The sequence below is a fragment of the Chrysosporum bergii ANA360D genome, assembly GCF_029891735.1.
Classification (GTDB): domain Bacteria; phylum Cyanobacteriota; class Cyanobacteriia; order Cyanobacteriales; family Nostocaceae; genus Umezakia; species Umezakia bergii.
This window is the reverse complement of the sequence record NZ_JANQDH010000093.1, coordinates 1-82526: the sequence shown is the minus strand read 5'-3', so window position 1 is coordinate 82526 and position 82526 is coordinate 1. Positions and strand designations below refer to the sequence as shown.

Here is an 82526-nt window from a genome sequence, read left to right as displayed (position 1 = left end):
TGCTGACAATATTACTATTAATGCTAATAATGGCAATAACACCATTAGAACCGGCAATGGTCATCAAACTATTACTACTGGTAGTGGTAATGATAGTATCACCACTGGTCATGGGAATAATGTCATTACAACTACTGGTGGCAATAACACCATTAGAACTGGCAATGGTAATCAAACTATTACTACTGGTAGTGGTAATGACAGCATTACTACAGGTGATGGCAATGATACCATTACCGCTGGGGGAGGTAACAACACCATCCGCACTGGTCGAGGAAATAAGACCATTAATCCTTAAACTGGAATCACTATGAGTTGCGGCGATTTTTAGCTAAAACCACATTTTACATTTCACCCCCCGGCGCTGAGTCCCTGTGGGGGGAAATTTCTTTCCATTCAGATGGGGAGAGGGGTTGTACCTGTATCTCCATAGCAAAACAATCACTAGCTGCGGTAGTTAGGGCTGTAATTATGCTCTCTAAACTCAAATTTCCAGGTAATTCTACACTCCTAAAAGATTCTGCACCAAAAACCAGACTAAACAAATCAGCGTTTGGCTGTAAACAGATAGAACCATGTTGCAAAACCACTTCACCGCTTCGCAGTTGGGCGCTACCGATTAGTTTAGACCCATCTGGTAAAACTAAATCAGCAGTTGTAGCTGTAGCAAAACAGTTAGGATTGTGAATATAGCCCCGCCCAGCTGTACCGTAGCGTAATTCCACACCGAGCGATCGCCATCCTTGAATCAAAAACTGACAAATTTTTGCATATATCTGGAAACGACTACCAGATATTCCAGAAGTGATCACAGCATAAGTCAAGTCGCCCTGATGTAGTACAGCCCTACCGCCGGTGGGACGACGCACCAAATCTAGTTTTTCACCCCTCCACTGCAAATTTTGCCAAAATTCCGGGTATTGGCGTTGGTGATAGCCGAGAGAAATGGCTGGGGGTGACCAGGTATAAAATCGCAGAGTTGGCGGATGCTTTCCAGACTTGTGCTGTGCTAACAACCATTTGTCAATGGCCATTTGCACATGGCCGGGAGCCTCTAGTAAAGGAATCAACCGCCAAACCTGCTTACCATCACAGTTTTGAATTGGATTTAACACAAAGACAACAATACAAACAATACTTATGATTAAGCAATACCAAACTCAGCTTGTAGAATTTCATCATGATCATCGGCAATGGTAGCCACAATGGTAATTAACCGTGACACCTCCGCAGGAGATAAATCTTCTACAGTCCTTGTTGATATCACAACCACCTGATTTTCAATCACGCCAAAACGGGCTTCTAAAGTAGTGGTGCAGTTCATTTGCAAAAGGTGACGCATTAACTTTAGTTCATCCTTAGCAGGTAGCTTTAGCACAGCAGACCAAACTGTGATGGTATCTTCATCAGTTTGTCCTGTGAGTTGGACAAACACATCTACACTTCCATACTTAAACTTCCACAGATAACCACTCCCTGGGGTGTGGCTAACCATAGCACTATCATCTTCTTCCAGAGTACCAATCACATTTTCAATCACTTCCACATGGTTGATATTCACTGTATCCATGTTGATTTCATCACTGATTAGGGTTTCTTCGTAGTTGGTCATAGAGATTTTTGCTTGATTTGCTGAGTGTTTTATCTACACTTTATAGCCGATTGGTGATAATTTCCTAGGTAATTATCTAGTTATTGGTCATACAACGACGGAATACAGCAGGCCTGGAAAAAAATTGCTAATGTAAATGATCGTCTTGTAGTGCGGGCATACCTCAACTATAATTAGACTACGCTCAGTGCGAAGCGATCAGCACAAGTCTTGCTCGCTAAGGATGTACCTCAATTGGGCATAATTTGCTATATTAATCACATTTATACAAGTCGGGCATAATTGTTTCCCGAAGATTAGCACCCCTCAAATTAGCACCCCTCAAATTAGCGCCCTGGAGATTAGCACCCTGGAGATTAGCCCTTGTCAAGTTAGTCCATGCCAAGTTAGCACCACTCAAGTTAGCTTTACTCAGGTTGGCTTGATATAAATAGGCTCCGCTAAGGTGAGCTTTGTGCAAATTAGCCTTGTAGAAGTCAGCTTGATAAAAGTAAGCCCCCATTAAATTTGCTTCGTACAAATTTGCCTCACTTAAATCAGCACCAATTAAGTTAGCTGCAATCAAATTGGCAAAACAAAGGTTAGCCCTGATTAACTTGGCTGTAGCTAAGTCCGCATCCTTTAAATTAGCGTCTTTTAAATCAGTTCCAATCAGGTTAGCTGCGGCAATGATAGCGCTTTGAAGATTTGCCTGACTCAAGTCAGCACCAATCAGATGGGCATAACTCAAATTTGCCTGGGTAAGTGTGGCATTACTCAAATTAGCTATACTCAAATTAGCTGCATTCAAATTAGCTTCTATCAGCTTGGCTTGGTGGAGATTTGCACCACTCAGGTCGGCTTTGCTGAGGTTAGCTCGCACTAGGATCGCGTTACTTAAATCTACCTTGTTTAAATTAACTTCTTGGAGGTTTGCCCCTCTGAGGTTGTCTCCTTTGAGGTTAGCAGCGCTGATGTCTAGTTTCGTTTGGGGATTTTGCTGTCTCCACTCCATCCATTGAATTGCACCTGCTTTGAGTAAAGCTAGATGCTCTCGATTTGCCATGTTCTCTCCTCTACTCTTGTCGCCCTGCTTGGGTATCTATCCGACCGGCCACATTCTCAATTGCTGCTAATGCTCCGGCTGCACCTGCTAAAATGTCCTGTTCTGTTCCACCTAAATACAATCGTCCAAAACTTCCCACCGCTTGTACTTCTAGGATGTTAATCGCTGCTGCTTTCTCCGCTTCATTGGCAGCTAGTGCGGCGTAAGTAGCCGGCTGAACTTCTAATACATATAGTGTTTGCCCTGCTAACAGTAGTTGACCTCTGCGGGTGCGATTGATTAGTTGGGTTTGATAAGCATCAATATTGCGGATAATTTGGTTAGAAACAACACGCGGTTTCAGACATTCTTCTTTTTTAACTCCCAGTGTTGCTAAAATCGCTTCACCAGCGGCCCTGGTTTCCCCTTGAGAGCTAGAATGAATTTCTAATAAACCATATAGTCGTTCTACTACCTGCACCCCTGGACGAACAGAGGCAGATTTCAGTGCTACATCCGTAATCCGATTAATTTCAATCCCTGGAGATATTTCAACCCACAGTGATGTATCTCCGGGTAATGGTAGGAAACCTTGGGCGACTGTTCCCATGTAGGCTGCGTGTTGTGGTTGTAGGCTGTCCAGAAATACAAAACTGCGTAGTTCTATTCCCAAGGTGGTGTTCTCCAGTTATGATCATAAGTATCTGAGTTTAACTTTAAACTACCATAAGCCAAATGGAGGGAACAGGGAACAGGGAATAGGGAATAGGGAAGATAACAAAAAATGTAGAGTCGAGATGAGAGTGTCATCTAAAATTCCTGATCTACAATAATCACAGTTGATTGCCCCAGTTCCTAAATAAGGAGTTATCAGTGGTATTACAAGTACACGCCAGTACCTACGAAGCTAAAACTCAAGCAATTGCTCAACAGCTTCTGTCAGCTACCCAAGAAAATCGCTCGTTTTTAGGTTCCCTACGCGATCAGATGCGCTGGGATGATAAATTACTAGCTTGGGCTATGAGTAATCCTGGTTTACGGGTGCAACTATTTCGTTTTATTGACACACTGCCTGCTTTACAGCATAAATCAGAAATTGCCGCACATTTACAAGAATATTTAGGGGAAGAGTCTGTAGAATTACCCTCGGCTTTAAAAGCCATGCTCAATTTTGCTCACCCTGATTCTATGCCGGGACAGGTTGCAGCTACTACTGTTTCTACAGCAGTGGAAACTTTGGCACATAAATATATTTCTGGGGAAAACATTAAACAAGTCATCAAAACAGTTGAACGGCTGCGAAAAGAAAAGACCGCTTTTACTATTGACCTACTGGGTGAGGCGGTAATTACTGAAGGAGAAGCTCAGAGTTATTTAGAACGGTATCTGGATTTAATGCAGCAATTAGTGGAAGCGTCCCAGAGTTGGGCTGTGATTCCGGCTATTGATGAAGCAGATGGAGAAAATATACCAAAGGTTCAGGTTTCTGTTAAGTTAACAGCATTTTATTCTCAATTTGACCCTTTAGATGCTCAGGGTAGTGAGGAAAAAGTAAGCGATCGCATCCGCATTTTATTACGTCGTGCCCAGGATTTAGGCGCATCTGTGCATTTTGACATGGAACAGTACGCCTATAAAGATTTAACTCTGAATATTCTGCAAAAGCTGTTAATGGAAGATGAGTTTAGACAGCGTACAGATGTGGGGGTAACAATCCAAGCATATTTACGTGATAGTGAAGAGGATGCTAAAAACTTGATTTCTTGGTTGCAACGGCGCGGTTATCCTTTAACTGTTCGTTTAGTAAAAGGGGCATATTGGGATCAGGAAACCATCAAAGCAGAGCAAAAACATTGGCCGCAGCCGGTTTATAATGATAAAGCAGCTACAGATGCCAATTTTGAAACCATTACTCAGTTATTGTTAGAAAATCACCAGTATGTGTATGCTGCTATTGGTAGCCATAACGTGCGATCGCAAGCCCGGGCAATTGCCATAGCTGAAGCCTTAAATGTCCCCCGTCGTCACTTTGAAATGCAGGTGTTGTATGGTATGGGGGATAAACTGGCTAAAGCTTTAGTTGCTCGTGGTCATCGAGTCCGGGTTTATTGTCCTTATGGTGAATTACTACCGGGGATGGCTTATCTGATTCGCAGATTGTTAGAAAACACGGCTAATAGTTCTTTTTTACGGCAAAATTTAGAGAATCGTCCGGTTGAAGAGTTGTTAGCGCCGCCTAATTTGGCTTTGTCTCAGCCAGACCCCCAAAAGCCCAGTGATAAAACCGGCTTTTTGGGTGCTGCGGATACAGATTATGCAGAAGAGAAAGCAACCAAGAAGTCTGCTGAGGCTTTGGCTGTGGTTCGTCAACAATTGGGTAGGACTTATCTACCTTTGGTGAATGGGGAGTATGTAAATACTATTGAATTTGTGGATTCCCTAAATCCTTCTGATTTTGGTGAGGTGGTGGGTAAAGTTGGTTTAATGAGTGTGGAACAAGGGGAACAGGCCATGGAGGCTGCTAAGGCTGCGTTTCCTGGTTGGAAGAAAACCCCTGTGAAGCAACGTGCTGGGGTTCTGCGGAAGGCGGCTAATTTGATGGAGGAACGCCGGTGTGAACTAGCAGCTTGGATGGTTTTGGAGGTGGGTAAACCAGTTAAGGAAGCAGATGCAGAAGTTTCTGAAGCCATAGATTTTTGTCGCTACTACGCCCAGGAAATGGAACGGCTGGATGAGGGTGTTAACTATGACGTAGCAGGTGAAACCAATCGTTATTTGTACCAACCGCGAGGAATTGCAGTGGTGATTTCTCCTTGGAATTTCCCCTTGGCTATCGCCTGCGGTATGACTGTTGCAGCTTTGGTTGCTGGTAATTGTGCTTTACTCAAGCCTGCGGAACCATCTTCTGTGATTACTGCTAAACTAACGGAAATTTTAGTGGAGGCTGGTATACCTAAAGGTGTATTTCAATACGTCCCAGGTAAAGGTTCCCGGGTTGGTGCTTATTTGGTAAATCATGCTGATACTCATATCATTGCTTTTACTGGTTCTCAGGAGGTTGGTTGTCGCATTTATGCAGAAGCAGCAGCCCTAAAACCTGGACAAAAGCACATGAAGCGGGTAATTGCGGAAATGGGCGGTAAAAATGCTATTATTGTGGATGAAAGCGCTGACCTGGATCAGGCGGTGGTGGGGGTGGTACAATCGGCATTTGGTTACAGTGGACAAAAATGTTCTGCTTGTTCCAGGGTGATTGTATTGCAACCCATATATGATACTTTTGTGCGAAGGTTGGTAGAAGCAACCAAATCTTTAAATATTGGACCAGCTGAGTTACCTAGTACCCAAGTGGGACCGGTAATTGATGCTAAAGCACGCGATCGCATCTTGGAGTATATTAAACAAGGTAAGGCAGAAGCTAAAGTGGCGCTGGAATTAACTGCACCGGAACATGGCTATTATATCGGTCCTGTGATTTTTAGTGAGGTAGCACCTGATACCACTATTGCCCAACAAGAAATTTTTGGACCTGTATTGGCGGTAATTAAAGTCAAAGATTTTCCAGAAGCTTTAGCAGTGGCTAACAATACTAGTTACGCCTTAACTGGAGGACTTTACTCTCGCACACCTTCTCACATTCAGCAAGCACAGACAGATTTTGAAGTAGGGAATTTATACATTAACCGCAACATAACAGGTGCTATTGTCGCTAGACAACCTTTTGGGGGCTTCAAGCTTTCTGGTGTCGGTTCCAAGGCCGGCGGACCTGATTATCTTCTGCAATTTCTAGAACCGCGAACGGTGACAGAAAACATTCAACGCCAGGGTTTTGCACCCATTGAAGGCGCAGAATAAGCATGGGGGGGGTATTATCTCCCCCCCTATAGTTCACCACTCCAAACCCCAAGCTGCAAAAGCCAAAGCCCCCCAACCAAGAATAAAAGCCACGCCTCCCAAGGGCGTAATTGCACCTAAATATTTCCACCCAGTTAGACTCAGCGCGTACAAACTACCAGAAAAAATTGCAATGCCAACGATAAATAACCATCCACTGGCTATTAAAATCGGTTGGGGTGAAGTTGTACGACTAATTAACAAGGCGACTAACAAAAGTGCCAAAGCATGGTACATTTGATAACGAGCGCCAGTATCGAAAATTTCCAGCGATCGCTCACTAATTTTTTCTCGCAGGCCATGGGAAGCAAAAGCACCGGCGGCGACGGATAAACCGCCCAAAACCGCAGCTACGCTGATAAAAAAATTATGATTTGCCATTCCTAATCAGGATTGATTTTAGATGTCAAAATGATATGATATCCCGCCTTTGTCGTTGACCTGAAAATCCGCATTAAATTCTTTAGCTTTCATATCTAAATATTCTTGTGCTTGGCTAGCCGGTAGCTGACAATTCATCGCTAAACCTAAAACAGTGACACGCCCATTATTTTCTTGTAGGATTTTGTAAAAGTTAGATTGTAAGCGATCGCTAACTTGCTGCTGTAATGCTTTTTTCTCATTCTGGCTTTGACGATATAACCCTAAACTCATCCACCCCCCCAATAGTATGGTAGGTATGCCAAAAATAATACCATTTGTGGCAGTATTACTCAAGTAATAAAAAGCAGGTTGATTGATAAATTCTTCTCCTACAGCCTCTTTGTAACTTGTAGAAATCGGCTTAAGCATAGATTTTTTCTCAAGTGTGGCTGAAACTGATAGTGTCAGAAACATGAATCCTAGTGTTAATAGCCAACCCGCAGCCAATTTTTCAGCAGTCTTCATAGTTGTATATCAGATTTTAAACTTTTGCTTGCGATTTTAACTTTACTTGGCAAAACTTTCCATGAAAAATATAAGTAGGTTTTCTCAAACGGTAAGCTGTTAAGCAGCTAAATTCAACAATCTGTATTTCATCAATACAGGTAGTGCGGGTATCTTCCCTACTGTTATACAAATGTACAAATTCAATGCGTAACAGCTTACCTTGCTGCAATTGTAACCTTATTTGCGTGTAGCTTCCAGTAAACGAGAGTAGTAAAAACGAGTTTTAGTCATGGCTTGACGTTGTACAAAAAAGCCGTTATTTTCCAAGATTTTTACCACATCAGCCTCACGGTGTAGATAGGCGCGAGTTGCTTTACTAGGTCCAGGAAAAAAACTACCAATTTTCTTGAGTATACTCAAAGCACAAGTTTTGGGCGCAAAACTCATAATTATCCTTGACTGGGCTAAAGAACAAAGATGAGCAATCATTTCATCGGCTTTTGCTTGGGGGTAGTGAATGAGGACATCCAAACAAATAACAGTGTGGTAGCTACCACTCAAAGCTTCTAAATCCTGGACAGTGAAAATGGCTTTTTCAGAATTTCCCAGAGTTTGCAAAGCCCTCTCCTTGGCTTCTGTTACCATTTTCTCAGAAATATCGCTGGCGTAGACTTGAGCGCCATCCGCCGCTAAGGGTATACTCAGACTACCCACACCACAACCAGCGTCACAGATTGATAATTCTGGTAAATTGCCATCTTTTTTTAACCAGTCAATAACTGTATCTACAGTGCGTTGGTGTCCATTGCGGATATCTAACTGGACTTTGTTGACTTCCCCATCGCCGTAAATTCGTCGCCATCGGTCAAAGCCTGTGGAGTTAAAATATTCCTGAACAATCGTTTTATCGTCAGCTACGTTCATAAACTGAAATTTTTAAATGTTCCCTACTCCTAAAATTATCATTAATAGCAACCGTCAAGAGTAATCTGACAGATTTTTTAGCAAATTATTCTCTTTTTTTATCCTTTCATGGTTGCCATTGTTAGATATACTATGTATACTAAGTACTGATTTTCAGAACAAACTGAAGATTTACTGGTTATTTCCATGTATATTAGCGGAATTAGCGGAATTAACATTCATTTAGCTGGGGGGTTTACTTTTTTACCTTTTATGATTAAAATATAATCATAAAGTACCATGGCACAGTTAGGCTCAAAATATTGTATTGATTAGGAATTAATAAATAATATATGTATACTATATACATATAGTTAATTTGCTAACATAGCTTTAATAAATACCAATGACATCAAACTTACTAACTGACAGTCCTATCATTCAATTTACAATTCTTCTGACAGTAATTTTTAGCATACCTCCTATATTTGAGCGCCTGCGACTACCGGGATTAGTAGGTTTGTTGGTAGCAGGTATGGTGCTAGGACAAAATGGACTAAAACTTTTAGACTCAGATTCAGAAACTGTAAGTCTGCTTTCGGATATTGGCAAAGTTTATTTAATGTTTGTTGCGGGTTTAGAAATTGATTTAACACAGTTTCGCAAAACTAAAAACCGCTCCATTATATTTGGAATCCTCACATTTATAGTGCCATTACTTGCTGGGATAGGTGTCGGTAAATTATTCAATTTTAGCTGGAATGCTTCGGTTTTGATTGGTTCTTTACTGGCATCCCATACCCTCTTAGCCTATCCCATTGTTAGTCGTCTGGGAGTTGTCATGAATGAAGCTGTGACAGTGACAGTAGGGGCAACAATTTTTACGGATACAGGTGCTTTGTTAGTATTGGCAATTTGTGTGGGAATTCATGGCGGCGAATTTTCAGCCCTGAGTTTAGTAAGTTTGCTAGTTGGGTTAGCAATTTACTCCGCAATTGTACTATTTGGCTTTGACTGGGCGGGTAAAGAATTTTTTCGTCGGTCAGGAGATGAACAAAGTAACCAATTTTTATTTATTTTACTAGCTTTATTTTTGGCATCAGTAGGAGCGCAGATAATTGGAGTTGAAAAAATTGTCGGTGCATTTTTGGCAGGTTTAGCAGTTAATGATGTTGTGGGACGTAGCCCCGTTAAAGAAAAAATTGAGTTTATTGGCAGTGTTTTATTTATCCCCTGTTTCTTCGTAGATATGGGACTGCTAATTAATATTCCGGCATTTATCAAAACTCTTGGTTCAATTTGGCTAACAGTGGTAATTGTCATAGCTTTGATTACCAGTAAATTTGTGGCTGCATTTTTAGTCAAGCTTATTTACCGGTACAATAATGCGGAACTGCTGACAATGTGGTCTTTGTCATTACCACAAGTAGCCGCCACATTAGCAGCCACCTTGGTTGGTTATCAAACCTTAAATTCCGCTGGTGAAAGATTAATTGGTGAGAATGTCTTAAATAGTGTAATTGTCCTCATGCTAGTTACTTCCATCATGGGACCATTAATCACATCCAGATTTGCGGTGTTATTACAAGTCACCGAAACAAATTTAGAAACAGAGAATGTTCCCACAACTTGGTGGGAAACTTCTGATAGTCAGCGAGCAGAAAAAAATCGGCAATCCTTCACTGTAGCAGTGCCAGTATACAACCCCCAAACCCAGCGTTATTTAATAGAAATGGCTGCCTTAATAGCGCAGCACGAATCTGGGCGAATTTTGCCATTAGCTATTGCTAAGGCTCACGTTCACATGGATGATCCACAATTAGAAATATCACTAGAACAAAGTCAGCAAAGATTAAAAATGGCTGAAGAAATTAGTCAAGAATTTAATGTACAAGTTTCAACAGCAATTCGCATTGATGATGATATAGCTTTGGCAATTAGCCGCACCAGTCGAGAACAAAATGCTAATTTAGTAGTAATGGGGTGGTCTCGCACCACAGGTTTACGCGCTCGCTTATTTGGTAATGTGATTGATAGCGTTTTTTGGTCTTCTCACTGTCCAGTGGCAGTAACACGCCTGGTCAGTAGTCCCAAAACGATCGCTAGGATTATTGTACCCATTGGAGACTTAAGACCCCAAACTATTAGCGCCTGGCGATTTGCGGAAATTTTAGCCGACGTGAACAAAGCGGAGGTTGTACTACTACACGTGTCTAATAGCAAAACTCCTGCTCATTTGGTAGAACAATTTACCAATCAACTATCTGATATTGTCGCTAAAAGTCAGTTACAAGTAAATACCAACATCCAAATTATCATAGATGATGATGTGGCAGGGGCAATAGTTCGGGAAGCTCAAGGGTTTGATTTAGCCGTGTTACGTTCTGTGCGTTATCGTACCACAGGGGGGTTAGCCGTAAGTCAAGTGACAACTCAAGTGATTGAGGGGTTAACCGGTTCTATTGTTTTGTTGGGAGAAGCACATCTTTAAAAAAATCTCTGCCAAGTTAATGTTTGGTTATTGTCATCTTTATGCCAGCGTAATAAGTTGGCGGCTGGACTGGAGATAATTCCTGGTAAATTCATCGCTTGTCTGGGTGCATTGGTAGCCAAGGCGATGGCAGTTTCTACATCACAAATTCCCCACTTGACTAAGTTTTGCACTCCCACCAATAAAGGTAAAGTTGTACCGGATAAAGTACCATCTGTTAATCTCGCTGTGCCGTTAATGACGGTAATTTCTCTACTGTCCCAGGGATACACCCCATCCGGTAGCCCCAGGGGTGCTAAAGCATCACTCACTAGAAACAACCCTTGGGCTTGGTTGCTGGCCTGGAGTAAGATTTGCAGCATTGTAGGCGTAACGTGTTCTCCATCGGCAATAAAACCACACATCACATCTGGATCGGTAATTGCAGCACCTAATAATCCTGGTTCGCGGTGATGTAATGGAGACATGGCGTTGAAAGCATGGGTTACCATTTTTGCCCCCAGTTGAAAAGCCGTTTGTGCTTGGGCGGCTGTGGCTTGGGAATGCCCTAAACTCACAGTTATGCCTAACTCAGACAAATATGGTATTACTTGGCCGGTGGGGTCTAATTCTGGGGCTAGGGTAATAACTTTGACTATATGGGCATAATCCCCCAAGATTCTGTTTACCTGGTCAATGGTCAAGGGTAATAAATATTGGGCTGGGTGTGCGCCCCGCTTGTGGTAATTTAAAAATGGTCCTTCTAGATGTACCCCCAGAATTTTTGCACCTACTTGTTCGGTGGGGAGATAATTAGCAATTATGGCGAGCGATCGCTGTATATTTTCTATTGAAGTTGTCACTAGAGTTGGTAAAAATCCATCTATGCCAACATCCCAGAGAAATTGGCATATTTTGGGTAAAATATCGGCATTTTCAGTTTTTAAGTCAGTAAACGCCCAACCCAACGCCCCGTTAATTTGTAAATCAACACCACCATTGGAAATCCAATCACCAGCCACATCTAATAAAGATTCACAAATAGGAATTTCCCTACCCATGGGGAGGATTTGCTGAATTATCCCCTCATGGTTAACTGAGATTCTTTGGAAATCTTGATAACCAGGTACTCGCGCATTAATAATATCAACAGGGTTTTGTATTGCTAATCTCAAATTAATATGGCTCCTCTTATCGGTATTATCATGGGCAGCGATTCCGATCTGCCCACCATGAAAGATGCGATCGCAGTTTGTGAACAATTTGGCGTAGAACATGAAGTAGCCATTGTTTCTGCCCATCGCACTCCAGAACGGATGGTACAGTATGCCCAACAAGCGCATCAACGAGGCTTAAAGGTGATTATCGCCGGTGCGGGTGGGGCTGCTCATCTTCCCGGAATGGTAGCATCTTTAACTCCGCTCCCGGTAATTGGCGTTCCTGTACCCACTCGGAACCTACAAGGGGTTGATTCTTTATATTCCATTGTACAGATGCCTGGAGGTATCCCAGTGGCAACAGTAGCAATAGGTAACGCTAAGAATGCTGGGCTGTTGGCTGTGCAAATTATGGCTACACACCAACCAGAATTATTGGAAAAAGTCCAAAAATACCGTCAAACCCTCTCAGAATCCGTCATAGCCAAGCAAATCAAACTCCAAGAACTCGGCTATGAACAGTATTTGCAACATTTGCAACAAGAGCCGTAGCATGAGAGCCACAAGTATTTGTTGACTTTTGCGACTTGTTTACAAAACTTAACAATATTATTCATGTTTCTGGCGCAAGTCAGAGAATGCTGACAATGCAAAGGATGTACCTTCCTGTTGGGAAAAAATTCCGGGCTAGTAGAGGAGTGAAATAAAAAAATAGTATCTGACATGACAGAATTGTAATTCTAGTAAATAGAAGATTAACAAAATTTATTACATTATTACAGACTGGCACCATGCCGATGAAGTCATTAAACATACTTAATTATTGGCTGTTTTAGCCGAATAATTAAGCACTAAAATTTGCCGTTTTTATCTAAAAATGGTCATATTGGTGATGCCTCTTTTCCAAGCATCACTAACTACAAGTAAACATCAAGTAAACATCAAGTGAAGGAGGTTATTATGTTGTATTACATAACCTTTTGTTAACCTTCTGTTAACCTTTTCTTAAACAAATCACAAAAAAAGGTTTACAAATTTACTAATAGTTGCCTAAACTGAATTTCACAGTTGGTTAACCAATGGCATCAAGCACCACTAAAGTCACTTTAGGGGTTGTTTGTTGTTGGCTAAACTTGTTTTTTTGATTCATGGGAGGATGTAAATTAAACTCATGTACAAGCAGAAGTACAAAATCAAAAATAGTCGATTCTCCCGGAGAACCTCGGCTCAGAAGAAACAATTAAACTCACAATTAAAGGGACTAAACCTAGCAATTAAGCAGCTTTCTCCCAGTTGGCGAGCCTGTTTACCCTTAGCTTGTTTGATTGTTTTAGGCTGGGGTTATGTAGCAGTTGCCCAAACACCAGATGGGGGACCCACCACAGCAGAACTAAAAATTGCTCTGGATACTCTTTGGGTAGCGGTTGCAGCTTTTTTAGTATTCTTTATGAATGCTGGTTTTGGAATGTTAGAAACCGGCTTTTGTCGCCAGAAAAATGCTGTAAATATTCTCGCAAAAAACCTAATTGTATTTGCTCTGGCTAGTATTGCCTTTTGGGCAATTGGTTTTGGGATCATGTTTGGTAATGGCAACAGTTTCTTGGGAACCTCTGGGTTTTTCCTTTCAGGGGCAGATAACAGTCCTGTAACAGGCGATGCTTATCAAGGAGTCTTCAGTTCTTTGAGTTGGGCAGGTGTGCCTTTAGCAGCCAAGTTTTTATTTCAACTGGCCTTTGCGGGAACTGCGGCCACAATTGTTTCTGGTGCTGTAGCAGAACGGATTAAATTTGTTGATTTCTTAATCTTCAGCCTCTTACTTGTAGGTATTGCCTACCCCATCACCGGACATTGGATTTGGGGTGGTGGTTGGTTAAGTGGCTTTGGATTCTGGGATTTTGCCGGTTCCACCGCTATTCACTCGGTGGGTGGCTGGGCTGCTTTAATGGGAGCTGCATTTCTAGGACCACGCCTGGGCAAATATCAAAATCAGCAAATTGTGGCTTTACCGGGTCACAACATGAGTATTGCTACCTTGGGTTGTTTAATTCTCTGGTTAGGCTGGTTTGGTTTTAACCCCGGTTCCACAATGGCTGCTGATGGTAGCGCCATTGCCCACATAGCTGTTATAACTAACATGGCCGCTGCTGCCGGTGCGGTTGGCGCTACAGGTACAGCTTGGATTTACTTAGGTAAGCCAGATTTATCTATGATTATCAACGGGGTTTTGGCCGGCTTAGTAGCCATTACAGCCTCTTGTGCTTACGTGACTATTCCTGCGGCTTTACTCATCGGCTTCATTGGCGGAGTGATTGTTGTTTTCCCAGTCACACTCTTTGACAAAATCCAGATTGATGACCCGGTGGGCGCAACCTCAGTTCACTTGGTTTGCGGTATCTGGGGAACTTTGGCAGTTGGTCTGTGGTCTGTTGGTCCTGGTGTTTATTCCTGGTACGGTCCTGGTGCAGGTCCTGGTGCAGGTTTATTTGCCGGTGGTGGACTGGGACAGTTATTTATTCAATTGGTTGGCGTTCTTACTGTAGGTGGGATGACAGTTCTTCTCAGCAGCATCTTCTGGCTTATCCTCAAGGCTACTTTAGGTATCCGGGTATCCAGAGAAGAGGAGTTAGAAGGCTTGGATATCAGCGAACACGGTATGGAAGCCTACACTGGATTCCTCCAAGAAACTAGCTCTAGAGGATCTGAAGCCTATGGTTCAGCCGGAATATCACCAGATAAATGATCATGTTTGATTGCTGATCAATACCCGCCCATGATACCTTTGACTTGATTCAAGTGGCGGGTTTTTTGATGCCAAATTTTCTTTAGTGTGACATATTGACTTTAGCGATTTAAAATCTGATTCAAATCATTGGTATATTTTGCTATTTGTGTCCACTTCTGCAAAAACTTTTCCGATTTGGGGATTTTTCCTGCTGGTAACCAACAGCATACTAATGTTGGTGGTAATCTTGCTCGTATGGCAACAGCAGCGATTAACGGCTGTTTTTGGCAATCCACTTTCCCCAGAGCAAGTTGATCAAACCCAAGCCAACACACCAGACTTAGGCCCCCGTCATCAACTCACTTATCAACAGTGGGTGGATATTCTCAAGCAAGAGGCCAAAGTGGCCTCTAACCGACCTCCCCAGCGTTTAAGCATTCTGATAGGAGATTCTCTCACTTTATGGTTTCCTCCTGAGTTGTTACCACAGGACAGAAATTGGCTTAATCAGGGAATTTCAGGAGAATCTAGCCATGGACTATTAAAAAGATTAGACCTATTTGATAGTACCCAGCCAGAGGTGATTTTTATCATGATTGGCATTAACGATTTGATTCGAGGGGTCAGTGAGCAAGTTATTTTAGATAATCAACGCCAAATTATGACTTACCTCCTTAAAAAGCATCCTCAAGCGCAAATTGTGATCCAGTCGATTTTGCCACATGGGGATAAGGAAGCTACCTGGGAGGGAAAAGAAAAATTGCTGAGTATTCCCAACAGTCGAATTCGCCAGTTAAATGAAAAACTGCAAAGCGCAGCTGCTCAAGTGGGTGTTAAATATCTGGACTTATATCCTTTATTTACCAATAAGCAGGGTAATCTCCGCAGTGAATTTACCACTGATGGTTTACATCTGAATCCCACAGGTTACTTGGTTTGGCGTACTGCGCTACAAATGTATAGCAATATGAATATGGCTAGTAGGGAATAGGAAAAATTTAGCCGTGAATGTCTTTTCCCATTTCTTCTGCAATGGCCTCCTAGCACGACACAATAAGAAATAGTGATTTAAGTGGCAAAAACAATGGATACAAAAGCTTTTAAACGATCGCTCCAACATTCAGAAAATTACAACCGGAAGGGATTTGGTCATCAAGCAGAAGCTACTACTCAGTTGCAATCTGAGTATCAAAGCAGCTTGATTCAAGAAATTCGCGATCGCAACTACATTTTTACAACAGGTGATGTTACTATCCGCCTAGCCCAAGCCTTTGGTTTTTGCTGGGGTGTTGAACGCGCAGTAGCAATGGCCTATGAAACCCGCCAGCATTTCCCTAATCAACGCATCTGGATTACTAACGAGATTATTCACAATCCTTCTGTAAATCAACGGATGCAGGACATGAATATCCAATTTATCCCGGTGGAGGCAGGTAAAAAAGATTTTTCCGTGGTGGAAACTGGTGACGTGGTGATTTTACCGGCCTTTGGAGCCAGCGTTCAAGAAATGCAAATTTTGCATGACCAGGGTTGCCAAATTGTGGATACAACTTGTCCCTGGGTTTCTAAAGTTTGGAATACTGTGGAAAAGCACAAAAAAATTGCTTTTACTTCAATTATTCACGGTAAATATAAGCATGAAGAAACAATTGCTACTAGCTCCTTTGCTGGTAAATATTTAATTGTACTGAATTTACAAGAAGCCCAATATGTGGCAGATTATATTCTCAATGGTGGCGATCGCCAAGAATTTCTGCAAAAATTTGCTCGAGCTTGTTCAGCCGGATTTGACCCTGATCAGGACTTAGAAAGGGTTGGTATTGCTAACCAAACTACCATGCTCAAAGGTGAAACTGAGCAAATTGGCAAGCTGTTTGAGCGGACAATGATGCAGAAGTACGGAACCATTGAATTAAATCAGCATTTCCAAAGCTTTAACACCATCTGTGATGCTACTCAAGAACGGCAAGATGCCATGTTAGAACTAGTACAAGAAGACCTAGACCTAATGCTAGTAGTTGGGGGCTTTAATTCATCCAATACTGCTCAATTACAACAAATTGCGGCTGCAAAGGGAATTCCTTCTTATCACATTGATTGTGTGGAAAGAATTAAATCAGCAAATGCTATTGAATATCGGCAGTTAAACGGGCAGTTAGCCACAGAGCAAAACTGGCTACCCCACGGCAAAATTATTGTAGGAGTTACCTCTGGTGCTTCTACACCGGATAAAGTGGTGGCAGATATAATCCAAAAAATTTTTGCATTAAAAGCACTAGCATCGGCGCTTTAACTCAATCCTGAGTAACTCTCTCTCGGTAGCTTCAAGCTACCGGAGGGTTTTTTGGTCATCGTTTACAACTTAGGCAAGATGTCCGGTAATAAATCACCGGGAATTTTTGATAAAGCTAGATTTTGTCCTTGTATCCCCAATTCACTGTGAAAAGTACGAATTGTTTTCACCACATAAGTTAATGTTGTTTGATAGGCTTCTGGCTGTTGGCGAAATCCATTTAAAGCTTGCAAATGATTATTTAAAGCTGCTTCTAGATGTTTAGACTTAGCGGCTTTGTCATCATCAAAATAATTATCTGTGACTAGCTGATAATGAGCTAATCCAAAATTATTGTGAGCAGCAAACAAATCAAAACTTAAAGATATACCCTGCAAAGAGTGGGCTAAGGCAAGAGCTTCATCATAAGCATTAATAGACAATTGTAACAACTTTTGCCGTGAATCTTTAGTTGTTTGAGATAAGTTTGCTAAATGCCAGTAAGCAGTACCCAAATTATTTTGAGTGGCGGCGCAAGCACTGGGAACATTGGCTGGAGTACGGTATTTTAAAGCCTCGCGGTAAACATCAATGGCAAGTTGCAAATTTTTTGCTGGTTGTTCTTCGTATTGTGCCAAGTTCCAGTGGGCAGTACCTATATTATTTTGAATCATGCCATATTTCAAAGGTTCCTGTTCCGGGTTGTAGTGCGCTAAGGCTTTGCTATATGATGCGACCGCTTTCTTTAAATTATCCACCGGTTGACTGTATTGCCCTAAATGCCAGTAAGCAGTACCTAAGTTATTTTGGCACGCGGCATACTTTAATGGTTCCACTTCGGCGTTACGATAGCGCACGGCTTCACTATAAGCTAATACTGCTTTTTGCCAATTTTCCTTGGGGTTAGCAAAACGAGCCAAATCACCATAAGCAGTGCCTAGATTATTTTGTACCCGTGCATAGGTTTCTGACTGTTCTTGGGGGGATATGAGTTTTAAAGCTAAGTGATAAAATTCAATTCCTTGTTCTATGTAAGTTTTCCCTTCCCCAGGGTCATGGGGGACGCGGTGGAGCATCCAATAAAGTGTACCCAAGTCATTTAAAATATCTGGTACTTGGGGTGATGTTTCATCATGGGCGATAGCTTCCTGATAGGCGAGAATTGCCACCGTTAAATTTTTTAGATTGGACTTTCCTTTTTCAATGCGGAGGCGATATAAGTTTCCTAGGTGATGATAAGCTGCTGCTAGTAAGTCTTGAGAGGCTTGTTGTGAGTGTAATTCTTCAATTTCTAACAGAATTTGCTGCGCTTCTTGGTTATCCTCTCCATCTTCACCAATGTTATTGTTCATTGTTTCCATAAGTAGCTCTGTTAGCTCTTTGCTAATATGGGACAATGACAATGGGGAGAAAGTTTGATCTTCCCTGGTAGTCTTTAGTAATTCTGTAGTTAACGGGAAGGCTTTTTCTTTTTCACTGGGATCATTTTTTGGTGATTGTGCTGGAAAATCAAAGTCATCCCCAAATTTCAGGTTATCGTTAGAAGCAGCTTTTATTTCTGCTGAAATCACTGATTCATCAACAACAGGTTGCTCAACATTTTCTGAATAACGTTGATTTTCTGTTATTGGTGTGGGTTCTCCCGCAAACACAAACACACCACTACGCCAACGCCAAAACTGTGGTGCTGACTGCTGAATGGCCGTCAACCAAGGACGGGATACCCACAACAGCAGGCTGGACTCTAGAAATTGACTGGACTCTTGATGAGAAAAATATTGATCACTTAAGCGCAGATAGTGTAAAAATAAACGCTGTATTGATACTGGTTGCTTGGTTAATTGTTCTACACCTACAATCTGAAATATTGGTATCGGTAGAGATTTTCCAGGCGTTTCTTTGGAAGCACCAACAATTGGTGGTGGATAATTAGCCAACCATTGATTTATATGACCGATGGGATTGGGATCACTTAAATTCAACCTTAATGTGACTAATCGCGGATAGGCTGGAGTGCAGGTTCCATCACTATTTACAGGTTTATATAGCACTTGCCTGACTGGGTAAGCTAAAGTAGAATGCAAACGAGCAGCTACTTGATTTCGTAAGTGTAAATTATCGCTAACTGCTAGGAAAACTTGTTGTCTTAAACCAAGACTTAGGGCAAGTTTTAAACGATGATACACTTTGCGATTCCAAGTATAATTGTTGGTGTGTGTGGTGTCATTCACGCTCATGGCGGCTAAAGAGCCAAAACATGGTAAACATAGATTTGACAAGATACATGAGAGCAGATCAAGAAAATTAATCTGCTGAATATCCATCAAGTTTTTTACATTTGGTAAAGTTAACAGTATTTATTTATACTTACTTCCCTATAACATTCTAACAAAAAAAATAAAAATAAAAAACAAGGTTCCTATAGCATGGAAACCTTGAAAACCAAAATATAAAGTTTTGTAAAAAAATTTCGATGTCAATTACTCATGAGTAATTACTAATTGTTCCTTCAAGGGGTGAACTCGCACTAGCATAGGTTTTTAAAGGCATTCTGCCAGCCAGATATGCTAAACGACCAGCTACTGCGGCTAAATTCATGGCTTGGGCCATAGCCGGAGGATTTTGGGCCAGAGCGATCGCACTATTAATTAACAAAGCATCTGCACCCAATTCCATGGCTTGGGCTGCTTCTGACGGTGCGCCAATTCCGGCATCTACCACCACGGGTATATTAGCATTCTCAATGATAATTTGAATATTGGCGGTTGTTTTTAGCCCTTGTCCCGAACCAATGGGCGACGCTAACGGCATAACTGTGGCACAGCCCACATCTTCCAGGCGCTTGGCTAACATGGGGTCAGCATTAATATAGGGTAAAACTGCAAAACCTTCTTTAACCAGCTGTTCAGCAGCTTTTAGTGTACCTATGGGATCAGGAAGTAAATATTTAGGATCAGGTATGACCTCTAACTTAACAAAATTGTTATCTTCCTGTCCTAATAGTTTGGCCATTTCTCGCCCTAAACGAGCCACCCGAATGGCATCTTCTGCGGTTTCACAGCCGGCTGTATTGGGCAACATCCAGATTTTCCCCCAATCCAGGGCTTCTGCTAAACCTTCATGTCCTGCTGCTTTAGTTTGTACCCGTCTAACCGCCACAGTGACAATTTGACAACCACTCGCCCTAACACTTTGCTGCATTTCCTCAATGCTGCGATATTTGCCGGTTCCTGTCATCAAGCGGGACTGAAAAGTTTTACCAGCAATGACTAGTGGTGAATCTATAGAAAGGTTATTGCTTGCATCTTCCGTGGCGAGTTTGGCAGAATGATTTCCACAAGAGAAGTTAGCAGAGTGGGTTAGCATGGGAGTAGGGATGGATAACTGGCTATGAAAGCGTGAATATTGGAAATGAGACAATATAGGATCAATTTTCTGTTCCCAAATCAAATCGGCAATTAGTGATCCTGTTATGGGCGCAAGTAATATGCCATTACGATAATGACCTGTAGCTAAAGTTAAATTTTCACAATGGCTAGTGCCGAAAATGGGTAACTCATCGGGTGTAGCAGGGCGAAATCCCCACCAGAATTGCTCAATGGGGTAATCCTGTAATTGAGGATATAGATTAATGGCTTGTTGCAGTAAGCTTTGAATACCAGCAGGGGTGTTGTGGGGGGTAAAGCCGACATTTTCGCTCGTTGCCCCAATAATAATAGAACGGTTCCGCCTGGGGACGATGTAAATGTGTTCTCCAAACAAAACCCGCGTTAGAGGTAATTCTGGCGTAAATTCTGGTACTCCCACACTCAGCATTTGCCCTTTGCGAGGAACTACTGGTAATGGTAATAATTGAGATGACCAAGCCCCTGTAGCTAAAACATAATGGTCAGCATGAATCAGCCCCGTGTTGGTTTGTACGCCGAGTATCTCTCCCCGCTGCTGTAAAAATCCTTCTGCTTTCACCCGGTCTTTTAATTCAACCCCAAGGGACTCGGCTGCTGTGCGCAGTACATTCAGCAAGGCACGATTATCAACTTGTGCGTCTTCAGGATACCACCAGCCCCCAACTACTTCCGCTCCTAATCCAGGCTGATATTGATGAATTGTCACTTGGTCTAACCAGTATGAAGACTGGGCAGTGGCAGAAGCATCTACTTTGTTGCTTTTTCTTTGATAAACTGGTGCTAATATGCCACAAGGCCAATAACCAGTATTTAAACCGGTTAAATCTTCCAGTTTGCGGGTCCACTCTGGATATAAGGCACGCGATCGCCTGCACAAAGAACCCATGGCTGGATTGGTGATGTTTTCCGCATCTGGCGCTAACATCCCTGCGGCAGCGTGGCTGGTAGCTGCCTGAAAGTCACCACAAAGCACGGTGACCATAGCACCGCGCCATCTCAACTCAACGGCGATGGACAAACCAACTACACCGCCACCAATAATTAAAATGTTACTACTCATTAGTTATAGCGAATTTTGCCCAGGTGAGGTACATTCTTAGCAAGCAGGACTTGTACTTGTACTGAGCGCCACAAGACGACATTTACATTTGTATCTCACGTGTTTAAGAAATGCTATAACTAACCAGGTTTACCACAAAGCTCGAATTGGTGTTTTAGCCTGACTTGTTGCTGTGCCGGCAGTGCTAGTTGACGCATTGCTTGACTGAACTGTTGTATTTCTCACACGTGATCTACTATTAGAGTTTGAAGGGGAATTGTTACTTTGAGCGACGCTGCTGCTGTTGTCAGGGGGAGAAAAACTCTCCTGGGCGACGCTGCTGCTGTTGTCAGGGGGAGAAAAACTCTCCTGAGCGACGCTGCTGCTGTTGTCAGGGGGTGTTTGATTGTTGCTACTACTGCTAGAAGAAGCGCTATTAACATTAATGTTAGCTGGAAGCACTTTAGATGTTCTGCTTTCAGGATCATCATTACTGGCGGTTTGTTCTCCACCTATGGGAAAGTTAATCCCCAATAATGTACCGAGTAAAATCGCCAAGCCTCCGGTCATGAGAATTAGTGGAGTCCATCTACCCATCTTATCCTTTTCTCCTTTTTTAACCTAACCTTCTGGTGTCTATGATATGAGATCACCTGCCAAAATCCATTGATTTTTGTGAATTTTACATCTCCTGGTGGCAGTTCTGTTGTAGGAAAATAAATAGGAAGCCAAAGCGATCGCCTAGCACTGCCATTATAGGGTCTTAACCATTGTGCCGCCAAATTCCACCTAATTTTAGTTTTCCAGTTTTCCCAACCCAGTTAACACTTGGAGCATATACCGGTTGGTTTTATGGGATATGCCTTACCAGTTGTCTTGCAAGTCTTGATTTATAACATGACCATGACCACAAACACTCCACCTCAAATTTGGCTCTATGACACCACCCTACGGGATGGGACTCAGCGCGAAGGTTTATCAGTTTCCATAGAAGATAAATTACGCATTGCTCGCAGACTGGACCAGCTAGGATTTCCTTTTATTGAAGGTGGTTGGCCTGGTGCTAATCCCAAGGATGTTCAGTTCTTCTGGCAATTGCAAGAAGATCCGCTCAAACAAGCAGAAATTGTGGCTTTTTGTTCCACACGTCGGCCTAACACCACTGCTGACTCTGAAGCCATGCTGCAAGCCATTTTAGCCGCGGGTACTCGTTGGGTGACGGTTTTTGGTAAATCTTGGGACTTACAGGTGACAGCAGGTCTCCAAACCACCTTAGCAGAAAATTTAGCCATGATTCGTGATACTATCGAGTATCTTGCTGCTCAAGGACGACGAGTAATTTATGATGCTGAACACTGGTTTGATGGCTATAAGCAAAATCGAGAATATGCTTTACAAACCTTAGAAACTGCCATGGCAGCAGGTGCTGAGTGGATAGTTTTATGTGATACCAACGGTGGCACTCTACCCCATGAAGTAAGTCAAATCGTGGCATCAGTCATCAGTAATTTATCAGAAAATATTAATACACAATTAAAACCCCAGATTGGTATTCATACTCACAATGATTCCGACACAGCAGTGGCCAATGCTTTAGCAGCGGTAATGGCAGGGGCAAAAATGGTACAAGGAACAATCAACGGCTACGGTGAACGTTGTGGTAATGCTAATCTTTGTTCATTAATTCCCAATCTACAACTAAAGCTTGGTTATAGCTGTATCGCACAACACCAGCTTAATCAACTCACAGAAGCTAGTCGGTTTATCAGTGAAGTGGTGAACCTCGCCCCTGATGAACACGCCCCCTTTGTAGGACGGTCGGCTTTTGCCCACAAAGGTGGTATCCATGTCTCAGCAGTACAACGAAATCCCGTAACTTACGAACACATTCAACCAGAAGAAGTTGGTAACTCTCGCCGCATAGTCATTTCTGAACAATCAGGACTTAGTAATGTTTTAGCCAAAGCCCGCACTTTTGGCATTGAATTAGATAAACACCAACCAGCAGCCCGACAAATCCTCCAACGCCTCAAGGAATTAGAAAGCCAAGGATATCAATTTGAAGCAGCAGAGGCCAGTTTTGCCCTGTTGATGTATGAGGCTTTGGGTACTCGTCAGCAGTTATTTGAAATCAAAGGCTTTCAGGTACATTGTGATTTAGTGGAAGGTAAAGAAACTAACAATGCCCTAGCCACTGTAAAAATAACGGTCAAAAGCCAAGATATCCTGGAAGCAGCCGAAGGAAATGGACCAGTTGCTGCCTTAGATGCGGCATTACGCAAAGCTTTAGTCAAATTTTATCCCCAAGTTGCCACTTTTGAATTAACAGATTACAAAGTCCGGATTCTCAACGGACACAGAGGTACAGCAGCTAAAACTCGTGTATTAGTGGAATCCGGCACGGGTTATCAACGCTGGACGACTATAGGGGTTTCCCCTAATATTTTGGCAGCTTCCTATCAAGCAGTGGTAGAAGGGCTGGAATATGGTTTGTTGCTACATTCTCCAGCACCAAGCAGCTTTAAAAATTTCTGGTTGAAGGAAAATTCATAGCCTGGGCAGAAAAAAATATAAAATAAAGCGTAGACTTTGAAAAACTATTAAAAATTCAAAATTCTTTACTCAATCTTCTAAGAAAGATGTTCTGGTCAGCAAAAAATGATGAAAGAAATACTTTATCTAGAAATTCCCACACCAGACAAGGCGGCTGTACTCACTTGGCTACAAACAGAGTTTAAACCAGGAACCGGGGAAAAGTTACTTACACCAGATGGTTTTCGGCTCAAAATTCCCACAACTAAAAATCGTGAGGCGGACATTACAGGAAAATTACCCAATGAACTTTCTGTGTTCCTTTGGTCTGTACAGCGCACTACCTATCTAAAAGTGTTTCGCTGGGGAGAAGAGCGGCTTGTTTCAGAAGAAGCACAAATCTTGCAACGTCTGAATAGTCAAATCAGAAAGCAGTTTCCTCATAGCTACCCTGAACCTCCAGCTATTGATTCTCAAAAGTCGATTTTTGAGCAATTAGCCCCTGCTTACCCCCTCACGGTTAAATATTTTCAGCAAATGCCTAATGGGGAATATGACCTCAACCGAGTCTACTGGTGGGAACAAAGGTGGCGTGAGGGAGTACGTAACCCCCGCCAGCCCCGTCAAGTAATTTTTTCTCACAGTCAAAAAGAAAGTGATATAAGGTCTCTTTCAGATGCCACTTATGATTTGATCTATGTCGGTGGCGCATTGGGGGTAATTCATGCAGCTGTTATGGCTAAACTGGGTTATAAGGTCTTACTAGTAGAGCGTTTGCCCTTTGGCCGGATGAATCGAGAATGGAATATTTCTCGTGATGAACTTCAAAGCTTAATTAACCTCGGTTTGGTAACCGCTTGTGAGTTGGAAAACGTCATTGTCAGGGAGTATAAGGACGGATTCAATAAGTTCTTTGATGGTAATAATCCCCCTCAACTGCGATCGCCTGTATTGCACACTCCAACTGTATTAAATATTGCCTTAGACTCAGAAAAATGGCTGAGAATGTGCGGTGAAAAGCTGCAAGCAGCAGGTGGTGAAATCTGGGATGAAACAGAATTTCTACAAGCCGACATTCACAAAACACAAGTAGTAATTACAGTCAAGCGTTACCAGGATGGAAACGAGCAGCGCGTTAGCGGGCGACTGTTAGTTGATGCTATGGGAACCGCCTCCCCCATCGCCTGGCAATTAAATGGTGGTCGTGCTTTTGACAGTGTATGCCCCACGGTGGGAGCAGTGGTTGCAGGAGGATTTGAGCCTGGGGTTTGGGATTCTCAGTATGGCGATGTACTCAACAGTCACGGCGATATTTCCAGGGGTAGGCAATTGATTTGGGAATTATTTCCGGGATTTGGTGAGGAACTGACTATTTATTTATTTCATTATCACCAAGTCAACCCAGAAAACCCGGGTTCTCTACTAGAAATGTATGAAGACTTTTTTACTATCTTGCCAGAGTATCGACGCTGTGACTTAGATAAACTGGTGTGGAAAAAGCCTACATTTGGCTACATACCAGGACATTTTAGTGTGGGAAGTAGCGATCGCACTGTTGCTTTTGATAGATTAATTGCCATTGGTGATGCAGCATCCCTCCAGTCTCCTCTGGTATTTACTGGCTTTGGTTCTCTAGTTCGTAATTTAGAGCGTTTAACAACACTCTTAAATACAGCCCTGAAACATGACTTGTTAAACTTCGGCAATTTAAACAAGATTCGCGCTTACCAGAGCAACGTTGCGGTAACTTGGCTATTTTCTAAGGGTATGATGGTTCCCACTGGAAAATTTTTACCCCCCCAACGCATCAACTCTATGCTTAACACCTTCTTTGGCTTGTTAGCAGATGAACCACTAGAAGTAGCAGATAATTTCATCAAAGATAGAAGTGACTGGTTAACCTTTAACCGCCTTGCACTCAAAGCAGCCCGCCGAAACCCAGCCCTAATTTTATGGATCTGGGATCTGGCTGGATTCAAAGATTTAGTGCGGTGGCTGGGTAATTATCTGAATTTTGGTCTTCATTCCCTCGTCAGTGCTTTGCTGCAAAAATGGTTCCCGCGCTTTTTAGTGGAAAACCAATCTTGGCTAGAAACCCGTTTTCCCGCTTTGTGGTTCCGCCTCTTGGTGATTAAATACGCCATCGTCACAGGTAAACCGCCATCGCCTAAACATTCACCACAACACCATCCAGATAGGATTATTCGGGAACCAGAAGCAAAAATGCTTAAATGAACTACTCTAGCTTTTGAGAATTTAGAATTGAGAATTTAGAATTTTTACGGAATGCGCGAGCGCCTGTAACACAAGCAAGATGCTTGTCTAAATACCGGCTAGAAGCCGGTGCTACCCTGTAACACAAGCATCTTGCTTGTCGGGGAATGAATTCCCCGCCTGAAAGCTAAAGTCGGTTAGAAACAGACTGAATTTGGTTTACATATCTGTCGTGATTTTTGAATATCGGCTAACAAAGAATTTAGAATTTAGAATTTAGAATTTAGAATTTAGAATTGCAGCTCACAAGCAATGCGATTGCCTACGGTACTGGCGGAGCCAATCGCCTGATCAACAAATCAAATAAAAACAAGCAGGATGCTTGTGTTACAACACCATGGAGAGTTGAGAAATATGATTTTAGTAATCATGGCACTTATCACCGCTTGATCGCAGTTCCCTGTTCCCTAAACAAACAGATCCCCAACTAGGTCGGGGATCTATATCCTGATTTACGAATTAGAAACGAGGAATTATTGAGTAATTAATTACTTTAATATCCGCCTTCCTCTTCATACTCTGGCTGTCTTTCTTTGATTTTTTTGGGAATATTTACTGGCTTTGGTGTGTCATCCCAAGCGTCGCCTTCTATGTCGTCATAGTCGTCGTATTGGTTAATGTAAGGCTGGCGTTCATATCTAGGTGGTTCTGAATATCTATCCCGTCCTGTGGCCTCGCTCCAGTTATCCTCTTCATCTTCTTCGTATTGAATTGATTCATACTGTCGCGCCTGCATAACTTGACGCTGTGGTATTTCTTCCTCTACGTAGTCTTCTGTCCATTCCTCCTCTACCACAGGTTGAGGGGCGCGAACTTTAGCTTGAGGAGGTTGTAATGGTACGCCACTGGGTAGCTGATTTGCTGGTGCCACTGTACGGGGAGTATAGCCATATTCTTCTTCTGCTCCTCGTTCCCACGGTGCTTTACCAATACCTAAGCGTTCTAGTAAACCAACTGTTAACTGATTAACTCGTTCTTCTGCTCCCTCAAATACTATTAATCTGCTAGGGCCAGTGCTGACGATTTCATCTACTGATAACTCATAGGTACTAACAACTTGGTCGGGAATTTGGGGTAGTCCGATAGAAGCGATAACTATAGAAAGAATTTTACCGCTTTCGGCATTGAACTTGAAGCCCCGCACCCTGCCTAATACTTCACCTGTTTCTGTAATTACTTCCCAGTTAATCAGGTTACTTAAAGTTTCAACGTCAATATCCTCGATGGCATCTTCGTTGTCAACTAGAATTACATCACCAATTTGGTTGATGGTGCTAAGGTACATATAGCGTGGCAGACTGGAAATAGAGATCAGGCTGTCTCGTAAACCAAGAGCCACAACCTCCCTTTGATCAATATCAACCCAAAGTTGACTGACGACACCGAGTCGTTTGCCGTTGTCGCGAGTAATTACCTGGGTGTTTAATATGTCGGAACGCCTAATTATCTGTTCAGAGGTCATTCTATACCGAGTCCTGATCTCGAATCCGGTTTATCTGTTTATCCATACACTATTATTAACAAAATCTCAAGCAGATGTATTGGGTGATGGTAATTTAATACCCAAAACTTGAGTGTAAGCCCCTCGTGCTTGAGTAACACCAATGGTGCGTTCGGCCGATTCTATCATTGGACGACGCAAACTCACAACTATAAATTGTGCTTGTTGGGCTTGTTGTTTAATCATTTTAGCTAATCTTTCCACATTTGCCCCATCTAAAAACATATCTACTTCATCAAAGGCATAAAATGGCGAGGGGCGATAACGTTGTAGGGCAAAGATAAAACTCAAGGCTGTGAGTGATTTTTCTCCCCCAGACATGGAGGCTAAACGCTGTACTGGTTTCCCTTTGGGATGGGCGACTAAATTTAGTCCACTGTTAAATATATCCTCGGGGTTTTCCAGTTGCAAGTGGCCGTCACCTTCAGAAAGTATGGCAAAAATAGATTGAAAGTTTTGATTGACAGCATCAAAGGCTTCTTTAAAAGCTAGTTGCCGCAATGTGGTAAAGTTTTCAATGCGTAACAGTAGTTCGGTACGCTCTGCTGCTAGGGTTTGCAATTTTTCCGTTAGTTCCTGGAGGCGGTTCTGGGTGCGTTCATATTCTTCTAAGGCTAACATATTCACTGGCTCCATGGACTGTAGGCGTTTGCCCAGGGTTCGCAGTTCTTTTTCTAATTCCTCTAAATCTACTTGATCCGGTACTTCTGGCAAAGGATCGGGTAATTCTGTACTGGCTTCTCTGATTTGGTTTTGCAATGTTGTTAACTCTTCCCGTCGCCTTGCTTGGCTTTGTTGGAGTTTTTCTATTTCCCATTGTATTTGTTGCTGGCGTAAAAGCTGCGATCGCAATTCTTCCTCTATCATGTCCCGTTTTTGTTTCTCTGCCCCTAAATTTTGTTCAATTTGACTGAATTTCTCCTTGGTGGTGCTTATTTGACTATTCAGTGCTGCTTCTTGCTGGCTCAGGGCGTTGAGTTGATTTTGTTGCCGTTCTTGCTGATCATGGTATTGGTAAATTTTCTCTTGGGCTGCTTGGATTTTTTCTTGCGATCGCTGTTGCTGAATTTGCAGCTTAGTTAATTTTTCCTCGGCGTTTCTTAATTCTGTTTCTGTTTGTTTTAATTGTTGCTCTTGTTCTTTAATAGTTACTTGGATTTTTTGCCATTCACTAGGGGTTTGAGATTGTTCTAACTCTGCTAGAGCTTGTCTTAATTGTTGTAATTGTTTTTCTTGTCCTGGTAATTCCCGGTCTAAAATTGATAACCGACATTGGGCTGTGGTGATTTTGGCTTGGTTTTGCTGTAGTTGGGAGCGTGTGCTGTGCATTTGCCCTACTATATTGTTAATCTCTTTTTGCAAGTGTTCTAATTGCAGCTGTTGTTCCCGTCGGGTTTGTCTCGCTGCGGTGAGTAATTGGGTGTCTTGTTTGGTTTGGGCTGATAAAGCAGCCATGGCAGCGGTACAACGTTCTATAATTCGGTCAATATCCCCTAAACGACTTTTTAAAGCCGTCACCTCCTGAGACTCTCCCCCATCTCCTGTAGCAAATTTTAAGGTTGAACGCTGATTAACACTACCCCCAGTCATTGCGCCGCTAGTTTCCAACAATTCCCCATCTAAAGTGACAATGCGGTATAGTCCCATATTGGACCGGGCCGCTTGGATATTGGTAAATACCACCGTGTTACCGAAGACATAATTAAAAACATCTTGATAACGGCCATCGCACTCAATTAAATTAACAGCATAATCTACAAAGCCGTTAACATAACGTAACGTCACATCTTGAACTAACTTACTAGTACGAATTTTTGTTAAGGGTAAAAAAGTCGCCCTCCCAGCCCGTTTTTGTTTGAGTAATTCTATTCCTGCTGCAGCTACGCTGTCATCTTCCACCACAATATGACCCAAACGCCCACCAGCAGCAATTTCTAAAGCTAACTGATAGAGTGGATCCACTTTGGCTAACTGTACCACTAAACCGCACAGCCCCGGCAGTCCCGATTGTAAAATGACTTTACTAGCTTGGGTTCCCTGTACTTCCTGTTGGGCTTGGGCTTGGGCTTCGATTTTATCTAACTGGCGTTGTTTTTCTCGTTGTTCTTGTAAAAGTCGCCTTTGGGTTTCTTGTTGGATTTGTAATTCTTGTTCTGTAGCCGAGAGATTTTCTGCTAAAGTTTGGATAGGTTGACTAGACGCGTTAAATTCAGTTTCTAGGCTGGTATATTCAGTTTGTTTGCCTGCTAATTCTGGTTCTAACCTAGCAATTAACTGAGTTTGTTCCCTAATTAGCAGCTGTAATTGATCATTCCGTTCCCTGAGTTGGGCCTGTTCCGTGCGCTGGGGTTCCAGAGTTTGCAGCAAAGATTCTATTTCAAAGTTAAAAGCTGTTTGTTGCTGCACCCAAGCCTCAGAAGCTGAAGCGACTTCCGCAGCTGCGGTGCGGGAAGCATCTAAAACTTGTTGGGCTTGATCTCGTTCTTGCAGACGGTGAATGATAGATTGCTGTGCTACAAGTTCATCCGCCGCGATTTCCTGAATAGAACCTTGGTATTGCTCAATTTCCCGCTGAGTTTGCCTTAATTGCTCCACATTTTCTGCAATGGCTTTAGTTAACTCAGTTTGTTGTCGTTGTAGTTGCTTGTGTTCTGCTGCTTGAGTTGCTAGAGTAGATTGCACTGCCAAAAGTTCATCCTCACCCAAAGCCTTAACATGAGCATTGAGTGCTTCTAATTCAGCACTTTGGTCAGCAATAGATTTATTCAGGGTAGTAAGTTGACCACTTAATTCTACCCCACAGATATCTCCCTGTTCAATTGTCTTAATTAACCCTTCTAACTGGGCTTGCAGCCCCCGCCAAGATAAAACCCCTTGCCAAGATTGCTTTTGTAAAAACTCCGTCCGGAGGCGTTGATACTTTTCCGCCTTCCCTCGGTCTTGAGACAAGCGATCGCGCTGATGGGTTAACTCTCTCTCAATAATCCTACAACTATCTTCCTTGTCTTTCACCTCATCTAGGGTTTTTTTCGCTTGGGTAATTTTGCGATCGTAAGCCGAAACCCCAGCCAACTCATCAATAATTTCCCGACGTTCCCTAGCATTCATAGAGATAATGCTAGTAACATCCCCTTGTAACACCACATTATACCCTTCAGGATAAATGCGGAGATTATTTAACTGGTCATGCAACTCTGCCAAAGTACAAGCCACACCATTAATATAATAACTAGAGGTATAACCCCCCTGGTGATTCACCCGCAAACGCCGAGTCACACTCCACTCACTGGGTAACTCAGACATTGTCTCATCTTCCTTACCCTGCGCCCCTGCTCCCTTGGGTAAAACCTCTCCAGACAAATCAAAAGTCACCGTCACACTGGCTTCAATAGAACCCCGTCCCTTGCAAGTTTGGTTATTATTCACCAAATCTGGTAATCTATCGGCTCGCATACCCTTAGAACTAGACAGCCCCAAGCAAAACAGCAGTGCATCAAGAATATTAGATTTACCAGAACCATTAGGTCCAGAGATCACCGTAAAACCGGGTAAGAGAGGGACCGAGGTAGTACCACCAAAGGACTTAAAATTAGTAAGTTCCACGCGCTTGACGTGTACCATAGGCGCTGTAATAGTGAGCTAACGCTAAATTAAGTAGAACTGTATCAAAAAAATATTCTACCGCAGAGGCGCAGAGAACATAGAGAGTTGATAATAGAGGCAGGACTTCTACAGGATTATTTTCCCATGTATCAAACAGATCCACCTCCTTCTCCTCAAGAAGTTTTACCCACCATGTATGATTTGATAAGTGAAGACCCAAAGGAACCTGGTTTGCCTGATCAATTTCATTTATTACAACCCCGGTTATTAGACGAAACCTTTGACTCTCCTATTTATCCTAGCGACAAAATATTTACCGCTAGTGACATGAATCTTTATTATCACCCCCATCATCCCACATGGTACAAAAGACCTGACTGGTTTGTGGCTCTAGATGTTTCTCCCCTGTATGACAACAGAGATTTACGCCTCAGTTACGTAGTTTGGCAAGAAGGCATCAGTCCATTTATTATAGTAGAGTTGCTCTCACCAGGAACAGAAAAAGAAGACCTGGGGCAAACCTTGCGGGATGTAACCAACCCCCCCACCAAGTGGACAGTTTACGAACAGATATTAAGAGTTCCCTATTATGCCATTTTTGACCGTTACCAATACAAATTTAAAATGTTTAAATTAAATGGCGGTCGTTATGCAGAAGTTAGTTTATCAGACTCTCAGTTTTGGATTCCAGAAATAGAATTAGGTTTAGGTGTTTGGCAAGGAAACTATTATAATATTAACCAACCTTGGTTACGTTGGTATGATAGCAGTGGTAATTGGGTGTTAACTCCCACAGAAGCAGAAAGAGAACGCACAGCACAAGAAAGACGACAAAAAGAACGATTAATTGAACAATTACGGGCTTTAGGTGTAGAACCCGATTTAGAGTGAGGATGAACGATACTTAGGAAGGTATGAGCCTTATGACATCTCTGACATTAAATCTTAATTCTTTAATTAAACTAACACCAGAGCAGTTTTATCAATTGTGTCTAGACAACCCTGATTTAAAATTAGAACGCAACGCCCAGGGGGAATTAATTATCATGCCACCAACAGGAGGGGAAACAGGTAGATGTAATGTTAATTTAATTGTGCAAATAGCATTATGGAATGAACAAATTCAACTGGGGGAAGTTTTTGATTCATCTACTGGTTTCACCTTACCAAATGGTGCTGACCGTTCTCCTGATGTGTCCTGGTTGGAAAAATCTCGTTGGCAAGCTTTGACCAAACAACAAAGAGAGAAGTTTTTACCTTTATGCCCAGATTTTGTGATTGAAATCATGTCACCATCTGATAATTTGCTCAAAATTCAAGAGAAAATGAATGAATATCGGTCTAATGGATGTCGATTAGGTTGGTTGATTAACCGCAAAAAAGAGGAAGTAGAAATTTACCGTCCAGAGCAGTTAGTAGAAGTTTTAAAATTACCTGCAAGTCTAACTGGTGAAAATGTTTTACCTGGATTTGTAATCAATTTACAAAAAATCTGGTTACAAAAAATCTGGTGAATTGTATACTTTAGCTTTTACATCAAAAATAAACCCATGACTACTACTTTAGATGCCAGAAACCTCACTTTACAAGATGTTAACCGCTATTTTAAATTGAAAGAACAGTTTAATGATTCAATTACATCATTGCTACCTCTAGAGTCCCTCACCGAGTTTGAACAACAAGAACTGTGGAAAATCCGTGATTTATTTCGCAGTTATTACGCGGCTGGTAAAATTGCAGAAGGACAAATAAAATTTCTTTTTATTGCCCCCTTGATGAATTTAGCAGGCTTTTATCAAGCCAATATTCAGATTACTTTAGAAGAAAATATTGCAGAAATTGCTATTGAAGATGAAAACACAAATATCAAAGGGCGGATGGATATTTTAGCTGTTAATAAATCTGGTGGAGAAACAAGAAATAAACTTTTTTGGCTATTGCTAATTGAGTCTAAAAACAGCAGTGTTAATGCTTGGGAAGGTTTACCACAATTAATCAGTTATGCTTATAGAAGTTTAGAAAATCAAACATCCGTTTGGGGTTTGACTACTAACGGTATGGACTACCAATTTATTTATATACAGCAAGGTAGCCCCCCAATTTATCAAATATTGCCAAAATTAGATATAACTCGCCAGGAATCTGCAATTGAGTTACTGCAAATTCTTAAATCCATCTGTAGGTTATGGTTTGATTGATTTTTAATTAGCGGTAGGGGCATTTTTTAAAAGTAGCGAGCAAGATGCTCGCACTACAACATTAACATTATTGTAATTGCCTTGTAATTGCCAATAACAATTAAACTGGCATTACAAATTTGTCGTGACCAGTCAACTCAAAGGCTGCGTGAATAACTTGCAAAGCTTGTACACCTTGTTCCTGTGCTACAACACAGCTGATTTTAATTTCTGAGGTGGCGATCATTTGAATGTTGATTTGGTGTTGGGCCAGGGCTGCAAACATTTTGGCAGCAATACCTGGTTGTCCCACCATTCCAGCCCCAACAATGCTTACCTTAGCGATCGCATTATCTAACACAACTTCACCCCATCCCAACTCTTCCGCTGCTTGAGTGAGTATTTGCTGTGTATTTTCGCCATCATGCCGTGGTACTGTAAAAGCTATATCTCGTCTGGGAATACCGTCAACTATTCGACAGCGCTGTGATTGAATAATCATATCAACACTGATGTTGTGTTGTGCTAAAAGTCCAAACAATTTTGCTGCCATTCCCGGACGGTCTGGGACTTGACGAATTGCCAAACGTGCTTGCTTAACATCCAAAGCCACACCACGCACCGGGGGAATGGGGGAAGATGAACCCACAATTTCTGCTAATGGCTTTTGTTCCTGGTGTTCTTCTATCTCAAAAGCCTGACGAAGTGCGGCCACAGCCCGATGGCATTGATCCCCATCCACCACACAACTAACTTTTACTTCACTGGTAGAAATCATCTGGATATTGACTCCAGCCCCGGCCAAAGTGGCGAACATTTTGGCTGCTACCCCAGGACGGCCAATCATTCCTGCGCCCACAATGCTCACCTTAGCAATATTTTCTTCTACTATGACTTCAGCCTCATCACTGTTGGGTTGAGATTGACTCCTTAATGCCGGGGCGATGGCTGCTGCTACTGCTTCAGCCCGTTTTAATATTGGTGCTGTGACGGTAAAGGCAATATCATTACTATTACCTTCATGTATGGATTGAATAATTAAATCTACGTCTACACTTTGCCGGGATATTTCCCCAAATAATTTAGCTGCTACCCCTGGTTTATCGGGTACGCGCAACAGTGCCACCTTAGCTTGGTCTGTGTCAAATTCTACATTATCCACAGGGCGGGCAATTTCTAAGTTAACTAGCGATCGCCCTTGGGGTTGAGGAGACTTAACCCAAGTACCCGGGTCATCAGTCCAACTAGATTTTACCACCAGGGGAACACCATAATTCCGGGCAATTTCCACCGCCCGCGGATGTAACACCTTTGCCCCTAAACTTGCCAGTTCCAGCATTTCATTACAAGTAATCTCATCCATTAACTGGGCTTCAGCAACCAGGCGGGGATCTGTAGTCAAAATCCCTGGAACATCTGTATAAATTTCACAACAATTTGCCCCTATAGCCGCAGCTATAGCCACTGCTGAAGTATCAGAACCGCCACGCCCCAAAGTGGTAATTTCCATATCTCCCATGCTAGATATGCCTTGAAACCCAGCTACCACCACCACTTTACCTTGAGTGAGATGATGATTTAGCCGTTCTGTTTCAATATGTAAAATCCTGGCGCGGGTATGTTCAGCTTCCGTAACAATTCCTACTTGAGCGCCAGTCATGGAAATGGCCGGCTGTCCGATTTCTTGCAGTGCCATACTGACCAAAGCAATAGTCACTTGCTCCCCTGTGGAAAGCAGCATATCCATTTCCCTGCGGTTAGGATGGCGAGAAATTTCCTCAGCCATTCTCACCAGTCCATCAGTGGTTTTGCCCATAGCCGAAACCACCACAACTACAGAATTGCCCCCAGCAACAGTTTGGTAAACACGCTGTGCCACAGCCTGAATACGTTCTACTGAGCCAACAGATGTACCACCGTATTTTTGAACTATCAGCGCCATAAGTTTATCTTCAATCAAAAATAATGCGATGACTTTATACTGAAAAAATAAAGTATTCTAAACTACAATTTATCCGCAATTAGATGATCATTCATAATTTATACTAAAATCAAGTATAATGCGATGGCGCAACTAATTCAATGTCTTCTTTTCTTGACATATCGGTCATAAATCTGCACATTTGCTTTATAATTTGTAAACATTAGCATAATGTTATTTTTTACTCATCTGTAGCGGTCTAAGCCGGCATAAGAAGCTGTTCAGGGGCTTTAGTACAGTAAATATAGAGGGATGTAAAATGTCAAATAGCCCAGGATTATATATTCTACTAGTCAGTGTTCACGGCTTAATTCGTGGTAAAAATTTAGAATTAGGCCGAGATGCAGACACGGGCGGACAAATTAAATATGTTTTAGAACTCACTCAAGCCTTAGCAGCAAACCCACAAGTAGAACGTGTAGACCTGGTAACTCGTTTAGTCAATGATCCCAAAGTTAGTACAGATTATGCTCAACCCATAGAAGTACTCAATAATAAAGCCCAAATCATTCGTCTTAACTGCGGGCCGCGTCGCTATCTCCGTAAAGAAGTTCTTTGGCCGCATTTAGATAATTTTGCAGATGAACTACTCAAGCACCTGCGCCAAGTCGGAAAATTACCCCATGTGATTCATAGTCATTACGCCGACGCTGGATATGTGGGTTGTCGGGTTGCGGGTTGGTTAGGTGTACCACTGGTACATACCGGACACTCCCTGGGTAGGGTAAAACAACAACGACTATTAGATCATGGTACTAAAAAAGAAACCATAGAAAGCACCTATCACATTAGTACAAGAATTGAAGCCGAAGAAACAACCCTAGCCAGTGCAGCATTAGTCATCGCCAGTACCCATCAAGAAGTCACCGATCAATACGGAATTTATGACCACTATCAACCAAATAGAATGGTAGTAATTCCTCCAGGGGTAGCACTCAGAGATTTTTACCCACCGCCGGAGAATTGGCAAGAACCAGGAATTTACAATGATTTAAAGCGATTTCTCACCCATCCGGATCAGCCCATGATTATGGCGCTTTCCCGTCCAGCAATTCGCAAAAATGTCGGCTCACTGGTTAAAGCCTATGGTGAACATCCAAAACTGCGCCATTTAGCCAATTTAGTCTTGATTTTAGGCAACCGGGATGACATCACCACCATGGAATCAGACCCACGCCATGTACTTACGGAAGTTTTCCAGTTGATTGATCGCTACGACCTATACGGATATGTGGCCTATCCTAAACACCATTCATCTGATGACGTACCGGAATTATATCGCTTGTTGGCAAAAACAAAGGGAGTTTTTATCAATCCAGCATTAACAGAGCCGTTTGGTCTAACATTAATTGAAGCTACAGCCTGCGGTGTGCCAATTATTGCCACATCAGATGGTGGTCCGCGAGATATCCTGGCTGTGTGCAATAATGGGATGTTAATTGATCCTTTAGATATTAAACAAATTCAGGATGCTTTAGTAACAGCCCTGACAGATAAAAAACAGTGGGAAGGTTGGGCGAAAAATGGACTAGATAAAGTTCGCGATCATTTCTCTTGGGGTAGTCACGTAGAACGTTATCTGGAACACTTACACCAGTTACCCCAACGACCAGTACAATCTCTGCTGAGTCCCTTATCAAAAGCCTTAGCACCTGATCTATCTCATGGAAACTTCCCCGACCAAAATCGCTTACCAACTGCAGATCGCTTTCTGGTTTGCGAAATTGATAACACTCTGTTAGGCGACCAAGAAGCCCTACACAAACTCATTGAACGCCTACGTAACGAAGGACACTCAACAGGTGTGGGAATTGCCACTGGGCGCAACCTCAGCAGTTCCTTAGAAATGTTAGAAGAGTGGAATTTCCCTAGACCAGACCTGCTGATTGTAGCCACTGGTAGTGAAATCTATTACGGTCCCCAGGTAGTACCAGATACCAACTGGCAAAGACACATTAGTTATCATTGGGACGCTGAGGCTGTGCGTCAAGCAATGGAAGAACTACCCGGAGTCAATTTACAGCCTCCAGAAACTCAAGGTAAATTTAAGGTCAGCTACTTTATTAATGAAACCAAATCCTTAAGCTTTAAGGAAATCATGCGTCATTTGCGGCGGTGTGGACTCCATGTTAAAGGAATTTACAGCCATAATATGTATCTTGACTTGTTACCCATCCGGGCTTCTAAAGGAGATGCCATCCGCTATTGTGCTTTAAAGTGGGGACTACCAATTCAACAATTTTTGGTAGCAGGTGCATCTGGTAATGACGAGTCAATGTTGTCTGGAAACACCTTGGGTGTAGTAGTAGGGAACTACAGCCCTGAACTAAAAAAGCTGCATGGCTATCCACAAATTTACTTTGCCCAAGGACATTATGCCTGGGGAATCTTGGAAGCACTAGATCGCTACGACTTTTTTGGTACTCTCCTCAGCACAGAACCGGAAATAACCACAGTTCATTGAATTTTTAAGACAACTAACGTCATATCGTCAGTGTTTTGCTGATGAGGTCCGATAAACTGCAACACTTTGTCAAATAGGTAATCTACTATTTCCTGGGGGTTGCTGCAATACCTACAAGCTGCTGTAAAAGCAGCAATGAAATTTTCTTCATCAAAGCGATCGCCACTAGCAGCCGCAGCGTCCGTTAAGCCATCTGTATAGTAAATTACTATGTCCCCAGGTTGTAACTGCACCTGGGCATTTTCATATTGGCTATTGGCATCTAAACCAATCAGCATTCCCAAAGTATCCAAACGGCTAATGCTTTTAGTTGCTGCGTGCCACCACAAGGGGGGATTGTGCGCCGCATTACTATAAGATAAAACTCGATTAGTGGGATTATACTCTGAGTAAAACAGGGTAACAAAGCGGTGAGAATTTTCTAGATCCGCATACATAACTCGATTCAAATTTTGCAGAATTATACACGGTGAATTACCATGTAATACCTCTCCCCGCAGCATTCCCCGCATCATGGTCATAATTAGTCCCGCCGGGACACCTTTACCCATAACATCCCCAATTACCAAACCCCAGCGCTGACTTTCCTGGGAGTTTTTCCCATGAGTGGGGATAAAATCGTAGTAATCCCCACCCACACGATTAGCGGGTTTACAGCGTGCAGCCAAAGTTGCACCAGGAATAAGGGGACATTGACGTGGTAGAAGTCGCCGTTGAATTTCTGCGCCAATTTCTAGTTCTTGATCTAGGCGCTCTTTTTTCCTCAATTCTACAGCCAGTTCCTCATTTTTAATGGCCACAGATGTTTGATCCGCCACTAGTCTGACTAACTTTTGTCTAGTTTCCGTCCAGCTATATTCAGGATCACGGCTGAGGACGTAGAGCCAGCCCCGTTCTGTATGCTTGACTAAAATTGCTGTACCAAAAATTTGCACATCAGAACCCAAGTAGCGGTGCATTTGGTCATCTAAAATTCCCGTTGCATTTGCTAAAGGGCTGGTCTTAGACAAAAGAGTAATTTGACTACTAGCAGTTTCAAGGGCTTTGCGAATGTTTTTACGCTGGCGGCTATCCTTCCAGTGTAGTTGTTCTAAGCTAATTTGACCATTGGGTTTATACAGAAACAAAGCACTACCATCTGCATCTGTTACTTTTGTTGCCATGAGCGGGATCAGCTCCAAAAACTGGTTTAAATTATTAAAGCTTCTCAGGGCAAATCCTAAAGAACTGAGTAAATCTTGGATTTTATTCTGTTCTCGCTTTAGTCTGTCCTCGACTTCCTTGGGTGTCACCACTGGGGTAACATCGGGGCTAGGACTAATATTATTATCAGTGGGTTGAGAGGGGGATTGAGACACAGGTAAATGTATTATTGCACTTGATATAGATACAGTTAAGATGACTTTAAAATAAAATAAGTTTTTGGGGAACTGCTAAATTATCTTGGGACAGGAGTTATGAGTTCATCAGCAAATTTGCTTATACATGATTAAGGTGTGAGTTGTTGTATAACTTAATGAACAAATCATACATCTTTAAATTCAAAAAAACCCTGTTAACCAAATAATTTTGGACTTTTTTTTCCTTTTCTTCTGGAACCGTTCAGCCTCAAGGGTCTAGTTGGTGTTTTTGCTGGCTCGGGTTGGGAAAAATGGCCAATTCAAACCCAGCTGGGTAAAGTAAATTGAAATTTGGTTGAAATTTGGTTGAAATTTGGCATCTACTTTGACGAGGATCAAGAGGCTCAGGCAAGTCCAGAAGAAATCTTAACTAAAAAAATGGCAACTAGCCACTTAATAGGGCTTCGATAAACTCGTAGCTAGAAAAAGGACGCAAATCCTCCATACCTTCCCCAGCACCAATAAAGCGAATGGGTAAACCTAGCTGCTTTACCACTGCTAGGGCAACACCCCCCTTAGCTGTACCATCTAACTTGGTTAAGACTACCCCACTGAGTTGAGCGGCTTGGGAAAAAACTTCAGCTTGCCGCAATCCATTCTGACCTAAAGTGGCATCTAACACCAACAGGGATTCTATTTTGGCATTAGGGGCTTTTTTGTCAATAATCCGGCGGATTTTAGCCAGTTCATCCATTAAGTTTTTCTTGTTTTGCAGCCGCCCGGCCGTATCTACTAACAGTAATTCAGTTTCTCGTGCTTGGGCGGCAGCGATGGCATCAAAGACCACAGCAGCAGGGTCAGTATTTTTCCCTGGGTTGGCAATGACTTCTACGCCGCTACGATTACCCCACACCTTCACCTGTTCCACAGCAGCCGCCCGGAAAGTATCAGCAGCGCCAATTAAACATTTATAACCAGATTTTTTAGCTAGGTGAGATATTTTACCAATAGTTGTGGTTTTACCAGCACCATTTACCCCAGTGATTAACCAAATATTTAAGGTTTCTTTTTCTGGGGTAAAGCTGGCATTGTGGGCTTTTTGCAGGGGTGCATCTAACATATCCCGCAGGATTTGTTTTAGGTAAGCGATCGCTTCTTCTGGGGGGGTAGCTTCTGCTAATAGTTTTTTCTGTAGGGTACTGATAATGTAATCAGTGGCTTCTACCCCCACATCAGCTTGCAAAAGTGCCGATTCTATTTCCGCCACCGCAGCTTGATTGAGTGGGCCTTGTCCAACAATTGCCTTGAGTTGGTTAAGGATGTTACGACGGGTTTTATCTAAACCCCGGCGCAGCTTTTTCAGCCAGGTGATTTCCTCTATGGAAATATCTTCTGGTCGTCTACCTTGGGCAGCCAATACCTCTGCTGACCAGACAAAACCTTCATCAAATGCTAATCCCCCCACCTCTTGGGCTGTTTCTGGGATGGTGGCTTGTGGTGGTAATACTTCCGGCTCAGGTACTTCAATGGCGTTGGCTATGAGTCGTTCTTGTTTGGCTTGGCGTTCTGCCGCAGCCCGTTCTAAAAGGGATAAACCACCTGGTGCTGTTGGCTCTGGTGTAGGTGGCTGGGTTTCTGCCTTTTCCGGTGGTTCAGCCACTTCAGGAGCAGTTGCTACTTCTAAAACTTGTTGTTTTTGCTGGATGTTCTTATAGGCAGATTTAGCAAAGGCTAATAAATCTGCCGTTGAGTCTTGTGGATTGTCTACCGTTGGGCTTGAGGTCACCTCTGGCTCTGATGGGCTTGGTGTGACTGGAGAAGTTTCCGGTTGTTTTTGTTCAGATGGGGTGTCAGAGGAGTCGTCATATTGACGGCGGAACCAATTAAAAACCATTGTAGCTATAGGTGTTAGTTGTAAGTTTGATTTATTAGTTATTAGTTATGAGTGTAGTAGAACCGCAACTTTTAATTGGGGTGAAAACCTCCCCAAGATCCTCACCTGTTTCAGCCAGTTTGCCCCATGGCGGGGCGAAACTTTATTAACCACTGGCCACTCCTCACAATGGTGATCAACTCAGGATGACATACTACACGGCTGTTTTTTGTTGAATAAATCGGCGTAGGACACCATTAATAAACCGGTGTCCTTCATCTCCACTGTAGCGTTTGGCTAACTCTACGGCTTCGTTGACGGCTACTCTGTCTGGCAGATTAAAAAACATCATTTCTGCTATGGCGATTCGCAAAATATCTCGGTCTATTTGAGCTAGGCGAGTGACTTGCCAATCTACTAAGGCTGAGGAAATGTGTTCATCAATAATTACTCGCTGTTCACTGATTATTTTCACGAGTTGGATGGCGTATCTACCCACTTCCTTGTCTTGGTTGGCCAGTTGAATTAATTCTGGAAATTCCACCGCAGCCCCTAATTGGTTGATTGCCGTTTGGGTGTAGTCAATGGCTTCTTTCAGGAGGTTTCTGGCAGTATTGAGGTCTGATGCACGGGTTTGGCTAGTTAACAGGCGTTCATTACTGCGTTGCAGTTCCCCGGTGGCATTATCTAGGGTATCTTGCACTTCTGATCTCAAGGTGCGGACTGTGGCTAGGACTAATTTTGGCAGATGCTCTTCTGTCAACTTTTTGGGGTTAATCGGCAACTGGCTGAGACTTAATAGCGCCAATTCACGAGCAATTTGTTGGGGTTTTCGTTCTTGCATGGCAGTTAAGTGCCTAAGCACTAAAAATTAATTAGCGGTTGTTAGTCGGCTGTTGTGGCAAAGTCAGATAATCATACTATCTGTTTATCGGTGACTTTGCCGGATTGATTTTCAGCTTACTAGTGGGCAGTGTCAATAGTTTGGTTATTTCGGTCTTTGGACAAAACTAGAGGTGGTAGGGGCGTATTTTGAGCGACTATCCCACCAGAAATTACTACTTTAAAAGCATCTTCTATGGGCATAGATAGGTTGATCACCTCATCCTCTGGAACGACCGCATACCATCCGGTGGTGGGATTTGGCGTGCTGGGAATGAAAACACTTAGCATGGGACTGGGCATATGGGCTTGGATATCCTGGCTCATGCTACCAGTGACAAAGGCGATCGCCCACATTCCTCTTCTGGGATACTCTACTAAAATCACACGGCGAAATTTACTGTTTGAATCTTCCAGTAGAGTTGATAACAGCTGTTTCAGGGTTTTGTATACTTGCCCAGCAAAGGGAATTGCCTGCAACACCCGCTCACCCACATCCAATAACCAACGCCCGGCAATATTGCGAGCCATCAACCCTATTAACAAAATGCTTAATAGGGGAACGGCTAGTCCTACCACCAGATTCAGTATATTTACTACTATAGGTTGGAGACCGTCAAAGGGATTGAGTTGTTTAGGAATTTTGGTGAGAAAGTTGATTACCCAACTGGCGATGGTAATGGTGAGCCAAATTGTTGTTGCTAGCGGAATTACCACCAACAAACCAGCAATTAGGTCATTCTTTAAGTCCTGTTTTAGCTGATTAATTCCCAAGTCCCTATTCTCCTGTTTCAGGTTACCGGAACTTTTGTTATTGGTATTCATACCAGAGTACTTGTCAGATTACGAATATATTGTAATATTTGTTACTGTTTAATTTCCATAACATTGCACTCAAACCCACAATTGATGGAATTTGAGGATGTTACTTTTGTTGATCAGACTTGTAAACAATTGTTGCAAGTTTCTGATATATTATTTATCCTATCGCGATTAATCAAAAGCTGCTGATAATTCTGTAAGTATTACAATACAACTAAAGCAGGAGTTTGATATGGTTGTTAACTTGCCACTAAGTCCGAGTTATTTTTATGAGAATTTAGATTTATCATAAAGGGGATGTTGCCATGCGATCGCCGCTCTTTTCTTGTTCCCTGTTGCTTGTTCTAAGTTGTCTTCTCTGCCTGAGAGTCTATTTGTAAACTGGGTGTAGGCATATTTTTCATTTCCCAAACTTTGAGCAAAATCAGATACTCGTAAAATGCTTGTAATGTACACCATGCTACGCCGGCGCGTCCGTCTAGCCAACCCCCTAACATCAAGTACATATACAGAAAGCGCAGTAATGGTCTAAAAGGTAAACGTAAAGATAAATCTTTTAAAGCCCGTCGTCTTTCAACTTCCGTTTTACCCAGGAATAAATCTGGCCATTTCACGTCTCCATGTTCAATTTGATGTAGGGTTTCTTTGGCTTCATCTGTGGAATAACGGTTATGTTTCTCAATCCAACGGCTTAAACCTTTGCTACAGGTGTAATGGGGATATGTTGCTTTCAGAAAACTGGTAGCACCGTTACATATTTCCCGTTCAGTATGACCATAGTCTGTAAACCAGACTTGACCGTGGCGGAATAAACGCATTTGATAGCGGGGGTATTGGGTGCTGTAGCGAATCCAATGATTCATGAATATGACACGTTCAGCGACGTAATAGCCAATATATTGGGGATTTCTAGTGGCTTCTACACACTCGGCAAACAGTTCTTGTGTCATGCGCTCATCGGCTTCTAGAATGTACACCCACTCATGTTTAGGTGTAATAGACTCTAACATCCAAGTGCGCTGCCGTCCGTGACTTTCAAAACGGTGTTGGACGGTACGAACAGGATACAGATTAGCAATTTCTATGGTGCGATCGCTGCTATATGAGTCTACAACAATAATATCATCACATAGCATTGCTGACTCAATACAAGGGGCAATATCTAGTTCTTCGTTGTATGTCAGTATGTAAATTGAAAACATTTGTCAGTTTTTTCAGGAATTTCTAATTGCTCAGTAGGTAGGCAATAATGCCCAAAGTGCAGTAAAAACCGGGCTATTAATGCCGTCTACTCTTGTGTTGGTGGTAAACTAGCGTGCTGCTGGTTTACGTTTACCACTCTGTAAAGCGCCCATACTTCGTAAACCTGTCCAGCCAATGATGATATAACCGATGGATAATAGCAAACTACTCATCCCAATGCGCAGTCCAGACTTCCAAGCGTCGTCCTTGGCTTGTTTTTCTGCATCTTCTCGACGTTGGCGAATTTGGGTCAATCTTTGATTGGCCTGTGCTTGGGGGTCTGTTTGCTGGGTGATAAAAGTTTCCAGTTCTTGGGGATTTTCTTTGAATCTCTTGAGTAATTCTTTTTGGGCTGGGGGAATTTCCGGGTTATTCAGCGCTTTTTGGTATGTTTCTTCATTTTTGAGTAGTTCGGTAAACTGATTTTTGGCTTGGTTTCGTATCTGTTCTAGTTGAGCCTTTCCTTGTTCGTTGTTCAGTTGGGCTTGGAGTTGGGATAACTGATTTTGCAGTTGGTTTTCTGCTTGTTCAGCATCTTGGCGCAGCTGATTGATAGCTTGAGTACTGGCTTGTCGGACATTATTTAGGTGTAAGGGAAAAATCAGCAAAAACATCAAACCGAGAACACTGGAGAATATGAGGACGGGAAATCTGATATCTAAGGGTTTTGGGCGATCGGTATCACCCACAGTATCAATCCAATAACCCACAAATAACATTCCCATTCCCACTAAAGGTACAATACCCCGGTCAACTAATGCAGTGGCCAGGCTGATTTGCCAGCCCCGATCAGTTGGTTGAAAGGGTAACATGAGAATGAAAAAATCTAGTAAAAAGGACAAAATTAAAATTATCCCCACCACCTTAAGGCTGAGAGCCGCGTTACCAGAAGCAAAACGATTAGTAGTCATGGTTTTTCAAGTTTATGGTGTGTCACAATGATGATCTTATTTAAAGTTACTTGAATATTGTTCCTATAACAGTTGTATGAAACTTATTTTATTTTGCTCCCAAATCGGTAAATCCTCTGGATTGTCTACATCAGCTAAAACAGGCAAGTAGGCAAGTGATATATTCAGCTTTTTGGCAATATTCACAGTTTGTTGCAGAACTTCAGGGGTTCCCCAGGGTATATCAAGGAATAATTCTGGAATAAGTCCAGATACACCAATTAGGTAGTAGCCACCATCAATGGCGGGACCAAGAGTGAGATCATGGGTGTTTAGCTGCTCAAAGGCTTGGTTGAGAATGTGAGAATTGATTCCCGGACAGTCTGTGCCAATAATGATCACTTGTGTTGCTCCAGATTGTATGGCTTCAGCAAGCGATCGCGCCATCCGCCCCCCCAAGTCTCCCTCACCCTGGGGACGGTAAACTAAATCTGCTCCTAACCAATCTTGCATCAGTTGACAGTTACCACCAGCAAAGCACACTTCCCAAGATATCCTAGTGGTTTTTTGCAGTTCTTTAACCCGAAATATGGTATGTTCCGTCATCTGTTGTTGTAAATTAGCAGCACCCACATCACCCAAAGCGGGTATAAGTCGGGTTTTGGTTTTCCCTGGTTCTGGGTAGCGAGTAAAAATAATTAAGTGTTGTTGGGCGATGTCTGGAGATTTCATATCATGTTCGCTTGATTACTTATTAAAAAAAAGTTGGGATGTCTACTCTAATTAGTGAAAACCTGTAACCCAAGCATCCTACTTGCTAATGATGTACCTCACTAAGCAGCGAAAACCACTATATACTATATACAGAGAAAGTCCGGGGGTGAGATGAAAAATTCACCTTTTGATCTTCTGCAAAAATTCAGTAGACAAATTACCAGGTAAAAAAATGATAATGCTAATTTTTAACAATAATTTTAACGTAAACCTTATTCTTTTCAGCCTTGAATGATCATTGATAAAATATTTCCACAAAAAACCAGCAGCAGCTATACCTTTTCCTCGGCTATATGGCTGATGGAGAGCTTTGCAGGTGAGATATTTATACAGGTTAGCCAAGCTCAAATTTTTAATATTTGTATTCTTATTTTTTAAATCTCTGACAGCATAAGCATTTTTAAACACTTGCAAACAATATTTCTCCTGCTTGGCTAGATTAGATGAAAGTGAACTAGAACTAACTCTGTATAATATTTGCACTGAAGGTACAGCCACAAAATAATATCGTGCTGCTAATCTTAACCACATATCCCAATCTTGAGCAGCTGGTAAAGACTCATCAAATCCACCTAACTCTAGTATGGCTTGTTTAACAATTAAAGGATTTGAACCATTTTCTAAAAAATTATTGATTAACAACTGCTCATAAACATCGCCATTAGCAGTAATATGTGTACCGGAAAGAAATATATCTCCATTTTCGTTAATATAATCAGTCCAGCTATAAGCAACTTGAGCATCGAGATTATTTCCCAAAGCTTGTAACTGGGCTTGCAACTTATCAGGTGTCCAAATATCATCAGCATCTAGAAAACTGACCAACTCTCCCGCTGCATGGTATAGTCCACGGTTGCGACTGACATTTCCGCCAGCATTAGCATAGGAAAATACTTTAATTCTGGCATCATCAATTTGTGAAACTATATCTAATGTTGCATCTTGTGAACCGTCATTAATAACTATTAACTCAAAATTAGTGAAACTTTGATTTAAAACTGATTCAATGGTTGATTTAATCGTTTTTTCGCAATTATAAGCTGGTATAATTACCGATATTTTTGGGTAATTTTGCACTAAGTTGTTCATATTCAAGTTTTAATTGGACTTCTGGCTCAAGGCTTTTGGTAAGTAGCGTTTAAATGTATAAAAAGGACTCATCATACTAGCTCGGTAAAATTCCACTTCAAACAGTAGAATAATGTCATCTTTGATTTGATTTTTATATGTAAGCCAATGTTTAACAATGCGGCGGAAATTGCCCAAAACTGTTTTCACCACAAGTATTGGTTTTTGCCAATTATTAGCATTAATTAAACGTAGTTGAAAAACACACAACCCGCAACCACGAGCTAAAGTTAGTAAGTAATCCTTTTCTAATCGCCAATGTGGTATTTGATGATCAATGTGCATGGCGGGATTATATAAAATTTGCCAGCCTGCTTTGTGTAAATAAAGTAATGCTTCATAGTCATCACCCTGGACAAATACCCCTGGTAATTTTCCATGCAGTTTGGGGGTCAGTGGAACTGCTTCACACCATGCTTGCTTACGAACCACCAGCCCAGCACCGGGAGGTAATCTTAAATTATCTGGATCAAATGAATGTGTTAATGAATAATATTCTCGAATAGCTAAAAAAGATTGGATTTTGTGAAAATTTTTAGGTGGTTCAACTTCATATTCACCATGAATTTCACCACTCCAAGCACCAGCTTGGGGATGTTTTTGACCAAAATCATAGGCTGATGATACCCAAACAGGATCAGGTAAGTTGTCATCATCTATAAATGCAATAAACCCTCCACGGGCTTCTTTAACAGCCCTTTGACGTGCAAATGGTATTCCTTGGTTAGGCTCCCAAAAATATCTTAAATCTATATTAAATTTTCCGCTATTTTGGTAGTCTTGGATTAATTCTGCTGTGTGGTCAGAGCTATTATTATCAATGATAATAATCTCCCATCTAATATTTTCTACTTGTGTTTGACGCGAAAGCCGGTCTAAAACTAGAGGTAAACGCTTGGCCCCATTATATGTAGGGATAGCTACGGTAAAATCTAAAACTGTATTTTCCACTGCTGTTTTTGTTTGAATTTCCATATTTTATCTAACACTTCCTAAACACGTGAGATACAAATGTAAATGATCATCTTGTAGCGCCAGCATCCTGCTTGGTAATTATGTACCTCACTAAGCAGCCAAAACCGCTATATATTGATGATATTTTGTTATTTGCCCAGCCCAAGTTTTAAATATCTGGTTTTCAACAAGAAAAATGGACTAATCAAACTGCTAACTAATAATTGATGTTTACAAACAGCGATTATATCTTGTTCCCCAGCAGCCCGATATTTAAATGAATGAACTATGATTTTACGTAAATCATTGACTAAATATGCCATGGTTGCTAAAGGTCTTTGCCAAGGTGGAGTTTTCAGCATACGTAGGTGATAACGACTTAAACCAACGCAGCGAAACAAGCTGATCAAGTATTCTTTTTGTAACCGCCATGCAGGGATTTGATGGTAAATGTGCATTTCTGGATTGTACCAAACTTCCCAACCTCCTAATTGAATATGTAGTACAACTTCTAAATCTTCACTAGCTAAACCAGCTTCTTTACCTTTGTGATTTAAAACTAAATTCTTAGGAACAGTTTGTTCCCATGCTTGTTTACGAACTACTAAACCTGCTCCTGGTGGTAGCATTTTCATTTGAGGTTCATAGCGCTGGGGTTGTGTACCCCTTTCGGTAATTGCTAAAAAAGAGGCTATTTCAGCAAAATTCTCTGGTGGTTCCACTTCAAAACTACCATGAACTTGGCCTCCATAAGCTCCCACCAGGGGATGTTGTTCCCCAAACCCATAAGCTGCTGCTACCCAGGTAGGGGAAGGGTAGTTGTCATCATCCAAAAAACCTATAAATTTACCGGTAGCTACTTCTACTGCTTTTTGTCTAGCATAGGCTGCACCCTGCTTATTTTCAAAGCTGTAGTTTAAAGGATAAGAGCATGGCCAATTTTTTTGATAAGTTTTAATCACTTGAGCCGTGGTGTCTGTGCTGTTATTGTCTATAACAATAATTTCCCAAGAAAAGTTTTCTGTATTGATTTGATTTTGCAGTCGTTCCAATAGTTCCGGTAAACGACTTGCACCGTTGTAAGTAGGTATGGCTACCGTAAAGTCAAGTTGATTAGACATAGTTAACAAGTTAAGTTTAAATTTTTGTAGTGCCGGCATCTTGCCTGCTATGATTATAGAAAGCTATTTCACTCAATCACATTGACTATCTTTCTCTGTCATCATAGAACCTAACAGGGTTTTGACTATGACACATCGCTTAGTGCTACCCAAAGACGTGGAATTGTTAGGGTTGCGTATACCCAAGACAATTTTTAAATCTATGTCGGATGCAGTACCATCACTCTTAGCTGCCAAAATACCCATATAATCAAAAGTAATAGTTTTTTCTGTAGTATTGCTCAGTGCAATATTAGTGGTGGTGGTATTGACATTAGTCAGATTTGAAGCAAGCAATATTTTCTCTGGTTCAATTCCTACATCTTGGCCTAAGTTACGCCAATTATTTGGTGTTGTACCCCCTGGATGAATTGCGATTTGGGGAACATTGCTGACAGTTTTAAAACTTAAGCTGTAATTTCGTTTGTCTTTTTTTGCTTCTCGTTGTGCTTCCTGGAGAGCAGCTAAAATAACATCATTAGCTTTATTTACAGTTTGTCTATTGACAAAACCCAGCCATGCAGGAGCAACAATCGCGCTTAAAATTCCAACCATTAGAGTTACTACTATAACTTCTAATAAACTAAATCCGGCATCGCTTTGAGTAGATGTACAACTGTTGATTAAATTGGGTCGCTTTAATATTGCCCGCAAAATTTCATGATGATTTTGGTTAAGTTTGTTAATCATTAATTTATGTGTATTGACTAGCTAAAGGATTTGTACAACTGATTAAATTAAGGCAATAAAAACCCCCTTCCTTGGGTGCGAATGCTAGAGTGAGGAAAATAAGCAGAGTTATCAGCAGTGTAGGCAGTATCTTGATTATCAATTCGCGCCAGGGCATTACCCCGGATGTAAACTTGTGCTAGTATTTGTGCTGCATCAACACAGGCGTAAAAGCCCTGAACGTCATTATTAGAATCCTCTCCCACACGTTGTCCACTGGAGCAGGTGGAGTCAGGCGCACTAGTACTGGTACTGATAAAATCAACTAAAGTTACAGGTTGATTATAAGTGTTTCCTCCTGTTAGTGAGGTTTGCCATTGGTTCATTTTTTGCTTGAGGTCAGCACCCTTAACATCATGGGCTAGTGGTGGTGAATTGAAACCAGGATCACTAGCTAGACCTATAGTGTTGGCATTAGCAGAGTTGACTGGTCCACGAATTTGAAACCTACCAATTCTCGCAGTGGGCGACCATGTGGAGTTGGAACCGTTGGGATTAGTGATTAAATAGTAGGCTACTAATGAATAAGCAAAGCCATCATCAGTTGCTGTGTCGGTGGGTGAACTAATACCGACACTATCTTTAATAAACTCTCGCTTCCAAAAAACCAGAATTGGTGTACAAACACTTGTACTGGTCTCTGGGCTAGAAGTACAATCACCGGCAGATTTAACCGGTGGTATTTGGTCTTTAATTCCTGAATTGGTAATGGTATTGCTGTCATGGTTTCTGGTTAACCCATCAGCATCGTAAATGTAAACAGCCTGTTGCAAGTCCTGTGCTATGTAATCTAATGCTGATTGAATTTCTTGCTCTGTAGCTGCTTTGGCTTGTTCTCGGCGATCGGTGTCCAACATACTAATCACAACTCCAAATAAAGGCGTTATAATTAATACTGACAACACCATAGCCACTAGCAACTCAATTAAAGTAAAGCCGCTAGTTTCATGTTTACCGGCGCGTTTAAGGTGAATACTCAGGATAAATTGAAGTAGATACATCATATGGCGGATTTACCTTGGTCGAGACGTTTAATTACAACCACCCAGGCGCGCGCAAAGGTCACTATATTGAGGTACAGCATCATTCATTTCTGTGGTAATTTCCAACAAAGGCGCTGTGCGTTGACCGATACCCCCGGTAAAAGTATTTTGAGTGTTTTTGGTGGTTGAAGTATTCTGTAAAAAAGTAGTGCTTTCACTAAAAGCATCGGCTCTATAAACCCTAATGCCCAGAGCATAACTGCTACTAGCGTTATCACGAAAAGCCTGCACAATCATATCTGTGACACTATTCTTTTCGCAAGTGCCACTACTATCAAAATCTACACAGTATAAAGATGTTCCTGTTGGGGCCACTGGGACTGTGCATGGAGAGTTGGCGGTACAAGTGAGAGTACCCGTAGCTGTGGGGGCGCTAGTTGCTGTGAAACTACTAGCAGTAGCAGGTGGCTCGGCAATTTTCCCAGACCTCAGTGCATCAATGTATGATCTGGTGGCTTGGGTGGCTAATTCTACCCGTCGAGACTGTACACGAGTGGCCACTGATAGGGAAAAAACAGGTGCAAGTCCCACTAGCAAAATCCCCACCACAACTATTGCCATTAAGGATTCAATAATGGTGAAACCTTGCTCACCGGACTGGAGGTAAAAAAGTGGACAGCCTGGTCCCCATCTTTGTATGAGAGGGTGTCAATTTCTACTTTTTTCGCCACCATAAACGAGGAGTAGAAACCCAAACCAAAGTGACCGATAATGGGTTGGTCTGATTTACCCTCATACTTGTGAATAAATTCTTCGGCGCTGGAAAAAGCCACTTGATTAATATACTTTTTCACTTCCTCAGCCGTCATACCAATGCCATTATCGCTAATGGCCAGAGTTTTCTTATTTTTGTCAATGGTAATTTGAATTTCCGGGTCACCGATATTACCGCCATATTCACCGGCGCGGGATACCATATTTAGCTTTTGAATTGCGTCTACAGCGTTGGATACCAGTTCCCGCAAGAATATTTGATGATCTGAGTAGAGAGACTTCTTAATTATGGGGAAAATGTTATCAGTGTGAATACTGATAGTACCTTGTTCTAGCATAACTTGAGACTAATAAAATTTGCCTATCTTGAATTTTAAAGGCATGATCATAGCGATCGCCTACCTTGTCTGGGTTTGTTTACACCCTAATACCAATGCGGATATCCCTACTTAACCTATTTTAAGAACTAGCTTTTTTTCCTTGGGATACTGGCGCAGCAGTGGAATATAAAGGACGGCGATATAATGCCTCATAGTTTTGAGGACGAAAGGGACGTTTAGTAATAGACTCTTTTATTTGATTAATTCTGCCATATTGTTTGAGTTTAGCAGATTTCCTGCCTTGATTATTTAACAGTTCTAATTCTATAGTTTGTGTAGATTTGTTTCCCTTAATCCGCCATCCAATAGCTTGATTAACTTCAGAAAAATCATCAACTTCAATTGGTAACTTTTCGGGGGTTGAATTCCACAAAGGAATGAACCGATCTACATAAAAAGCCACAATCAAAGACCGCAAAGACCACAAGCAACTACCCGTACCTGAGTACGGATCCAGAATACTTAAATCAGGAGTGCAATAACCTTGTGTAACTGTACCTTGTTGTAGTGAGTTATGTTGGACAAAAAAACGCCAAGTCACATCCAAGGACCGGAAAGCCAAACCCGGAGATACTTGTTCTGGTGCTAACATAGTTCCAGTTAATAATGGTGCTGGTGCAGCCATGCGGTAACAGATACTTCTCCCCATAGCGGGGAAGCCATTTTCACTGAAGAAATAGCGGTAAAACTTTAAAAACTCCCCGTGGGTTTTTTGAATAAAATTACTGTCAAACTCAGGGTCTATTTGGTTGAGCCAGAAAAGACTATAATGGATAGCCCAAGCATTATAATAGTCTACCCCTGTGGGGGGGTCATCAAACCAGCCATCACCGATGTAATGTTCTTGTTGGTAGTTTTGATATAATTCCTCAACTAATTGATCATATTTTGGGTTACTTACTCCCAAACTAGCTAGAGATTTATGAATAATTACCGGAAAAAGACACCAATTATTATTATGTAACTTTTTCTCCATTACTTGCTCTAACCAAGTGACAATTTGTTGGCGTTCTTGAGGAGAAAAATTACTCCAAAGATGGTCACGACTAATCCAAAGTCCCAGGGCAATATCCCCAGCTTCTACAATGCGTTGGTCTTTGTTATTCATTTTACCCCAGTATTCGCCATTGTGTTCGTCAGTTCCGGCGACTATACCTTGATGTAAAAGTTGAATCAAATCAATTTTGTCATTATTAATATCTAAAATATTGCCATGTCCAGAAGCAATCCAGGCAGCAGCAAGAGGAAAAAAGCGGGCAAATCCTTCTATTGCGTTGACTTTTCGACCGTGAATACTTACCGCACCTGGATAGTAAATCAGCGCCCCATGAGGGGAACGGTATTTGATAAAACCCAGAGTAAAATATTCAAATAATGCTTTGTAGCGTAAAAATGGGGTTTGATTCTCATTTAGAAAAGTAGTTTTAATTTTTGCATCTATTGCTGCATAGTTTTCAAATGGTTGAATTTCTTGCTCCCATCCCTCAACTACTCTACTGTCCCAGTTTTTGAGTTTTGCTCTGGTCATAATATACAGAGCTACACACAAATTTACAATGATAATAGTTACTAGCCAGTTCATAATATTTGTGGTAAGTTGTTGTGCTGCTAAATCCAATCATCTGTCTTTCCTAAACATAGGCAATGGCGGTATACCATGGCTACGGTGATACAAATTCAATGTGTAACAGCTTAGAAGAGTTTATTGTGTTTTTTGGGAGGACTAAAGTCCTCACTACGAAATTTTTTACTCTAATACTTGAACGGGGGATGATGAGAGAGTAACTTTTATCGGCATGGTTTTACTAAAAGTTAAACCCTGTTCTCCTATGTCAATGAAAATTGTGTCTCCAGAGATGAAAGTGTTTTCTAATAACTTGGTGGCCAGCGGGTTTTCTACTTGTCGCTGAATTGCCCGCTTGAGGGGTCGCGCGCCGTAAACTGGATCATAGCCAGCTTCTACTAAATAGTCACAAGCTGCGGCAGATATTTCCAAAGATATTTTTTGCTCTTGCAGCAGTTTTTCTACCCGTTTTAGTTGTATGCGGATAATATGGCGCATTTCTGAACGGCTGAGTGCGTGGAAAAGGATGATATCATCTACTCGGTTGATAAATTCCGGGCGGAAGTGCGATCGCAGGGCATTTGTCACCCTAGTTTGCATCATTTCATACTTACTATCATCCCCAGACACATCTAAAATATAATCGCTGCCGAGGTTGCTAGTCATGACTATGACGGTGTTACGAAAATCTACCACCCTTCCTTGGGAGTCAGTGATTCTGCCATCATCCAACACCTGTAATAAAATATTAAACACATCTGGATGTGCTTTTTCCACCTCATCCAGTAGCACCACTGAGTAAGGACGACGGCGCACAGTTTCGGAAAGTTGACCGCCTTCCTCATAACCCACATATCCAGGAGGAGCGCCCACCAACCTAGATACAGAGTGTTTTTCCATATACTCAGACATATCCAACCGCACCAAAGCATCATCAGAGTCAAAGAGAAACTGGGCTAAAGCGCGGGCTAATTCTGTTTTACCTACTCCCGTAGGTCCCATGAACAAAAATGAACCTATGGGACGGCTGGGATCTTTCATTCCCGCCCTAGCCCGACGAATAGCAGCAGAGACCGCAGCCACTGCTTCCTGTTGTCCAATCACTCGTTGATGCAAATGATTTTCTAGTTGCAGAAGTTTTTGCCGTTCCGATGCTAAAAGACGATTAACAGGTATACCAGTCCATTTAGCCACAATTTCGGCAATATCCGCCTCTGTGACTTGTTCTCGCAGCAGGGTAGAACCTTGGTTTTGAATCTCTAATAGTTGGGCTTCCTTAGCTTCGCGATCGCGCTGCACCCCTTCTAATTTGCCATACTTTAATTGAGCCGCTTTGTTCAAATCATAAGCCCGTTCGGCTTGTTCTATTTGTACCCGCAGGGCATCTTCTTCTTTTTTTAAGATGCTGATAGCTTCTAATAGCTGTTTTTCACCCTGCCACTGTTCATTAAATTTTTGCTGTTTGAGGGTTAAAGCAGCAATTTCTTGCTCAATGCGGTGAAAACGCTCCTTAGCTGCACTAGTTTCCTTTTCCTCTCCCGCTAAAGATAGCTTTTCCATTTCTAGCTGCATCAACCGCCGGTCAATGGCTTCCAGTTCTGCCGGTTTGGAAGTAATTTCCATTTTCAACTGGGCTGCTGCTTCATCTACCAAGTCTATGGCTTTATCTGGCAAAAAGCGATCGCTGATGTAACGTGCTGACAAAGTGGCGGCCGCCACTAAAGCCGAGTCAGAAATTTTCACATTATGGTGAACCTCATAGCGTTCTTTTAACCCCCGGAGGATAGAAATAGTATTTTCCACACTTGGTTCACCCACCAAGACTTGCTGAAAACGACGTTCTAGGGCTGCGTCTTTTTCAATAAATTTCCTATATTCATCCAATGTAGTCGCGCCAATACAGCGCAATTCTCCGCGGGCTAGCATGGGTTTGAGTAAATTCCCTGCATCCATAGCCCCTTGTTGATTAGAACCAGTACCAACAACAGTGTGCAGTTCATCAATAAATAAGACAATTTGACCGTTAGATTCTGTCACTTCCCGGAGAACTGCTTTTAGGCGTTCTTCAAACTCCCCTCGTAATTTAGCCCCAGCAATCAAACTACCAATATCTAAAGAAATCAACTGGCGATTTTTCAAAGATTCCGGGACATCACCGTTAACCATACGCTGGGCTAAAGCCTCAGCGATGGCGGTTTTACCCACACCAGGTTCACCAATTAGCACCGGGTTATTTTTACTGCGACGGGATAGCACTTGAATTACCCGGCGAATTTCGTCATCCCTGCCAATTACCGGGTCTAACTTTCCGGCTTTAGCTTGTTCTGTTAAATCTCTGCCAAATTTTTGTAAAGCTTCGTAGCGAGATTCTGGGTTTTGGTCTGTGACTTTTTGGCTACCACGAATACTTTTAATCTGTGCCTCCAACTTAGCGCTATCTGTATTAAAACCCTTAATTATCCGCCTTCCGATGCGTTCATCATCCGCAAAAGCCAAAATCAGATGTTCTACAGAGATGTAGGTATCCTGCATTTTAACTTTAATTTCTGCCGCCCGGTCTAGTAAAACATCCAAATGGCGACCTAGATACAGCTGATCACTTTTACCCACTTTTGGTTGACGCTGGGTAAAAACTTCTAATTGCTGCTGCAAGCGGCTGGGGTCAACTTCAGCCCTGGCTAAAATGCGGATAGCTAAACTGGTAGGTTCTTGTAAAAGAGCAATAATTAAATGTTCAACATCTAGCTGCTGTTGTTGATATGCACGAACCACGTCCTGAGATTTGACAATTGCTTCCCAGGCTGTATCAGTAAATTTATTGGGATCTGTAGGCTGCATTTTTAATGATTTGGCAATCTGGGACTCTATTGTAAGAGTTTTTCCTTTAACTTATATCTCTAATTTAAAACGAAATTCCGGCTATGGGGTAACTGTGCCAGATCGTCTGCCGATTTTAATTTAATTTTGGTGTTGATAATTTTTAGTTTAGCCGAGACTGGTTGAAAATTTGTTAGAGTGGAGCCGGTTCGGTTAATTACCGTTGTTGATGAAATACAGATTATTGGATTTAGCTTCACAACAGCTTACCCCAGAACTCTGGGGTAAGTAAGTAAAGGGACTTGATATAACTACCGCCAACCTTTCTCGGCTTGTGCTAGTACGTAGGCTGCTACATCTTCAATGTCTTGTGGTTTTAAACGTCCTTTAAAGGCTGGCATAGCTCCTTTACCTTTGGTGACTTGGGTAATAATTGCCTCTTGTGAGTACATGGCGTATTTTTCCAGGGCTTCCTTTTTCAAATTTTTATTGGCTTGAACTACATTCTTACCGCCCAGATGACAAGCGTTACAATTAGCATTAAATATTTTAGCCCCATGAGCAGTATCTGCTGCTAAAGCTGGACTGCTGAGGGCAAAGGTGAAGATAGTTATGCCTAAAAGCAGCATGACAATGATTTTTTTCATGTTCTGTTCTCTCTGCAAAACGGCTGATTTGGTCTAAGACCTGTAATAATTGTGAGTTAAATTAATTGCCAAGGTCAAAAGACAAGCCGTCAAACTAGATGCGGCGGGATGAAACCTGAAAGCCCACGAGTGCGAGCAACTTTCATGGTTGATCAACTTCGGCTAACTCCTGCATAGCTTCTGCTGTAACCCGACAAATACGCCAATCTTCTAAAATAGTAGCCCCCATACTGCGATAGAATGCTTGTGCTGATTGGTTCCAATCTAAAACACTCCATTCTAAACGTCCACAATTGCGCTCTATGGCTATTTGGGCTACTTTAGATAACAAAGCCTTACCAATACCTTGACGGCGATATTCTGGTAAAACAAACAAATCTTCTAAATAAATTCCTGGCTTAGTTAAAAACGTGGAATAGTTATGAAAAAACAGGGCAAAACCAACAGCTTGCCCTGCATATTCTGCTAATATTGCCTCAATATATTTTGGGGAGCCAAATAAATGATCCTGGAGAGCTAAAGCATTACCAGTTACAGCCTGAGACAATTTTTCATACTCAGCAAGCCCCGTGATTAAATCAAACAACACTTTGCTATCAGCTGGTTCTGCAAACCGCAAAATCAAATGGGTAGAAGAAGTCATAAATCCTTGACATTTCCCCTGGTTGAAACACAGGGGATTCTAATATGACTTATTAAATCATATCGTCTTGGGAGTGTCAAAGCCCCCCTACTCAGCTTGACTAAGATTATACTTAGCTGTGTGACTACTTGAGTTGGCATCTTATGGCTTGTTCAGCAATTGGCTAGTCAAATTAAAATGTACCTCACTAGACCGAAAAAAGCTCTAATAGCTACAGACTTGATTCAGGACTTGCATTGAGAATTTAGATTAACCATCCCTTTAATCGCTTGGCAATATGAGGGCGGCGTAACTTCCGCATAGCTTTACTTTGAATTTGTCGCACTCGTTCACGGGACAGGTTAAACATATTGCCCACCTCCTCTAAAGTACAAGGTTCGCTGGTGGTCAAACCGTAGCGCAAAGAAATTACGTCTTTCTCCCTAGGGGTCAGCACATCCCCCAAAACATCCCAAATCTCCTGACGCATCATGTTTTCATTCATTTTTGCTTCGGGAGAGAGGTTGTCTTCATCTTCTAGTAAGTCCATCAGTTCCGTGTCTTCTTCTTTACCGACACGGTGATTGAGAGACAGTGCTTGTCGCCTTAACTGTTGCAATTGGCGCAGTTGTTGCACGGTAATTTCTAAAGCTTCTGCCATTTCTGCTTCGTTGGGATTGCGACAGAGTTTTTGCTTTAGTTCTCGTTGGGCTTTTTTGAGTTTGTTAAGTTTTTCAACGATGTGGATGGGTAAACGGATGGTTCGCGCATCGTTGGCGATCGCCCGGGTGATTGCTTGTCTGATCCACCAGTAAGCATAGGTAGAAAACTTATAACCTTTATCGGGATCAAATTTTTCTGTAGCCCGATTTAAACCCATAGCCCCTTCCTGAATTAAATCTAGAAAAGGTACGCCCCGATTTAGGTAGCGCTTGGCAATTGACACCACTAATCTCAGGTTTGAGCGAATCATTTTCCGTTTGGCTACTCTACCTTGATATAAGCGATTGTCTAGTTGCTTTTCTGTCATTTCTAGCTGGGAGGCCACTTGTACCTTAGTTGCACTTTGTCCCAGTTGTAATTCCAAAGCGGCTTGTACCTCCCTAACTTCCTCCAGAAACCGGACTCGCCGCGCTAACTCTACTTCTTCGTCGGGTTTTAACAACGGATAACGGGCCATTTCTTTAAAAAATGCGCCCACAGCATCATCATGCTCGGTTTTATTGTATCCTGAAGGTCGAGCAGCTGCCATATCATCCCCATCACGTTCCTCGGATTCGAGATTTTCCATGATTGGGGCTTCTAACTCCATCACCGGTTCTAGAAGTTCGAGTGACTGTTCCTCATGTTCGGCAGTGGTTTCCAGTATTTCCATTGTTCCCAATTCAGCAATGTTCATAGTTTCCTTTAGGGATTTTTGCTTTGTTTGGTACATAATTTATTGACAGCCGCTTGCTTGAAGGTTAGTAGTTTTCCCTAACAAACAAATGCACCCCTTGATCAGACCAATAAGTAATTCAGCAGGAATAAACCCATTTATGTTGCGAGTAAACACGCCTCCCATCCTTTTTAACTTTATTTACCCTCATCCAGTTACATCTTCTTACTCATTGCTTATTCATTAGTGAAAACCAGTCCCTAGCTGTCATTTCTTGGTTCTTGTTCCATAGAACCTCTAACAAATACTGGTTTTTGCACCCAAAAACTATCTTCTCAGGTTCCAACAGAGATATTTCTTATTTTTTTCTTAAGACCCAAATCTGTCAAATCCCCTCAACCTTTATCCACTTTAACAAATGAAAACAACTCAGCCTTTACACCTCCCTAGCCTAACCTTTTATATAGTTACATAAATTTTTAAGCTTGACAGGTGAAAAATTATTACAGAATTTATAGTCTTGGGTTGCCATGCTTATTTCATCGAGCTTCCTGAAACACATGGGTTGACCAGTCTAATTTCTGGAATAACTTATTTGTATAAAAGCATCTCACAGACACAAAGGGTTGAATATCTACCAACAGGCTGAAAAACACTATATCCTATTTAGTAGTTAGTCAGACTATGATCTGCTATCTCAGGAGAGATAAGTTTATATTTTCTAGTGGACTTTAAATATTTATGCCACGTATTGTTAAGACAAAATTGTCTGGTAAATTACAGAAAAGGCAAATTATCAAGTATTATGGGTGATAAAAGTATTATGAAATACAATTTACCGCTAAAAATCAAAATGTTTTATAAAGTTAACTAAACTCAAAAAAACTAAGTGCAAAAATTGAAAAAAATATGTATAAAAGCGGGATAAATTCACTAAAATTGGTAGTGGCTGAACCAAAGGAAACTTACCAGTCTGAAAATGTGAATCGCTGGATTGAAGTGCTGGTAGACTGTCCAGGAACTACGGGACTATTTACTTATAGACTGCCGAATCAGTTAAAAATTAAACCAGGTGATATTTTGAGTGTACCATTTGGGACTCAAATAGTGGGAGCGATCGCCATTCGTTTATTGACAAAACTAAATATTGAGCTACCACCAGAAAAAATCCGGGAAGTAGAAGATATAGTCAGCGAAGGATTCTTCGCCAGTAGCTATTGGGAATTATTAAATCGAGTAGCGACATATTACTATACGCCTTTGATTCAGGTGATCCGGGTAGCACTACCACCAGGGTTACTGGGACGATCGCAACGTCGTATCCGCTTAGTGTCAAGTGGAGAAATAAAAACCGAAATTTCCTCATTTTTAACTTTTCTCAGTCCCCCAGCCCAACAAGTCTTAAACCTTTTGCAAAGTCAACCCGCAGGAGACTATAGTTTTATTTACCTACAAAAAAAGATCAAAACAGCCTATAGAGGTGTCAGGGAGTTATTGCAATTTGGGTTAGTAGAAAGTTATTTAGAACCACCGCGACTTAATCGACCAAAACAACAAAAAGCCGTCACCTTGATTGGTTCCATTGATGGTGACTTAACTACTCGCCAAAGAGAAATTTTAGAAATATTGCGGCGACGGGGAGGGGAATTATGGCAAAGTGAATTATTGCAAATTTGTCATGCTAGTTCCTCTACCCTGAAGACGATGGCGCAAAAGGGCTACATTGTCATCGAAGAAAAAGAAGTGCTGCGAACAGAACAAGGACTAGGATTAGCTCAAGATAGCCCCAAAACTTTAAATATTCACCAAGCAAACGCCTTAACCACCATACAAGCCCTAAATGGATTTGCTCAAGTCTTGCTGCATGGTATTACTGGTTCAGGGAAAACAGAAGTATACTTACAAGCCATAGCTCCTCTGCTGGAGCAGGGAAAATCTGCCCTGGTCTTGGTTCCAGAAATTGGACTCACCCCCCAGCTAACCGACCGTTTCCGCGCTCGTTTCGGGGGTAAGGTGAGCGTTTATCACAGCGCCCTTTCTGAAGGAGAACGTTATGACACCTGGCGACAAATGCTCACAGGAGAAGCTCAAATTGTCATCGGTACTCGTAGCGCCATTTTTGCGCCATTAACCAACTTAGGTTTAATCATCTTAGACGAGGAACACGACGGTAGTTTTAAACAGGATGCTCCCATTCCCACCTACCACGCCCGCACCGTCGCCCAATGGCGAGCCGAATTAGAAAACTGTCCTTTGGTTTTAGGTTCCGCTACCCCTTCGTTAGAAAGTTGGCTAAGTTTAACCAACTCTTCTATCCCCACACCCCACTGTTATTACCTCTCCCTCCCCCAACGCATTTACTCCCGGCCATTACCACCAGTGGAATTAGTGGATATGCGGCTTGAGTTACAGCAGGGAAATCGCTCTATATTTAGTAGACCCCTACAAGCAGCGCTGCATGAGCTGCAAGAAAAGCAACAACAGGGAATTTTATTTATCCATCGCAGGGGACATAGTACTTTTGTTTCTTGTCGTAGTTGTGGATATGCGATTGAGTGTCCCCATTGTGATGTGTCGCTATCCTATCACCAGACGGAAGCAGGAGCGCCGCAATTACTACGCTGTCATTACTGTAACTATACGCGATCGCATCCCCAGCAATGCCCCCAGTGCAGTTCCCCTTACCTCAAATTCTTTGGTAGCGGTACTCAGCGCGTCGCCCAGGAACTGGCCAAACAGTTCCCTCAGTTGAGTTTTATCCGTTTTGATAGCGATACCACCCGCAACAAAGGCGCACACCGTACCCTACTGACTCAATTTGCCAACGGTGAAGCTAATTTATTAGTGGGAACACAAATGATCACCAAAGGTTTAGATTTACCCCAAGTGACGTTTGTGGGTGTTGTTTCTGCTGATGGTTTATTGCATTTATCAGACTATCGCGCCAATGAAAGGACTTTTCAAACGTTGACTCAAGTAGCTGGTCGTGCTGGTAGAGGCGATGATCCCGGCAGGGTAATTGTGCAAACGTACACCCCAGAACATCCCGTAATTGCCGCAGTACAACAACATGATTATCAGTCTTTTTGCCAAACGGAATTAGAACAGCGGCAAGCCCTGAATTATCCCCCTTATGGCAGGTTAATTTTATTACGCCTAAGTAGTTTAGACCCTATTCAAGTACAAAATACCGCTCAAATCATGGCCACAACTTTAAGTTCTAGTCAAGATTTGGAAATTCTCGGACCAGCCCCAGCTAACGTGGTGCGGGTAGCTAACCGTTATCGCTGGCAAATATTACTGAAATTTGCTCCCCATGCTTTGCCACAGTTACCCGATTGGGAGTCAGTGCGATCGCTTTGTAGTGATGGTGTCAGTTTAACTATAGATGTTGATCCGCTCAATATAATGTAATAAATTTTATATTACCTTAGTTAAGATCAAGCTAAGGTGAAATAAATTTGAATTTAACTTTTATTGCTACCCAAAAAGTTAAATATGCAATATAATTTTCTGCTAACTTTGGGTTTAGTTTGGGGCGTGTTTACTAGGGGTGATATTCATGAATGATATGAAAGTATATTTTCAGTATTTTTTACGGAAACTTGTTCAGGAATCTGAAAAATAGTAATAATTGACAAACCTTTAGCTTTCACTATTAAATTTGTATTGAGTGGGAAATAAATGGGACAAGGTTTTTGGCAAATCGGCTTAACCCTGTGTATTGTTGTAGCAATGGTTCCCCTTTTGGGAAGATATATAGCCCGTGTTTTTTTGGGAGAAAGAACACTGCTAGACCTGCTCATGAAGCCGATAGAGCGTAGCTTTTTTGTTTTAGCAGGTGTGGGGACTAAACAAGATATGACAGGTTGGCAGTATATCCGGGCTGTGCTGTATAGTAACCTGTGTATGGGTATTTTAGTATACGCAATAATATTTTGTCAGAAATTACTACCTTGGAATCCTAATGGATTTGATGCCCCAACATGGGATATATTACTGCATACTGTAGTGTCATTTATCACAAATACAGGACAACAACACTACACAGGGGAAACCACCTTGAGTTATTTTAGCCAGGTAGCAGCTTTAGGGTTTTTGATGTTCACCTCAGCAGCTACAGGTTTAGCGGTAGGAATTGCCTTTATTCGTGGTTTGACTGGGAAAAAACTGGGTAACTTTTACGTTGATCTCACTCTTGCCATCACCAGGATATTATTACCCATATCAGTAATGGGAGCGATCGCTTTAGTTTTCTTTGGTGTGCCGCAAACCTTAGATGGAACCCTAGTAGTGCAAACCTTAGAAGGCAGCACCCAATATATTGCTAGAGGGCCAGTGGCCTCCTTTGAGATGATTAAAATGTTGGGTGATAACGGATCTGGTTTTTTTGGCGTTAACTCAGCCCACCCCTTAGAAAATCCCAATGGCGCTACTAATTTAATCGAAATCGTGGCCATGATGGCCATTCCAGCATCATTAATTCACACCTACGGCATATTTACTAAAAATAGCAAACAAGCTTGGCTGGTATTTGGGATGACATTTGTAGTCTTGGTGATTCTGATTTGGTTAGCCGTAGATGGAGAACAACAAGGTAATCCCCTGGTAAATGGTATATTGGAATCACAGCAGCCTAATTTAGAGGGCAAAGAAATCAGACTGGGTGTGACACAAACAGCACTTTGGGCAGTGATCACCACAGCCACCTCTGGTGCTGTCAATGGAATGCAAGATTCATTGATGCCACCAGGATTATTTGCCAGCCTATTTAACTTATTCCTTCGCATAATCTGGGGAAGTCAAGGAACTGGCACAGCTTACCTATTTATTTACTTAATTTTGGGTGTGTTCTTAACAGGGTTAATGGTGGGAACTACCCCAGAACTTTTAGGACGCAAAATTGAACGGCGAGAAATCATCCTTGCCAGTGTAATCTTGCTGATTCATCCAATTTTAGTGTTGATTCCCAGTGCCATTACATTGGCTTATCCTTTTTCCCTATCTGGAATTACCAATCCCGGATTTCACGGTATTTCCCAAGTAGTTTATGAATATGCCGCAGCTAGTGCCAATAATGCCTCTAGCTTACAGGGACTATACAACAGTACCCTATGGTGGAATTTAAGCACTTGTTTCACTATGTTTGCTGGGCGGTACATTCCGATGATTGGCATTTTGCTATTAGCTGACAGTATGTCTCGTAAACCAACAATCCCACCCACCCCCATTATCCTAAAAACAGACTCATTAATATTCACCAGTACCACAGCTGCATTAGTGTTGATTTTGGGAATGTTGGCTTTCTTTCCCCTATTGGCTTTAGGTCCAATTGGTGAAGGTTTTAAACTGGCTTCCGGTAGTTAGAACTACTTAAACCCAATGATCAAAGGCTCCATTCTTTATTCCCCATTCCCCATTCCCCAGATGAAATGAACCTTGCACCTACTTCTCGTTTTCGTTCTGGCCTTAGCCGCCAAGCTTTGACAAAGTTCCGGATAAATGCCAAAAGACTGTATCTCAGAGCCGTTAGAGATGCTTTTGTCAAACTTGATCCCAGATATGCAATTCAAAATCCAGTCATGTTTTTAGTTTGGCTGGGAACACTTGTTAGCTTATTATTCACCATTGATCCCAACTTAACTACCCCGTCGCCAGAAAATAATTCACAACTTTTTTACGGTTTACTAACAGGAATTTTGTTTTTCACTGTTGTTTCCGCTAATTTTGCCGAAGCATTAGCTGAAGGACGCGGTAAAGACCAAGCCGATACCCTGCGAGCTAGAAAGTCAGAGATCATCGCCAAAAAACTGGCTCCCGATGGCACAATTTCCCAAGTTCCCGCCGCCAGCCTCCGGCAAAATGACACCGTTTATTTAGTAGCGGGAGATATCATTCCTGCGGATGGCAAAGTCATCATGGGTACAGCCTCAGTGGATGAGTCAGTAATTACCGGCGAAACAGTACCCATTCTCAAAGAGTCAGGCTCAGATGTGGCGGGTTGGGTTATCGGCGGTACACGTATTATTGCGGATGAGATAATTGTCTGCATCACATCTAACCCGGGTAAAGGGTTTTACGACCAGATGATTGCTTCCTTAGAAGGAAAAGAACGCGGCAAAACACAGAATGAAATCACCTTGACAATCTTACTAGCAGTTTTGAGCTTAGTTTGTTTATTGTCAGTGGCTACCCTGCCCGCATTTGCTCACTATGTAGAAAATCCCATCAACGTACCCATTTTAATCGCCTGGTTAGTATCCCTGATTCCCACTACCATCGGTGGATTATTAAGTGCCATTGGTATTGCTGGCATGGATCGCATCGCCCAATTTAACATTATTGCCACATCCGGACAGCCTGTGGAAATTTGTAGTGATGTCGATACCTTAATTCTTGACAAAACCGGCACAATTACCCTAGGCAATCCCTTGGCAGAAGAGTTTATCCCCGTGAATGGCCATTCATTAAAGGAAATGGCTGATATTGCCTTAGCTGCCAGCATATTTGATGAGACACCAGAAGGCAAATCAATTATCCGACTGGCACAAAGCTATGGGGCAAGATTTGATTTTGATCTCAGTCAAGCAGTAGGGGTAGAATTTTCTGAGTCCACCCGAATTAGTGGTACAAACTTATCCGGAAGACGTGAGGCCCGTAAAGGAGCAGTAAGCGCAATTAAAGAATTTGTCCGTGTCCGCAATGGAAGAACGCCACCAGAATTAAATACTATCTACGAAAAAATTTCCCAACAAGGAGGTACACCCCTAGCAGTTTGTCTCGATCAAGAAATTTATGGTGTAATTTATCTCAAAGATATGATTAAACCCACTATCCGCGACCGTTTCCAGCAATTACACAGGATGGGGATCAATACTATTATGATCACCGGCGATAACATGATCACCGCATCTGTCATTGCCCAGGAAGCGGGGGTAAATCACTTTATTGCTGAGGCCACACCAGAGGATAAAGTTAATGTTATTCAGAGAAAACAAGCAGCAGGTAAAGTAGTGGCTATGACGGGAGACGGTACTAATGATGCTCCAGCGCTGGCCAAGGCTGATGTTAGTATTGTCATGAATACAGGCACTCAAATGGCAAAAGAAGCCGCCAATATTATAGATTTAGATTCTGATCCCACCAAGTTAATTGATATCATCAGTATTGCTAAACAATTATTAATTACCCGTGGGGTTTTGACTACATTTTCCTTGGCCAATGATATTGGTAAATATTTAGCAATTATACCAGTGATTTTTGCCGGCGCTCATCTGCAAGCTTTGAATGTTATGAATTTATCTAGCGCTAATTCTGCGGTATTATCAACACTAATTTATAATGCTATAATCATCCCCGCTTTGACTCCCTTGGCTTTGAGAGGTGTTGATTTAAAGTATCATAATCCTAATCAATTGTTACAACGCCACATCTTGATTTATGGTTTGGGTGGGTTAATTGCGCCGTTTATCGGTATTAAGTTAATAGATATGCTAATTGCAATCACTGGTTTGGTATAAAACTCAGTACCTGGGAAATTTTTATGACTTTTATTCAAGAAATCATCAAGGCGATTCGCATGACTTTGGTGTTATGGTTACTCACGGCAATTATTTATCCTTTGGCAATATTGATCACAGGTCAAGCCTTGTTTCCATTTCAAGCCAATGGTAGCGTGATGCTGAATGTAGAAGCACAAGCCATTGGCTCAACTTTAATTGGGCAAGGATTTACATCAGAGCGTTATTTTCACACTCGCCCCAGTAGTGTGGGGTATAGCCAAGGAGACAAGGCCAGCCCCACTGGTATATCAGGTGGTAGTAATTTAGCCCCTAGTAATCCAGCGCTGCTAGATCGAATTACCCAACAGGTGAATCAGTTCCAAGAGGAAAATATTCAACCATCGGCTGACTTTATTTATACTTCTGGTTCTGGGTTAGACCCACATATTTCTTTAACAGCAGTAAGGGAGCAGTTGAGGCGAGTTGCTCGCGCTCGTGACCTACAAGATGATGAAATAATACCTTTAATTAATAGATATACGGATGGCAGATTTCTCTCTATTTTTGGTGAACCGGGGGTCAATGTCCTGCGATTAAATTATGCTCTTGACCTACAAGAAATTAATCGCTAACCATGTAGTATTTGTAGTATTTAGTATGATTTATTTAGATTTGGCTTAAACTGTCATAACCCCACCCTTGAGGGCGGGGAGTGGTAATCCACCAATAACTAGGCTTTACGTGAGTAGTATTCCACCACGAGCAGTTCATTAACTTGTAACGCCACCCACTCTCGCTCAATGACGCTGTTTACTTTACCAGTTAATTTAGCTTTGTCAAATTCCAGGTGACTGGGGAGATTGGCTAAACCGGGATATTGTAAATTGGCTTCTACCAACTTCCGAGAAAGTTCCCTATCTCTGACTGCAATTACTTCACCGGGACGACACTGATAACTAGCAATATCTACTCTCCGACCGTTGACAGTTACATGACCGTGATTTACCAGCTGGCGAGCCGCTGGAATCGTGGGAGCCATACCCAAACGAAAAACGGTATTATCCAAGCGCATTTCTAGCAGTTGTAGCAGCACTTGTCCGGTGGAACCGGTTACACGTCTAGCTTTACGCACGTAGCGTAGTAGTTGCTTTTCGGTTAAACCGTAGTTCATCCGAATTTTTTGCTTTTCTTCTAGACGAACTGCATACTCAGTGCGTTTTTTCCGGTTTTGACCATGTTGGCCTGGTGGATAGGCTTTTCTTGGACTTTTGCGACTTAATCCTGGCAATTCGCCTAAGCGACGTACAATTCTGAGGCGTGGCCCTCTGTATCGGGACATGAGTTTCCTTAATCTAATCCTGTTAATTTTTACCTAGACATTCAGTTTTGACACTTTCCCGATTATAAATCAGGAAATTCTTGGTTTTTGGGAAACCGCTTACTTTGACGTAACTTATCAAAGCAAAGGAATTTCTTCACCAAGCCTAAAGTCCGGCCTGTCTTACCGTACTCTCTCAAAGGAGTTTTTGCCTAACTTGGGCATCTTACACCCAGCCCTAGCTACTAGAAAACGCCGGACAACAAACAAGGTCTGCCTGCGCTGACTAATGGATAATCAAGATTTTGAACCGTTTTAAAAGGGTTTGACTCAAGATATCACTTGGTGTAAGATATAACTTTATTTAATTGCGTAGACTAAGCAATCCCGCAGTATTCCAACTCGGAAATACTTTTTACGTTGTCTACTTATCTCACATTCCCACTATCTTAACATTGAATCTTAAAATTATCCAATTTTAGATATTGGATTGGGGATTGGTTTTACCTACAATGGCAATCTAAAATTAGCATGGTTAATAGTTGCCTGAGTACATATACTTATTAAAATCTTGGAGTTGGTAAAAATGATCAAAATCAGTAGTCGTAAATATGTAGGTCTAGAAAATGTCTATGATATTGGGGTTGAGAATGACCATAACTTTGCTATTAAAAATGGTTTGATAGCCTCTAATTGTTTCAATAAGTCCCATTCCACCGCCTATGGATATGTTACTTATCAAACAGCATATTTAAAAGCTAATTATCCATTGGAGTATATGGCGGCGCTGTTGACTGCTAACAGTGGGGATACAGATAAAGTGCAGAAATACATTAATAACTGCGCTAGTATGGGTATTAAAATAGATCCGCCCGACATTAATCGTTCTGGACTAGATTTTACTCCGGCAGGAGGCAAGATTTTATTTGGATTTACCGCAGTGCGGAATGTAGGACAAAATGCGATCGCCTGTATTTTGTCAGCGCGAGAAGAGGGGGGCGAATTTAAATCACTGGCTGATTTTTGCGATCGCCTGGATTTGCGTGCTGTTAACCGCCGCATGGTGGAATCATTGATTAACTGTGGAGCCTTTGACAAAATAGAACCAAACCGTAAACAGTTAATTCATGATTTAGAACTGGTTTATGATTGGGCCCAGTCCCGGGCTAAAGATCGGGCTAGTGGTCAAGGAAATTTGTTTGATTTATTAGGTGGTAATTTTAGCAATAGTGAGAATGAAACAGCTAGTAATGCTTTTGAAACTGCTCCCAAGGCTGAACCAGTCCAGGACTTTCCGCCACAGGAAAAGTTACGCATGGAAAAAGAATTACTAGGATTTTATGTGTCAGATCATCCCTTAAAATCTCTAAGACAGGCTGCATCACTTCTCTCTCCCATAAATCTCGCACAACTTAACGAACAAAAAGAAGATACAAGAATCTGTGCGGTCATCATGCTCAATCATGTCAAAAAAGTGATGACCAAAAAAGGCGAGCAAATGGCTATTTTACAAATAGAAGATTTAACTACCCAATCAGAAGCCATTGTTTTTCCCAAAACTTATGAACGTATCAGTGAGCAACTCAAAGTTGATGAAAGGTTAATTATTTGGGGTAAAGTAGACCGACGAGATGAGCAAAACCAACTAATTGTGGAAGATGTAGAAAAAGTGGAGGAGGTGAAAATGGTGATGGTAGAACTTAATCTTGAACAAGCACGCGACATCGAAAAACTACATGATTTAAAAACAATCCTACAAGAATATTCAGGGGATAAAGAAAAAGCGAAAACGCCAGTAATTGGAATTATAGGTTCGCCAAGTTCCCGGAAATTTGTGCGATTGGGTTGGCAATATTGCGTGCAAAATCCCAGCACAACAGTTGAAGTTTTGCAAAATGCCAGATTTAATGCCCATTTAAAAACTATAACTGGTAGTTAAAACCTCAGAAATTATATTTTCTCTGGTGGCGGCTTATTTCGGCGCAAATTGTCCGGACCTTGCCGTAGGGATAGAGTGGTAGAGCGAGCTAAAGGTGTCATGACCAATCTTTCCGTTCATGTGGCTGTAGGTTCATTTCTGACACTTTTCATGGTGATGAGGAAAACCAGGACAGTTGCCAAAGTTAATGCCACGTTCCTGACTAAAGAGTTATTCCAATGCTTGAGAGCGATCGCCACCAATGCCCATATTGTCACTCCTGCATAAGCAAAGTCTTGACGCTGGATGACAATCACTGCTGCAATGATACCAGCCACCAATAACATCATAGCAGTCCATAACTCAGGAGAAATCCCCCACCCATTCCATCCTTGAAAGTACAAAGCAGAAGCCACATTAACAACGGTAGCCACGCTAATCCAACCCAGATAAATACTGATGGGAAAATAAACGCACCATTTCTTACTCTGAGAGACACGCTTTTTACCAATTCCTAAGCGGGAATAGGCAACAATCAGTGGTAATAGAATTAACAGTATTGCTATGACAGAAACAGCAAAAAGCCTAGAGAGAAAAAGATATACCCAGATACTTTGAGCGACTAAGGCAATAACCAACAAATATCCTATGTTGCGTAAATCCGCATCATACCTGTGGTTGGGGAGAAGTTGGTAAATTGCAAAAGTGAACAATCCCAGATAAATGAGTCCCCAAATGGCAAAGGCATAGTTGGCAGGGATAATCAGCACATTAGCAAACAAAGTATTAGAAATCTCTCCTATACTCATGCCATTGAGGGGAAAAATATTTGAAATCAAGTTGACCACAAAAGCGCCAACAATTGCTGCCAGAGTAGCAAGTTGGCGAATGAAATCTCCGTTATTTCCAGATGTATACTTGTGCATAGGACCTGAGATAACTTATAGCAGGTATGCTTTTAGCTTATATCTTTATGCGGGAGATGTTTGTGATTAAATACTACCATTAAGGGGTAGCATAAGCGTTGGATTGGCGGTTAGGATAACCAAAGCCCTCATGGACAATCTGAGGGCCTTGATTTCAACCTAGTCGGTCTTTAATTACGGAAACGTCTTTTACTTTGCCTGTGCTTGGCAATTTCTTTGCGCTTGCGTTTTTCTAGGGGCGTTTCAAAGTGACGATGCTTCCTCATATCTGGAAAAATCCCTGCCTTGGAAACTTCTCGTTTAAAGCGACGTAAGGCCGATTCGATTGCTTCATTTTCACCCACTATGATTTGGGTCATTATCTCTCCTGCTAAATTGACTTAATTGATAGATCGACAGTGGTAACAAATTCAGTTAACTAGAGTATACAAAAAACAGAGTTTTGTCTAATCTTAAGACTTTTAGGTGAAATTTCAAGTTGAAAAACTTAGTAGCGGTTACGGAAACCACCACCGTATCCGCCCCACCCAAGACAAGAAAACCTGTTGCTGCAATCCGTGAATTTTTGTTTCCGGCACTTGGGATGACCTCTGGAATCAGTGGTATTGTGCATTCGCTGACCTGGTGAAAGTTATAGGTAGCTTTCCCAGTGGCTACGGATCAACTCAATCTTATTATATATTAGTTGATGAATGCTTGGGGTGAGTATTGGCGCTGTTGTATTCCACATTCCGCCATTCAGTTTGTAGTATATACAGATTACACAAATGGGGTCTTTGGTGTTTAAATGGCGATTGCCTACGGCAGTGGCGAAGCCAATCGCCTGAGCGTAAAAATGGATAAAGTCGAGTTAAGCAACTACAAAATTCACTAACTTTCCGGGAACCACAATCACCTTTTTAATTTCCTTGCCTTCAATGTAACGCTGAACCACTTCAGATTCACGGGCGTACTTTTCTAACTCTGCTTGATCAGCTTGTGCAGGAACAGAAATATCAGCGCGTTTTTTGCCGTTAACTTGAATTACCAAGGTAATTTCCTCAGCCACCAAAGCCCCTGGGTCGAAAGATGGCCAAGTTTGAGTGTGGATGGAATTAGTATTACCCAATAACTGCCACAACTCGTCGGCAATGTGTGGGGCAAAGGGCGCTAACATAATCACCAAAGTCTCAATACCTTCTGTATAAATTGGTGAATTTTTGCAGGGGGCATCAGTGAGGGCATTACTTAACTTCATCAATTCAGAAACTGCGGTATTAAATTGATATTCGTCCTCTAAATCTTCTGTTACAGCCTGAATAGCTGTATGAATTGCCCTCCGTAATTCCTTTTCTGGCTTAGTTAAATCAGAGAGTTGGGCTTGTTGGCGTGAAACTCCCCCAGTAGCATAATCTGTCACCAAGCGCCACACCCGATTTAAAAAGCGGAATTGCCCCTCAACATCGGCTTCGTCCCACTCTAGGTCTTTTTCTGGCGGTGCTTTGAACAAAATGAACATCCGGGCTGTATCAACACCATACTTACTAATTACATCTTCCGGTGCGACACCATTACCCTTAGATTTAGACATGGTGGCATAAAGACGTTCTAATGGTTCTCCTGTCTGGGGATCGCGGGGGTCTGCGGGGTTGACTAAATAAGAGGGAACCCATTTCTCTTTACCGCTTTTGCGGGGATTGATGTAAGTTAAACCCTGTACCATGCCTTGAGTTAACAAACGTTCAAAAGGTTCGTCAAAGTTCAATAAACCCCTATCTCGCAGCACTTTAGTAAAAAATCTAGAGTAGAGTAAGTGTAAAATGGCGTGTTCAATACCACCCACATACTGATCTACTGGCATCCAGTCATTAGTTTTAGCCGGGTCGAATACTTGTTGTTGATTTTGAGCATCAGGATAGCGCAGGAAATACCAAGAGGAATCAATAAAAGTATCCATGGTATCGGTTTCTCGCCGGGCTGGAGTACCGCAAGTGGGACAGGGAACATTTACCCAGCTTTCTAACTGAGTCAAAGGTGAACCACCGCGTCCAGTCAATTCCACTTCTTCTGGTAACTTAACTGGTAAATCCTCATCTGGTACTGGCACTATGCCACAATTAGGGCAGTGAATAACTGGTATGGGTGCGCCCCAGTACCTTTGTCGGGAAATTAACCAATCCCGCAGGCGATACTGTATTCGCAGTTGCCCGAAATTGTGTTCTTCAGCATATTTAATAATTGCTGCTTTGGCATCTGTGGAATTCATGCCAGTAAAAGACCCAGAGTTAATTAAAATTCCTGGTTCGGTATATGCCTCGTTATATTCAATATTAATAACTTTTGTGATTTCATCTGTTGGTGATGCTGGTGTTAAATCAAAATCTGCCACGTCTTCAGAAGAAGCAATGACAAACTCAATAGGTAAATTATAAACACGGGCAAATTTAAAATCTCGCGCGTCATGAGCAGGTACACCCATGACTGCCCCAGTACCATATTCATATAGTACATAATCAGCAATCCAGATGGGGAGTTCTTCCTCCGTAAAGGGGTTGATTACTTTGCCACCAGTGGGGATACCCCGCTTTGGTTTATCTTCCGCAGTACGTTCTAACTCGCTTTGTTGGGAAACTTCTTGAATAAAAGCTTCTACCGGTTTTTTTTGCGCTTTGGTGGTGACAACTTTAGTTAAAGGATGTTCTGGTGCTAAGACTACATAGCTCACACCATAAACAGTATCTGGGCGTGTGGTGTACACGGGGATTTTTTCATCCATCCCCACCACAGGAAATTCTAAATAAGCGCCTGTGGATTTACCTATCCAGTTAGCCTGCATTAACTTGACCCGTTCCGGCCAACCTGTTAATTTATCTAAATCATTGAGTAATTCTTCGGCATAGTCGGTAATCTTTAAAAACCACTGCCGTAATAGTTTACGCTCAACTTTAGCTCCACTGCGCCAAGAACGTCCTTCGCTATCAACTTGTTCGTTAGCTACCACAGTTTGGTCAACAGGGTCCCAGTTTACTGCTGCTTCTTTTTGATAAGCTAACCCGGCTTGCCAGAATTGCAAAAAAATCCACTGTGTCCACTTATAATAATCAGGTGAACAAGTGGCTATTTCGCTATCCCAATCAATAGACAAACCAAGACGCTGTAATTGTTGGCGCATTTGGGCAATGTTTTGATAAGTCCACTTTGCTGGTGGTACTCCTCGGTCAATGGCGGCGTTTTCTGCTGGCAAACCAAAAGCGTCCCACCCCATGGGGTGCAGTACTCTATATCCTTGCATTCTCTTGAGGCGTGCAATCACATCAGTGATTGTGTAATTACGGACGTGACCCATGTGGAGGCTGCCCGATGGATAAGGGAACATGGAAAGGGCATAGAATTTTGGCTGGTCACTATTTCCAGGGGTTTGATCTAAGCGTAGTTCTGCCCATTTTTTCTGCCATTTTTCCTCAATGTCTGCTGGGTTGTATCGGGAATCCACCAAAAATTCTCCTCTGGGACTGTAATCGTGTCTGCTTAAATATTGTAGATGCTAGGAACTATCATGAGTGGCTGAAAAATAATATTTCCTGGACGGGTTATAAACAGTGGGCTGTAAAATGTCTAAACTCAAAGTGTCCGCCCTACTGTCTTTATCAAAAAAATGGGTTTAAAACCCCGTCGTAGAACGACGGCTTTTCTTGATTCTGGATATATTTCTTCAGCACCTCAAGTGGCGCAGCACCAACAGAAGACACAAAGTAACTAGGACTCCATAGAGCTTGCTTACCATAGGGTTTAGGAAATCCACCTTAATTTTAAATTTTTGCTTTATAACCCAGGGTCAACAATCTTTTATATCTAAAGGAAGTGTTTATTTATTTAACCATCTATAAAAATATACATTAGATATGCCTGAATCAAGGTAAAACCTGAACATATCAATGATTATCGTACCTGAGAGGTTAAAAAGGTACAAGGAAGATCAGAACCCTATTCCCTATTCTTACAAATAACTTTTTCAGCAAACCCTACATTAGCTAAACAGGATAAAGTTAACAATGCCTAACAACATCAAAGACCAAATTAAAACTGATCTCCAGCAAGTTAGAGAAACTGGCAAGTTAAGAAGTGACCGCATCCGTGAGATTGTCAAAACTGCTGTTTCTCAACTGAGTACGGAATTAAAAACAGGTTCTGGTGAAATTCGTTCTCTGGTAAAGGATGCAGTTTCGGCTGTGGTTGAAAACTTCCAAGACAAAAGCACAGAAATTAAAGAGGCGGTAACAGCATCAATTGAAGGTGCTTTAGAAGGTGTTAACAGTAAAAGACAGGAGACTATTGCCAAAACTCAAGCGGAGTTGAAAAAGTTACAAGCTCAATTAAACCGTGAAGAAGAACAAATTCAGCAAGAAGTTGATGGTATTTTAACAGAAATTGCAGACACAGGTAAAGATAAAACTGATGAGACTAAAAATGCCATTACTTCCGCCATCAACGCCATTAAAGATAGTGAAGAAGCGGCTTTATTAAAAAAACGTTACGCTCAACTGCAAGCGCAATTAGCCATTATCCGCGCCAATTTAGCCGCACGCTATGGCGGGAGAGACAAAGAAATTAAAGATTATCTCGACGAAGCAAAACAATGGTACGATCAGACCCGCCCCCAAGCCGAAGCTGTAGCCACACAAGTGGAAGAGAAGCGATCGCGATTAGAAGATAAACTAGGTGAAGCTGGTGCAGCCATAGCTAAAAAAGAGCATCAAATTAAACAAACTTTAAGAGAGTTATTGCTATCAACTGCTGATATGTTCAAAGAAGAAGAACCAGCAGAGAAACACAAAGAACTCACTCAAAATAACTAGGCTCATAAAATTTGCTACAAAATAAATAATAGGGCGGTGCTGAACCCCCTATTTTTATCACAAACCTCAATTTAATAAATACGTCTTTCTTGATTCATTGTTTGTTCATGTTTAGCAATAACCCAAACTGCATGGATACTACCAGGAAGCCAACCTAAAAGCGTAAGTAAGATGTTGATTAACAAAGTTGGACCTGCCCCCACTGTGAGAAAAACGCCTAAAGGAGGCACTAATAAACCTAAAAGTAAACGAACTAATTTCATGATTTCCTGATTTTTTATCTAGAAGGTAATTCGCCTTGGGTATTTACATCACTGCTGCTTAAAGTTGCACTCTTTTCGGCAAAATATTTGTTAATGAAAGTGCTAGACAAAGAGAGAATCACTGGACCTAAAATAAATGCCACCAGTCCACGAACTGCGAACCCAGGAACCAGCACTGCTGCTAACCAGAAACAAAAGCCGTTAACTAATAGAGAAAATCCGCCGAATGTGAGAAAGTTAAGCGGTAAAGAAAGGGCAGAAAGAACTGGTTTAAGTGAACCATTAATTAAACCAATGACCAAAGCAGCAATTAAAGCAGCTGGAAAGTTAGCAATATTTACACCCGGTACAACTAAATCAACAATTAATAAACTCAAGGCTGTAGCTATGGTATTGAAAAGTGTTCGCCACATTGTTTTTACCTAACAACAACCAATAGACTTTTGATCAATCTTGATTCTATTTTTGAATAAATGCTATAATATGAAATCTCATAAAAGATAGATTTAAAATCTACCATTTGGCTGATTATTTTTTGATGATTTGAATATGAAGCTGGGTATAATATGCTAACTGTAATAGCCTCATAAAAAAGTGAGTCTTAGTGCCTTGGTTGTAAAATTAATGTGATCACTCACCACCAAAACACGAAGACATAAGTACAATGCTGTTATTGTTTAACTGATTTCTTGACATCTCCCCTGGTTGAAACACAGGGGATTCTAAACTGATGTTGCTACGCGGTCTGAAGACACGCTACACAACGTTTACAATATGATTTTACCGTAGGGCTTGTCAGGCTCCCACTATGTTTTCATAGACAAACTAATACGCCTTAACTTTTGGTTAACTTCCAACACGCGCACTTTGACAACTTGCCCTACTTTGACGATTTTTTGAGGATCATCAACAAATCTATCAGCTAATTGGGAAATATGTACTAAACCATCTTGATGTACGCCAATATCCACAAAAGCACCAAAATTAGCAACATTGGTGACAATTCCCTCTAAATCCATTCCTGCTTGTAAATCGGTAATTTCTTTAATTCCTTCTCTAAAGGTGGCATACTTAAATTCAGCACGGGGGTCTCTACCGGGTTTCTCTAGTTCACTGATAATGTCTCGCAGCGTCGGTTCGCCAATGCTGTCAGTAACGTATTTTGTCAAGTTGGTATTTTTGAGTTGGGCGGCAATTTGTGTTACTTGCTTTAGGGATACATTTAAGTCAGATGCGATCGCTTGCACCACGGAGTAACTTTCTGGATGCACTGCGGTATTATCTAAAGGGTTATCACCACCACGAATTCGCAGAAAACCCGCGGACTGTTCAAAAGCTTTTGGACCTAATTTAGCTACCTTTAGCAATTGTTTGCGGTTGTGAAACGGGCCATGTTCATTGCGATAAGCAACAATATTATTGGCAATTGTAGGAGTAATTCCAGAAACAAAGGTCAAAAGTTCCTGAGAAGCTGTGTTTAAGTCCACGCCAACGTAATTAACACAACTTTCTACAGTTTCATCTAATTTCTTTCTCAGCAACTTTTGATCAACATCATGTTGATATTGTCCCACACCAATAGACTTAGGGTCAATTTTCACCAATTCCGCTAAAGGGTCTTGTAAACGGCGACCGATACTAATGGCACCACGGACGGTAACATCTAAATCAGGGAACTCTGCCAATGCCACTTTGCTGGCAGAATATATTGAAGCACCAGATTCATTGACTATAACTTTAATTGGTTTTACTGGGATATGTTGTAATACTTCCCCCACAAACTCATCTGTTTCCCGCGAAGCTGTACCATTACCAATAGCAATTAACTCAATGTGATATTTGGTAATTAGATTTTTAATAGTTTGGGCGGCTTTAGACCTTTGTTCTGCCGCTTGGTGAGGGAAAACTGCCTGGTATTCTAAAAATTGTCCGGTTTTGTCTAGTACCACAACTTTACACCCTGTTCTAAACCCAGGATCTATAGCCAGTGTTGGTTTCATCCCTGCTGGTGCTGATAATAATAATTCTCGCAGGTTGGCTTCAAAAGTTTTAATTGATTCAATATCAGCATGAGTTTTCTTTTGAGAAATTACCTCAGTCATAATTGAAGTTTTCATCAAGCGATTAAATGCGTCTTTGAGCATGGCTTGATAAAAATCCCGAATTATGCTATTTTTGCTCTTAATTTCTTTTGATTTGAGATAGTCAAGGATAAAATCTTCATCAAAAGCAATTTCATAATTTAAGATTCCCTCAGCCTCACCGCGACACAAAGCCAGCATATTATGGGATGCAATATTCTTCACCGCCATTTGGTAATTACGGTACATCTCAAACTTGGTTGTACCTTCGGGATGATCTTTTTTCACTTGAGAGACAAATGCCCCGTCAGCTAAAAAATAATCACGGATATATGCCCGTAAATTCGCTTTTTCTGCCACTTCTTCGGCTAAAATGTCAGCAGCACCTTTAAGGGCTTCTAGTGGTGTTTTTACTCCCTGATTGGCAGAAACATACTGGGCTGCTGCTGCTTCTAGTGATGTTATTGCAGTATTTTGGCTATTGAGGGACTTGATCAACTCGGCTAAAGGTTCCAGTCCTTTTTCTCTAGCAATGGTGGCGCGGGTGCGTCGTTTGGGTCGATAGGGGAGATATAAATCTTCAAGTTCGGTTTTTTGGCAACAAGATAAAATTTTAGCTTTCAGTTCATCTGTTAGTTTGCCTTGTTGGGCCACCGCATTCAAGATCACTGCTTTCCGTTCCGCCAATTCTGTTAAATAAGCATATCGCTCAAACAGGAGGCGCAGTTGAACTTCATTCATTTCCCCAGTGCGCTCTTTGCGGTAACGTGCGATAAAGGGAACTGTCGCACCTTCGGCTAAAAGTTCCAAGGCGTTTTCCACCTGATACAGTGCTAGGTTAAATTCAGTCGCCAGTAGTTGAGGGATATTTGACATTGGGTGTTTAATCTAGAAAACTTACTCCTAAATGTAATATGCTAGATCGTCTATACAGGAAATAGCAGGAAACCTTAAACTTCACGTAGTTGTCAAATTAACTAAAATATCAAAAACAGTTTTCCTCTGCTTTTCCTCCTTGCTGTGTTTTATTGACCAGGATAGTAAAAATGCATCTGTCTTTTTTAATTCCCCTATGTACTGGTTTAGCCATTGGCTACATATCTAAAAAGTGTCATGGTGAAATCGCTTATATTATCAGTTTATTTACAGTCCTCAGTTTGATTTTAAGTTTAGTATTAGCCCCGTGGCAATTTCAGTTAGTGTTGTTAGTTATTGTTCTCATAGGCACTGAAAGATTTTTACATAGAAATTAAATTCCCGCATCCTGCCATAAAATAAATTTTAGTTGACATATCTAACCACACCATCAGTCGCTCTAATTCATGTAATATTCATAGGGAAGCCCATGTTACCACAAAAAACGGTGTTAGTCAAGCCGGGTAATGAACTGCTCAAAAATAATGACAGTCAAGTGGCCACAAAAATATCATAAAGAACTATTATAGATGGTAATGATTATCACCAGTTTGAGAAAAAGGTATTGAAACTATGTTCACCGAAGAAATAACCAATACAGTACCTGTAACTGTACTCACAGGCTACTTAGGTTCAGGGAAAACTACTCTACTTAACCACATCCTCACCTATGAACACGGTAAGAAGGTGGCGGTGATTGTTAATGAGTTTGGCGAAGTTGGTATTGATAATCAATTGATTATTGATGCTGATGAAGAAATTTTTGAAATGAATAATGGCTGTATTTGTTGTACAGTGCGCGGTGATTTAATTCGCATTATTGGTAACTTGATGAGGCGGCGAGATAAGTTTGATCATTTAGTAATTGAAACTACTGGTTTGGCTGATCCAGCCCCAGTGATTCAAACTTTTTTTGTTGATGAGGATATGCAAAGCCTCCTGTCCTTAGATGCGGTGGTGACTGTTGTAGATGCCAAACATATTTGGCAACATTGGGACGCTGATGAAGCACAAGAACAAATTGCTTTTGCTGATGTAATTCTCTTGAATAAAACTGATTTGGTAACTTTAGAACAGTTAGAGGAGTTAGAAAACCGCATTCGGGGTATGAATGCTATAGCTAAGATTTACCGTACCCAAAACTCACAATTAGAAATGAATGCGCTGTTGGGGGTGAAGGCTTTTGATTTATCACGCGCTTTAGAAATTGACCCCCAGTTCTTAAGTGAAGATGCTCACGAACATGATGAAGAAGTTTATTCTGTAGCTTTAGTAGAAGGTGGCGCACTGGATGGGGAAAAACTTAACGCTTGGCTGGGGGAATTATTGCGTACCCAAGGTGCTGATATCTTCCGAATGAAGGGGATTTTAAATATTGCTGGAGAAGATAATCGCTTTGTGTTTCAAGGCGTACACATGATATTAGATGGTAGACCTGACCGCCCTTGGAAACCAAATGAAACTCGTAAAAATGAACTGGTTTTTATCGGTCGGAATCTTGATGAAGCCCAATTGAAGCAAGATTTTCTGGCTTGTTTTGTATGAGTTTTGTATTTGTTAGCATTAGTGAGCAAAAAAGTATCGGCTATAAACAATATTACCTCTCTACACCACTCTTGATTTAATTATGAATCCCACAGCTAGCAAATCTAAGGAATTTGAAGAACACTACTCAGCGACACTTGTTGATTATGTGAGTGCGATCGCCTGGTCGCCTCATGGTAATAGTTTAGTAGCTTCTTCCGCAGCCGGTGAAGTTGTATTGTGGAATGATGGACATCTCACCACTTTACAAACTGGTGATGGTACATCAGTAGACTGTGTGGCTTTTTCCCCAGATGGCAAGTTTTTAGCCGTTGGTGGACAAAATGGACAGGTGAAAATTTGGCAGGGTAGCGAATTAATTGCCACATTAGAAAACGCCCCTGCATGGGTGGATAAGCTGGGATGGAGTCCTACTGGTAATCAACTAGCTTTTAGTTTGGGGCGTTACGTCCAAGTATGGGATGCTGATCGTAGGGAGGTTGTAGTTACTCTCAATTTTGATAACTCTTCAGTGTTGGGGATTGATTGGCGTAGTGATGGACAATATTTAGCTATTGGTGGCTATAGGGCAGTTAAGATTTGGCATAGCCAAAACTGGGATGAAGAACCATACATTTTAGATATGCCCACTGTGAGTACAACTATGGCTTGGTCACCCGATGGCAAGTTTTTAGCTTCTGGTAATATGGATCGCAGTGTTACTGTTTTGCAATGGAATAATCCTGATCCTTGGATTATGCGTGGTTTCCCTGGTAAAATACGTCAATTGGCATGGTCTGAAGCTACTACACAAATAGGTGCGCCAATTTTAGCATCTTCTAGCGTTGAAGGTATTGTAGTTTGGGAAAAACTAGAGGATGAATCTTTGGGGTGGGAAGGACGCATTTTAACTAATCATGTGGATATTATCACAGCGATCGCCTTCGCTCCTCAAAGCTTTTTGCTTGCTTCTGCTGCTAGTGATGGTTGGTTATGTTTGTGGAAAAAAGCTAAACAAGTTTGCCAAGTTTTAACTGGTGTTGCTGGTGGTTTTTCTAGTCTAGCTTGGCATCCCCAAGGTAAATTCCTGGCTGCAGGAGGTGACAAAGGGGAATTACTGGTTTGGTCTAAGGTGACGCGGGGTCAAGGTTTTGGACGTAGTTAAAACACGCGGGCATCTACTACTAATCTAAATATACAATCACATCTATGGTTTGTAGATAGTGGTGAAGAAATTTCCAGTGTGAACTGTGCTGAGGATGCGGTGTATTCCCTGGCTTTTAGTCCTGATGGTGAGATGTTAACGGCCGGGAGTGGAGATAAAACAATTACATTGCTTCCTTATCATCTAGGTTGAAGATGGTTAGTTTATTGGTTATGCTGTATCACAAATAGTGTTTATGGGTGAATTATGAACATAGCCATCATGATTTTGCTTGCTTGTCCTGTATTTTTGGCATCTATACTGGTAGCAAATCCAGCACAGGCATCCACTACAAAGATGATTTCCGTAGCATCTAGCCAACCAATTGAGCAATTAGTCACACTTCTTCCAACCACAACACTTAATCCGATTATGGATCAACTTGGTTGCAATTGTGCTGTTTGTTTTGAATCTAAATTCCAAATGCTACAAGGTCGTTTACCATTGGGAGATTTTTAACTATTTATTTATTATTTCAAAAATATATTCAGGGCGCAGCTTTGCTGTGTCCTTTATTATTATATATCAATATGGTGCAGAGCAATTAAGTTATTTAAACTTTATCTACCAAAAAAATTACTATTGTTAGGAGTTAGTCATGCTCAAAAAAATACCATCAAATAGCTCCTTAAAAACCATATTAGTAGTATTAGCAATTGGATTTATTGGCTGTGGAAATCAAGCAGCAAGGAATTCATTTACTCAGACAACCACTCAGATCAACCAAAATCTTCCCCGCGTGGTGGTAACTACAAGCATACTTTGTGACTTGACTAGACAGGTAGCCGAAAATACAATTAGTCTGATTTGCTTGGGTTCTCTGGGTGAGGAATCCTATGTTTACCAACCAAGACCAGAAGACCAAGAAGCGATCGCGCAAGCTGATCTTATTCTACACAGTGGCTACAATGTAGCACCACAATTGAGCAAAATGATCACAGAAACTCAAAATTCTGCCCCCAAAATAGCTGTGAATCAACTGGCGGTAAACCAACCTCAAAAAATAACTAACCCCTATATTTGGCATAGTCCTAAAAATACCAGGACTTACGCAACTGGCACAGGCGATCGCTATATTATAGTATTTGTGTACTGAAATAAGTGACACAACTAGCACAAATAGTGGGCGGGCTTCGCGGTAGCAAAGCGACAAATTGAATCAAACCAAACACATAGAAA

Annotated in this window: 65 protein-coding genes and 2 pseudogenes; 24 read left to right on the top strand and 43 right to left on the bottom strand. The window is 41.7% G+C overall.

Annotated features, from left to right (window positions below; genetic code table 11):
• Nucleotides 1–298: calcium-binding protein (locus tag NWP17_RS14305; RefSeq protein WP_425332669.1), on the top strand; the 298-nt coding region annotated here is incomplete at its 5' end.
• A 46-nt stretch (nt 299–344) separates the two neighbouring features.
• Here the strand turns inward: NWP17_RS14305 and NWP17_RS14300 are convergent.
• The 4 genes from NWP17_RS14300 to ccmP all read right to left on the bottom strand — a co-directional run bounded on the left by NWP17_RS14300 (nt 345) and on the right by ccmP (nt 3309).
• Nucleotides 345–1115, bottom strand: a complete 771-nt coding sequence (locus tag NWP17_RS14300) for a lipoate--protein ligase family protein (RefSeq protein WP_280655564.1) — start codon at nt 1113–1115, stop codon at nt 345–347.
• Between the two features lie 29 nt (nt 1116–1144).
• Complete coding sequence (locus NWP17_RS14295; protein ID WP_280655563.1) at nt 1145–1612, bottom strand: YbjN domain-containing protein; 468 nt, start codon at nt 1610–1612, stop codon at nt 1145–1147.
• 253 nt (nt 1613–1865) lie between these two features.
• The gene (locus tag NWP17_RS14290; RefSeq protein WP_280655562.1) at nt 1866–2657 is read right to left on the bottom strand and encodes a pentapeptide repeat-containing protein; all 792 of its coding nucleotides are present in this window, start codon (nt 2655–2657) and stop codon (nt 1866–1868) included.
• Nucleotides 2658–2667: 10 nt separating this feature from the next.
• Nucleotides 2668–3309: a beta-carboxysome protein CcmP gene (ccmP, locus tag NWP17_RS14285; RefSeq protein ID WP_280655561.1), complete on the bottom strand. Its 642-nt coding sequence runs from the start codon at nt 3307–3309 to the stop codon at nt 2668–2670.
• 200 nt (nt 3310–3509) lie between these two features.
• On the opposite strand from ccmP, the gene pruA reads away from it, so the two are divergent.
• Nucleotides 3510–6491, top strand: a complete 2982-nt coding sequence (pruA, locus tag NWP17_RS14280) for an L-glutamate gamma-semialdehyde dehydrogenase (RefSeq protein ID WP_280655560.1) — start codon at nt 3510–3512, stop codon at nt 6489–6491.
• A gap of 33 nt (nt 6492–6524) precedes the next feature.
• Here pruA and NWP17_RS14275 read toward each other — a convergent pair whose 3' ends face one another.
• From NWP17_RS14275 to bchM, 3 genes are all read right to left on the bottom strand, one after another.
• On the bottom strand, nt 6525–6911 hold the full coding sequence (locus NWP17_RS14275; protein ID WP_280655559.1) for a DUF423 domain-containing protein: 387 nt from the start codon (nt 6909–6911) through the stop codon (nt 6525–6527).
• Between the two features lie 18 nt (nt 6912–6929).
• Nucleotides 6930–7418, bottom strand: a complete 489-nt coding sequence (locus tag NWP17_RS14270) for a hypothetical protein (RefSeq protein WP_280655558.1) — start codon at nt 7416–7418, stop codon at nt 6930–6932.
• Between the two features lie 219 nt (nt 7419–7637).
• Nucleotides 7638–8324 carry a magnesium protoporphyrin IX methyltransferase gene (gene bchM, locus NWP17_RS14265; RefSeq protein WP_280655557.1) on the bottom strand — a complete coding sequence of 229 codons (687 nt, stop codon included), beginning with the start codon at nt 8322–8324 and terminating at the stop codon, nt 7638–7640.
• A 385-nt stretch (nt 8325–8709) separates the two neighbouring features.
• On the opposite strand from bchM, the gene NWP17_RS14260 reads away from it, so the two are divergent.
• Nucleotides 8710–10794 (top strand): cation:proton antiporter domain-containing protein, encoded by a 2085-nt coding sequence (locus NWP17_RS14260; RefSeq protein ID WP_280655556.1) that lies wholly within the window; start codon nt 8710–8712, stop codon nt 10792–10794.
• Here the strand turns inward: NWP17_RS14260 and nagA are convergent.
• Nucleotides 10791–11948: an N-acetylglucosamine-6-phosphate deacetylase gene (gene nagA / locus NWP17_RS14255; RefSeq protein WP_280655555.1), complete on the bottom strand. Its 1158-nt coding sequence runs from the start codon at nt 11946–11948 to the stop codon at nt 10791–10793. The genes NWP17_RS14260 and nagA overlap by 4 nt on opposite strands.
• Before the next feature lie 6 nt (nt 11949–11954).
• Between nagA and purE the strand changes: the two genes are divergently transcribed.
• From purE to NWP17_RS14235, 4 genes are all read left to right on the top strand, one after another.
• Nucleotides 11955–12482, top strand: a complete 528-nt coding sequence (gene purE, locus NWP17_RS14250; RefSeq protein ID WP_280655554.1) for a 5-(carboxyamino)imidazole ribonucleotide mutase — start codon at nt 11955–11957, stop codon at nt 12480–12482.
• 619 nt (nt 12483–13101) lie between these two features.
• The gene (locus tag NWP17_RS14245; RefSeq protein WP_280655553.1) at nt 13102–14670 is read left to right on the top strand and encodes an ammonium transporter; all 1569 of its coding nucleotides are present in this window, start codon (nt 13102–13104) and stop codon (nt 14668–14670) included.
• A 148-nt stretch (nt 14671–14818) separates the two neighbouring features.
• Complete coding sequence (locus NWP17_RS14240) at nt 14819–15643, top strand: SGNH/GDSL hydrolase family protein (RefSeq protein ID WP_342394010.1); 825 nt, start codon at nt 14819–14821, stop codon at nt 15641–15643.
• Between the two features lie 93 nt (nt 15644–15736).
• Nucleotides 15737–16945 (top strand): 4-hydroxy-3-methylbut-2-enyl diphosphate reductase, encoded by a 1209-nt coding sequence (locus NWP17_RS14235; RefSeq protein WP_280655552.1) that lies wholly within the window; start codon nt 15737–15739, stop codon nt 16943–16945.
• A gap of 62 nt (nt 16946–17007) precedes the next feature.
• Here the strand turns inward: NWP17_RS14235 and NWP17_RS14230 are convergent, their stop codons facing one another.
• The 3 genes from NWP17_RS14230 to NWP17_RS14220 all read right to left on the bottom strand — a co-directional run bounded on the left by NWP17_RS14230 (nt 17008) and on the right by NWP17_RS14220 (nt 21967).
• Nucleotides 17008–19161 (bottom strand): tetratricopeptide repeat protein, encoded by a 2154-nt coding sequence (locus NWP17_RS14230; protein ID WP_280655551.1) that lies wholly within the window; start codon nt 19159–19161, stop codon nt 17008–17010.
• 247 nt (nt 19162–19408) lie between these two features.
• Complete coding sequence (thiO, locus tag NWP17_RS14225) at nt 19409–21391, bottom strand: glycine oxidase ThiO (RefSeq protein WP_280655550.1); 1983 nt, start codon at nt 21389–21391, stop codon at nt 19409–19411.
• A 129-nt stretch (nt 21392–21520) separates the two neighbouring features.
• Nucleotides 21521–21967, bottom strand: coding sequence for a hypothetical protein (locus tag NWP17_RS14220; RefSeq protein WP_280655549.1), 447 nt, complete (start codon nt 21965–21967; stop codon nt 21521–21523).
• A gap of 306 nt (nt 21968–22273) precedes the next feature.
• Here NWP17_RS14220 and cimA point away from each other — a divergent pair, with 306 nt between their 5' ends.
• Entirely contained in the window at nt 22274–23923 is a 1650-nt protein-coding gene (gene cimA, locus NWP17_RS14215) for a citramalate synthase (RefSeq protein ID WP_280655548.1), read from the top strand.
• A 108-nt stretch (nt 23924–24031) separates the two neighbouring features.
• The gene (locus NWP17_RS14210; protein ID WP_280655566.1) at nt 24032–26137 is read left to right on the top strand and encodes an NAD(P)/FAD-dependent oxidoreductase; all 2106 of its coding nucleotides are present in this window, start codon (nt 24032–24034) and stop codon (nt 26135–26137) included.
• 532 nt (nt 26138–26669) lie between these two features.
• On the opposite strand, the gene NWP17_RS14205 is transcribed toward NWP17_RS14210, so the two are convergent.
• From NWP17_RS14205 to NWP17_RS14195, 3 genes are all read right to left on the bottom strand, one after another.
• Entirely contained in the window at nt 26670–27638 is a 969-nt protein-coding gene (locus tag NWP17_RS14205; RefSeq protein ID WP_280655547.1) for a PRC-barrel domain-containing protein, read from the bottom strand.
• Between the two features lie 66 nt (nt 27639–27704).
• Nucleotides 27705–31298, bottom strand: coding sequence for a chromosome segregation protein SMC (gene smc / locus NWP17_RS14200; protein WP_280655546.1), 3594 nt, complete (start codon nt 31296–31298; stop codon nt 27705–27707).
• Entirely contained in the window at nt 31267–31443 is a 177-nt protein-coding gene (locus tag NWP17_RS14195) for a hypothetical protein (protein ID WP_280655545.1), read from the bottom strand. Before NWP17_RS14195 ends, smc begins: the two co-directional genes overlap by 32 nt.
• Here NWP17_RS14195 and NWP17_RS14190 point away from each other — a divergent pair.
• The 3 genes from NWP17_RS14190 to NWP17_RS14180 are packed head-to-tail and all read left to right on the top strand — an operon-like array spanning nt 31425 to nt 33478.
• The gene (locus NWP17_RS14190; protein WP_280655544.1) at nt 31425–32171 is read left to right on the top strand and encodes a Uma2 family endonuclease; all 747 of its coding nucleotides are present in this window, start codon (nt 31425–31427) and stop codon (nt 32169–32171) included. The genes NWP17_RS14195 and NWP17_RS14190 overlap by 19 nt on opposite strands.
• A gap of 32 nt (nt 32172–32203) precedes the next feature.
• Nucleotides 32204–32794 carry a Uma2 family endonuclease gene (locus NWP17_RS14185; RefSeq protein WP_280655543.1) on the top strand — a complete coding sequence of 197 codons (591 nt, stop codon included), beginning with the start codon at nt 32204–32206 and terminating at the stop codon, nt 32792–32794.
• 36 nt (nt 32795–32830) lie between these two features.
• Complete coding sequence (locus tag NWP17_RS14180) at nt 32831–33478, top strand: restriction endonuclease subunit R (protein ID WP_280655542.1); 648 nt, start codon at nt 32831–32833, stop codon at nt 33476–33478.
• A 100-nt stretch (nt 33479–33578) separates the two neighbouring features.
• On the opposite strand, the gene NWP17_RS14175 is transcribed toward NWP17_RS14180, so the two are convergent.
• Nucleotides 33579–35399 (bottom strand): aspartate kinase, encoded by a 1821-nt coding sequence (locus NWP17_RS14175; RefSeq protein ID WP_280655541.1) that lies wholly within the window; start codon nt 35397–35399, stop codon nt 33579–33581.
• Between the two features lie 298 nt (nt 35400–35697).
• Here NWP17_RS14175 and NWP17_RS14170 point away from each other — a divergent pair, with 298 nt between their 5' ends.
• Entirely contained in the window at nt 35698–37902 is a 2205-nt protein-coding gene (locus NWP17_RS14170; RefSeq protein ID WP_280655540.1) for an HAD-IIB family hydrolase, read from the top strand.
• Here NWP17_RS14170 and NWP17_RS14165 read toward each other — a convergent pair.
• From NWP17_RS14165 to NWP17_RS14075, 19 genes and pseudogenes are all read right to left on the bottom strand, one after another.
• Nucleotides 37896–39260, bottom strand: a complete 1365-nt coding sequence (locus NWP17_RS14165; RefSeq protein WP_280655539.1) for a GAF domain-containing SpoIIE family protein phosphatase — start codon at nt 39258–39260, stop codon at nt 37896–37898. The genes NWP17_RS14170 and NWP17_RS14165 overlap by 7 nt on opposite strands.
• A gap of 427 nt (nt 39261–39687) precedes the next feature.
• Entirely contained in the window at nt 39688–41136 is a 1449-nt protein-coding gene (ftsY, locus tag NWP17_RS14160; protein WP_280655538.1) for a signal recognition particle-docking protein FtsY, read from the bottom strand.
• A gap of 193 nt (nt 41137–41329) precedes the next feature.
• Nucleotides 41330–41959 carry a transcription antitermination factor NusB gene (nusB, locus tag NWP17_RS14155; RefSeq protein ID WP_280655537.1) on the bottom strand — a complete coding sequence of 210 codons (630 nt, stop codon included), beginning with the start codon at nt 41957–41959 and terminating at the stop codon, nt 41330–41332.
• A gap of 119 nt (nt 41960–42078) precedes the next feature.
• Nucleotides 42079–42822, bottom strand: a complete 744-nt coding sequence (locus tag NWP17_RS14150; protein ID WP_280655536.1) for a DUF502 domain-containing protein — start codon at nt 42820–42822, stop codon at nt 42079–42081.
• A 341-nt stretch (nt 42823–43163) separates the two neighbouring features.
• On the bottom strand, nt 43164–44021 hold the full coding sequence (locus tag NWP17_RS14145; protein ID WP_280655535.1) for a glycosyltransferase family 2 protein: 858 nt from the start codon (nt 44019–44021) through the stop codon (nt 43164–43166).
• Between the two features lie 108 nt (nt 44022–44129).
• A complete protein-coding gene (gene hpsJ-B, locus NWP17_RS14140) occupies nt 44130–44972 on the bottom strand; it encodes a hormogonium polysaccharide biosynthesis protein HpsJ (protein ID WP_280655534.1) in 843 nt (280 codons plus the stop codon).
• Between the two features lie 63 nt (nt 44973–45035).
• On the bottom strand, nt 45036–45683 hold the full coding sequence (locus NWP17_RS14135; RefSeq protein ID WP_280655533.1) for a TIGR04282 family arsenosugar biosynthesis glycosyltransferase: 648 nt from the start codon (nt 45681–45683) through the stop codon (nt 45036–45038).
• 162 nt (nt 45684–45845) lie between these two features.
• A complete protein-coding gene (locus tag NWP17_RS14130; RefSeq protein WP_280655532.1) occupies nt 45846–46814 on the bottom strand; it encodes a glycosyltransferase in 969 nt (322 codons plus the stop codon).
• A gap of 9 nt (nt 46815–46823) precedes the next feature.
• Nucleotides 46824–47828, bottom strand: a complete 1005-nt coding sequence (gene hpsE / locus NWP17_RS14125; RefSeq protein ID WP_280655531.1) for a hormogonium polysaccharide biosynthesis glycosyltransferase HpsE — start codon at nt 47826–47828, stop codon at nt 46824–46826.
• A gap of 128 nt (nt 47829–47956) precedes the next feature.
• Entirely contained in the window at nt 47957–48928 is a 972-nt protein-coding gene (gene hpsE / locus NWP17_RS14120; protein WP_280655530.1) for a hormogonium polysaccharide biosynthesis glycosyltransferase HpsE, read from the bottom strand.
• A 72-nt stretch (nt 48929–49000) separates the two neighbouring features.
• Nucleotides 49001–49657, bottom strand: a complete 657-nt coding sequence (locus tag NWP17_RS14115) for a pilus assembly FimT family protein (protein WP_280655529.1) — start codon at nt 49655–49657, stop codon at nt 49001–49003.
• A 47-nt stretch (nt 49658–49704) separates the two neighbouring features.
• On the bottom strand, nt 49705–50700 hold the full coding sequence (gene hpsC / locus NWP17_RS14110) for a hormogonium polysaccharide secretion pseudopilin HpsC (protein ID WP_280655528.1): 996 nt from the start codon (nt 50698–50700) through the stop codon (nt 49705–49707).
• Between the two features lie 27 nt (nt 50701–50727).
• Nucleotides 50728–51300, bottom strand: coding sequence for a hormogonium polysaccharide secretion pseudopilin HpsB (gene hpsB / locus NWP17_RS14105; protein ID WP_280655527.1), 573 nt, complete (start codon nt 51298–51300; stop codon nt 50728–50730).
• Between the two features lie 47 nt (nt 51301–51347).
• Nucleotides 51348–51791: pseudogene (locus NWP17_RS14100) on the bottom strand (ATP-binding protein); the annotation flags it as partial.
• A 121-nt stretch (nt 51792–51912) separates the two neighbouring features.
• Complete coding sequence (locus tag NWP17_RS14095) at nt 51913–53361, bottom strand: DUF2264 domain-containing protein (protein WP_280655526.1); 1449 nt, start codon at nt 53359–53361, stop codon at nt 51913–51915.
• A gap of 219 nt (nt 53362–53580) precedes the next feature.
• Nucleotides 53581–56235, bottom strand: coding sequence for an ATP-dependent chaperone ClpB (clpB, locus tag NWP17_RS14090; RefSeq protein WP_280655525.1), 2655 nt, complete (start codon nt 56233–56235; stop codon nt 53581–53583).
• Nucleotides 56236–56525: 290 nt separating this feature from the next.
• Nucleotides 56526–56861: a cytochrome c6 PetJ gene (petJ, locus tag NWP17_RS14085; protein ID WP_280655524.1), complete on the bottom strand. Its 336-nt coding sequence runs from the start codon at nt 56859–56861 to the stop codon at nt 56526–56528.
• Nucleotides 56862–57003: 142 nt separating this feature from the next.
• Nucleotides 57004–57504, bottom strand: coding sequence for a GNAT family N-acetyltransferase (locus tag NWP17_RS14080; RefSeq protein ID WP_280655523.1), 501 nt, complete (start codon nt 57502–57504; stop codon nt 57004–57006).
• Between the two features lie 244 nt (nt 57505–57748).
• Complete coding sequence (locus tag NWP17_RS14075) at nt 57749–58918, bottom strand: RpoD/SigA family RNA polymerase sigma factor (protein WP_280655522.1); 1170 nt, start codon at nt 58916–58918, stop codon at nt 57749–57751.
• An 852-nt stretch (nt 58919–59770) separates the two neighbouring features.
• Between NWP17_RS14075 and priA the strand changes: the two genes are divergently transcribed.
• The 4 genes from priA to kdpC all read left to right on the top strand — a co-directional run bounded on the left by priA (nt 59771) and on the right by kdpC (nt 66995).
• Nucleotides 59771–62275: a primosomal protein N' gene (gene priA, locus NWP17_RS14070; protein ID WP_280655521.1), complete on the top strand. Its 2505-nt coding sequence runs from the start codon at nt 59771–59773 to the stop codon at nt 62273–62275.
• Between the two features lie 270 nt (nt 62276–62545).
• Nucleotides 62546–64228: a potassium-transporting ATPase subunit KdpA gene (gene kdpA / locus NWP17_RS14065; protein ID WP_280655520.1), complete on the top strand. Its 1683-nt coding sequence runs from the start codon at nt 62546–62548 to the stop codon at nt 64226–64228.
• A 65-nt stretch (nt 64229–64293) separates the two neighbouring features.
• Nucleotides 64294–66381, top strand: coding sequence for a potassium-transporting ATPase subunit KdpB (kdpB, locus tag NWP17_RS14060; RefSeq protein WP_280655519.1), 2088 nt, complete (start codon nt 64294–64296; stop codon nt 66379–66381).
• 23 nt (nt 66382–66404) lie between these two features.
• Entirely contained in the window at nt 66405–66995 is a 591-nt protein-coding gene (gene kdpC, locus NWP17_RS14055) for a K(+)-transporting ATPase subunit C (protein ID WP_280655518.1), read from the top strand.
• Nucleotides 66996–67093: 98 nt separating this feature from the next.
• On the opposite strand, the gene rpsD is transcribed toward kdpC, so the two are convergent.
• A complete protein-coding gene (rpsD, locus tag NWP17_RS14050) occupies nt 67094–67702 on the bottom strand; it encodes a 30S ribosomal protein S4 (RefSeq protein WP_280655517.1) in 609 nt (202 codons plus the stop codon).
• Nucleotides 67703–68267: 565 nt separating this feature from the next.
• Between rpsD and NWP17_RS14045 the strand changes: the two genes are divergently transcribed.
• Entirely contained in the window at nt 68268–69620 is a 1353-nt protein-coding gene (locus NWP17_RS14045) for a helix-hairpin-helix domain-containing protein (RefSeq protein WP_280655516.1), read from the top strand.
• A 116-nt stretch (nt 69621–69736) separates the two neighbouring features.
• Here the strand turns inward: NWP17_RS14045 and NWP17_RS14040 are convergent, their stop codons facing one another.
• The 4 genes and pseudogenes from NWP17_RS14040 to NWP17_RS14025 form a co-directional block, all read right to left on the bottom strand.
• Entirely contained in the window at nt 69737–70525 is a 789-nt protein-coding gene (locus NWP17_RS14040) for a tryptophan-rich sensory protein (protein ID WP_280655515.1), read from the bottom strand.
• Between the two features lie 170 nt (nt 70526–70695).
• Complete coding sequence (rpsU, locus tag NWP17_RS14035) at nt 70696–70884, bottom strand: 30S ribosomal protein S21 (protein WP_017803988.1); 189 nt, start codon at nt 70882–70884, stop codon at nt 70696–70698.
• A 491-nt stretch (nt 70885–71375) separates the two neighbouring features.
• The gene (gene leuS, locus NWP17_RS14030) at nt 71376–73997 is read right to left on the bottom strand and encodes a leucine--tRNA ligase (RefSeq protein WP_280655565.1); all 2622 of its coding nucleotides are present in this window, start codon (nt 73995–73997) and stop codon (nt 71376–71378) included.
• A gap of 154 nt (nt 73998–74151) precedes the next feature.
• Nucleotides 74152–74289: pseudogene (locus tag NWP17_RS14025) on the bottom strand (transposase); the annotation flags it as partial.
• A gap of 267 nt (nt 74290–74556) precedes the next feature.
• Between NWP17_RS14025 and NWP17_RS14020 the strand changes: the two are divergent.
• Entirely contained in the window at nt 74557–75360 is an 804-nt protein-coding gene (locus tag NWP17_RS14020) for a histidine kinase (RefSeq protein ID WP_280655514.1), read from the top strand.
• A gap of 71 nt (nt 75361–75431) precedes the next feature.
• Here the strand turns inward: NWP17_RS14020 and NWP17_RS14015 are convergent, their stop codons facing one another.
• The 3 genes from NWP17_RS14015 to NWP17_RS14005 form a co-directional block, all read right to left on the bottom strand.
• A complete protein-coding gene (locus NWP17_RS14015) occupies nt 75432–75623 on the bottom strand; it encodes a YqaE/Pmp3 family membrane protein (protein ID WP_280655513.1) in 192 nt (63 codons plus the stop codon).
• Nucleotides 75624–75637: 14 nt separating this feature from the next.
• A complete protein-coding gene (locus NWP17_RS14010) occupies nt 75638–76036 on the bottom strand; it encodes a phage holin family protein (RefSeq protein ID WP_280655512.1) in 399 nt (132 codons plus the stop codon).
• A 393-nt stretch (nt 76037–76429) separates the two neighbouring features.
• Nucleotides 76430–78580 carry a Tex family protein gene (locus NWP17_RS14005; RefSeq protein ID WP_280655511.1) on the bottom strand — a complete coding sequence of 717 codons (2151 nt, stop codon included), beginning with the start codon at nt 78578–78580 and terminating at the stop codon, nt 76430–76432.
• 170 nt (nt 78581–78750) lie between these two features.
• On the opposite strand from NWP17_RS14005, the gene NWP17_RS14000 reads away from it, so the two are divergent.
• From NWP17_RS14000 to NWP17_RS17625, 4 genes are all read left to right on the top strand, one after another.
• The gene (locus NWP17_RS14000; RefSeq protein WP_280655510.1) at nt 78751–78957 is read left to right on the top strand and encodes a hypothetical protein; all 207 of its coding nucleotides are present in this window, start codon (nt 78751–78753) and stop codon (nt 78955–78957) included.
• A gap of 235 nt (nt 78958–79192) precedes the next feature.
• Complete coding sequence (locus NWP17_RS13995) at nt 79193–80164, top strand: CobW family GTP-binding protein (RefSeq protein WP_280655509.1); 972 nt, start codon at nt 79193–79195, stop codon at nt 80162–80164.
• Between the two features lie 82 nt (nt 80165–80246).
• Complete coding sequence (locus NWP17_RS13990) at nt 80247–81308, top strand: WD40 repeat domain-containing protein (RefSeq protein WP_280655508.1); 1062 nt, start codon at nt 80247–80249, stop codon at nt 81306–81308.
• Nucleotides 81309–81386: 78 nt separating this feature from the next.
• Nucleotides 81387–81500 (top strand): hypothetical protein, encoded by a 114-nt coding sequence (locus tag NWP17_RS17625; RefSeq protein WP_425332668.1) that lies wholly within the window; start codon nt 81387–81389, stop codon nt 81498–81500.
• Between the two features lie 41 nt (nt 81501–81541).
• Here the strand turns inward: NWP17_RS17625 and NWP17_RS17530 are convergent, their stop codons facing one another.
• Nucleotides 81542–81688, bottom strand: coding sequence for a hypothetical protein (locus NWP17_RS17530; RefSeq protein WP_342394009.1), 147 nt, complete (start codon nt 81686–81688; stop codon nt 81542–81544).
• Nucleotides 81689–81945: 257 nt separating this feature from the next.
• Between NWP17_RS17530 and NWP17_RS13980 the strand changes: the two genes are divergently transcribed.
• Nucleotides 81946–82443: a metal ABC transporter solute-binding protein, Zn/Mn family gene (locus tag NWP17_RS13980; RefSeq protein ID WP_280655506.1), complete on the top strand. Its 498-nt coding sequence runs from the start codon at nt 81946–81948 to the stop codon at nt 82441–82443.
• The last annotated feature ends 83 nt before the right edge of the window (nt 82444–82526 follow it).

Coding starts and splice junctions, on each gene's coding strand:
- NWP17_RS14295 (WP_280655563.1), bottom strand. CDS start 1,612: ATGACCAACTACGAAGAAACCCTAATCAGTGATGAAATCAACATGGAT.
- NWP17_RS14290 (WP_280655562.1), bottom strand. CDS start 2,657: ATGGCAAATCGAGAGCATCTAGCTTTACTCAAAGCAGGTGCAATTCAA.
- NWP17_RS14275 (WP_280655559.1), bottom strand. CDS start 6,911: ATGGCAAATCATAATTTTTTTATCAGCGTAGCTGCGGTTTTGGGCGGT.
- NWP17_RS14270 (WP_280655558.1), bottom strand. CDS start 7,418: ATGAAGACTGCTGAAAAATTGGCTGCGGGTTGGCTATTAACACTAGGA.
- bchM (WP_280655557.1), bottom strand. CDS start 8,324: ATGAACGTAGCTGACGATAAAACGATTGTTCAGGAATATTTTAACTCC.
- NWP17_RS14260 (WP_280655556.1), top strand. CDS start 8,710: ATGACATCAAACTTACTAACTGACAGTCCTATCATTCAATTTACAATT.
- purE (WP_280655554.1), top strand. CDS start 11,955: ATGGCTCCTCTTATCGGTATTATCATGGGCAGCGATTCCGATCTGCCC.
- NWP17_RS14245 (WP_280655553.1), top strand. CDS start 13,102: ATGTACAAGCAGAAGTACAAAATCAAAAATAGTCGATTCTCCCGGAGA.
- NWP17_RS14235 (WP_280655552.1), top strand. CDS start 15,737: ATGGATACAAAAGCTTTTAAACGATCGCTCCAACATTCAGAAAATTAC.
- NWP17_RS14230 (WP_280655551.1), bottom strand. CDS start 19,161: ATGAGCGTGAATGACACCACACACACCAACAATTATACTTGGAATCGC.
- thiO (WP_280655550.1), bottom strand. CDS start 21,391: ATGAGTAGTAACATTTTAATTATTGGTGGCGGTGTAGTTGGTTTGTCC.
- NWP17_RS14220 (WP_280655549.1), bottom strand. CDS start 21,967: ATGGGTAGATGGACTCCACTAATTCTCATGACCGGAGGCTTGGCGATT.
- cimA (WP_280655548.1), top strand. CDS start 22,274: ATGACCACAAACACTCCACCTCAAATTTGGCTCTATGACACCACCCTA.
- NWP17_RS14210 (WP_280655566.1), top strand. CDS start 24,032: ATGAAAGAAATACTTTATCTAGAAATTCCCACACCAGACAAGGCGGCT.
- NWP17_RS14205 (WP_280655547.1), bottom strand. CDS start 27,638: ATGACCTCTGAACAGATAATTAGGCGTTCCGACATATTAAACACCCAG.
- smc (WP_280655546.1), bottom strand. CDS start 31,298: ATGGTACACGTCAAGCGCGTGGAACTTACTAATTTTAAGTCCTTTGGT.
- NWP17_RS14190 (WP_280655544.1), top strand. CDS start 31,425: ATGTATCAAACAGATCCACCTCCTTCTCCTCAAGAAGTTTTACCCACC.
- NWP17_RS14185 (WP_280655543.1), top strand. CDS start 32,204: ATGACATCTCTGACATTAAATCTTAATTCTTTAATTAAACTAACACCA.
- NWP17_RS14180 (WP_280655542.1), top strand. CDS start 32,831: ATGACTACTACTTTAGATGCCAGAAACCTCACTTTACAAGATGTTAAC.
- NWP17_RS14175 (WP_280655541.1), bottom strand. CDS start 35,399: ATGGCGCTGATAGTTCAAAAATACGGTGGTACATCTGTTGGCTCAGTA.
- NWP17_RS14170 (WP_280655540.1), top strand. CDS start 35,698: ATGTCAAATAGCCCAGGATTATATATTCTACTAGTCAGTGTTCACGGC.
- ftsY (WP_280655538.1), bottom strand. CDS start 41,136: ATGGTTTTTAATTGGTTCCGCCGTCAATATGACGACTCCTCTGACACC.
- nusB (WP_280655537.1), bottom strand. CDS start 41,959: ATGCAAGAACGAAAACCCCAACAAATTGCTCGTGAATTGGCGCTATTA.
- NWP17_RS14150 (WP_280655536.1), bottom strand. CDS start 42,822: ATGAATACCAATAACAAAAGTTCCGGTAACCTGAAACAGGAGAATAGG.
- NWP17_RS14145 (WP_280655535.1), bottom strand. CDS start 44,021: ATGTTTTCAATTTACATACTGACATACAACGAAGAACTAGATATTGCC.
- hpsJ-B (WP_280655534.1), bottom strand. CDS start 44,972: ATGACTACTAATCGTTTTGCTTCTGGTAACGCGGCTCTCAGCCTTAAG.
- NWP17_RS14135 (WP_280655533.1), bottom strand. CDS start 45,683: ATGAAATCTCCAGACATCGCCCAACAACACTTAATTATTTTTACTCGC.
- NWP17_RS14130 (WP_280655532.1), bottom strand. CDS start 46,814: ATGAACAACTTAGTGCAAAATTACCCAAAAATATCGGTAATTATACCA.
- hpsE (WP_280655531.1), bottom strand. CDS start 47,828: ATGGAAATTCAAACAAAAACAGCAGTGGAAAATACAGTTTTAGATTTT.
- hpsE (WP_280655530.1), bottom strand. CDS start 48,928: ATGTCTAATCAACTTGACTTTACGGTAGCCATACCTACTTACAACGGT.
- NWP17_RS14115 (WP_280655529.1), bottom strand. CDS start 49,657: ATGATTAACAAACTTAACCAAAATCATCATGAAATTTTGCGGGCAATA.
- hpsC (WP_280655528.1), bottom strand. CDS start 50,700: ATGATGTATCTACTTCAATTTATCCTGAGTATTCACCTTAAACGCGCC.
- hpsB (WP_280655527.1), bottom strand. CDS start 51,300: ATGGCAATAGTTGTGGTGGGGATTTTGCTAGTGGGACTTGCACCTGTT.
- NWP17_RS14095 (WP_280655526.1), bottom strand. CDS start 53,361: ATGACCAGAGCAAAACTCAAAAACTGGGACAGTAGAGTAGTTGAGGGA.
- clpB (WP_280655525.1), bottom strand. CDS start 56,235: ATGCAGCCTACAGATCCCAATAAATTTACTGATACAGCCTGGGAAGCA.
- petJ (WP_280655524.1), bottom strand. CDS start 56,861: ATGAAAAAAATCATTGTCATGCTGCTTTTAGGCATAACTATCTTCACC.
- NWP17_RS14080 (WP_280655523.1), bottom strand. CDS start 57,504: ATGACTTCTTCTACCCATTTGATTTTGCGGTTTGCAGAACCAGCTGAT.
- NWP17_RS14075 (WP_280655522.1), bottom strand. CDS start 58,918: ATGTACCAAACAAAGCAAAAATCCCTAAAGGAAACTATGAACATTGCT.
- priA (WP_280655521.1), top strand. CDS start 59,771: ATGTATAAAAGCGGGATAAATTCACTAAAATTGGTAGTGGCTGAACCA.
- kdpA (WP_280655520.1), top strand. CDS start 62,546: ATGGGACAAGGTTTTTGGCAAATCGGCTTAACCCTGTGTATTGTTGTA.
- kdpB (WP_280655519.1), top strand. CDS start 64,294: ATGAACCTTGCACCTACTTCTCGTTTTCGTTCTGGCCTTAGCCGCCAA.
- kdpC (WP_280655518.1), top strand. CDS start 66,405: ATGACTTTTATTCAAGAAATCATCAAGGCGATTCGCATGACTTTGGTG.
- rpsD (WP_280655517.1), bottom strand. CDS start 67,702: ATGTCCCGATACAGAGGGCCACGCCTCAGAATTGTACGTCGCTTAGGC.
- NWP17_RS14045 (WP_280655516.1), top strand. CDS start 68,268: ATGATCAAAATCAGTAGTCGTAAATATGTAGGTCTAGAAAATGTCTAT.
- NWP17_RS14040 (WP_280655515.1), bottom strand. CDS start 70,525: ATGCACAAGTATACATCTGGAAATAACGGAGATTTCATTCGCCAACTT.
- rpsU (WP_017803988.1), bottom strand. CDS start 70,884: ATGACCCAAATCATAGTGGGTGAAAATGAAGCAATCGAATCGGCCTTA.
- NWP17_RS14020 (WP_280655514.1), top strand. CDS start 74,557: ATGCCTAACAACATCAAAGACCAAATTAAAACTGATCTCCAGCAAGTT.
- NWP17_RS14015 (WP_280655513.1), bottom strand. CDS start 75,623: ATGAAATTAGTTCGTTTACTTTTAGGTTTATTAGTGCCTCCTTTAGGC.
- NWP17_RS14010 (WP_280655512.1), bottom strand. CDS start 76,036: ATGTGGCGAACACTTTTCAATACCATAGCTACAGCCTTGAGTTTATTA.
- NWP17_RS14005 (WP_280655511.1), bottom strand. CDS start 78,580: ATGTCAAATATCCCTCAACTACTGGCGACTGAATTTAACCTAGCACTG.
- NWP17_RS14000 (WP_280655510.1), top strand. CDS start 78,751: ATGCATCTGTCTTTTTTAATTCCCCTATGTACTGGTTTAGCCATTGGC.
- NWP17_RS13995 (WP_280655509.1), top strand. CDS start 79,193: ATGTTCACCGAAGAAATAACCAATACAGTACCTGTAACTGTACTCACA.
- NWP17_RS13990 (WP_280655508.1), top strand. CDS start 80,247: ATGAATCCCACAGCTAGCAAATCTAAGGAATTTGAAGAACACTACTCA.
- NWP17_RS13980 (WP_280655506.1), top strand. CDS start 81,946: ATGCTCAAAAAAATACCATCAAATAGCTCCTTAAAAACCATATTAGTA.